Raw genomic sequence first — 115,343 nt, 5'->3', positions numbered from 1 at the left:
TCTGATAGTTCTACCTATTTTTTACAAAAAGGCATTGAAGAAAAAGTAAAAGGACGCCGTATGGAGTCTTTAAAGCATTTTGAAAAAGCCTTTCAATACAATAAAACGGATAAGGAAGTAGTAAGCCAGTTGGCTGCTGCATACCTGGAACTGCGTCGGTATGGACAGGCCAGGGACCAATTCAAGCTCCTTTCAGACATGGGTGACAGAACTGACAGTACCTACCGCCAGTTAATGCTACTCTCGTTCAATATGCGCCAGTTTGATGATGCCATAAAATATGCTGGTGAATTAAAGAAAATAAATCCAGCAGCTAAGACAGCTTATTATGTAGGGAAGGCCTATTATGATAAGGAGGACCTGGGCAATGCCATTAAATTCCTGGAAGTGGCAGCAAAGGAAGATGATCAAAATGCAGATATACCTTACATGGTGGCAAAAGCCTATGCAGATATGCAAAATTACTCCCGTGCCATTCCTTACTTTCAAAAAGCAGTTAAACTCAATCCTTCTCAAAGCTATTGGACTTATGAGATGGCATTGATATACTATGCCATGAATGATGACCAGAATTCTTTAAAGTATATGCTGGAAGCGGCTGAAAAAGGCCTTAAAAAGGATAATAACTATATGCAGAACCTTGCTACAGCCTATATCAATGCGGGTCGTTTTAACGAGGGGATAGGCGTTTTGCAGGATCTCCTGCGTCTCCGGCCCAGCGATATGAATCTTTTGTATACCATCGCCGAAGCTTATTATAACGCAAAGAAATACGATAACGCCATTAACTATTATGATGAAGTTTTGGCCGCAAATAAAACAAATGCTGAGGCGCTTTACATGATTGGTATGTGTTACCAGAAGAAAGGTGAAAAGCAAAAAGGTATGGATCTTTGTGATAAGGCCATCGAAATGGATCCCAGTCTTCAGAATCTCAAGCAGAAAAAAGAAATGCCAGGCGGATTTTAATATTAATATAAAAGGGAACCGTCAGGTTCCCTTTTTGTATCCAACATATTGTTATTACATCCTCTCAGGAACTTTTATACCTAAATGATGCATGGCATCCCTGATCACTGTAGCTGTTAACTGACACAGTCTTAAACGCAATTGCTTCTTTTCTTCATTTTCTGCTTTTAATACACTATGCGCCGTGTAAAAAGTATTATAAGTCTGCGCTACACTATATATGTAATTGGCAATAGCAGAGGGGTTATATTCTAACCCTGCCTGTTTTGTAACATCCGGGTATTGTTCAAGTAATAGTAATAATTCTTTTTCCAAAGGCAGGAGCTTGCCGGCTTCGATTGAAGTAGTAGCATCAACAGGTTCCTTTCTTAATATTGATTTTATTCGTGCATGTGTATACTGTATAAAAGGTCCTGTAAAACCATGGAAGTCTATCGATTCCTCCGGGTTAAAGACCATTTTCTTTTTGGGGTCCACTTTCAGCAGGAAGAATTTCAAGGCTCCTAAGGCTATCATGCTATACAGTTCCTGCAATTCATCATGAGAGAATTCATCAACCTTACTTTTCTCAGCTGTTTTCTTTTCCGCTTCTTTTATCATTTCCGCCACCAGGTCATCTGCGTCTACAACGGTACCTTCCCGGCTTTTCATTCTTCCACTGGGTAGTTCCACCATCCCATAGCTTAAATGATGAATGGCATCCGCATAGGGCATCCCAAGCTTTTTTAAAATAAGCTTGAGCACTTTCATATGATAGTTCTGTTCGTCGCCGATTACATAAATGCTCTTGTCATAATGGAATTCTTCATATTTCTGATCAGCAAGTCCAAGGTCCTGTGTAATGTATACAGACGTGCCATCTTTACGTAAAACCAACTTTTCGTCTAAACCCTCTTCCGTAAGATCTATCCACACACTGCCATCGTCTTTTTTATAAAACACACCCTTTTGTAATCCTTTTTCAACAAAGACCCTTCCCAACAGGTAGGTATTACTTTCATAATAAGTTTTGTCAAAGTCACTGCCAATGGTTTTGTAGGTAATATCAAACCCTTCATATACCCATCCATTCATTGTTTTCCATAACTCCATCACATCTGGCTTACCAGCTTCCCAGTCCACCAGCATTTGTTGTGTCTTTTGCATGATGGGCGCATTACGTTCGGCTTCTTCTTTTGCCTGGCCCTGCTCTATAAGTTCCTGTGTTTCTTTCTTCAATTCATTACTGAACCGCACATAAAAATCACCTACCAGGTGATCGCCTTTAATGCCTGTCGATTCCGGTGTTTGCCCATTACCAAATAGCTGCCAGCCAACCATACTTTTACATATATGAATACCCCGGTCGTTTACTACGCAGGTCTTCATTACATCATGCCCGTTGGCTTTCAATATCTCCGCCACACTCCATCCTAAAAAGTTATTGCGCAAATGCCCCAGGTGAAGGGGCTTATTGGTATTGGGAGAGGAGTATTCCACCATTATCCTTTGTTCCTCCACTTGCGGTCTTAAGGCCTTGCCATCCGCATACTGCTTGTTAAGAAACGCAGTAAAATAGCTATCATTAACGGTAAGGTTCAGAAAACCCTTGATGATATTATAAGAAGTAAACAGACTTTCATTTTTTGCTACGAGTATATCGCCCAATTCTTTTCCTAATTGGTCAGGTGACTTTTTCAATTGCTTTACCAGTGCAAAAAGCACAATGGTGTAATCGCCTTCAAATTCCGGCTTGGTCTGGTTCACTGAAATTTCCTCTGCCGGCATTGAAACTGAGAAGGCTTCAGAAAGTGCTTTGGCGGTTACTTCCTTGATTTGTTGTATTAAACTCATACTGATCTGTTGAGATTTGCGCCGCAATTTAATTAATCGGCACCAGAGCGCACCCCGACACTTTAACCATACTTAACGAATTCTATGCAGATTCTCCCGAAATAGCTTTTATTTTCGCAGCTTTCATGCGTAAGATCCACCATAAGGTCCGAAGGTCCATTTTTAAGGTGTTGGATGTATTTTACCCGCCCTTTAGGCGATTCATGCCTTTACAAACATACCATTATGCTGCCTGTGGGGGTGGAAATACTGTTTTAAGCCTTTTGATATATTTTCTATCTTATAACTTCATACTGCATAAGCAGGTGCTGGACCTGGGTTTTATTGCCTTTAAGCCCCATATAGCTGCATTGTTTATTGCCTTTTTTATCACTTTTCCTATAGGCTTTTACCTAAGCATGTTTGTAGTGTTCCAGGGTTCACAATTAAGAAGGCGCATACAGTTATTCAGGTATTTCCTGGTTGTAATGGGAAGCATGACCATAAACTATTTTTGCCTGAAGCTGTTTGTTGAATCTTTTGGCTGGTTCCCCACGCCTTCGCAAATTATTACAACAGTAATAGTGATCTGCTTTAGTTATATTTCCCAGCGACATTTTTCTTTTAGGGTGGGCAGTAAGTCAGGAGATAGTAAATCGATGAGGACTAAAGACCAAGTTCCAGTTCAGTAACCGCCACTGACAATTGACCCGTGCAATTACTTCTTATCAGCAAATGTTCCGGCAATGCTTTTACAGAGGTTAGGGTAAGGTCTTTTACAGTTCCGGAACCTTTTATTCCTTTAGTCCATTCTCTATTCAGCCAGCCATTTAAATTTGTGGCTGCCGTAGCATAATAATTGTCCATTTTAAAGGAAGTGTACTTTTTCAGCTCCGAGATGATCTTGTTATTGAATAACCATTTGGCTGTTTTTAATAGCAGGTTTTTTGTGCGCAGGTCATAATCCATTTCCTGCACCTCGATGGTTTTAATATCGGCATTGTATACAGGCTTGCCTGTAAAAAAAACTGTTCCCTCAAAAGATCCGCTAAAATCCAGCCGGATCAGCATATTGCCATCCTCATTGCCGGACACCATTGTGTTTTCAATAATGATATGTTTTTTGAACAAGCCTTCCGACACATCAAATCTTTTATTCACCAGGTAACCATTCAACACCTTGCTTAATGAATCGTATTGCAGGGCGGCCTCCAGGTAGATATTGAATCCCCCGGGATTATTACTATTGGAAAGATCGGGTACTGCCGATGTTGCCGGTGCAGGTTTTAAAAAGCTGATGACCGGTGTAGCAGAGATGCCTATATTAATGTTCAGGAAATCATTTTGAGCGTTTATTTTTTCCATGCGCAGGATTTTAGGATGTAAGCTAAAGAAACCTATACCAGGAATGGAATATACATCATTGATCTTATTCCAGGCTTGTTGCAGGTATGGCCTTAGATTATAGGAGCCGAAAGAATCTTCCATAGCTTTTTTAGACAGGTCCAGTTCAGCTTTCAATCCATCCATGACGCTGGTGGTAACATCCTGGCCCCAAAAGCAAACCGCGCATTTATCCAAAGGTTGTGGTTCTGTACGGGTGATCCTTGTCTTTAATAAATGATTAGGCAGTAATTCAAATTTACTGGTGAAACCGATATTCACCCGGCGCTCCGGTTCGTCAAACCCGCATCGGCAGGCTGGAGTCCATGGTGAAAAAACAGTATTACCTGCACAAGCCCTTGTAGAACCAATGATGCGGTAATAGCCCGTAAATCCAAGGTCCATTGTAGTGCCATTCATTTTCATTTTCAATGGCGACCGGCGGAAATGATATTTATAGCGGGTAGCACAATCAGATTGCACCCAGTCGTTGGGATAGTTCGGGGACGTAAATACCGTGTCCACATTTCTTTCTGCCAGTTTATATATAGAGCCCAGGCTCACGTGAATGGGTATATCTATTTGTGAAACAGGCAGGGAGTCGATGGTAGCGTTACTGCCGGTTTTTTGGGCTTTTGAACCAATGGAAAATAATAGCACCAGGGAAAAGAAAATAATTCTCATTCGGTAACAATGCTTTTATCAAATATATAGATGCGATGTTTGATTTATCGGGCATAAAACGTTAATTAGAACATTTCAAAAACGGAAAGGTGAAACTTTCGTTCCACCTCCGTAACTGAACACTGAAAACACGCTTTATTTTGAAAGAAGTTTTATTCCAATCGTTATTGATAGATCCTTACGTAGTCTATCTCCATTTTTTGTGGGAAATGGCTGTCATCGACACCCATTTTTCCTCCCCAGTTGCCACCAACAGCAATATTCAGTAATACATGAAAGTCCTTATCAAAGGGCCATTCCTCGCTACCTTTATTCTCATTGCTGAAAACATGGTATTTCTGTCCATCAAGGAAGAAGGATATGGTTGTTGGTGTCCATTCCATAGCATAAACATGAAAAGCCTTCGACAAGTCATTTCTAAGCACGCCCCCGGTTTTTTGGGTACCGCGCATGCCATTGTAAGCTCCTGTATGTACGGTTCCAAAAAGAGAATCGGGGAGGTAACCTACATTTTCCATGATATCTATTTCTCCACTATGAGGCCATCCTCCATATTCCCATTTTGTAGGCAACATCCATATGGCGGACCACATGCCTTTTCCTTCAGGAACTTTAGCTTTTATCTCAAAACGTCCATACTTCCAGTCTCCTTTGTTCTTCGATAATAGCCTGGCAGATGTATAACTGGCATTTGCAAAATTTTCTTTGCGGGCTTCTATTACCAGCAGGCCATTTTCTACTCTTGCATTTTGGGATCTTTTCTCGGTATAAAATTGCAATTCATTATTCCCCCAGCCACAATTGTCAGGGCATCCCCGCCCAATATCATAACCCCATTTTGTACTATCCGGCAATCCTTTGTAGTTAAACTCATCTGCCCAAACCAGTTTTTTAAATTCCTGTGAATAGCCGGTTATACTGCTTATCATTGACCCAATTACAAGGGTTGCCATAAGCAGTTTAGATTTATTTTGAAACATAGTGTTATAGTTTATTTGATGATCTGTTTTGCGAACGGAGTACCATAAAATGACATGAGAAGCGTACACACTGGATCCAGTGTGAAATCTGACTCCTGGTTACCTGGGAAAGTACTGTTACCTATATACCCTTATATAATCTACCTCCATAGTTGCATTAGTAAAATTGGGATCTACTGTTCCCCCAAAAGTTCCTCCCATAGCTACATTGAGAATAAAGAAAAAATCCTGGTTAAAAGGAAGACTTGCTGTATTGGCAACCGTATGGATCAACTGGTCATCAACATAGATCTTTATGGCCGATACTGACCAATCCAAAGAATATTTATGAAATGCAGTGGTGGCATTGCTGATCATCTTCGTATTACCATCGGCGTTACCTCCGGAGTGACCGGGATAGTGGAGTGTTCCAAAGATCTTATTCAGCTCGCTGCCCCGGTGTTCCATGATATCTATTTCACCGCAAGCAGGCCAGCCGGCCGTGGAGATATTGCTGCCCAGCATCCAAATGGCAGGCCATGTACCCACACCTGCAGGTAATTTAGCGCTCACTTCCACCTTGCCATATTTGAATGCAAACTTGTCTTTTGATAGCAGCCGTGCCGAAGTGTAAGCACTGCCATTGTAATTCTCTTTGATAGCCTTGATCTTCAAAACACCATTTTCAACGATCACATTTTCAGGCCTGTTGGTATAATACTCCAGTTCATTATTACCATAGCCACCACCACCAAGGTCATAGCCCCATTTGGCAGGATCCGGTGCGCCGTTGGTATTGAATTCATCCGACCATACCAGCCCCAGGGCTGTAGCCACAGTTACCTGTAAGGATTTGGAAATAGTTTGCCCTACAGCGCCCTTAGCCGTCACATTTACTGTATAAGTGCCGCCGTTTGGATATTGGTAAGTCACAACCCCTGTAGGTACGGTTTGAAAGACACCATTGCCAAAATCATATTCGTAACTCACAGCGTTGGTGGCAGTAGCTGTAAAACTTACATTGCCACTATTATCTGTGCTGGGTATTGCATTCACTACCAGGTTTGACGGGACAGGATTTTGTGTAGGTGAATCACTCTTCTTGCTACATGAAAACAGTCCCAATAAGATGGCCAGGATATAAAATGGCATAGATCTCATTTTAATTATTTTATTGCACCATTAGAAAAAAGGATAAGACCCTAAGGCCTTATCCTTTTTAAATTATTTGGCTTTCAATATTTGATACCATGCATTTCCATCTATTCCAATATTACGTAGCTGGACTAGTGTTTCAGAGATTGACAGGATCTCATAGGTGTTTCCACCAGTTCCAAAATTGATCAACCCGTTGCCAGGCACCATAAATTGTATACGCGTGGAATTAGCTGTTGTTGAAGCTGATGTGGCACCCATGAATGCAAGTTTCCTTGGGGCAGCAACATCAATCGTATAGCAATCATCACCACCGCTAGCTCCATAATAAGCACTTGCCGCGCCAATAGAAAAAGATTGACCTTTATTGTCTATCGACATGGATATGTTATTATTCGCATCTTTTGTAAAAGTGATCTCATCATCATACAGGCACTCTGCTCTTTGATTGGGTGTAGCAGCATACCAGATAGGAGAGAACTGGTCGGCCGGGCCCACTCCAACATGTCCTGGTTCTTCATTGGCTGTCATCCAGGTTTTTGAAGATCCACCGGTCAGGAACTGAATAATGTTGGCAGGTATTTCAAAGGCCACAAATACCTTGACCTTTTTGCTGATCGTTGAAGTGTTGCCTCCTGTTCCTATGGCATTGGCGGTAATGGTGTACTCATGCGTGCCTGGTGTAGTGTATTTATAATTGATAGCTCCAGTTGGAACGATCTGTTTAATGCCATCTCCAAAATCAATATTATAAGTAATGGCATTAGATGCACTGGTGTTAATTGTCACAGCACCTGTTCCGTTGCCATCTGGATTGTTAGCATCTACGCCGGCCACGACGGTTGTCAATGCCAGGTTAGAAGGAGTTTTTAACTCTCCGAATTGATATTCTGTCTTTTTGCAACCACTTATTCCAGCCATTAAAGCCAGGAATGGGAAGGCAAATATTTTTATCGTATTATTCATACTTTTTATTTTTTGAAATTAATTAAGCCTGATGTCATCAAAGTAATAGGTAAAGTTTGCAGATCCATCTCCCATGGTGCCATTATCAAAGATCAAAACCACCTTCTGGTAAGAATTGGCTGTATTGATACCGCTGTAATCGAAGGTTAACTCTTCCCAGGCATTAGCCGTAGTGGTAGTTACTTCTTTTTCATAGCTGATACCACCGTTTGTAAGGTTTTCCACTTTCAACAGCACTTTAGCACCCACACGCGGAGAATACACTTTCATCTTTACCGTCTTTTGTGTAGAAAAATCAATGGGATTGTCCAGTGTGATATAACTTCCTGCCCAGGGTTGTCCGGCATTTTTCACCATCTTAGCCACCTTTGTGCTGGTATTAATGCCTGAAGCATCAGGATTATTAACCACCGTTACATTACCTCCATCAAAATTGGTGAAGGTATAGTTCAATGTTGCAGATTGAAAATCCAGGGGTAGCCCCAATGAGCTGGATGAAGGCGCAGCTGCTGCCATCATTACATCATCCCAGTAAAATACTTTACCATTACCGGCTACATTGAAATCAAAGAAAACAGAAGCTTTGTCGTATGTGTAGGAACTATTGAAAGCAGCTGTTCCGGCAGCCTGGTTATTAAAATCAAATACAAGGGTTTCCCAGGCGTTTGCAGCACTGGTTATGGCTTCTGTTTCCACTGATCTTGTATTGTCATTGTGATCCTCAATTTTCAGCCTTACATGTATTCCAGCTGCAGGAGAATATACCCTGATGCTCATTTTAGAGGATGTGGCTGTTACCGGTATAGGCGTTGCAAAACCAACAGGTGTGCCTATTGTTGTTCCAGCCCAGGTTTCTGCGCCATTTAGTTTAGTAGTTTTTTTCACCTTATTGGACGCATTGTCCGGATCAACAGCATCTACCGTCTGGTTATTTCCAAAATCAGTGACAGTATAATTTACTCCGGGATCGTCAAATGTTACTGGTAACGAAATTGGAGCGGCACCTGGTGGTACCGGCATGCTGTTGGTCAACCTGATATCATCAAACAGGAAAGTGAAATTAGCTGAGCCATCACCAACTGTACCTAATTCAAATATCAGCACAATATTCTGGTATACGTTACTGGTGTTGATAGCACTGTAATCAAAGCCTAACTCTTCCCAGGCATTGGCTACGGTGGTTACTGCTTCTTTTTCAAAACTTATTGATCCATCGGATGGGTTTTCAACCTTCAGCAACACTTTGGCGCCTACACGTGGCGAGTATACTTTCATGCGGAAGATCTTATTGGTTGAGAAATCTATTGGTGCTCCCATCCTGATCACGCTTCCGCCCCATACCTGCCCGGGGTTCTTCACCATCTTGCCCACTTTGGCGCTGGTGTTGATGCCGCCAGCATGTGGGTTCGCAATAACCGTTGTGTTACCTCCATCGAAATTAGAAAACTCGTAAATCAATGTGGCAGATTCAAATGTCAGTGGTAACAGCACCGGGTCAACAATGGTAATTTGCTTTGTAAACTCCGTCGTTGCAGCTCCGCCACTCAGGGCTACTACTTTAATAGTATACGTGCCTACACTTGCATAGGTGTGAGAGATCGTTTCTCCTTCAAGGAAGGATTGAGGCACTTCATTTGCTACATCACCAAAATATACCTTAAAAACGGTCTCATAATTTGCTTTTGCCGATACCGTGTACTTGAACTGGTTGGAAGCATCAGCAGCTGCAGTTACCTCAAGATTCTCCGGAGCCTTGAAGGAAACAGTCAGTTGTTTGGTAGCTTCTGTTGTTTTCCCATTCAGCCCTTTTGCCACAATCTTCACATTGTACACACCTTCGGCATATACGTGCTGCGTGTTTTTCCCCGGAGCAATGCTTACAGGAGTGGTAGTATTATCTCCGTAATAGATTTGGTAGGAGCTGGCACCTTCACCGTTAGGTGTTATGGTTACCAGGCCTGTATTATCCTGCGTAATATCGAAAAATGCTGAAAGCTTGTCAGGTGCATTGGCCGTCTGTACAAAGGAAACATCATTGTACTCTTCCTTCTTACATCCCAGCATCACAGCCAGGGCCGCCATCGCTATTCCTATTATATATTTTGATGCGTTCATGTTGAAAGTTTAAATAGTTAGTGATTAGTACCCTGCATTTTGAGTAAGTCCTGAGATATTTACTTCTTCCTGGGGGATAGGGAACACTTCATTTTTACCCACAACGAACTTGGGTAGTTTCACCTTTGCCTGTCCTGTTCTGACCAGGTCGAAAAAACGATCACCTTCCATGCCCAGTTCCAGTCTTCTTTCATCCCAGATAGCCTGTGTCAGGGCACTCCCGGTAGCAGTTATATCATGCAGGTTGTCGCCAAAGGCACGACGACGTACTTTATTCAGGTATTCCTGCGCTTTGGCATCATTTGGTGTAGCAGAGCGGTTGTACGCTTCGGCCGCCATCAGTAACACATCTGAATAGCGTATGATCCTGAAATTATTGGTATAGTTCAATTCCAGTTGCCCGGAAGTTTCACCCTTGCGAGGCAGGTATTTCTGGTTATACAGTCCTGTATTCTTATAGGGTGCCACCTGGTAGGTAATATTGTAATCAGGATGTGCTGCCTTGTAGGCTTCAATATCCAGTACAGTAACATCCTTACGCTGATCGCCTGCCTGGTAGGCATTGGCCAGGTCCTGTGTGGGAAGGTTGGTACTCCATCCGGCTGCATAAGGCATTTGCGCTGAACCGTTCAAACCCCTGATGCCTGTTTGCTGCACTGCATAGTTGCCTTGTCCCCTGGTAGCACCGCCCCAATTGTAATAAGGAGAAGTGTTGGAATATTGTATCTCGAAAACAGATTCAGGTCCATTCTCACCACTGGCTAAGAAAATAGAGCCAAAGTTATCAACCAATGTAAAGGCATTGGCAGATATAACATTTTCCAGCATGGCTGCTGCGGCTTCAAATTTATTCTGGTATAAATATACTTTGCCAAGCATAGCCTGGGCAGCATACTTTGTGATCCTTCCTTTCTGTGTTTGAATAGCTGGTAACACGGCTACAGCTTGAGTCAGGTCAGCTTCGATTTGTTTGTACACTTCTGCTTTGGAGGAACGCTGAAGCGTCCTGGAATCAGAAAGACTTAATCTTTTATCAGTAAAAAGGGGTACATCGCCAAACATTTTCACCAGCGTGATATAATAATAGGCCCTCAAAAAATACACCTCGCCATATAAGGCTTCCTTACCGGCAAAGTCTACTGACTGGCCTGCAAGATTGGTAGCCTTGTACTGGTTCATATAGTTGGCCCTGTTGATCCCTTCATAGGCCGATCTCCATATCTCTGTGAGTGTTGAGTTAACAGGTGTCAATGTGTAATCATCTATTTGTTGCAGTGATAAAACGTCTGACGCATTCTCTCCGCCACTCACCGCATTGTCAGAAGCTATCTCGCCTACAGGTACCACCTGGTTGAGCCATTGGAGGGGAGTATAAACGCTGATTGCCATGGTGCGGTAATCGCTTTCTGACTTCAAATAGTCAAGCTCCGTGATCTTGTAATCTTCATGAGGGTTGTAATCCACCCATTTTTTACATGATGTCAGCATGGCCATAACCAACAGCATGCTGAGTATTTTTATATGATTGTTCTTCATTGTAATTATTTGTTGGAAGATTTATAATTTGATATCAACACCGAATGAATAGATCCTTGGCTGTGGATATGCACCACGGTCAACACCTGTATCCAGTATGCCACCAGAAATCTCCGGATCATATCCTGAATATTTGGTGAACGTGTAGGCATTTTTCACCTGTGCATAAATACGCAGCTTGCTGAAGATATTTTTGGTCACACCCTGTGGGAATGTATACCCCAGCTGAAGGTTCTTGATCTTTACAAAAGAACCATCTTCCACATACCTGTCAGAAACACGGATGTTGCTGTTATCATCAGTGAAAGAATATCTTGGGTTAGTTGCCTCATTGGTAGTGCCCGGGCCTGTCCATCTTGCCAGCACTCCCCTGAACTTGTTGGAGTAGTTGGCATTTCTTTCATAAGCCCTGTATATATCATTTCCCACAGAGGCATAGGTGAAGGCATTGAAGTCGAAATTCTTAAACTCAAAATTCAGGCTCCATCCCATTGTGAAATCCGGGAATGGATCACCAATTTTAGTTTGATCGGCAGCATTGATCACTTTATCACCATTTACATCTACATAACGGATATCTCCAGGTCTGGCTCCATTCTGAGTGGCAGAAGCACTGATGTCTTCTGCGGTCTGGAACAATCCATTGGTCTTATATCCATAAAAATAACCGGGGGTGAAACCTTTTTCAAATACTGTCACTGTTTGTGATTGTCCATTGAAATAGCCTCCTCCAGGTATTTTAGCTGTACCGTCGCTGTTCGTCGCTGTTACTTTATTTTTAGCTGTAGTAAACGTCAGTGAAGTTGAAAGGCGAATATCCTTTCCAAACTTGTCGTTATAACCCAAGGTCAGGTCAACACCCTTGCTTTCGGTAGAGCCGATATTGGCAGTTGGGATAGGTACTGTTCCGAGGTAAAGGGAAGCAGAAGGGGTAAAAAGTAAACCATCTACTTTCTTCTGGAAATAATCGGCCGATAAAGAAAAACGATTGTGTGAGAAGTTCAGATCAAAACCAAGGTTGGCCTGCAATTGCTTTTCCCATCTCAACGCATCATTTGCCGCCGAACCTACTGTTGATCCTGGGTAAAAGACATCGCCAAATGTATATCCATTGCTGTTAGCCATGGCATCATAGCTTGGTCCACCTGTAATAATTCCCACATATTGAGGGTTCACATTTTCATTTCCAATAGAACCATAGCTTCCCCTTATCTTGAAAAGATCAATAAAATTACTATGGAAGAAATCTTCACGGCTTACTACCCAACCTAAAGAACCGGAATAGAAGTTGGCGTATTTATTATCCTTGCCAAAAGCATAGGATCCGTCGCGGCGGGCTGTAAAAGATGCCAGGTATTTATCCCTGTAATCATAGTTCATGCGGCCAAAATAGGATAGGTTCCGTCTGAAATACTGGTAGTAATAACCGCTCAACGCATTGGTATTGGTTGCTGAATTACTTCCTGTGGCGGCCGTAAAATCGGCAAACTCCCAGGAGTTAAAAGGCACATCCTGCCTGGTAGCGCCTGCAGCATTACCAGAAGTTTTAGCTAAAGAGAATCCTAATACTGTTTCAAAATGGTGGTCGGTTAATACATTGAAATTATAGTTGCCAAATGTTTCCCAGGTATAATTAAAATTGCTGACCTTATCGTGAGATACGCTGTTATGCTTACCGGTTACAGTAGAGCCATCTGCATTCATAGAGTTCTCCACATTTAATGGTCCGTAGAAAACCAATGGGCTGAAAGATTTTGAATTGCCATCATATTTTGTATAGCCTAAGCGGGAGGTCAGTTTCAGGTTTTTTAATACATCATATTGCATTTCAAACTTACCATAGAGCTTATTGCCAACATTCTTATTATAGGTATTATCCAGTTTAGTCAGAGGGTTGAATATCTCTGAAAGTAACAGGTTGCTGTATCCATATTTACCTGCCACGGCTGAGTTTGTATTATAAACTGATACGGTAGGGTCAAAATTCAGTGCACTACCTAATACGCTGTTGAAGGAGTTTTCCTGAATGCCCTTTCCATTGAGAACCACACCAGTGGCATTGACAATAAACTTTAAACGGGAGGATATATCAAAATTCAGGTTGGCAGTGAAGTTGCCCCTGTCAAATCTTGATTTATCCATTCCACCCACAATGCCACCCTGGTTTAAGTACCCCGCGGAAAGGAAGAAGGCCATTTTATCACCTCCGCCCCTTGCACTTACAGTATGTGTTTGTAAAGGCGCCCTGTGAAATACCTCGTTTTGCCAGTTGGTACCTACACCAATGGTTGACAGATCCGGGAAAATGATAGGTCCACCAGCGGTTACACTTCCCTCATTGATCATGGCGGCATATTCAGTGGCATTTAAAACCCCGATGGTATGCATTACTTCCTGTACGCCATAATTACTATTTACGGTGATCTCTGTCTTTTGGTTCTTTCTTCCGGTGCGGGTTGTAACTACGATCACACCATTGCCCCCTTTCACCCCGTAAATGGCAGTGGTGGCAGCATCCTTTAATACGTTAATAGATTCAATATCTGCAGGGTTAATGGAGTTCAGGTCTGTCAATGTTTGAGGAACACCATCTATTACTACTACAGGGTCGGTGCCGGAAAAAGAGGGGATACCTCTTATCAATACGGTAGGCTTTGAGCCCGGCGATCCACTTTGGATCACATTGACACCCGATGCTCTTCCCTGTAGTGCTTCTTCTGTACGCACAGGACGCAATTTTTCAATGTCCCCACTTTTAACTGTGGAAATTGACCCGGACACTTTGGTCACTTTCTGTGTACCATAACCTACGACAATTACGTCACTGAGGGTGGAGTTGGAACTCTCTTCCATACTAATCATTATATCCTCTGTCCTGGAAACGACATGGCTGAATGGCACCATGCCCGTATGCGTGATCTCCAGCAGGGCACCTCTTGAAGCGCTAATGGTAAATTTTCCATTAGCATCAGTGAGGGTGGAGTTGGAAGTGCCCCTGACGGTAACCGTAGCCCCAACCAGGGGTTCACCGGAGGTCTTGCTTTTCACTGTGCCTGAAACAGCCAGGTTTTGACCCATTACCTGCTGCATAAAACTTCCTGATAATAATAACAGACACAGAAGTAGTCTCTTTACTCTCATAAAGCAAATCGTTTTAGTTTAATTGAAGAAGGAATAAAAGTACTCAGCCACCCTACAATTGTAAAATAAAGCGCCCCTTCATTACTACATCAACCTGGCGTAATAGCTGATTTTACAGGGAAATGAGGTACATCATTACTACATCATGTAATTTTTTATACTTTCACAACCTAACGCGTCAGCCACCAGATGAGAAAATTGCTATTACTCCTATTCTTTCCCATTAACCTGTATGCCCAAAATACCATTGGCTTCCCCGATGTTATCAATTATTCCAAATCTTCATATAGTGCAGGCCTGCAAAACTGGGATATTAAGCAAGATAAAAACGGAGTTATCTATATAGCTAATAATGAAGGCCTTCTTAGTTACGACGGCAGGTATTGGAAGTTATATCCATTGCCCAACAGGACCATTGTACGTTCTTTGGAGATAGGCCCTGATAACCGTATCTATGTTGGCGGACAGGATGAATTGGGATATTTCCTTCCCGGTGCCAATGGCAAGCTACAATATCATTCCCTGGTGCCCGAGATTCCGGCTAAAGACCGGTCTTTTGGGGATGTCTGGGATATTATTGCTTTTAAAAAGGATGTATTCTTCCGTTCTTCCAGTAAGATCTTTCGGCTCACCGATGAAACGATTACCAGTTTTGCCGCACCGCTGGAGTGGGCCTTTATGGGTGTGTGCCGCGGAGAGCTTTATGCACAGGATTTCCAGGCAGGCCTGTTGCACTTCGTTTCCAGTACATGGAAACCCCTTGGTATTCAAAGCGAACTTCCTTTGAGCGATCCTTTAACTGCTATTTTGCCGGTTGGCCAGGATAGTGCTCTTGTAACCACTTTAAAAAACGGCATCTTCTACCTTAACCGGAAAGGCATAACAAAATTTAATTCTGTCAATAACCAATTGTTCAAGGATGCCCGCATCTATTCGGCGGTTTCCATTAATTCAGACTGGGTGGGGCTGGCCACCAATAATAATGGTATATATATAATAGACCATAAAGGCAATATCATCCAGGGCTTTTCCAGGAAGGAACAGATACAGAATAATAATGTGCTGAGTATTTTCCTTGACAACCAGGGCAACCTCTGGCTCGGTCTCGATAATGGAATAGCTTTTATTGCCTATAACAGCGCTATCAAACATATCAGTCCCCTCACAGGAGATGCATCAGGATATGCTGTAATGAGGCATGATGGAAGTTTATTTATGGGCACTTCAAACGGTTTATACCAGGTGCCCTTACAGCCTGTAAAAGACCTTAGTTTTAGTAAAGGAAACTTTTCCCTTGTCAGGGGAACCAGTGGCCAGACATGGAGCCTGTCAGAGATTAATGACCAGTTACTGTTAGGTCACCACGAAGGTGCTTTTATAATAAAAGGTAATGAAGCCGTGCAGGTATCACATAAAGCGGGGTTTTGGAATTTTGTGCCCTTGTCGTCAACGTTAGCCAGTTCTCAAATTGTGGCAGGACATTATAAGGGATTGCAATTCTTTGATTACCGGGGTGGATCGTTCATTCCTTCATTTGATCTGCCATGGTTTTCAGAATCATCAAGGTTTGTGGCTATCGACCAGGATGATAATATCTGGGTATCTCACCCATACCATGGGGTGTTCCGAATCAGCAAAAATGCTGATGGGGCTTATGTTGAAAAAACGTATACGGATAAGAATGGCTTGCCTTCCTTATTAAATAACCATGCTTATAAAATAAAGAACAGGGTACTTATAGCTACAGAAAAAGGTGTTTACCAATACAATGCACAAAAGGATGCTTTTGAGCCATCACCCTATTATCAAAAACTATTAGGAAATCAAAGCCTGCGTTACCTGAAGGAAGATGCTGAAGGGAATATCTGGTTCATCCATGAAAAGAATTTAGGGTTGGCAGACCTAAGTGGCCAGGAACCCCATATCCTTTACCTGCCTGAATTAAATAATAAAATGCTCAGTGGATTTGAATTCATATATCCTATTGATGAGAGCAATGTTTTCATGGGGGGTGAAACCGGGTTTTACCATATCAACCTGGCAAAATATAAAAAGACAGTCCCCGAACTCAGGGTCCAGGTTAGAACGGTGCGTATTACGGGTAAAAAAGACAGCCTTTTATTTGGCGGCTATTTTAAAAATGTTAATGAAAAGCAGTTGCAGGATAGCAAGGATATTCCTGAACTGTCTTATAGCTGGAAGACGCTTCATTTTGAATTTGCATCTACCTTATTTGGTTACCAGGCCAACCTTGAATATAGTTACCGGCTGGATGGTTTTGAAGACAATTGGTCTGAGTGGACCCGACGCACTGAAAAGGAATACACCAACCTCCCGGCAGGCAATTACCGATTCGAGGTAAAGGTGCGCAATAACCTGGGCAACGAATCGGCAGTGTCGGGCTATGCCTTTACCATATTGCCCCCCTGGTACCAGTCCACAATAGCCAAACTATTTTACCTGTTGTTACTTTTGGCCATCATCTACGGAGTGTATCGTTGGCAGCATAAGAAGTTTCAGCTTCAACATAAAAAGTTTGAGGAGGAGCAACAAAAGCTTTTATATATACATGAACTGGAACGCAATAAAACAGAAAGTGAACTGGTAGCACTGCGCAACCAGAAACTGGAATCAGACATTAACTTCAAAAATTCGGAGCTGGCTTCTTCTGCCATGCACCTGGTGAAAAAAGGAGAATTGTTGACCAAAGTGAAAGGCGAGTTGACACAGGTAATGAAAAGACTGGAAAATGAGCAGGCCATAAGCGAATTGAAAAAGATGATCAAAACGCTCAGCGAGGACGACCAGGTAGATAAGGAATGGGAAAATTTTACTAAACACTTTGATACTGTTCATAGCGATTTCGTGGTAAGGGTGAAAGAAAAGCATCCGGCTATTACAGGCAATGAAATGAAGCTTTGTGCGTACCTCCGTATGAATCTTTCAACCAAAGAGATTGCACAACTCATGAACATCTCAGTTAGGGGAGTAGAGATAAGCCGCTACCGCCTGCGCAAAAAATTAGGTATTCCCACAGAAATGAATTTGTTTGAATACCTGATAGGATTGAATGGAGAAGATAAGGCAAAAGGTAAAAGTCAAAATTAAAAATCAGGGCAATAGTTTCCCATCCATAATATTAATTAGAATTAATTTCAATTATGCGATATGGTTTGCGATCAATAACTTTTTTAATCATTGTTTGGTTCCTGGGTTCATGTGAAGAGCCGGCCATAAAAATTGAAAGATTGGATAAAGGCCATGAAGCGATTACCAGGGATATTCCTCAATCGGAGCAAAATAAATCTACACGAGATAGAAACTATAAATTAATGAATGCCCTGGCATTAAAAACGCTGGAAAATGGTTTTGATGGATTGCAAATTCGTATTTGGCGTGGTTATCCAAATAAAGATACCGGTCAACTCTTTATATTAACTAATAAAAATTCAACCTGGTCTGCAGAACTGATTAGGTTTAATTACTTCTTTTTTGAAAAAGGAGCATCCATTGGTAAAAGATCAGCATTCAGGGATCCGGCTTCAGGATGGAATAGTTTTACCAGGAAACTTTTTAAGCTGGACATCACTACATTGCCTGATTTTCATAGTTTACCTGGTTATGATTTACCAACTCATTCTGATGGAGTAGAAGTTGAATATGCTAACGGAAATAGTTACAGGATGTATACCTATGCAGTGCCAGATATGTATATGCATGATATTCCTGAAGCAGGAAAAGTGGTTCAAATCCTGGAGCTAATAGAAAGGGAATTTGATTTTAAAGGATTTGTTAAACAGTAGAGTGATCTAATACCCGCAATTAGGTAGTATATATGCCCGAATCTATTCTTTGCGTTTTTCTTTGCGGGTCCATTGCGTTCTTAGCGATACTATTTACCCCCAAAAGAAAAGAGAAAGCAGAATATGCATTGTGATTACATTCTCTCTACGAATAATTAAAATGGCGCCCCTACAGGGCTTTGTCCTCGATAATTAATCTTTATGCTACCAAAATACCACCCCTCTGGGGCTTGGTACCAGGACGCCTATCTAAGACTATACTTATTCTGGGTTTCCTTTCTCCTCAACAATCCAATATAATAATAGTAATCCTGGTTCTCTTCTCCTTAACAATCCAATAAAATTCTATTAATCCGGGTTCTCCTAGTTCTATTTCTTTTCGCTGCAATTAAACATCCACTGCACACCAAATTTATCTGTGCAACTGCCATAATAATCGCCCCAAAACATATCCTGCAGGTCCATGGTTACTTTGCCCCCGGCAGATAGCTTGTCAAACAATTCCTTTGTTTCCTTTCTTGTGTCTGGCTGCAAATTGATATGGCTGTTATTGCCAAAGTTTACGTGGAAGCCCATTGATTCCGGCGCATCTGTACCCATTAATGTATGGCTGTCCAATATCCGCAATTCAATGTGCATCACCAGGTTTTTATCTTCCTCCTTCATAGGTGGCTGACCTGGTGAAGCAGGGATATCTCCAAACCGGGCTATCCTGTTGCCGGTGAATTCTCCTCCAAATACAGACTTGTAAAAATTAAATGCCTCCTCGGTATTGTGAACAAAATTCAGGTAGGTACTAACGCTTGCCATGGTTCCTATTTTAAAGTTTTGATGAGTTGTTGTAACTAATACTTTATATGCATTCAAAGGTAAATTTTAACTGAATGAGTGGTTGACTAGAAATATTTCTAATTGCATTTTGTATTGCTCAATAACCAATTTGCCTTATGAACCCAATTGATTCAAAATTCAATTCTTTAACCCAACTTAACAAATGCAGTGTTTTTTTTAATAAGGCCGGTTATATATTGCAATTGTTACTGTTAAGCACTAGGGATTGGTGCCCTACAAGAAATTTACAATCTGATTAATTTCATCAAAATGGAAAAGGAAACATCCAGACCTAAAAGAAATATACGCTGGTATATGCGCTTTCTTCATAACAAGATCGGGTTCTTTATTGTTGGCCTGGTGCTCATTTATGGGCTGAGCGGCATTATACAGACTTACAGGGATACTGAGTTGCTAAAGCATGAAGTGGTGCATGAAGTGCAATTGTCGGCAAACCTGCCTGTTTCAGAGTTGGGGCCTAAACTGAAACTCAGGGATCTTAAACCTTTAAAAACAGAGGGAGATATTGTTTATTATAAAGAAGGTACCTACAATGCAAGCACCGGTATGGCTAAATATGTCACTAAAGAATGGTATTCCTGGATATTACCGTTTACCGGCCTTCACAAATCTTCCAGTAAAAGTATAGCTCATTATTTCACCACAATTTTTGCAATAGCTCTGCTCTTCATGTCCATCTCAGCTTTCTGGATGTTCAAACCAGGAACAAAACTTTTCAGTTCAGGTGTCTATCTTACTATTGCGGGTATTGTTGCAGCAATTATTCTTTTACTTCTAAAGTGACAAGGGTTGTTAGTGAACACTGGGTCAGTATGCTATTTGGCGGGCATGCTGTTCAAGTAGGTTGTTTGTATATTGAGCAGGGCCAGGCAGTTATTTTATTACTGCTGTAAACATTATTATACCTAAAGTTAGCGGCATTGCTGAATTAGGCGTTTCTTATATACAACCTGAAATTGCTGTACACCAAGCCTTAGCTTTCATGCTCAATCATTCTTTATAAGGTCAACTGTGAATACTCTAAAGAGTTGCAGTACATTCTTGAAAAGATGCTTTGTAATTAATGTTTCAAAACACCTCTTCAATTTGTATTCCCCAACCTATATCTACCATTCCGCTGACGACTGTCATAGAAATAAATTTCCTAATATTTTACCTTAGAAAATTAAGTCAGGACTTCACTAGAACCAGGCTCTGCTCACGCCCCCTACGAATAGCCTTTTACTTATCCTGCTCTATTCTGCAAGCTCTATCAGGAACCATGCAACAATCTTAACGCTTAAAAAAAGATTATGAAAAAGCTTTTCCTTTTTAATGCATTTTACCTGCTTTTAATAATAGCAGGTTATTCACAGTATTTTGGTATATCCCAAACTTATAACGATATAGCCGTTAGCCGTCAAGGCAAGATAGTGGCCGTTGGTGGTCCGGGCCGTATGATCACCTCCTTGGGCATTTATTACAACGACTGGTCAACAGGTATGGGTATAGACTGGCAGGGCGAAAAATTTATTGTAATAGGAGACAAGATGGGACGCTTTAATACCGATGGAACGCCTGACCAAAGCTTTGGTACCGGTGGCACAGTAAGCATTGCCGGAACAGATGTGAAAGTTCTTTGCAATGGCAAAATATTAACTGCCGGTGGTAGTATCACACGACTGCTTCCCGATGGAGCAACAGATCCTTCTTTTGGTACCAATGGGGTTGCCAGTGCAAGCTTTCCCATTACAAAGATTGCTGTTACACCGGATGCAAAGATCGTAGCCATAGGAGATCACCAGGTCACACGCTTCAATGAGAATGGCACCCCTGATCCTTCCTTTACACAAGTTGTCATCCCAAATGGAGTAAACAATTTCAGTGAGCTGGCTATACAAACAGATGGTAAGATATTGGTTTCCGCTACCTACACACCTGCAAACGGCACGTCAGCCTTCGCCTTGTTGCGTTTTAATGCGGATGGTTCACTGGACAACAGCTTTAGTGGCGATGGAATGGTGACACTGGATATTAATCATTACAATGATTATGCAGTTTCTGTAGGCTTGCAGGCAGACGGCAAAATACTACTTGCCGGCACGGCAGGTCTGTTTCAGTGCCCTTGTCCTACTGTGCCTAATATTTCTATGGCGGTGGCACGGTTCACTGCAGACGGAACGTTGGATGAAAGTTTTGGTGAACCTACTACACTCAATATATACAACACCGCTCCACCAAACGAGATAAGTTTTGATGGAAAGGGTAAAACTGTCCTGGGAAGTTTCTTAAGGGCAACGGCTATGGCCTTGTACCAGGACTCTATTTATCTTGTTGGAACAACAACTCCTGCAACTAAGGGAGGTAGTACATATGCCTACATGACATCCCTTCATAATGACACCTATCCATTACCAGCTTTCAACGCTGCCGGCATAAGTGCTACGATCCCTGATACTTATGCCCTGCTAAAGGGTACATCGCCTAATACGGTTTACTTAGGATATGCACCTGCATCAGGCATTACTTTAACGGCACAAACAGACAACACGGGACCTTATACCTATGCATGGAACACTGGTGCCACAACGAAGTCCATTACAGTATCTCCAACAACTTCAACAACCTATAGTGTCACTATCACACAGGGTTCAGGATGCTCCGTTACAATTAGCAAAACAATTGCTGTGGCAGATGTACGCTGCGGCAATAAGAATGATAAAGTTGAGTTATGCCAGGCAAATCCTTCAGGCAAGCCAAATAACATTTGTGTCAGTGGTTCAGCCGTACCTGCACAATTGGCAAGAGGAGCATACCTGGGCAACTGTATCACTTCTCCGCAGCAAGAACCAGTTACAAAGTCAGATTTCTTAAAAGGAAATGGTTTGAAAGTTTTCACATTCAACAACCCAAGCCACTCTGCTTTTACAGTGGATGTACAAAGTATAAACAGTGATGAGAAAGTGTATATACAGATATATAGTGCAGAAGGTAAGGTGAAGGAAGCTTTGACCATTAACCCCAACACCCGCCTTGAGGTTGGAAGCAATTACCCGGCAGGATTATATTTTGCTGAAGTGATGCAGGGAGAACAACACCAGACCATCAGGCTACTTAAACTTAAATAACACGAATAAAAAGCCGGATGAGCTACAACTTAGTGATGACAATAGACTGCAGGACATTAGGGGCATATAAATGCGAATAACATTATTATGCGCGTGTTAACAAACCTGCGAAAATTTAGATAGATCAGCCAATACCTGCCTTGAAGCATATATAGCTTTATGGCAGGTATTCTGGATACTTAACCTGTGATGACTTGTTATATTACTGTTTTCATCTGGTTACCTACCTAATGAATTATAATGCAATTGTATTTCTTTCATACTAACTTGCCCTGTATATATGTCGTTTTGGGAGAAGCCTGGTAAAACACTTCATGTAAGCATGCAGGGCAATGTAATTTTTATTGTTCTACGGATTGTAAGCTATTCTTTTCTTTTAATTGAAACATCCATTCTTCTGGTTCCTGGACAGCAAACTTTTCAATGACATTGCCAGAGGTTGTAACTGATAGCCCGTTATTGATGATGCCATAGGTGCTATACCTATGCACCTCGTCAACGTCTGATAAATTAATCGAGAATTCATGATTCTGGATATTAAAGTTGTGGGACTTAAATATCAATCTCTTATTGGTGAGGTATAATTTACCACCTACACCTTCAACTCCCTGGAAATGATTGGCACCTGTACTAAATACAATGGTTTCATTGCTAGCAGTGTCAATATTTGTACCGTTCTTTAAAAATTTGGAATTAGCAAATAATCCAATCAGCCATCCAAATAGGAACCCCGCAAGAGCTCCTCCAAACAATGACGAGGCAATTATTATAATAAGATTTTGAGTGGAAAGATCATCACGGGTGAGCAAATTTTGGAGAATGAAAAATAGGGATGTTACAATTCCGAAAATTAGTCCTGATCTGACTTTGTTCTTCTGGTCCATTTTATAGAAGTTATGTTTTGGTGGGAACGGTTTATAACAGAAAACATTTAAGAAAACTGGAATTTCCAAACCAAGTGTTTCCTTTTTGTTCTGCCAGGCATAAAGATAATTTAGCGATTTTGTATTTCATAGTCCTGGAACATGCTTATTACCTTACCGCCATTATTTTCCCACAGCCTGCATATTTTATCCCTTCAATAAGCGAAAGGCTTTTGGCAGTTCCCATTTCAATGCCCATGGTAAGCACAAGGCTAAAATGATCATTCGGTGGTATAGCAGGCAACGTCAACTCCAGGTTTATAGCCTCAGTTTGTGTATGAACTGCCATCCATGCTGTCTTCACTACTCCCGGGCGAAAACCTTCATAACTTCCAATGGGCCTGTACCTGACCTGGTGGTAGTAAAGATCTGGCACAATGGAAAGAGCTGCCACCACCCTGAAAAATGGATGAACAGTGGGAGGGATGAAGTTTACTCCTTTTATTAATGCAGGTACGTTAACCAGGGCTTTTAGTTCTTCCCTTAACACAGTGCAGCCAACAGGGTTTTGTATCACAGATTCAAAAGGATGCCATTTGTTTAGGTTAAAGCCTTCTAACAACCCCCTGTTTAAGGAAAGAATAACCGACCGTTTTCCATATTCTGTTTCGGTGTCCAGTTGTTGTATGGGCAACAGCAGTGCATTGAGGTTTGAAAGGTTATCACTGTCTGCAATAAGTTTCAGGGCATGGTATCCATCCCTTATCCATTTAGCGGCCGTTGAGCGTCCGCCAAATTCTTTATTTACCCTTCGTGTATTGTCGTATGAAGGTTTGGTGTCCACATCTTTTTTGCTGGGACCATAGCGTGGTCGAAGAATCACCCGGTTGCTGCCTTTGCGTTTAAAGGCTGATATTCCATCCAGCTTCCCGGTAAAGGCAAGTGGACCTGTTAGTCTGGCCATTGTTATAGTTTTTATAGGATAATAGAATAATTACAATGCTAAAATACTAAAAATCTTAGTAAAAAACAATGGCCATCCATAAAATAAAACCGAATGAAAAAAGTATGTTACTGGTATGTAACGGTTCTTTAAAGAGCCGTTACATAGGCGGCACAGAGCCGTTACATAGCCGTTACATAGGCGTTGCATAATAGAAGGACCAAGGAAGCAATTTTTATGTAAAGGAGGGGTGTGAGGATGCTTATAAAAATTAAGCCTTTTATATGAACCTGCTTGTACGCCTGGAGAATAAAACTGGACCAATATATTTTTCCATTATAGCTGCGGGATAAAGAAATGATTTGCAGTAAGGATTACCTATTCTAATTCCGTAAGGCTGAAAGGTTATGGTTGTAAAGGGTTCGGAAAAGCCTGGTATGAAATAATAAGTAGTGCGGATTCATCACACTCATTTAAGTATTACAGTATAGAGGTGGAAATGATAATAGTTTTCCTGTTATTTAATTTTTTTTAAAAAAAAGTTGAATAAATAATAGGAAACCGAAAAGTTGCGCATATATTTGCAACTGATTGGTTTCCTAAAATAAAGTAAACAATATGAGAAGGGATATTTTCCAGGCAATAGCTGACCCGACAAGGCGGGCTATTATAGCCTTAATAGCATTGCAGGCAATGACACCTAATGCCATTGCCGAAAATTTCAATACTACCAGGCAGGCTGTTTCAAAACACCTTCGCATTTTAACGGAATGTGATTTAGTAAAGCAGGAGCAACAGGGGAGGGAGATCTATTATTCACTTGAAATAGAAAAGATGAAAGAAATTGACAAATGGCTAAGCCAATACAGGAAAATCTGGGAAACCAGGTTCAATCAGCTTGACAATGTATTATCAACTATTAAAAAACATAAAAAATGAACACTGCCTTATTATTTGATTTTACCGTAGACAAAGCGGCCAAGACTGTAAATATTACCAGGGAATTTGACGCCGAACTTCCATTGGTATGGGATGCATTTACCAAATCAGAATTACTAGATCAATGGCTGGCACCCAAACCTATGGTATGCAAAACAAAATACCAGGATTTCAAAGTGGGAGGCAAAAGATTTTATGCTATGGTAAGCCCCGAAGGCGTGGAACGTTGGGCCATCCAGGAATATACTTCCATCAGTCCCAAAACTAATTTTAAAATGTACAATGCTTTTGCAGACAAAGATGAAAATCCTGAACTCCCCGGTTCTGAATGGGATCATTCTTTCAGCGAGCATAATGGAACAACAAAGGTGTACATCTCTATCTATAATGAATCTCTTGAAAGACTCGAGAGAATACTTGATGGCTTCACAATAGGAATGAAAATGTCGTTAAGTAACCTTGAAAATCTCCTGGCTACATTATCACATAAATGATCTACGTTTTCAAAACAACTGTCAGAACGAAAATCCAGGCAAAAAAGCTAAAGCCGCATATTGACCAATTACTGGTTAAGGCAAAATGGAATTTTGACCTTGATGACTGCGACAAGGTTTTGCGTATTGACAGCGAAGAAAATATTATTTCTCCTATAATCAGCCTGCTGAGAAATAACCAATTTGAATGTGAAGAACTGGAATAAAGAAACAATGATTAGTTAACTTAAAAATTGAAGCTATGGCACTTATCAATCCCTACATTCATTTCAATGGAAATGCCGAAGAAGCATTTACATTTTACAAAACAGTATTCGGCGGTGAATTTTCAAAGGTTATGCGTTACAAAGATCTTGCAAGTTCTGAATTCCAAATACCCGAAAATGATGCCAACAGGCTTATGCACATTGCATTGCCCATTAGAAAAAGTAATATGTTGATGGGTAGTGATGTGTTAGAGGTTATGGGAACGGTGACGGAACATGATAACAGGAATACGATTTCAATTAGTGCTGAAAGCCGGGAAGAAGCAGACAAGTTATTCAAAGGGTTATCAGAGGGTGGAAAAGTAGAAATGCCAATGGCTGACGGCCCTTTGGGTTTCTATTTTGGAATGTTTGCGGACAAATATGGTATACAATGGATGGTAAATTTTGACCCGGAGAATAACTGGCAAAATTAAATCAGCTAAATAGCCTAATGCTGCCGAGGTGTGGTGTAAATAGGAATAGACTCATATATTTTTCGGGAATGGTATTTTGAATTTTAAGGACATCACCTGTTTAAGTTATGATTTGATGTGTCTCAAATGTATGCACGCTTCCTTGATATAGTTGTATATTCATAGAAGATGCGCTTGCTATTAACATGCATATTGTCCTTTCTTTTCTTTTTTAGTTTTGGCCAGGTTACAGGAGGGATAGATACGAGTCATTCCAAACAACCTATTATAAAAGTTACCTTATTGGGTACAGGCACACCTCAACCTATTATGGAGCGGTTTGGCCCGAGTATTCTTGTGCAGGCAGGAAGTGAAACTTTGCTTTTTGATGCTGGAAGAGGTTGTTTGCAAAGGCTACGGCAAATAAATATTGCTTATGACAAGATCTCAGCATTGTTTCTAACACACCTTCATTCTGATCATATAGTTGGACTCCCGGATCTGTGGCTATCGGGTTGGCTTGTATCAAGAAGAGTTGTTCCACTCAATGTATATGGCCCATCAGGCACTTCTGAAATGCTGATTAATTTACGAAAGGCATTTGCTTTTGACATCAGGATGCGTGTGGAAGATGATAAAAGATCAGAGGAAGGCAGTAAGTTTCTGACTACCGAAATACAACAAGGTGTTGTGTATGATAAAAATGGAGTTAAGGTTATTGCCATAGAAGTAGATCATTTTCCTGTGGTCCCTGCTTTTGGTTATCGAATAGAATATAATGGACATTCGGTTGTATTATCAGGCGACACCAGGTATTCAGAAAATCTATCCAGGTTTGCCAGGGGGACCGATCTATTAATACATGAAGTTGCCATAGCTCCGGACTCTTTAAGCAAGTCGGATCCCCAATACAATATACTGATGCATCATACCACTCCTGAACAAGCTGCCAAAGTTTTTAATACTGTACGTCCGGGGCTTGCTGTTTATTCCCATATTGTCAAGATCCGTGGTCTTACTGAAGATGAAATAATGAAAAAAACAAAGGCCCATTATGATGGGAAAGTTACTATGGGTGAAGATTTAATGAGCTTTTCAATTGGTGATTCTATTTCTGTAAATAGATGGAAAAATAAATGATCTCTCATGAGATCTTATTATAGTTTTATTGGAATAAACAATAAGCAATAGCCTGGGATATATCCTGCAGCCTGTGACTGGATCCTGTTTCACATCTCAAACTTTTTTATCTTACGTTGCACACTAAACTAACTTTTCAATTTATATTGAAGATTAATTTTCTATGCCGGCAACCCATAAGAGTATTGAGTTAAAAGAACCATGATATGCATTTTGACCTGCAACCCATATTGGAAAACGACAAGGCTATATTATATCCATTAAAGGAAACTGATTTTGAAGAATTGTATGCTGTGGCATCAAATCCTAAGATTTGGGAACAGCATCCTACTAATGACCGATGGAAGAAAGAAGTTTTTCGTAATTTTTTTGATGGAGCCATTCAAAGCAAAGGTGCTTTTAAAGTAATTGACAGATCAAGCGGCAAGGTGGCCGGAAGTACCCGCATTTACGATTTTAATGCCGAAGAAAATAGTATAATGATAGGCTATACCTTTTATGGTACTGAATATTGGGGCAAGGGCATTAATCCCTCGGTTAAAGCGCTTTTGCTCGATTATCTCTTTGACTTTGTTTCTTGTGTAAATTTCCAGGTAGGTGCTATTAATATCCGCTCTCAAATAGCCATTGGCCGGTTAGGGGCTAAAAAGGTGGGAAAGCAGGAAGTGGCCTATTTTGGAGAAACCCCAAAGCTCAATTTTACCTATAGAATTGAAAAGGATGCCTGGCTTGCCAGGAGAACAAGTATACCTGGAAACAAACAGTAAATACCTATAGGTTTCCAATATAAATGCATCCCTGTCTTTCAATTGTATCCACGACTGCCCTAAAGGTTGCCAGGTTAAGGTAAACTACGCAAGATAGTACTACCAGGATCTTTGTGTAAGCCCACTATTCAATCATTTAACTATTTAGCTATTGTATGTAATACACCAAAGAAGGGATCTTCAATTCTTTCCCGGAAGGATCTTTTACACGGATCTTGTCAATGGTAACCATTTCTCCTGGTTTTGCATATTGGTCTATTAATTGCTTAGCCCTGGGAGTAAAAAGGGCACTCGCACAATCGGCAGTCCTGATATTACCCTGGTCATCACCCACTGTAAATGTAAATCCAGTCACCTCGTACCTAACTTCAAAAGGGAAATCTTTAAGGAATACCCCGAGACCAGGCTGGGAGCTGAAAGAGTCAGCCTTTATTTTACTACCAGATGAATAACCTCCCACAGTAGCGAAAGGAGCAGGTAAACTGCGAACTCTGAAAGGAGAGGAGCCAGCTATTTTCCCATCAACATACACATTCACCAAACACTCATCGGTCAGATCTGTAACCTGCACATTATAGAGGCCTGATCCAAGTTTTGATACTGTGCCTCCACCACCTGTAACCGTAACAGTAACTTTTTCATCACTGCCATTGGAAGCTGCAACTGATAAAGGATTATCAACGCCAATGTAAAGCACATTCATTTTGTTTGGTGCAATGGCAATATTGGTCTGACCAAACGTATAAATAGAGCTGCCTAATAAGCTGGCAGCAATTAAAAGCAGTTTGAATGCTTTTCCAGCAATGCTAAAGTTCATTTCGCTTTGGTTTTAATGAGTATAAATCGAGTTGAATGGAATGATCCTTTAAATTACAAAAAAGTATTATTCAAAGTGAAGAATCAAAAGGTTTCCTGTAAAATTCTTATACATAAGTTCTTAGTTCATTTCCTTTATTCGCCAGCCTTTTATTAGTAACCATAGCATAAAAATCAATTCACCGTAAAAAGTGTATTTAGCAAAATCAACATTAATGGTTGGAAACAGGTAGGGTCTTACATTGGTTAACAGGTAACCGAAACCAGTAATAATCAATACTATACCTAATATAAAAGGGATATAGCCGGATCTCATCACTAAATATCCAAGCAGAACCAGGTGAATGCTAAAAAAGATCAGCCCAAAATACCAGCTGCTTTTAAAAGATTTGAGTAATAACATTATTTCAGCATTCAACTGGCCTGGTTGAAAAACATTTAGATAGTCGGAAGTATTTACTATCCGGTAAACAGTAACCAGATTAAGGAGTGCAAGCAGGGCAATGACAGTATAGATCCACCTGAATATAGCTGTTAGTAAAGAAAGATATTCATTTACAGGTTTTAGTAAAATATACAGCGCCCATGCAACAATAACATCAGCAATAAATGTAAGCAGGTATCCGAATAACACATAAATATACAGTCCCTTGTTGACAGCGATATTGTTTATAGTTTCTGTAGCATTGCCTGGAACTATAAGCTTTGGATAGGCATAAAGCTCAACAAACGGTGCAGCAATTACCATAACCAGCAAGCTGAACCCGGCAATGAGAGACGCAGTGCGAAGAGAAGTTTTAGTTGTATTTTCTTTCATCTTGTGCAAGTGTATTTAATTATTATAAGGCAGGCAATTGATGGTCTATAAACAACCGGTATTGGTATACGAATAACGATTTGCCTAACCAGAATCAAGTTTTTTTCTTACCATACATCAATGCCGGGGCTAATCCGGCATAGTAGATTTGTGTAGTAAATGAAATATTATGGCAACAAAAAATATTGAAGTGATTGTTCCTCCCGGTGAGCCTCATTATGTGGGAGATGGATTCAGGGTACACAACTTCATTCCTGGCGGCTATAGGCTTGATATGAAAAGGATGAACCCTTTTATTATGCTGGATTATAACTCTAAATTTTATTTTCACCCAACGGATAAGCCCAGGGGTGTTGGCGTGCACCCACATAGAGGGTTTGAGACCGTTACCATAGCTTATAAAGGCAGGGTAGCCCACCATGATAGCTCAGGCGGCGGCGGTGTAATTGCCGAAGGTGATGTGCAATGGATGACCGCAGCTTCAGGAGTGCTGCACAAGGAGTACCACGAAGAAAACTTCAGCAGGGAAGGTGGTGATTTCCAGATGGTGCAACTATGGGTAAACCTTCCTGCCAAATTTAAAATGAGCCAGCCTGCATACCAGAGCCTCTCCAATGATAGCATTAATAAATATCAATTGCCGGGTAATGCAGGATTGATAGAAGTGATAGCCGGGCAATATGAAGATGTAAAAGGATCTGCAACCAGCTTTACACCACTGCATTTGTTCAATGCAAAATTGAATAGGGATGGCAAGGCAACATTTACTTTCCCTGCAAATTATAATACAGCCTTGCTGGTTATCGAAGGAAGTATTCTTGTGAATGGTACAGAGGAGGTGCCTGCAGATCATTTTGCATTATTCGAAAATGAAGGTGATAGATTTGAAGTCCAAGCCCTGGAAGATGCTATCGTCCTGGTATTAAGTGGTGAACCAATTAACGAGCCTATAGCTGCTCAAGGTCCATTTGTAATGAATACAAAAGCAGAACTATTGCAGGCCATAAACGATTTTAATATGGGAAAGTTTGGTTTCCTGGAACCATAGGGAAGCCTGGAGTCGGGAGAAAGAAAAGTTTATGGTTTTTGGTTTTTTGTTTCTGGTTCTTTAGGTTGAAGAGAATTTCCAGGATGCAGTCTAATCTTAAGAACCAAACAAAAAGACTACAATATTAATGGCAGCCAACCTATACATTTCCTTTCGTAACCAGTATCGCAAAGGATGCAGAGGTTCGCAGAGAAGAGGGCAAGACTCTTTACAATTGCATCATTCTGAAACATTTGGAGAGCCCTGTATGGGCGGTATTTTGGTAGAAGACATCATAGAAGGATCACTAAGCCCCAGCAGGGCGACATTTTTTAGCTGTAAATTCTCAGCATGTCTTTCCTAATAAGTTATTGAATAGAGATTTGTGAATACATGTTCACCATGATTAAATAAAATGTCGCCCTAACAGGGCTTTTCCACCCAAATGCAATGTTTCTGCTACCTAAATATCGCCTCTCTAAGGCTTGGCCGGGGAGAGGCTTATTCCGAAGCATCATTTAGTTGTCTTATTGACTTATACCCATTTGAAGGAGTGCCTGCCTCATTTCTAGCGCTGCCAGTTCTGATCTATTAGTTTTCCTTTCCCTGATATCTCTGCGGATCTTTATTCAGAAGTCTTGCTGTTTGTAGCTGTGGTAAAATATACCAGGGTTAGCTTTTGATAGGTTTTAAATGACGATAATTATTGATAATGGTATTGGTGCATTTCAAATCGTGCATCAGGCTGAATAAACCGAAGAAAGTCCGGTTGATATAAATAAAGTGCCTGGACCCCCTGTTCCCATTCATATTTTTTAACTCTGAGCTTTTTGCATATTTCTGCGCGAGGTTGGCTATCTGTTCAAAAAATGCTTCATCCGAGAAGTTAAAGGTTTCACTGTTAAATGGTTTGGTGAAAAGTGATAATAACTCGTGGAATAGCTGCAGGAAATACTTTTTTTCGGCTTTTGAATCTGAGGGTTTTAATATTTCAAGCTCATATAATTTGGCTTCGAAAATAGATTTGTCAGATAGGCTTTCATCCCTGGCTAATTCGAAATAGGGAGTATAAAAAGCATCAGGGATCTCTTTCACACAGCCAAAATCTATAACGATCAGTTTCTTATCTGAGGAAACAAGGAAGTTTCCCGGGTGAGGGTCGGCATGCACTTTCCTTAGCTTATGCACCTGGAACATATAAAAATCCCAAAGCGTCTGTCCTATAAGGTTAGCAGTTTCTGTATTCTTATTTTGTTTTGTAAACTCTGAAAAATGTTTTCCATGCATCCAGTCCATGGTGATGATACGTTCTGTGGAAAGCTCAGGATAGTAGGAAGGAAATGAAATGTTTGGAATGATGCTGCAGGCATTGGCTATAGCCATGCTTTGCCTGACCTCGTTTAGATAATCTGTTTCTTCCAGGAGTTTACCTTCCACTTCTTTAAAATACTGATCAGAATCCTTCCCTTTGATGTTGAACATTTTCATGGCCACCGGCTTCACCATGGCAAGGTCGGAGGAGATGCTTTCGGCAACACCGGGATATTGTATCTTGATGGCTAACTCCTTGTCATTCTTAAATGCTTTATGCACCTGGCCGATACTAGCGGCATTTATGGCAACAGGATCAAAACGATCAAATATTTCTGAGGGTGCCTTGCCAAAATACTTCCTGAAAGTTTTGATAACAAGCGGCGCTGAAAGGGGAGGAACAGAAAACTGCGCCAGGCTGAATTTTTCAACATAGGCCTGGGGAAGCAGGTTTTTTTCCATGCTAAGCATTTGTGCCACCTTCAGTGCACTGCCTTTCAATTGTTTCAAGCCATCATAAATATCCCTCGCATTCGATTCATCCAGGGTTTCCTTTGCTTCCTCTTTGGTGCTGACCATCTTGTCTCCGTAATACTTTATATAGTTAATTCCAACTTTAGCACCTGTCTGTATTAGCCTGGAAGCACGATGGATCTTCGAGGTGGGTATTTTATCAATGGTTTTCATGGGTCCTTTTTAATTAAAACTTAGTTTTTCTTTCCAGATGAATTTTCCAAGGTCAAGGATATTTTGCTGGTTGAATAGGTTTAATACATCAAACCCCGCATTAAGTGACTTTTCAATAAACAGGTCTGTTTTTTCAAATGCAGGAGAGGTGTCATCCATCCAGAATTTCAGTACCAGTAGCATTTGCATCCAGGAAGCTTCAGCAATGCTTTTGTTTTTGAGCTTCTCCAGTTTATTTACCGGTATTTCCATAGTGTCGAGCTCAAGGCCTTTAATATATTCGAGGAACAGCGTTCGAAAGCCTGATAAGATCTTCAGCTTTTCGAGCTGGTTCCTGTCTTTACCTAATAGGGTCAACACGAGGCTCCTGTTGGCAGATAGCTGTTCAAAAAAAGTGAAATACAAACTAACCAGCTTCGTTTTGGAATCGTACATGCTGTATTCTTCAGTTTGTTCCAAAAGGTCAAGTGTGGACTGGAAAAAATTGGTAAAGATGGATTGTTCAATGCTTTCGAAGGAAGCATAATGCTCATAAAATTCCTGTTCTTCTATACCAAGCTTTTTAGAGAAAATGTACACATTGGCTGGTCGTTCACCATGGGTTAGTATATGATCTACGTACTTGCTGACAATGACCTGTTTATCTATTTTCTTTCCTTTTTTCATAAATAACCTATTTGTATAATAGTTTTAAGCAGTAGCAGGTAGGCTGGTGTAATTCTTTCAGGCAATATGATTTTGCCACAGAATGTATGGGCACTTGCATGCCCGGAGAAATGTGAAGTTACGCTTGTAAAGTGGGTTACCTGACCCATTTTCATTAAGGAAATATTAATGTTGAATGAGCTTTCCCGGAATAAAGACAAGGAATTCACTATCTGTAAACAACCAGTAGGGCAAAAAGTTCACTTATTAGGGTGATGACCAAGGCATAATGGCCATGGGAGGCATTCATCCTAATAAATAGGTATAGTAATCACATCCAGTAATATTGGAAATGCAGGCGATAAAAAATGACTAGGTTTACTTGTGAATATGGAAGCGTTGAAAAATGCCGGAAACATTCATCTTTCCATGAGCCTATGAAAGAACAAAGCTGATGATAAAGGTTTCGTTGAACAATTATAATAACTGATCTTGTTTTTATGCGGATCTTGATTGCAGACGATCATTCAATAGTACGACGAGGCCTGAAAGATATTTTACGGGACGAATTTCCATGGGCTGAAATTACCGAAGTGGGGGATGCAGCAGCCTTGATGGTAAAGATCATCAGGGAGAGCTGGGACATTGTCATCAGCGACCTTTCCATGCCCGGAAGAACTGTTTTGGATGTTTTGCCCGAGATCAGGCAACAAGCACCGAGCTTACCAGTTTTGATCCTGAGTATCTACCCTGAAGAGCAATATGCAATCCGGGCCTTAAAAGCTGGCGCCTCAGGATACCTGAACAAAGACCTCGCTCCTGACGAATTGATTAATGCAGTCCGCCACGTACTTAGTGGACGGAAATATATCACACCATCTGTAGCGGAGAAACTGGCTGATTTTGATGATCGCCACAAACCTGCACATGAGCAGCTATCAAACCGGGAGTTTGAAGTCATGAAATTGCTTGCTGCCGGGAAATCAGTTTCGGAGATCGGCTTACTTTTTCATTTGAGTGCAACAACGATCAGTACCTACCGTGCGAGGATTCTAAAGAAGCTGCACATAAAAACTAATGCAGAAATTATTCAATATGCTATTGCACACCAGTTAATCTAATTTATTTAAGCGTATTTGGGTATAGTAATTGCTTTTTACAATGATGACCAATCCATGCTTCCAGCATTGGTATCGGCTATTGATCTTCTTGTTACATCCCTGCTACGTAAAAACATTTATATCATTTAATCGTTTTTTTTACCGCTTTGTAGAATAACAATGACAGCAACAAGCGGGTTTCTTCTACAAATATTTAAGTGTTTGAACTATCATCCTAGTAAGTTGAATGAATTTCCTTTGTGATCCGAACAGAAAAGGAATAACAAGTGTTCTTATTTCTGGCTCACTCTTAACCATCCTAAATCACCAGCTTCTCTGAATTACTGTTTTTCAGAGTCATAAATGCCACCAGTTCACAATTTCGAATGAAAGCTTATCCTTTCTTTTAGTGGAAGCTAAGAGGAGGGGGGTGGGTAACCGTTGCAGAAATTAAACAGGCGTTAACATGCCCGGGGAGGTTTGGTTTAACCTTCCGGGGAATGCGATAAATATTCATCCAAAATGAAAAACCATAAATTAAAAAAGGCGCTTTAGATGATTAAGGGAGTATGTTTTTTATGTAAAAGACAACAAGGGGGGCTTTGATTTGAAATACGCCAGCAAATTGTTTGGCGTATTTCAGCGCCTTAAGGAGGAATTTGGGGACACAAGGCTGGGTTTGTCCCTGTTCACGTGATCATTTGCAAATATGACAGGGATATTTTGGGCTGACACTTCCCCGAAAGAGGTTTTCAAAAGAAGAGCAGTAAAAGTGGTTAACAGCTTTGTCGGGAACCGATATAGTTCAATGTTTGGCGAATGTAGTAAGTGATGTGGGTTTTTATTGAGTCCTCATCCACCAGCTGTCAACCTGAATAATAAAGCAAACAATCATCGGAAAATGAAAGCAAAATACAAGGTACTCCACCTCGAAGATGTACAAAGCGATGCCGAACTGGCAGCGAGAGAATTACGAAAGAGCATTGAAATCGACCACCTGGTTATTGATTCTGAAAAATCCTACTTACTTGCGCTGGAACAATTCCGTCCCGATGTGATTCTTTGTGATCATTCCCTTCCTTCTTTCAATTCCTTAGAAGCCCTAAAGATCGTTAAGCGGAAAAAACTGCACATTCCCTTTATACTTATCACGTCCAGGATGTCGGAACCGGCAGTTGTAGGTGTGGTAAAAGAAGGAGCCGATGGTTATATTTTAAAAGAGCAGCTAAGGCGCTTGCCCCATGCTGTTTTAAAAGCCATCGAAAAGTACCGGCACGAAAAGGAACAAAAGATACAAGTTGATGAAGCTCATCAAGAAGAACCGATAGCAACAAAAGATTCAAGGGAATTATCTACTAAACTTTTATTGGCTACACAGGTTGCAGGTATCGGAATTTGGGCGTATTCTTTTCAAAAGTGCAAATTTGAGGCCGACGATGTACTGTTATCTTTTTATGGTATTACTACTAGTGAGTTTGATGGCAGTTGCGAACAGTGGATGCAGTTCATTCATCAGGATGATAGAAATAGAGTTCACCAGGAATTTCAAAATGCTTTAGCAACCACTAAAGGTTTTAATACGGTATTCCGCATCGTCTGGCAAGACCAGTCAGTACACGTTATTAAGGCAGTAGCCATAGTTATGAACGATGCCCAGGGATGTCCTGACCGTTTAATTGGGACAAACCAGGACATCACGGACCGCAAGGAAGCGGAAATTGTAGTTTTGGAAAACGAAGCGAAATACCGTTCCATATTTGATAACAGCCTGGATGCTATTTTATTGACGGTCACGGATAGCAATGTGCTGGCTGCCAATCCGGCTGCCTGTGCTATTTTCAAAATGACTGAAGAGGAGATTTGTAAGAAAGGGCGGTTTGGAATTGTTGACGTAACGGATCCCAGGTTGCATGATTTGCTAAGGGAGCGCCGACGAACAGGTAAAGCCAAAGGCGAAATCACATTCGTCAGGGGTGATGGCAGTAAATTTCCGGGTGAGGTTTCTTCTCTTGTCTTTACTGATGCCCAGGGTGATCTCAGAACGTCAATGGTGATCCGGGACATCTCTGAGAGGAAAAAAGCGGAAGAAAAACAATTACGCACTTCCCAATACTTACAGCAGGCATTAGGTGAGCTTAATAAGATTATGGATTCATCTATTGATGTCATCTGCTGTACCGACGCGGAAGGAAGATTTATTAATGTAAGTGCAGCAGCTGAAACGGTTTGGGGCTATAAGCCGGAAGAATTGATTGGTAAGAAATACATCGAGCTCACTTTAGAAGAAGACAAAGCATCTACATTCCTTGTAGCCAAGAAGATTTTAAGCGGCATACCTGTAACAACGTTTGAAAACAGGTTTATCCACAAGAACGGAAACGTGGTTCCTCTTCTTTGGTCTGCCAGGTGGGATGAGAAAGAACAACTGATGTTCAGTATTGCCAAAGATGCCACGGAGAAAAAAGCAATGGAAAAGGCATTGGAAAATGAACGACTTCGTTATTATGAAGTTTTCCACCAGGCACCGTCTGCCATTGCCATTCTAAAAGGGGCTGATCACCGGTTCGAATTGGTAAATCCTTTTTACCTGCAATTGACAGGCAAAAAAGATATCATTGGAAAAACAGTGAGGGAAGTTGTTCCCGAACTCGAAGACCAGGGATTTTTTAAATTGCTTGACCGGGTGTTTTACAGTGGAAAATGTTTTACAGCCAAAGAAATGCTTGCAAAAATTGACAGGAATAATGCCGACCGGCTGGAAGACTGTTATATCAATTTTATCTACCAGCCTTACCGGAATAATAGAGGAGACGTGGAAGGCATTTTCTTTTTTGCCAACGACGTTACGGAACAAGTTGTCTCACGAAAAAAGATTGAGGCTAGCGAAAAACAGTTCAGGCAGATTGTTGAAACCGCACAGGAAGGGATCTGGATGTTGGATGAAAAAAATCAGACCCGGTTAGTTAATGCAAAAATGTGTCGCATACTTGGATATTCGGAAGCAGAAATGATGGGAAAGCCTCCCCATTTTTTTGTCAAACAAAAAGGAAAGAAGCCCGGGCAGAACATGTTCAGTACAGGTATAAATACAGCGATTGACATGTATGAAGACCAGTTTGTGACAAAGTCGGGTAGTGTTGTCTGGGTGCACTTATCTACCAATCCTATTGTTGATGACAACGGTAATTACAAAGGTGCGCTGGCGATGGTGACGGACGTAACGGAGCGAAAGCGCCTGGAAGAAAAAATTGTCCGGCAAAAGGTGCAACAACAAAAAGAAATAACCAAGGCGGCCTTGCAGGTCCAGGAAAATGAACGCAACTTTTTAGGAAGTGAATTGCATGACAACATCAACCAGATCTTAACTGCGGTGAAGCTTCATTTAAAGCATTACCTGGAAAATCCGGATGATAACTTAGAGATCATAACAAACAGTCATGCCTATCTGGAAATGGCGATTGAAGAGATCCGGAAACTTTCACAAAGACTGGTCACCCATCGCTTTGACGAAGACTCTTTTACAGAGGCGATCCGTTTCCTCATCAAAGGTCTTTCAATTGAAAAAATAGTTGCATTCAATGTTGCAGATCTGAATGAAGAGGCTATACATGAAAACATTAAGCTGACAGTTTTCCGGATTGTGCAGGAGCAATTGAACAATATCAGTAAGTATGCAAAAGCAACGAGAGTAACAATAACCATCAGCAACGATACAAAGGAAGTAATCCTTCACATCTGTGATAATGGGGTTGGTTTCAATACCAAGGCCAAGCGTGCCGGTGTCGGACTGACGAATATTTATAACAGGGTTGAGTCCTATAATGGTACAATTGACATCAAGTCGGCACCCGGGCAGGGCTGTAAGCTGCAGTTAAGGATTCCCCTTGCTCAACCGCTCACTTTTTTAAATAATTAAAGACAAGTGCAAATGCCGATTACACTATTGATTACGGACGACAGTACAATCATACTGAAAACATGGAAATACATTTTGGGTTTCGATCCGAGGTTCCAGGTGATTGACACTTGTACAAGCGGTGAAATAGCCGTAGAGCAAGTACAAAAGCTTCACCCGGATATTGTGATCATGGACAGCAACCTGCCGGGAATCAGTGGCATTGAAGCAACAGCAATGATAAGCAAATGTGTTCCGGAAACAAAAGTGTTAGGTTTTTCTTTGCATACCGAACCCATTTATGCCCGGAGTTTTATAGCTGCAGGTGCCGTTGACTATATTGAAAAAACAGTATCTGTTAAAAAAATGGCTGAAACCTTACTACGTATCTATCACAACCAAACCCCTGGCTACCTGGGAAAAGAATTAAAAATGCAAAAGGGTGTATTTGCCAAGGGCATTCATAAAAAATAAAAGTTAAGTCATGAATTCAATTACGATTCTTATTGTTGATGATCATACCCTGATAAGAGAAACCTGGAGCTTCATCCTAAACGCCGATTCACGCTTCAACGTAATTGCTGCGTGCGGAAGTGGGGAAGAAGCGGTTGAACTGGCCAAACAGTTTCGCCCGCATATTGTACTCATGGATATTAACCTTCCCGGAATTAATGGAATTGAAGCAACAGCTTTGATCAGAAAATATGCACCTGGAACGAAGATAGTAGCTATATCACTCCATACACAACCCGCTTTTGTGCAAAAAATAATGCAAAATGGTGCCAGCGGGTATGTGACAAAAAATTCCGGAAGACAGGAAATGGTAAAAGCGATTGAAGAAATTTTCTTTGGAAAAAAATATATCTGCAACAACATCAAGGAAATTATTGCTGAACAAATGATGTTTAATGATGGCCAGCAGAAAGGGATTCATTCGTTAACAACCCGGGAAATAGAAATCATATCACTCATCAAGAAAGGAGATACATCAAAGGAAATTGCAGCCAGTTTATATCTGTCTACAAAAACAGTGGAAGTGCATCGTTATAATATTTTAAAAAAACTGAAGCTTAAAAACTCAGTTTCCCTGGTTGAGTATGTAAATAAAAACGTTTGATTTTACAAGCAAATTCAACTGGCAACCTGGGTCTTTTAGCTTTCCAGTTCAATATAATGCTGAAGAAATCAATCATTTCTCAGCGATTGCTGAAGCCATATATTTGAATTTTGCTTCTACGATCGCTTCGTCTATTTCCTGGATAGAATTTTTCCCAGTTTTCTGGCACTTTTAACATGAATGGCCCATTTTGTATCAGAGAACACTGCCGGGAATTACTTAAGGGGCAACCATGTTGAAATGCATGTTCCGCTTTTTGGAGAACTGCTGATGGTGAAACGGCCATTCAGTTCAGCAACCCTTTCCTTCATGCCCAAAATACCCAATGAGTTACTGGTGTTTAAAACCTGTGGATTAAAGCCCTTACCATTGTCCTTCACCGTCATGGAGATGGCGTCTTTTGCCCGGGCCAGGTGTACCTGAATATGTTTCGCATTGGAATGCCTGGCGATATTGGTAAGCGATTCCTGGAAAATTCGGAACAAAACAGTTTTAACCGGATCAGGCAGCTTAAGATCATGATTGGTTTCTTCAAAAGAGTAATCAATTCCTGTTCTTTTTTTAAATTCATTGAGGTGCCATTCCATGGCGGCTTCCAGACCAATATCGTCTAACAGGCTTGGCCTGAGATCAGCGGAAATTTTTCTTATGGACCTGATAAGATCATCCAATTGTTCGTCCAGCGCTTTCAGCTTTTCAAAGATGGCTTCATCTGTAGCAGCCAACTTTTTATGCAACCATGCAACATCAAATTTCATAGCCATTAAAAGCTGGCCCAGCTCATCGTGTATCTCCCGAGCAATGTGCTTCCTTTCCTGTTCGCGTATGTCTTGGAGATGATTGGAAAGTTTACGCAGATCATTGGTCATTTTTGTTAATTCGGCATTAGCTTCAGAAAGTTCTCCAGTTCTTTCTGCTACTTTTTGTGCCAATTCTTCGTTCATTTTTTTTAACCTGGCTTTGAGCTGTTTTATTTCAGGCACTTCCAGGATGATTAGTTGGCCCTTTCGATTTGTGATGGCGCATTCATGCGCATGTGCCACATCCAGGATAACGGTTGCATCAACATTGGCAAGTTTATACGTACAGAGTACAATAATCTTCCAGTCCGATATAATGGCATTTAACCGCTTTTCATAGTCCATAAAATCTTTCCAATCCTTTAACTCTAGCCAGGCTTCATTTCCATTCACCCGCATACCGTCGAAACCATTTGTCAATGCCTGCTCCAGTTTTGTACCCCATGCTTTAATGACTTTTGCGGAGTTGAACCGGCCCTTGTCGAGATACCATTCATCGTGTTTCAGAATTTCCATATGACCCCGTTGAAGGTGTAGTTCAATGTTGGGAATTTGCTGCTGCAACACTGATATACACTCATCTTTGGTGATCGATTCGGCAATGACCCATAGGCAAAATTCATTGTTCTCCAGGCCCGCTTTCATAAATGGCACCAATAGTTCGTGCATATCTTGTTTGGTTTCATAAAACTGGCAGAAATGCGATCCCCATGCAATGTCACCGAGACCTTCAATTCCTGATTGACGCAATTTTTCAGACATTGGCATATTTGTGGTGAGATGAATATTGTTTACTGATTGCAGGTAATTAAACAATCAGCAGTTGCCCAATTAAATTTACGTATAATAAATGCTATAGGTGCAGTTAGTTTGAGATCACAAATATATCCTGGTAAATCAGATGTGTCATTTCAAGGTTCTGAAGAATAACAGTAATAAATTGATTAGACGCTTTACTATAATTGGGAAATAATCCTGGCAATTTTGCATATTTGTTTGGATTATTGGCAAGCTTGATCGCTAAGTAATAAAAAAAAATATTTATCGCGGAATAATCCTCCCCCTGAACATCATGCTTTTCTCCAAGTGATTATTTACTGACAAGGAAATAGAGAACCAATTCTATGACAATCCAGTACATAGTAAAGGCAAGTGTCGAGTACAGGTGCTGGTCCGAATTTGTTTGCGTAAATTACTTTTCGCAGTTAGTAATAAAAAAAATGATCAACGTCATGGAAAGCATTTTCAAACGTTTAATGAATCGCATCACAGGTAGCATTGCTTTTTATCCTGTCATAATCTCATTTCTGTTTTTGCTCCTTTTTTGGGTAATGATTAATGTTGATCAATCTACAACAGGTAAACATATCAAATCGACCTGGCAATGGCTGCGTTTGAAAGATGCCACAGCAGCAAGGCTTATCGCTTCAACCATTGCTTCAGGGATGCTCAGTTTTACGGTTTTCAGTTTTTCGATGGTTATGATTGTACTGAATCAAACTGCCTCTAAAATGAGTAACCGTATTTTAGAAATCATTATCCGTAACAGGTTTCAGCAAATTGTGCTTGGTTGCTATATAGGCACTGTTATTTTCTCTATATTTCTTATAACTACTATTCGGGATACCGATAGTGGCATCTATGTACCTGCATTAAGTACTTATGTGCTCATTCTCCTGGCAGTAGTAGATATCTTCCTTTTTATCTATTTCCTCCATTTTGTTACACAATATGCAAAATATCAAACCATCATCCGGCATATCCATTCGCAAACCCTAAAGCGGCTTTCCGGTGAAATTAAAAATGGGAGTAATTCAAAGGTATTGTTATATAATATTGAAAATTCTTTTACTTCTCCAAAAACAGGGTACTTCGAAGGTTACAACAAAAAAGCAATGCATGCGCTACCCATTTCCGGTGCCTACCATATTCATTTTTTATATTCTCCGGGGAGTTTTATTCTTAAAGATGCAACCTTATACCTGATAAAAAGCAATGACATACTTAAAGCGGAGATAATAACTAAGGTGGAGGAGGCAATTGAAATAGAAAGCGAACCTTCATTATTATATTTTTTAAGTGGCTTCAATCAACTTTCAGAAGTTGCATTGAAAGCATTAAGCCCTGGCATAAACGACCCTGCTACGGCTATACTTTGCCTTCAGGCAATGGCTGATTTATTTAGTTGGATATTAAAACATTCAAATTATAATGAGATGGTGGATGAGCAGGAGAATAGCATAATAAGCCATAAAATTCCTGGTATTGAAGAAATGCTTACCAGTTTCTTACTGCCTGTGTGGGATTATGGAAAAGAGGACAGAATCATTCAAATTTCAATGATGGATTTAATACAGCAACTACTATCTATTAGTTGTGAAGTCACTACTACTAATTGGCTTACCCGTTTTTTTGAGGAGGTCAAAATGCAAAGTTTAAAGGGATACAAACCATAAAAATTTTGATATTTATTTATCTAACCTCCTGCTTTCTTGTAACTGGTATGTTTGACCATTATGGTGGATAAAATTGGCAATTGTTGAGGATAATTATAGGAAAGCAAGGGTATCCCAGGTTTTAATGTTTGGATTACAGGCAGCATTTCAATGTACTATGGTTTGCAAAGTAGCATCAGATTTGCATTTATATTATTTGTGGTCAATTTTTTGAAATAAAAAGAGGCTGTCCAAATTTTGGATAGCCTCTTGTATTTTTCATTCTTTTGGTGAGTTTATAAAATATAACAGATTTATAAGTTAAGACATTTTTTTACTGTTTGCTAAAAATTTAATTAACGAGCAAAACTTTATAAGCCTGCGTTGTTTTTTGGATACTATACAATGCTATCAGGGCACCATAGCTACCACCCCGCTCTATAAATTCAAATAATTCATAATGAGGGTAGAATAATTCACTTGCCATTTTCCAAAATAGAATGAACAGCAGAAATTGGGGATTTGGACGGATTAATATTATTAGTGCAGATGCAATTTCGAAAATACCAATGAAATGGGCAGAAAGCGCTGCATTTGAAAGGCCCAGGCCTGCATATTGGTCGATCAGTCCTTTTTTCTCTATTAAATTTAACCAACCATGTCCAAGTAATAAAAGGAATACTACCCATCTTAGGAGCACTGCAACCTGGTTAAAGTTTATTTCCGAGATATATTCACCAGAGCGAATTTTTGAAAACAAATTTTTGATTTTGAATTCCCTGCCATATAAAATTAAAAAAGCCAAGGGAGCGCCAAAATTCCCGGCGCGTTCAATCAACTCAGCAAAGGGTTCTCCTGATAGTGGTCTCAACGAAGCAGTTACTAGACCCCAAATAATAAGCCATACTGCAATACTCCGCAAGGGATAAATAAGCATTGTAATTCCCAATATAATATCGATACCACCAACTACCGGCATCAATCGGTAAGCCAGGTCATGGCCAATGCCAAATACCTCAAAGTAATTGCACCAGATAGGTTTGGTGATAACACCGAATATGCCATGACCAATAAAGCACATGCCAATGGCTATTCTAAGTGAATAATGTATTTTTTGTTCCTGTGTAAGTGGCAACATAGTGTATAATCATTTTGAATATTAATAATACAAGAAGGATCTACTTGCCTGTCTTTTTCATATGTAACCGTTCATCAACCAACTGTGCTACTTCTTTTCCGTATTTATTGCTGCTTAAACAAGTTGGGTGAAAGTGAAGACCTCCGTAGAAACGAGCCCAGGTATTTTCCATGGCCGCTTCATTGAAAGATTTATAGCTTCTGTTTTTGATACCAAATTCCAATTCTGAAGAATCCGTATAGGCAAAGTTGTCGCCAAATACACTTGTTAAAGCTTCGGCGGCGGCAGAAGAACCTGTTGAATGTCCACAGGTATATTCAGGAAAAGCCGGTGTTTGCAAATAGGGCTGCCAATCCGGATCGAATGACCGGTTAATAACTGTTTCAGGTCTGACAGTATTATAAGTGAATTTTTCATTCCAGCATTGGATGAACGAATCGAATAGAACAATAGCAGTTTTAGTATAAGTAAATACTGTAGTAGCATAGTCAGCTTTTGCTTTTTCCGCAGCAATGCCAACGATGCTCATCCAATGACCTGGAGGTGAAAACTTTTTGGTGCCATACATTACATGTCCGCTTACATTTAATTTAAATGGATTATCATCCCAGAATTCTGTGATGTGCTTTTGTTCGTCTGAAAGGTGCCTTGTAGAATCCAAGAGTTGCATGACCTGTTTATAATAGGCACTTTTTTTATCTGTAATATTAAAGGGGAATGGAGGAGGTGCTTTAAACTGCGCTGCGCTATCCATAACCAATGGACGTATTTTGTTCCAGTGAGGTTCTACAGCAGAAGCATAAGCTGGTGGTGTGGGGACCCAACGGCTGGGATCCTCAGCTTGCACATTATACCGTTCCATACTCCTGGTTTCAGCATAATTGTCTTTTTTGCTCCAGCTCATTATAACTTTTGAAACCGAATTGGCATATTCGAGGGAATTTTCATAAATGTCTGAAGGCATACCATGGTCCTTTGCCAGTTTTTTTAAACTATTGACATAATCGTCCATACTTCCTTCAGGAAATGTCACTGATTCACCAAGGGTGCAAAATGCCATCAGTGCGGAAAATTCATAATTTATAGTCTTACCGGCGACTGGTTTAGGAACTGTAGTAAGGCCGTGTAACTGACCCGCCAGCGAATAATACTGGTTTGGATATCCAGCTGCAATTACTTCATATGCGGCAACATTGGCATATAGATAGTTGCGGGAAGCAACAATAGGCGAAAAGTTATTTCCCATTACAACCTTATTCAATTCATGTACTGTATTTGAATAAAGCTTTGAATCGTTAAAAATGGTTTTATAATCTTTTTTTGTATTACAAGCTATTAACTGCATGACAATTGCACAGGGATGCACAGGTATGCATTCACAGATCCTAATATTGTACGATTAGCAAATCCATTTATTTATTACCGGTTACGGATGGTTGATGCAGACGGTAGGTTTGCCTATTCAAAGATTTTGGCATTGAACTTACATAGCAAGGATCCTGTTGTTTTGCTTTATCCTAACCCTACTAAGAATAATGCAAGTTTGATGGTATCGCTTCAAAAGCAAGAAACTCTTTCTATAAAGGTTATCAACCAGGGAGGGCAGGTGGTGAATTTGCATTCGATGACGCTATCGGCAGGAAGTTCTACTATCCCTGTGCAGGTGCAGGGTCTTGCCTCCGGAATTTATACCATTAGTATCAGAGGGACTACATTCAATAAACAATTGCCTTTACTAAAAGAATAGGTTAAGCAAAATGATATATGTAAATGCAGTACAGCCATGTGCTGCATTTTTTTCTGCCTTTTTAAAAGAGCAGGTTTTTAGGGGGGAAGAGGGAGAGGCTAGTGGGACGTTAGGGATGATCCGACTTCGCTAAAGCTACGGCGGACAAAGGAGTAATTAGTCTGGAGTCGGTAGTCTGGAGTCGTGAACCACAGTACAGATAAATAATCCTCCTTTGCTAAAGCTTCGGCGGACGATGCTCCTACGCTAAAGCTACGGCGGACAAGGGAGTAATGAGTCTGGAGTCGGTAGTCTGGAGTCGGGAATAAAGCTACTACTGCTATATTGTTATTGATAAGTGTTGCTACTGTTGAAAGTTTATACACATCAAACAAGTATGGTTTGTATAGAGGCTCTGATAACACGAGAGCTTTCAGCATCGTTCTAAAGCCTGACAGTACTTTTGAATATAGACTGAGTGGACACATGATAGGTGACACTTCAGCCGGAAACTACCATTTGAAGGGCGATACCATTTACTTCAACTATACCTAATTCTTTATTAAGTATAAACTTTTAGACTTTCGTTCAAAAAAATATACCCAAAAGAGAAAAGAATACTTAGTTCCTGAGATTTCTATCATTTGTTTTTAATATCCTTCTTTCTGCCAATTACATTACATCCGAATTCGTACACATCTTAAAACAAAAAACAAAACCAATTCAAATGAAAAACAAGTTTATCGCAATGGCAGTTATAGCCATGGGACTAACTTCTGTCGCTAATGCACAGAACTCCGCAACTGAGAACTCCGCTACAGCTTCGGCACAAATTGTTGTACCAATCTCCATTTCAAAGGGTGCTGATTTGAACTTTGGATCAATTATCAGGAGTGCACCAGGCGGTACTGTTCAATTAGCTGCTGACGGAACGGTAACACCAACTGGCGTGGTTATGTTTACCGGTTCTTCTGCGGTCTCAACGTCTGCTGCTTCATACACTATTTCCGGTGAAGCCAGCAAAGCGTATGTAGTTACTTTACCTGCTGATAATGCAGTGGTGCTTAGCGATGGCAATGGCCATACAATGGACCTGACAAATTTTACACACAATGCCACAGGCACATTTGCCGCCACTGCAGAAACGTTTCAGGTGGGTGCTACATTGAATGTAGGTGCTAACCAGGTGGCTGGCAACTACGTATCCGATGTATTTTCTGTTACTGTAGCTTACAACTAAGTAAGCTTTCTTCAAGGAAAAGTGGCTGTCTCAATGATCCGAGATAGCCCCTTTTCTATTTTGGCAAACCAATTTCAAATCCAATATCCATGCAAAACGGTTTTATGTGGCGCGCTTTCACCGCTCTTTATTTTCTGTTGCTTTCTCTTCTTCCTGCCGTGTTCCCTTCATCCCGGGCTGCAGCGCAGGGTGATTTGCTGGTGGCCCCAAAACGAGTGGTCTTTGAAGGCCGTGAACGATATAAGGAGTTAACCTTGTCCAACACGGGCAAGGATACCGCCCGCTATGCAATTTCTTTTATTCATTACAGAATGAGCGAAGACGGTTCACTGAAGCAATTGCCTTCTGATGATTCGAGCCTGTTGTTTGCTGATAAATTTGTTCGCTTTTTCCCCAGGTCCGTAACATTGCTTCCTGGTGAGTCGCAGGTTGTACGTTTGCAACTTACGAAGACGGGGCAAATGGAAAATGGCGAATTCCGCTCACACCTCTATCTCCGTTCTATTCCACAACAAATACCATCCGGCGATACTGTTATTAAAACGACTGATCGAAATGCTATTACCATAAAGCTTAATGCTGTCTTTGGTATTGCCGTGCCTGTTATTCTACGCGTTGGCGAGTCCACCACCAAGGTTGATGTCTCACATGGCTCATTTCAACCGTCGGACAAACCTTTTGTGAAGATCACCTTAAACCGCGCCGGCAATATGTCTTGCTATGGTGACATTATGGTTGAATATATTTCTCCTTCAGGAAGAGTAACAAAAATTGGAGAGTTAAACGGAATAGCCGTTTACACCCCGCTCCAAAAGCGTGAAGTAAAATTGAGCTTGCGAACGATACCTGGCATTGATTACAAAGCAGGAAAACTTCACGTGGTTTATCAATCAACTGAAAGCAACAGTCAAAACTCGATTGGGCAGACAGAAATTTATTTGAATTGAGCAGCTTTAAATTATAATGGCTATTACCAGGGTCAGGTGGTTCATCCTTCAAAGCAGTTATGATCTTCCTGATGTAGGGAAGGGAATTTTCACTGCTTTCACCATTTTCATTCTTCTTTTTGCAATACCTTTATCAGGCAAGGCAAACGATGATGGGGATGAACTATCTGTTTTTGTCAGCTTGCAAAACCATGGAGCGTACATGCCTGCTCTTTTGCAAGAAGAGACTCTTTACTTACCTGTAAAGGAATTATTTGATTTTTTAAAGATCAACAATCAGCTATCGCCAGACATGGATTCAGCGACAGGCTACCTCCTTGATCCCAAAGCGGGTTTTCTGATCAATTATACTCAACATGAAATTATTTACAATGGCACCGCTTTTTCACTAAAGAATAAGGAACTGATTCGCACAGAAACCAACCTCTATCTGCGTTCTGATGTATTTGGAAATGTTTTTGGGTTGGACTGCAATTTCCAGTTTAGAAACCTGGCTGTCATTATCAACACAAAATTAGACCTGCCCTTGCTAAGGGAACTGAGGCAAGAAGTCCTGCGCAATAATATCAGGATGATAAAAGGGGAAGTAAAGCCAGATACGTCAGTCAAACGTGACTATCCTTTTTTTCGTTTAGGCACTGCCGACTGGAACATATTGCATTCCAAAGCCCAATCAGAAGCTTCGGCCATACGAATCAATTTGCAAGTGGGAGGAATGTTTGCCGGAGGGGAGGCTCTTGTTTCACTAAGCTATGATAACAAGATCCTTTTTGCTCGCCAGCAACAGCAATATAAATGGCGTTTTGTCAACAACAATCTCAAGTTGTTCAGGCAGGTGTCACTTGGCAACCTTGCTGTACAATCCACAGCTTCCATTTATGCACCGGTTATTGGCATTCAGGTGACCAATACACCCACCAATCGCCGCAGGTCATTTGGCACTTATGTCATTAGTGATCGAACGCAACCGGATTGGATGGTGGAACTTTATGTTAATAATGTCCTGGTGAATTATGTAAAAGCCGATGCTGCCGGCTTTTACTCTTTTCCTGTGCCGTTGGTTTATGGTAATATGCAAATTACATTAAAGTTCTTTGGACCTTCAGGTGAAGAGCGTTCCAGTGAACAAGTAATTCAAATTCCTTTCAACTTTCTTCCGGTCAATACCTTCGAATATACCCTTAGCGAAGGCCTGGTGCAGGATAGCCTTCACGGTCGTTATTCAAAAGCTGACTTTCATTATGGATTTACCAACAGAATCACTATTGGTGGGGGAATGGAATACTTATCCTCTGTGAAAACGGGAAACCTAATGCCATTTTTTTATACCACAGTGCGGCTTTCCAAAACCGCACTGCTTTCAACAGAATTTACAAACCACGTTCGATGGAAAAGCCAGTTCACCTGGCAACTACGATCTAAGGCCCAGGTAGAATTCAACTACCAACGATATACCAAAGGTCAGCGTGCTGTTTTGACAAATATCCTGGAAGAACGTAGAGCATCTGTTTCCCTGCCAATACAAAAACTAAAATTCCATTTGTTGTCAAAACTTGCTTTCAGGCAGGTAGTAACACCAACTATTGATTATGATTCCCTGGTGAAAGTAAGGTACAGCGATATTACAAAAGCAAAATTTACCAGTGCAGAACTTACCCTGTCATCATCATTTTCGCGATTCAATGCCAATCTTACAACTTCAGCATCAATTAATAGATTATCCGGGTCATCAATATACAGCAACCTTGCCTTGGCCTATCTTTTTCGTCATGGATTTTTGATTCGACCGCAGTTCCAATACAACTACAACCGCAGTAATTTCATTGCTGCAAAGTTCGAAACAGAAAAGCAGCTTCGCAATCAAGGCGTGATCAACCTTTCTTTTGCCAGAGATTTTTCAATGCATTTGACTACCATAAACCTTGGTCTACATTATAACTTTTCATTCCTTAGAACAGCATTTTCCGCCGTGCTGAGCAACAAAACCTCCTCCCTGGTTCAATGGGCAGGTGGCAGCCTATTGTGTGATGCACAATCTGGTTATGCAACACATAGCAGGCAGAGCCATTACGGCAGAGGCAACCTTGTGATTGCTCCTTTCCTGGACCTCAACGGCAATGGCAAAAGAGATCAGCATGAACCTGGTATTCGCGGTCTAAAGATTCATATCAATGGTGGCCGTGTGCTATCCACCAAAGAGGAGGATGTAGTCCGCATTGCCGACCTGGAGCCATATAACAATTACCTCGTGGAATTGGATGAAAAGAGTTTGGGTAATATTGCCTGGCAGATAAAGAACAAAAAAATAAGCGTAGTTATGGAACCCAATATTTTTAAACGCTTAGAAGTGCCTGTGACTGTTGTAGGCGAAGCTTCGGGAATGGTTTTCTTTGAAAACCATATAGGGGAGAGGGGTATCTCTCGGATTCTGGTGAACATTTATGACAGCATTGGCCAACTGGCTGCTCAAACCATGACGGAAAGCGATGGCTATTTCAATTATCTTGGTCTTTTACCAGGTAAGTATATAGCCCGGATTGATTCTGCACAGTTGTATAAGTTGAATTTTTCATCTATGCCTGCCACTCTATCTTTTCAAATTGCAGGCAGTGAAGATGGTGTGGTATCAGATGGCTTCAGGTTTGTTCTGCATTCACTTGATAAAAAGGAGATGGACCAAAACATTGTTGAATATCGACAGAACGAAAAGGCAAAACTATCCTTTGTCAATTTAAAAAAGAGCAGTCAACCAATAGCAGAACAGCAAGTCAGCAATGGTTTATTAAATTCTCTGGCAGAGCAACATAATGAGCCACCAATTATCGCAAAACAGCCAGAACTGGCAGATCATTTACTCATGGACACAGGCGGCAAAGTAAACCGTACCGAAAAAACAGAAAAAGAGGCAACTAGGCCTTTGCGCCAATTTTCTACTAAAAACAGTTTTCTTCAAAGCCAAAAAATGAAATCTTTTCATTCTTCGTTACGCTCACTTGCACATCCTGCGATTAGGAAGAAAGCTTTACAATTATTTCAAAAAGAGCAGCTCGTTCAACAACGGCTTACTATACTCAAAATAGAGCATCAGCGGTTGATTAGATATCAGAAAAAACTACTTATGGAAATAGATGTTTTGAAGGCGAAAATGAAGAAATTATCTTACCGGGTGAAAAAATGAGTTAGCAACAATATAGGAGTGAGGTAAAAGATAATAGCTAGCAAAAGTGCTCGCGCTCAGTTGCTCCCTTTTCTTCCATATCACAAACGAAAAAAAATTACCTAAATGCCATATGAGATGCTTTTGCTCTGCCAGTTTAAGCATTTCTTACTAAGAATTCTATCCAGGGATTGCCAAAACGAGACAGGCTACGTAAATAGGATGCAAAATGCTTTAAGAATCAGAATTTGTATTGCTCAATGTGGTTTAGCAAATGGGTAAAACAACTTTTAGTTTACATCCCTTCCCCGGTTCAGTATTAATAGCAACTGTTCCATTATAAGATTCTACCCGATTATAAATATTGGTTATCCCAACACCGTTTCTGTATTGGTTAAGATTAAATCCAACTCCATCATCTTCCATTAGAACACAGGTAGCTATGTCATTACTACAAATAGATATATATATATGTTGCGCCATTGCATGTTTTATAATATTATTCAAGTGCTCCTGTATTATCCGGTAGAGGGTTAATTTAATTTCAGTGGCTATATTTTCATCAAACTTTGAAAAGTCCATTTTTACCATTCCAGGTGCAAATAGTTGTAGTATCAAGTTGTTTATCATTGGAACCAATAACTCTTCTCCAAAACGATGTGTAACTAACTTGTGTGATAGGTTCCGTATTTCCGACATCGCTAATTCCACGTTTTGTTTGGCATTATTTAGCATTTGTTTTTCGCTGCCAAAGTTCTCATAACAGAATGTAAGCTGAAGCGTAACTGCAGCTAGAATTTGATTGATGTTATCATGCAACTCACCTCCTAAATAATTCCTTTCGTTTTCCTGGGCTTCGAGGGCGGCTCTTGTTATTTGCTTTTGCCGGTTTATTTGTTCATTAAATAGCTGAAGTTCCAATTCTTTTTTTTCAGTTATATCATTTACCATTGCCAATGCACCCTTGTACGTTCCATCTTTGTCAATGATAGCATTGGTAGATAGTTGGGTACAAATTTTTCTTCCGCTTTTGGTAACAAACCTTGATTCCTCAGTTTCACTTATTCCTTTTTTTCTCCGTTCTATCTGTTGTAAAGCAACCTCTTGTTCGTCTTCTTCTTTAAAAAATAGATTTGTTTTGCCCAGCATTTCCTCTTCTTCATATTCCAATATTTCGCACATTCGTTTATTTACAAAAGTGGTTTTATTGTGTTCATCTATCATCCATATGCCTTCTTGAGCTGTTTCTACTATCTGTCTGAATTTTCTTTCGCTTACCTCTATTTTATGGCGTGATAATACCTGCTCAGTTACATCTATTACAAAGAAAAAAATACCATCAATTTGACCCTCTCCATTTCTATGTGCCTGGTAAATGAAATTCAGATACCGGTCTACCAATTCTCCAGTACCATAGAAATCAAATTTTATAAGCATTTCGTTAGCAAAGAAGGTTTTTCCGGTTTGATAAACGGAATCTAACAATTCAAAAATTCCCTGGTCCGCAAGTTCCGGCAAAACTTCTTTTACCGTTTTGCCAATGATATCTTTTTTATCAATTAATTGTAAATAAAGCGGATTTGCCATTTCGTACACATAGTCTGACCCTTTTAAAATTCCCATGCAGGATGGGGCTTGTAAATACAGATCTAAAAATCGCTGCCGTTCAATTGTGAACGCTTTTTCCAGTCTCTTTTTATCAGTGATGTCTTTTGCTATGCAATACATTAATTTATCATTCTCATCCCACCTGCCAGACCACAACATAGGCACTATGCTCCCATCTTTATGTATATACCTGTTTTCAAAGTTGGTAGCCACTATTCCATTCATGATGGACCTTGCTGATTTCATGGTGATTTCGACATCTTCCTCAACTACTAAATTCAAATAGGGCTTTCCATAAAGTTCAAGTGAGGTATAACCCCATATCTCTTCGCAGGCTGCACTTACGTTAACAAATTTGCCTTCTTCGTCAATAGAACAAATCACATCTAACGATGATTTCATTATTTTTTCGTGAACATCTAATGTTTGCCGTAATATTTTACTAGTATCAATAAGCCTTTGCTCTGTTTTTTTACGCTCAGTTATATCCCTAAAAATCATTGAAGTTCTTTCCTGTCCAAAAGCATCTTTTATAATAGCGGAAGTGATTTCTGCCATGAACTTCTTGCCATCTTTTCTAATAAAAGTGACCTCTCCCTGTGCCCGCCCGGTGCGCCGGCGTTCCTCTATAAGTTTCATGACGTTTGGATCAGACAGATCCACCAGAGCTAATCTTCCTGCAGCACAGATTTCTTCCTCAGTCATTTGAAAAAGGGCGCAGGCTGCAGGGTTTGCAGCAAGAATCTGTCCGTCGGTTATTGTTAGCAGCATACCGTCCATGCTGCTTTCAAAGAAGGACCGGTATTTTGCTTCGCTTACACGAATTTTTTGTGCAGCTTCTTCCTGGAGTTTAATCTTAGAAAAAGTTAATTCAACTTTTTCCAATGCTTTCCATAAAGCTGAAGGAAGCCTTTCCATCCTGTCTTTCAGTATATAATCATCAGCTCCTGCCTTAATGAGACTGACAGCAAACTCCTCAGAGGTATTTCCCGTAACCAGGATAAAGGGAAGATGTATGCTTTTCTGCCTGACAAGTTTAAGAGCTTCCAATGAATTAAAAGCAGGTAGTGAATGATCGGATAAAATAATATCAGGGAGGTTTTCCTGTAAAGCCTGTAACAGGCTTTGCTTATTAGAAATTACAGTTTGTGTAAATGAAATCCCGGCTTTATTCAAAATTAATTTTACAAGCGCCACGTCTTCTTCATCGTCTTCAATATGCAAAATATTGATTGGCTTCATGAGGATAGATCTTTTGATGGATAAGTTAGCTGATTAAATAGTTTTCATTATGGAGCACAGCCCCAAGGATTCTGGCCTGTAATTTAAGTCCAGTCAATTAAAATTATCTTTTCTATAACGAGCTGATGAACTATTTTTTTATAAAAATTAGTGTTTATACGTATTAAAGTATAGTTGAAGCGATGTGTATCCTAAGTTCTTTGATAAGTACTTGTGTTACGAAAAGATGCTTGAATGTATAGATCAAATAGGATAATATTGACATTATTTAGTGATTTTGGGTTTTACGATAGAGTTTGCACGCATATTATTGTATTCAACACTGAAGCTATGGCAGACGAGGAGAACAGGGACCGAAGAAGAGACGAACAATCCTCCTTCGCTGAAGCTACGGCGGATAAGGGAGTAATGAGTCTGGAGTCGGTTGTCTTGAGTCAATCCGCCTACGCTGAAGCTTTGGCATTGAGGGCAGTTTGTAGTTTATATTTATTGAATAGTTTTTTGTTTCTGGTTTTTAAGTGGGACAGATATTTTTTACGGGGGCAGTTTTTTGGGAAGAAGCAGTGACTAAAAGGGAGAATAGTGAGGAGAGATCTAGCACTTATAAATGTACAAGGTCACGATATAATGATGTACATACTTACCCTTAATTGATTAATTTAAAAATACCAAGATGAAAACATGGATATATTTGCAACACTAACTGTGACGGCTACTTTATGAAACAGATTACCCTTCAATCCCCTTCCATAATTGAAATGATAGATTTTTAAACTATAGTTTCTACTAACATCATTCACTTTAACAGAATAGACTTAACACTAACCGGGCAATTTACGGAGGGAGATATTGAGCTTGCAAAAGCGGGTTATCATACTTTAGTAGTTGGGGAAGATGAACAAGAGTACGGTGAATAATTCCGAAAATGTTTACAGGGTAAAGATATTAGCATTTAATACTCTTTTTTCATTTGCTTATCTGATACATTAGATAAGCTTACAGATGTTACCCGGTTTTAAGTATGCCCAAAACAATATGCAAGCCTCATTTTTCAAATAAATCGTCCAGACGATCTGACCAACTATTATCCAACCAGAATTGGGAAAAAGTAAATAGAATTTCGTATTGAATGAACAGATATTTTTTACCTCATACTATGAATATGAATTAAATAATCAAAGTTTTAAGGAACTTAATTCTATATTTTTGAATTGAACAAGATACCTTTTAACCCATACCATGCGCGATTTTTTTCGGAAATTGTCTTTAAGAGCCAAGTTGCTTTGCATTGCCTTACTACCACTACTATTTATAGTCTATTTGAGTTTGGACCTTTATGGTGAAAAGTCAAGAAATGTCCTGCAAACCCAATTGTATCTTAACCGAATTCATCAATCAGTCACTATTTCCAGGTTAATTGATCAATTACAAAAAGAAGGACGCTATAGTTTTGATTATGCACTTACAAAGGTTGACCGTAAAGAAATGCTTGGTCAAAGACCTGTTACAGATTCATTGCTTAGTGAATTAGACCGGTTTAATGATTCCAGTTTAAAGCATTATCGCAGTTATACTTTTCTTGAAAAAATTGATAGTACCAGAAAATATATAGACAGTGGACATTTTGATGCAAACCAGGTTATGCATTTTTTTTCAAGTTCAGTATTCAGATTGAATACGGTTCAGAATTACCCGACGATTATATACAAGGATCTAAAGGAGGCTTATTCGGATATAGTATCGCAAAAGTTACTTTCTGAAATGGTTACTTACCAAAGCATCATTGATGCCAATATTTATAACCTTTTGTATACGCGCAAATATATGGTTGAGACATTAATGGGTACTTATGGCACATACGAGGTATATAAAAGTTATGAAAATGAGTTAGGTGTAAAGGCGGACCAGAAAGTATTAGACAGATTCAATCAAATCAAGGATCATGGAGCCATGCAGCGCGTTGATGGATACCTGTCAAAAATATTTTCGACTTTTAAAGTGGACAGTTCTTATACCTATCAAAATTGGAAAACCGTTTCTGATAATTCATTAAATGAATTACGAAACCTGCAAATGTCCTTGTTGGATAATGCAGAAAGTCAAATTCAGGCCTTTTATAAAGTGGAAACAGGAGAGAAAAACAAGGCAATCATATATCTAATTGGTATAACAGCATTGGTGGCCTTGCTGGTTTTTTACATTCTGCATATAATTAATATTTCCTTAAAGGAACTTAGTGCTGCTGCACAGAAACTGGCAGATGGTAATACAGATATAAGAATTCCCTTTATTTCCAATGATGCGGTTGGAAGACTTGCTACTTCCTTGTGGAAAGTGGATCAAAAAAATAAAGAACTAGCCATGGCAGCCTCAAAAATTGGTGAAGGTAATTTTGATGTTAAATTTTCACCGAGAAGTTCTGAAGATCTATTAGGAACTGCTGTATTGAAAATGAAAGATGATCTGTTGCAATTCACAGATGATTTAAAGAAAAGTAAGGAAGAATTTGAGCAATTGGCTGATTTCATACCGCAAATTGTGTGGGTTACCAATAACGATGGGGAAATAATTTATTATAACAAGGCCTGGTATGAAATAACGGGATCTAATAAGGATAATATTGAGAACAGCTGGGTTCCTGTATTGCATCCCGATGATGTTGGCATTGTATTGACTAAATGGTACGGTTCCATTGAAAATGGAGAAATGTATGAAGCGGAATACAGGGTAAAAGATATGCGTGTTAATGAATACCGGTGGTATCTTGGACGAGCTGTCCCGATTATAGAGGAGGATGGAAAAATTTTAAAATGGTTCGGGACCGGAACTGATATTCATGATCAAAAACTTCAGCATGAAAAATTAGAAGAATTGGTTGCAAAAAGAACCCTTGAGTTAAACAGATCTAATGAGGATCTTCAACAATTTGCACATGTAGCCAGTCATGATCTGAAAGAACCATTAAGAAAAATCAGAACCTTCAGCGATCGCCTTGTATTAGAGGTTAAGGATACATTGCCGGAAAAGGCAAGGGTTTATATCAATAAACTTCAAAATTCTGCCGGGAGGATGGTGAATATGATAGATAGTATATTGAGCTATTCTGTTATGAATTCAACGATTGCAGAAAAGGAATTAATAAATTTAAATAACATCCTTGATGGTATAACCAATGACCTCGAATTATTAATCATTGAGAAAGAAGCCCGGTTGGAATACGATCAACTGCCAACTATAAAGGGAGACAAAACGCTAGTTTTTCAATTATTTTATAACCTGATCAATAATTCATTAAAATTCACTAAGGCAGATCATGAAGCAATTATAAAAATATCAGCTCAGAAAGTCTCTCACCAGGATATAAAACCTGCAATGCATAATGGAATATTTGATTTTTATTGGTTGGTTACAATTGAAGATAATGGTATAGGATTTAATCAAGCGTATGCTGATAAAATGTTTAATGCGTTTACCAGACTTCATTCAAAAGATAAATATGAAGGAACTGGTTTAGGTCTAGCCCTTTGCAGAAGGATTGTTGACCGCCATGAAGGATATATTTATGCAGAAGGTGAAGAAGGGGTGGGAGCACGGTTTTATATTTTATTGCCTGCAGAATAAAAGTTATAAGAGATCCTTTGGTGATACCTTAACGGGCTTCCGGGTTTCTTGCATTTGGTCGGTAATCAAATTCTGGTAAGTGTAGCAACGGTAGGGAACTACTATCTTCATACTTTGCAAGTATTTCGATTTGACTTCAACGGTAAACTGCAACATGCAGTGTTTTTAAGCCAACCTAATGGTGCGGATGCTGTCCGTTCATTTCAATTTACCAAAGATGGTGGAAGAATTGTATTGGGAAATATTGGTAAAATGGATGGCCCCTATTTTATAAAGCTTTTCAAGTTGAATTCCCACGACAATAAAGATTGGGAGGTGACTTACCGTGATTTTGATATATCTCATATGATACATCAAACCAGTGATGGAGGTTATGCTTTTATTGCCTACTCTAATTACTACAGGTCATTTTTCCTGATAAAGACAAACCCGTAAGGAGAATTGTAAACATTAGGTTATTCCTGGTTTTGATTTACTGTTTCTTGATCGTTAGGGGTTTATTAGGTTGGAAAGCGTTTTTTGTGGTGAGAGGTTTTAGGAGGAGAAGTGACTTAAGGGACGATAGGGACGGATGAATGTCGAATATTGGACAATACGCATTCACTGAAGCTTGGGCGGACGAGGAAGTCTGGAGTCGGTAGTCGGGATTACAGGAACCGCAGCACAGATGAACAAGGATTATCGAATTTCGAAGGAATTAGTTAGGAGAAAATAGTTTCTGGGTATTATCTTTTGTTTCTGGTTCATTAGATGGGAGAGATATTTTTTTGTGGGGCAGGATTTAGGAAAAAAAGAGAGACTAAAGGGACGATAGGGACGATCCGCCTTCGCTGAAGCTTCGGCGCACGAGGGAGTCGGGAGTCAGGAGTCTTGAAGTCGGGAGTCGCAGAACAGATGAACAATCCGCCTACGCTGAAGCTTCAGCGGATGAGGAATCATTATAATATTTAAGCATTTAAATATATCTTTCGCGCTCAACTTTTTTCTATTTTAAACACCGATTTAAAAGGTTTATGAAAATCATATTTAAGCTCTGTCTGTTTCTTTTTGTATCATCAAATTCATTTGCTCAATCTGAATCAGTACAAAAAGACCAAGGAACCTTTATTAAAAATGAAAATCAGCCTGATACAGCTCAATATGCAACACTGTATTTATACAGGCCTAAAAATGCCGTGGGTGGGTTAGTAGGTTATAACATTAAGTTGGATGATAGTACTATCTGTAAATTAAAGAATGGCAGAAAATTCAGTTTTAGGCTATATAAGGAAGGGAGCATGAAAATATGGCCCAGTACCGAGGATAAAAAAATTAATATCACCGTAAAATATGGTGAAGAGTACTTTGTAAAGTTTGCCATGGTTAGTGGCCTGGTAGGTGCACATCCGGAACTAAACCTAATTAATTCAGAACAAGGCCGGGAAGAATTTGATGCTTTGCAAGATAAAAAAGCTAAGGCGGATTTAAAGGAATAAGGAGATAAATCCAGCGAGTCAGCTTGTCCTTGCCAAGTGAGAAACGCAGGTGAATAAATTTCAAATAGAAAGACAAGGTGCACAAACGCACATTCGTTGCATTTAGCTAACCAGCGTTTACAATAATTATTGTTATCGTTTCAAGACTATTAAATCATTTGCCGAAACTACGTTCAATGGTATAATAGAATATTTTTGCGGGCATTTAATCTGCACTATGAAAATGTACAAAAAACTAATCCTGCTTTCGTTTTTATTCTTAGCATCTTTTTGTCATTCATTTGCTCAAAACAATGAAAAGAAAACCTCCTCTTTTCGGTTTCTAATCAGGGGAGCGCTTGAAATGGGGGGTGACAGAGTCGCACAAGTTTATTTTACCAATGGAGAAAAACAATCTGTGAAGGCCGGACAAGGCGGTTCAATTGCCATTGGCGGTGAATTTCAAATGCCACATGTAGAGAGATTGCTGTTCTCTGCTACAGTGGGATATAAATATGTAACCACCCAGGCGGATAATGTACACATTCGTTTGACCCGGGTGCCTATTCTGGTTACTGGCAATTGGATGGCAACAAAGAAACTTCGTTTTGGGGCTGGAATTGCTACTCACCAGGCGATTCGCTTCAAGACTGATGGCCTCGGACAAGATATCAGCTTCGATGGTGCAACGGGACCTACATTTGAACTGGCGTATAGTGGTATAGGTCTTACCTATACGGCTATGATGTACAAGGACCAAGACAAACACCAATATTCTGCCAATGCAATTGGACTTTCCTTTACCCTTGCCATACCAAAAAGATAATCATAGCCTTTTTGGTGTTTAACCTGGAAATGTGCCAGAATGCTGATTACGATATTGATTGAGGGAAATTTCATTTATTGTTGCCATATTTATTCCTCTTTGTGATAATTTATTATACAACCCGAGAGTCAACTTGCCTGGGGGCAGGTGAGAGCGTGGGAATGAAACTAATTTGATGAATAGTATAACAGTCACATTCTTTTTGAGGTATAATTTATTTTTATTGCTTGTATCGTCATTTATTATCTCATGCAATTCTCCGGCTATCATTTTTACGCCGTTTTGAAAGTATTATATATCACAACTCAATTGATAGAAGAATTGTTAGCTTTTAGATAATTTTTCAGGACTTGTATTTCGGATTTCCAAGAATTTTTGTGCTGTTGTATGTAAAAATGCCAACTGTTGATAATTTACAGCGTAGTATATAAACTTTCCTTCTCTTTTTGCTATTACCAAATTGGCATTTCTAAGAACTGATAAATGTTGAGAAGTAACAGACTGTTCAATTTTCAGCTTTTTATAAATATCCTGAACGATCATAGAGCCGTTTTTATGGATCAACTGAAGTATTATGACCCTAAGTTTATTGTTGATAGCCCTGAATCTTAGCGCTGCCTTTTTAAGGTTGTCCTCTTCTATGTGTAAAGCAGTTTTCATGTCCAAGTATTGGTTGTTAAAGATATTATTATCCTGGGTTATGGAAGCTTTGCAGGATAATATAAAGTTTTAATTTGTCTGTGGTTTACCGGTTAGCAGGGTTCTTCCACCCAAAAGATAACCTGGTGATAGATTCCTGTATCCTGGCCTGCCGGGTTTCTTTCTTTTTAGCGGAAACTATCCACTCCAGGTACTCCTTGCGATTAGTAAAGGATAAAGAATTAAAAAATGTCTCTTCTTTCTTTGCTTTATGAAGTGCTGCTGCAAAATCCTCAGGCAAAAATGTTAGCTTTTTTAGAGGTTCTATATAATTAAAGATCTCTTTAACTTTCGTTTCCTTTTTCCTTTCTTTTCCTGTTTGCAAACGCAGGCCAAAAGATGACCAGGTTTCATCAAAGGAGATCAGGCTGATCCACTGCATTTTTGAATGTTGCCTTAATGCTTCCCATCCCTTATCACGGGTGAGGTCAGTTTGAATTTTTGAAGTTGCTTTAGGGTAATAGATCCAGCAAATTATGTCATCCTTTATCAGCGGGATCACTAAATCCAGTTCCTGCTCCAATTGGGCCTTGTTTTGAACAAACCAATGGACCTGGTTAAAGGTTTTTAAATTATTGGAAATGGTCACACCTGTAGGCAATGCACCAAGTGTACTTTTAAAACTTTCCGGAGCATGTAACGTAAGTAGTTTATCATCCTGTTTAATTTTAAATTTTTGAGCAGTAGTTATTGCTGGCATTATGAATGTTTGGCGATTGAATAAGATGTCTGAACCTGGAATCCTTACTCTATGTTAATCCTAATTTAATTAAAAGGATATTGTTTATTTTACAAATAATTGAATTTGTTTATTTTATTATTCAAATTCGATGCTTGAGAAATATAATGTATTACCATGAGCGGGAATAAATTAATTTTATCTTTCATTTTTATTCTTTTCCTTTTTTCCTGCTCACGTATTCATCCTTCAGCATTAAGATACATTTCTTCCCCTAATAGGTATTCACTGGATAAGTTACCCGAAGACTGGAAAAAACCTTCAACATTAAAAGCAGTGGATGATATCCTGCCAGTAGCTATCAATCAGTTGAAAGGTACGCAACCATGTATGAATTGCGAGGCTGGATTTTATATAACAGTTCATCTTGATTCGCTTTTTATCCTGGATCAAACGCCTTTTGATAGAACTGTTATCCGATACGGTGATGCTGTTAGCAGTAAGGAAATCACTTGTACTTTTCGTTTTAAATCTCATTTATCTATTTCTGATAATACGGGAAAGGAAATAGCTCAACTTGTAGTAGTTGATCCTAAAGAAGACATTTATTCCATTACAGGGAATCCTTTTGAAAATGGAAGGCATTCCTCGGTTTTTAATTTTCACAGGGATTATAGTGGAACAATAGGGGTCCCTTTAGTGCCCACAGATAATGAACTTTTAAATTTTACCAGAGATAAACTAAAAACTATTCAAAAGAGGATATTACATATATAAAGTATAGATGAGATTCTTGCGGCTACTCTAAAAAATGCCAAAGCAGTGCAATTTGATATTCCTTATTAATTATCCCATATTTATCAAACCAGGTTCCTGTTACTTTCCAAAGCAGTCTTATGAGGCTAAAAGAAAATAAGGGCTAAGGCAGCCTTTTGCTACTAAATGGCTCCCGGAGACTTAGTCATCTAACTGCAACTACATACAGGGTTACAAAACTGTTCCTGCCAAAATTGCACCCTGTTGCCCAACGGCATAATCATTGATAAACAATAGTGAACTATTAAATTAAACAATCAATGGGAAAAATAATTGGTATTGACTTAGGAACAACTAATAGTTGCGTGGCTGTAATGGAAGGTAATGAACCAGTAGTGATAGCAAATGATGAAGGCAGGCGCACAACTCCTTCCGTGGTGGCTTTTTTAAAGAATGGTGAGCGCAAGGTAGGAGACCCGGCCAAACGCCAGGCCATAACCAATCCACAGAACACTATCATGAGTGTGAAACGTTTTATGGGTCGCCGGTTTGACGAGGTTACCGAAGAGATCAGCCATTGGAGCTATAAAGTGGCCAAAGGTGACAATAATACCGTTAGAATAGATATTGATGGCAGGTTATATACCCCACAGGAAATTTCTGCCATGATTTTGCAGAAAATGAAAAAAACGGCTGAAGACTACCTTGGACAGGAAGTTACTGATGCAGTTATTACCGTACCGGCCTATTTTAATGATGCCCAACGCCAGGCTACCAAGGAAGCCGGTGAGATCGCTGGTTTGAATGTTCGCCGTATCGTTAATGAGCCTACCGCTGCCGCGCTGGCTTATGGCCTGGATAAAGGCGGAAAGGACCATCATATTGCTGTGTTTGACCTTGGAGGAGGTACATTCGATATATCGGTGCTGGAACTGGGTGATGGTGTTTTTGAAGTGAAATCTACCAATGGTGATACCCACCTTGGTGGTGACGACTTTGATAAGGTGATCATGGACTGGCTGGCAGAAGAATTCAAAAAAGAAGAGAATGTAGACCTTCGTAAAGATCCAATGGCGCTACAGCGTTTAAAGGAAGCTTCTGAAAAAGCAAAAGTGGAATTGTCTTCTTCTTCAGAAACGGAAATCAATCTTCCCTATATTACTGCAATTGATGGTGTGCCAAAACACCTTGTAAAGAAATTGAGCCGGGCCAAGTTCGAGCAACTGGCTGACAGCCTGTTTGAGCGTTGCCTGAAACCTTGCACACAGGCATTAAAAGATGCCGGGTTAAGCACTTCGCAAATAGATGAAGTGATACTGGTAGGTGGTTCCACCCGTATTCCAAAGGTGCAGGAGATAGTGGAAAAGTTTTTTGGTAAAAAGCCAAATAAAGGTGTGAATCCTGATGAAGTAGTAGCTGTAGGAGCTGCCATACAGGGTGCTGTTTTAACAGGGGAAGTGAAGGATGTTTTACTGCTCGACGTTACACCATTAACCCTGGGTATTGAAACCTATGGTGGTGTGATGACAGCGATGATACCTTCAAATACTACTATTCCAACAAAGAAATCGGAAACATTTTCCACTGCGTCGGACAACCAACCCGGTGTGCAGATCCATGTTTTGCAGGGTGAACGCCCTATGTCAAACCAAAACAAAAGCCTGGGTATATTTAATCTTGATGGTATTCCTCCAGCTCCAAGAGGTGTTCCGCAGATAGAAGTGATCTTTGATATAGATGCCAATGGTATCCTGCATGTGACTGCCAAAGATAAAGGCACTGGTAAGGAACAAAAGATACGTATAGAGGCCGGAAGCGGGTTAAGTAAAGAAGAAGTAGAAAAAATGAAGGCTGAGGCTAAAGCCAATGAAGCTACAGATAAGGCAGAACGTGAAAAAGTGGAAAAACTGAACCAGGCTGATAGCCTCATCTTCCAGACTGAGAAGCAATTAAAGGAATATGGTGATAAGATACCCGGCGATAAGAAATCAGTAATAGAAGGGGCCTTTAATAAATTAAAAGAAGCTCATAAATCACAGGATATTAGCCAGATAGATGCTGCTGTAACAGAATTGAATAATGCATGGACAGCTGCCAGTGAAGAAATGTATAAGGCTACACAAGGAGCAGGACAACAAGGAGCAGGAGATAGTGCAGGTGCCTCTGCAGGTGGCAATCAGCAAGGCCAGGGAGGACAAGGTGAGAATGTAACAGACGCTGAGTACGAGGAAGTTAAATAAGCCTGTTCATACAAACAAATAGTTAACGCTAAGTAAGAGATCTTGCAGGTAACTGCAGGATCTCTTTTTTTTTGCCAAAAGAGATTCTGTTGTTATTTCTGCGGGCAGCTTTAGGCTATTTTTTCTTCCATTCACCGAACTGGTGCATCAGCCTGTTGTGTGTTATGGAATGGCCTTGTTCATGTTCCTCTTCACCACCTAGAAATGACTCTTTGTCTTCTTCATCCAGCTCATCCCAAAATTCCTTTCCTGATTGATCTGACTCTAAAACAGCTTTGGCTTCTTCGAGTAAAAATTCGTCGGTACAGTTATCCACCAACAGGTGTAATTTCTGTTTTAATTCTGGATTCATAAAATTGGCTTTCCCTAAGTTACCTTATATTTTCAGATAAAATGCAAGAGAAAATGCGGTTTTTATTGCCAGAAATAGTGTATATTTTGATGACTGTTTTATTCTTCCCCCTGATGGCTTAACTTACAATTTTTAGGAACCAACTACCGGTAATAACTGCTTTTCATGCGATCTGGATTGCTACATCTTTATATTTTTCTTGGTTTAACCATATTGCTGTCTTCATATACTATTACAAACAGGACGGCTGCAAATAGTTTATTGACAGCGGATACCAGTTATCCATCTTTTGAGCATGCTATTGATCATAAGGGAAAAACTATCATTTCCTCTAATGACCTGATCAGGTTTTCTTCCGGCATGGACAATGACACGTATCGGAAGGATACCATTTCAAGACATTTTTATTTATACCTGGGAACTAAACTGAAATCATTGATAGGGGACAGTAGCCAAAGGTCTCCTTTGAATATTTCAATTGTAATTGATAGAAGCGGATCTATGAAGGGAGAAAAAATAGAACGTGCCATAGAAGCTGCCGATAACATAGTTGATAAATTAAATGCTACTGATATAGTAAGCATTATAGGATATGGTGATGATGTGGATGTGGTGCAACCTGCTGTGGCAGCTATCAATAAAGAAAAGATCAAAGAAAAGATAGCTCAGATCAGGCCTCGTGGCGGGACCAACCTGTGGGGTGGCTGTGAAACAGGCTATTACCAGGTATTAGAACATTCCAAACCTGGATATGTGAACCATGTATTTCTTCTCAGTGATGGCCTTGCAAATGTTGGAATGACCAGCTCAAAAGGCATAAAAGCAAACGTGCAAAGATTTAAAGATGATGAGAATATCACCCTGTCAAGTTTTGGAGTAGGTATTGATTTCAATGAAGTTTTGCTAGGAGAAATGGCAGAAACAGGGTCCGGCAATTATTATTTTATTGAAAAGCCGGGAATGATAAAAGACATCATGGAAAAAGAACTTAATAGCCTCTTGCATATAGCGGCCCGGGAAGTTTTATTGACCATACAACTTCCCATAGGTGTCAGGCCGCAAAAAATGAATTCTTTCACTTATAGTGTAGAGGGCCAAAAGATCAGTGTAAAATTCAGGAACCTACATGTGGGTGAAGAAAAAGATGTATTGCTTGATCTAAAAATTGCTGATAGTGTAAAGTCAGCCCTGTTATTACAAACAAGACTTACCTGCATAGGAGCCCTCACGGGTCAAAAAATGCAATTGGAAAACACCAACCTGCTTTTTCCTGCTCCGGGTAATCAATATGATCGCAATTTCAACCGGGGGGTAATCAGCAAAGTGCTTCTTGATGTTGCAGGAGCAAATATGGAAGCTGTCATGGAAGAAGTGGATAAAAATAATTATACAGGCGCAAGTAAAATACTAGAGAGAAACCATGGGCTTATGAACAAACACCGTAATTATTTAAATGATTTATATGTATTACCGGAATTGGATAGCGTTTTTAATCAATATTCACGGTATTTACCAAAAATGAAGGAAATGGCCACTGATTCCCTGCGACTCATCCAGAAATCCACCAGGGCAGCTCTTTATCACATCAGGAATGTCAATTAATAAAATTGCCGGCGTATAGCCGGCTTTATGGTAAGATAAGATTGGAATATTAAATAATATCCATAGCTAACACAAAGAAGGTTGTAACAAATGGAAGAAGAAGGGTCAACCAGGGCCAATGTGTTGCAATGGCAAAAACAAGGGCGACAACAGAAATAAAGAATAAGATCCAGTATAATCCTTTTGAACTTCTTTTCACTTCCATGATATTAATTTTGCGCAAAAATAGGGTAGAGATTCAAATAATTGCATTAATCAATGGAAGGTTTTATTAATCTTGTAAAGGTTTATTATTTTCGCCATAATGTGTAGTTTACACACGACCGTTAACCTCTGCTAAAAATTATAGATGAGAATAGATTTTTATTTGCGTTTTCATACGCAATTCGGTCAAACGATTTCGCTTGTTGGAAATATACCTTCCCTGGGCTTAAATGATGCTAACAAAGCGTTGCCTTTAACTTTTTTCAACGAAGAGTTCTGGCATACTTCCATAGAAATAGATCCTGAAGATTATCATACCCTGCACTACAGGTATGTATTTACCAATGAATTTGGAGAGAGGAAAAAAGAAGCTGAAAAGGAAAGGGTAATCGACCTGAAAAAGAACCATAAAGATGTGGTTTCCTTTGACACCTGGAATGATGAAAGCTTTTATGAGAATGCATTTTTTACAGCTCCGTTTACAGATGTATTCTTATCCACCCCGGGGGGTAAAAAGCAAAAGAAGGTGGATACAATAACTCATACAATAAAAATAAAAGCACCCCTGTTGGGTGATCATGAGGCTGTCTTTATAACAGGGAATGCACCAGCTTTTAATAACTGGGATATTGAAAAACCCTTGCTATTGCAAAAAAAAGGAAACTGGTGGACGCTTGAAACTGACCTGTCTGGTACTATTTTCCCGGTGGCCTATAAGTATGGCATATATGATTTGAAAAAAGAGGCTTTTGTTAGATTTGAAGAAGGTGATAATCGTGTATTGCACTACGATATTCCGGCGGATAAAAGAATTGTAGTGCATGATGGATTTTTAAGGGTACCTAATAATACCTGGAAAGGTTCTGGGATAGCTATTCCTGTTTTTAGCCTGCGTAGTGCCAATAGCTTTGGAGTTGGCGAGTTTGCTGATATGAAACTTTTGGTTGATTGGGCCAGGGAAACAGGAATAAAAATGGTGCAGATTTTACCTGTAAATGATACCTCCGCTACATATAGCTGGAAGGATTCCTATCCATATGCTGCGATTTCTGCATTTGCTTTGCACCCCATATATATCAACCTCCAAAAGGTTGGAGGCAAAAAGCATAGTCATATCATAAAAGCATTATCCAAAAAACAAAAACAGTTAAATGGATTGCCAGAGATTGATTACGAACAGGTGATTCAGTTCAAGATCAATGTGCTAAAGGAACTTTTTGAGTTGGATGACATGTCTTTTTTGAAAGAAAAGGAGTATGAAACATTTTTTGCTGATAACAAAAGCTGGTTAATACCCTACGCTGCTTTTTGTTTTCTGAGGGATAAATACAGCACATCAGACTTTTCGAAATGGAAAACCCATTCGCAATACAATAAAGATGAAGTTGAAAGACTAACAGCTAATAAATCCAAGCAATTTCGTTTTATAGCCTTTTATTATTTTGTTCAATACCATCTGCACCTACAACTAAAAGAAGCCACTGATTATGCCCATAAGAAAGGTATTGCGGTAAAAGGTGATATTCCCATTGGAATTTACCGGTATGGTTGTGATGCATGGACGGCTCCTGAACTATATAATATGGATATGCAGGCCGGTGCGCCACCAGATGATTTTACAATCAAAGGGCAGAACTGGGGGTTTCCTACTTATAACTGGAAAAAAATGGAGGAAGACCAGTTTGATTGGTGGCGACAACGTTTTCACCAGATGAGCAATTACTTTGATGCATTCCGCATTGATCATATACTTGGTTTTTTCCGCATCTGGAGTATCCCAGTTTCATCAGTAGAGGGAATCCTGGGAAGGTTTATTCCTGCATTGCCCATTTATGTTCATGAATTTGGTGAAAGAGGGATATGGTTTGATTATGACCGTTTATGTAAACCTTATATTACAGATGCCTTCCTGCAATCAGTATTTTCTGAACATATTGAATTTGTAAAAGATCATTTCTTAACAGCCAACGAAAGGGAAGGATATGATCTGAAGGAAGATTTTGATACGCAGCAAAAAGTAGATGAATACTTTGCCTTACAGGATGCATCTGATTCCAATGCTTTTATCAGGCAAGGCTTATTTGACCTCATAACGAACGTAATACTATTTGAGGAACCAGGAAGTAACCAGCAAAGATTTCATTTCCGTATTCTTGTTGACTCCACTTATTCATTCCAGCAACTTAATGACAGTGATAGGTATAAGTTAAAGGAATTGTATGTGGACTATTTTTATCGCAGGCAAGATGAGTTTTGGAAAAAAGAAGCATTGAAAAAATTACCTGCCCTTAAGGATGCAACGAATATGCTTATTTGTGGTGAGGATTTAGGAATGGTACCACATTCAGTGCCGGAAGTGATGCAGCAGCTAGGGATACTGAGCCTGGAAATTCAGCGGATGCCAAAGAATCCGCAGACAGAATTCTTTCATCCAAAAGACGCTCCTTATCTTTCGGTAATCACCCCTTCTTCACACGATATGAGCACTATAAGGGGCTGGTGGGAAGAAAACAGGGAAAAGACCCAGCGCTTTTACAACCAAATTTTGGGAGAGCATGGCACAGCGCCTTATTTCTGTGAGCCATGGGTGAACAGGGCAGTCATCCTGCAACATTTGTATTCACCAGCCATGTGGGCCGTATTCCAGTTGCAGGACATATTGGGCATGAATGAAAAGTTGCGCAGGGAAGACCCGAGCGAAGAAAGGATCAACAACCCGGCTAACCCTAATCATTACTGGAATTACAGAATGCATATTCCCTTGGAACAATTAATAAAAGAAAAGGATTTTAATAAGGAGTTGAAGGATTATATCACCAATAGTGGGAGATAAGGCAACGGGATAGAATATGGGTATACCAACAGGATAACCAGGTACATGGAGGTTCCTCTATGACACTCCCGAAAATCAATAATCTAATACTATGAAAGTATCTTACCAGTCTTACAATCTTAAATTCAAATACCCTTTTGGAATCTCAAGGGGTACTAAAACGCATCAGCCTACTCTAATCGTTGAATTACAGCATTTGGGTCATACAGGTTTTGGTGAAGCACCTGCCATTAGCTATTACCACATACCCGTGGAAAAAATGATCGAAGACCTGGAGCGTAAAAAAATATTTACTGAAAAATTCGCCTTTACCGAGCCAGACCGCTATTGGCACTACCTGCATCATTTGTTTCCCGCTAACTCATTCCTTGTTTGCGCACTTGATATTGCGGGTTGGGATCTGTATGGCAAAATAAAAGGCAAGCCATTAAAAGAATTATGGCCATTACAGGCAGCATTGAATCCTTGTACCGATTATACCATTGGAATTGACACCATTGATAAAATGGCAGAAAAACTAAAGGAAAGGCCATGGCCTATTTATAAAATCAAATTAGGTACAGATAAGGATATTGAAATTTTGGAACAATTACGAAAGCATACGGATTCAATCTTTCGTATTGATGCCAATGCCGCATGGAAGGCGGAAGAGGCACTGGAAAAAATACAGGTGTTTAAAGACCTGGGTGTTGAATTCATTGAACAACCATTGGCAAAAGAAGATTGGGAAGGAATGAAATACCTTTTTGAAAGATCCCCGTTGCCATTAATTGCAGACGAAAGTTGTGTAGCTGAGGAAGATGTTGAAAAATGTCATGGTCATTTTCATGGCATTAATATCAAGCTTACAAAATGCAGTGGCATTACACCAGCCCTAAGGATGATAAAAAAGGCAAGGGAACTGGATATGAAGGTAATGATTGGTAGCATGAATGAATCTTCTGTAGGGTCGGCGGCCATTGCCCACCTGATGCCACAGGCTGATTATATTGATGCTGACGGACCTTTATTATTGGAGGAAGACGTAGCCACAGGGCTTATATATGAAACAAACGGCCATATACATACTTCAAACCAGCCTGGGCTTGGGATCAGCTACAAAGGGCATATTTTTTCTTCGGATAAGATCAGTGAGACAATGCATTAACTGCAAGTATTAATAAAATAGCTCCCTGTAAAAAACAGGAAGCTATTTTAGAGTTAATTGATCTTACCAGATTCTTACCCGCAGGCTATCGGGCCTGTACATTGGAGTATTTGGTTGAATAGGAAAAGTGGTATAAAACTCATCCACATCAACAAAAGGCCCATTTACCCGGTATTTAGCAGGTGAATGGACATCAGTAAGTAAACGGTTTCTTAATTGTTCCTCACGAATCTGTCCCAGCCATCCAAGTGCATAGCCGAGGAAGTAGCGCTGCATAGGGTCCAATCCCTGGATCTTTTCACCCTTCTTATATTGTTCTGTCTTTTTGAAGGCCTCAATGCCTAATAATATTCCTCCCAGGTCAGCAATGTTCTCTCCCAGGGTGGCTTTACCATTGATATGATAACCTTTGACGGGTTCATATTCATTGAACTGTCGTACCATGACATCTGCCCGTTTTTTAAATTCTTCTTCATCTTTTTTTGTCCACCAGCTTTTCAGGTTTCCTTTTTCATCAAACTGGCGGCCTTCATCATCAAATCCATGGGTGATCTCGTGTCCTATGGTGCTGGCGCCAGCATAGCCATAAACTGTAGCGTCATCAAGTTGCTCATCCCTGTAATTGGGAACAGTGAATATGCCGGCTGGAAGAACTATTTCATTATTGGATGGATTATAATAAGCATTATATGTTTGCGGCGTCATATCCCATTCATCCCTGTCTACAGGTTTCCCCAGTTTATTCATATTGTAGTTATGCCACCATATATGGGCGTTTACGAGGTTTTGTAAATAACTTTCATGGCCAATGTCCATAGAAGAAAAATCTTTCCATTTATCCGGATAACCGACTTTCTTTTTCATGGCGGCAAGCTTAACATAGGCTTTTTGTTTTGTACTGTCTGTCATCCAGGTTAATTTACCAATACGGTCCTTTAAAGCATCGCGGATGGATTCTACCATATCAGAATATCGCTTTTTAGCAGTTTCGCTAAAAAACTCCTTTACATATAACTGGCCCAATAATTCACCCATAGATGCTTCTTCACTTTGGATTACTCTTTTCCAGCGCGGCCTCCTTTCTTTTGCACCCGTAAAAAGCCTGGTAAAGTTGAAAGATTCAATGCCGTATTGTTCTGGTAAGGCACCTGAGAAATCAGAAATAAGATTAAACTTTAGGTCGCTCTTCCAAACATCAAGGGGGGTACCAGTCAGAATATTATTCAGTGCTTTGAAAAACTCAGGTTGTCCTACTATTACAGAATCAATGCCTTTGATTCCTGTATTGTTTAAAAATAATGACCAGTCAATGTTAGAAGACATTTTTGGGAGTTCAGCAATGGCCATTTTATTATAATTGGCGTAAGGGTCACGAAGGTCTTCGATCTTTCTTGAGGCTTTTGCCAATTTAGTTTCAAGTGAAAGGATGCTCTTTGCATCGGCAGTAGCTTTTGTACCGTCTTCACCTGCCATAATAAGGGTCCTTGTAATATAATTTACATATTGGCTACGTATGTTTGAAGTAGCAGAATCTGTTTTAAAATAATATTCTCTTTCTGGTAGTCCTATTCCTCCCTGTACTAACTTATAACTCATTACCTCACTATTCTTGTCATCCTGGGCTACGTAATCATTAAACAAGGTGGAAGACCCTATTTTTTTAAGATCAGCAACAGTTGCCACAAGTGATTTAATATCATTGATGGCGTTGATCTTATCAAAGTATGGCTTCAATGGCTGAAGACCTAATTGTTCAATTTTTGCACTATCCATGGCTGTTGACCAATAGTCACCAATCTTTTGTTCTGTAGATCCATGAGCGGATTTTGTAGCTGCTGCTTTCTCACTTATAGAACGCAGTCGCTTTAAATTTTCTTCAATTACCAGGTTACCAATACTCCAGCTTCCCTGGTCAGGAGGAATGGGGTTTGATTTTATCCACCCACCATTGGCATACATAAAAAAATCGTCCGAAGGGTTTACAGCCGTATCCATATTTACTCTTAAAACGTCAGCTTTATTTTGCGGAGAATCAATATTGGCAGAAGCCTTCGTGATTGTATTGTTATTATTACAACCCGTGACAATAGAAAAGATAATAATCCAAAGAAAAATAATGCGCATGTAGTTTTTGGATTAAATATAAGTAATACTGATTAGTTCAAACGTTGTTCAGGCAGGAGCTGCGGCGTCAGAAATAAAAGAAACTAAACCTGTGAGAACGTAAAAAAAGAAGCCCTCCTTTTTAGGAGGGCTTCTTTTTGATGTATAATGTAAAATTATTGGTCAAGGTTAACGGGGTATGAATATGGCATATCGTTGCCTGGGTACACACCTTCAACTTTTACAGTTCCCGCTATATTGGACAATAAATCAGTAAGGTCTTCCAAACTGGTTACCTGCTGGCCAGCAACGCTTGTAATTATAAACCCGGGCTGAATCCTGGCCCGTCCAAAAGGGCTGTCTTCATAAATTTTATTAATGACCACTCCACCGTCAATACCATATTTAGAGGCTTTATCACTACTCAGGGTTGACAAATCGGCTTTTAAACGCGTTGAGATATTTGCACTTACTACGTCTGACTTTTTCTTAAGAGCCACTGTTACAGTAAATTCTTTGCCGCCACGTATGTACGTTACCGGGACCTTATCACCTGGATGAAAACCTGCAATTTGCGCACTCATCTGCAAACCTGAAACAACGCGGTTGTTGTTGACTTTCGTAATGACGTCTCCTTTGCGGATGCCGGCAGCTGATGCTCCACCATCTGAACTGACAGAAGAAACATATACTCCTTCAACATTGGTAGGTATGCCAAGAGATTTCAACTGCTCATCAGACACATCATCAGTGGGATAATAGCTTACTCCCAGGTACCCTCTTTGAACATCTCCGTACTGAATAATATCATTTACGATTTTCTTGATAATATTTACAGGAATGGCAAATGAATAACCAGCATAAGTACCCGAAGGGGCCAAAATTGCAGAGTTGATACCAATAAGCTCTCCATTTGTATTGATCAATGCACCTCCGCTGTTTCCCTGGTTAACAGCAGCATCTGTTTGTATGAAAGACTCTACTGGTGTGTCACCCTTCTGTGTTTGACGGCTGTTGATGCCAATACTACGGCCGGTTGCTGACACTATACCTGCCGTAACTGTAGCATCTAATGTAAGGGGATAACCAATTGCTAACACCCACTGTCCTAATTGTATGTTATCTGAATTGCCATAAACCATAAAAGGTAACTTAGATGCATCAATCTTAAGAACTGCCAGGTCGCTGCTAGGGTCACGACCTATGACCCGTGCTTTATAAGTTTTGCGGTTGGACAGTGTTACGTTTATCTCGGCAGCAATGCCACCGCCCTGGTCAGAGATCACGTGGTTATTAGTTACAATGTAGCCATCTTCACTAATGATCACTCCACTTCCTGATGCTCTTTGTTCAGGTATAATGTTTGGACCAAAGCCTTCACCAAAGAACTGATCGAAGAAATCATCAAAATTTCTATTACGGGGAAGATTATTAGAAACCTTTTTAGCCGGGATCTTTGTTTTAATATGAACAACTGCCGGCACAGCGGAGTTGGCTGCCTTTACAAAATCAAGGCCTTCAGCAGGAGCACCAGGTTTACCATCAAAAAAACCAGCATAGTTAGCCGGAAGTCCTTTCTCAGCCGATCCTACAGTTATATTTTCCGTATTGAGATATTTATTATACAACGCCACACTACCCACTGCAGAACCTGCGCTGATAGCAACAATTAAAAGAACTTGTTTAAATTTCATAGTTATTCAGTTTGAATTTATTAATCTAATGCGTCAAATTGTATGCCTTCGATAACAAAATAACAATACTGTCAGGCTATTTTAAAGCCATTAAAGCAGTTTAACAATTAATTTACTAAGGTCTTCGTACTTCGTTAACAGTTGGCTTATAGTTATTTTCTGACAGCTGCATAAGAAAATTTATTGTGTCAATACCATCAGCAAAATCAGTGATTGAAGGACACTGTGCATTTCCAAATGGAATATTATTTTTACCAACAACACATTGGACAGAATCATTGTTCAAAAGCCTTGCACGAACCTCAGCTTCATTGGTGTAATATTCAAAGTTTAATTGGCTTATCGGGGAAGTTATAGAGGCATCTTCCACCAAAAGTATGCTGCCATTTGTCATATAATACCTGTTGTTCAACATATATATGGCAAGGTTGTAGTCATAATTGTTCCTGTATTTATGGTAGTCTGCCAGGTGATCATATTTTTTGAAAGCAAGTAGTAATGGCTGAAAATCATATTCCCGGGGAACGAAGATCTTAGTGACATTACGACACCCAAGGCCGAAGAATTGGTAAGCATCATCTGCCAAACCTTCAAGATCTGCTGTTGATTCATTTCCATTTAAAATGGCTACGGAAGATTTGTTTTTCCTGATAATGTGTGGGTACTTATTGAAATAATACTCGAAATAACGGGAAGAATTATTGCTACCCGTAGCTATATAAGCATCACAATCCTTCAACATGCCACTAAAAGTGAAATATTTTTGGGAAGCGGGTTGCCAACTGATCATTTGCTCCACCAGGTGGGTTATTAATACCTGATCTTTTGAAGAAGCTTTAATTTTAGCAAAATGCCCTGTGAGGAAAACACAAAGAAGGTCATGAAATCCAACCAATGGAATATTTCCAGCCATTACAATTCCTACCATTTGTGGGGCGGAATTTTCTTCAGGGATCGAATATGTCTTAACCAGGGTTTCCAGCTGGGATGGCTGTAAAAAAGAAGTAACAATATTATTTACAGCAATTTCTATAAATTCGGGGATGAACCAATTGTTTTCCAGGTATGCCCGATGTTTAACTTCGATCCAGGCCTGATTTTTTCCCTGCATATAGGTTCCTAATTGTACCAGTAACTCTTTTCTTTGTTGTAATTTCATTTCCGAACTTTAAATTTGTCAGCAAAATTAATTCCCTTCAAACTAAACTAGGTTATGGCTATAAAGATTACAGAAGAATGTATCAATTGCGGAGCTTGTGAACCAGAGTGCCCCAATAATGCAATTTACGAAGGTGGGGTGGAATGGGCTATTGCAGACGGAACTACTGTCAAAGGTGAATATACACTGGTAGATGGAACTGTTGTTTCTGTTGAACAGAGGAATGCACCAATCGCTGTTGATACTTATTATATCGTTCCCAGCAAATGCACAGAATGCCAGGGCTTCCACGAGGAGCCGCAGTGTGCCGCTGTTTGCCCGGTAGATTGTTGTGTTCCGGATGAAATGTACAGGGAGACAGTTGAAGAATTATTAAGTAAAAAAGAGCGGCTTCACATATAATTGTTGTACCTTAAATATTATCCGTAAGGGTGCAGCTCTGCTGCTAATTAAACAGGTGATATGTCCTGTGTAAAAAGGTGAAGGAGTATAATTTCTTCACCTTTATTATTTTTATCCAAGGGTTAATTGAGACCTTTTTTTGGCGAAATTTTCATTACAAAGAGGGAGAGCCAGATTATTATCTAATTATTTTCTACTTTCCAATTTCAACAAATATAAATGATGAAGAAAATTGCATTAGTCACAGGGGGATATTCGGGCGAGGCTGTAATTTCCTATAAGTCTGCCGCTACCATTTATAACCATTTGGAAAAGGAAAAATATCAAGTTTATAAAATTGATATCAGCCCCTCAGGTTGGTTTTATGAGGATGAAAAAGGCATTAAAACAGATGTTGATAAAAATGATTTTACTATAACTCTCGATGGAAATAAGGTGAAATTTGACGCAGTTTTTATTGGGATGCACGGCACTCCGGGAGAGGATGGAAAATTACAGGGGTATTTTGACATGCTTGGCTTACCTTATACTTCCTGCAATGCTGCCACTTCAGCACTCACTTTTAATAAACGATATTCTGTAGCTGTAGCACATATGGCAGGAGTGCCCGTTGCGAAATCGGCGCACCTATTTAAAAATACTAATTATAGTCTTGATGACATTCTTTCACACCTCAAACCTCCCTTATTTGTAAAGCCAAATAATGGTGGCTCGAGTATTGGCATGAGCAAAGTAAATGAGCCAGCTCAGCTACAAGATGCCCTCGCAAAGGCTTTCAAGGAAGATGACCAGGTATTGGTGGAGCAAATGATTGAAGGAAGAGAATTTACAGTAGGAGTTTATAAAACCGGGGATTCCATAACAGTTTTGCCTATTACAGAAGTAATCACACATATAGGCCAGGATTTTTTTGATTTTGAGGCCAAGTATGGTGGGAAATCTACTGAAGTTACCCCTGCTGAAATTACATCAGACTGGCAAGACCAGTTAGAAGCTACGGCAAGGAGAATATACCAGGTATTTAATTGCCGCGGTGTAGTAAGGATAGATTTCATTTATAATGCTACCGAAAATAAGCCTTATATGCTGGAAATTAACACCATTCCCGGTCAAAGTGATGCCAGTGTTATACCGCAACAGGTAAGGGCAAAAGGTATACGCCTGGAAGATTTCTATTCTAAACTCCTTGATGAAGCTTTAAGGAATCACTAAAAGGCACTATCGCATACTATCAACCTACTTAGCATCATTTTTATATATTGCAGCTCCAAACAGAAAAACCTGAATGATCAAGACCCAACAATCCAAGACAGTCAAGCCCAAACATTCCAGGCCATTATGGTTTCATATGGTAATCGCATTAGTGGCTATTATTGTCCTGATACTTGTCTTTTTACTATCACTAAACTGGATTACCAGGCATGGTGAATCAAGAACGGTTCCAGCGGTGGTGGGTAAAAATATCAGCGAGGTAGAAAAGTTCCTGGAAACAAAAGGATTTGATGTGGTAGTTCAGGATTCGGCATATTACGATTCTTTGCCACCAGGGTTTGTATTAAGGCAGGTACCTGAGGCTGATGAAGTAGTAAAAATTAACCGCACAGTATATGTAACCATTAACAGGTTTGTTCCTCCTGACGTAGAAATGCCCAATTTGTTAGGGTCTAGTTACAGAAATGCGGAAATGGTATTAAAAAACATGGGATTACGATTGGGAGATACTACCTACAGGTTTGATTTCGCTAAAAACTCTGTATTAGAACAACTTTACAATGGAAATTCTATAAAGGCAGGCACAAAGTTGAAAATGGGAAGTACCATATCTTTAGTATTGGGAAGTGGTCTTGGAAGTGAAGATATCAATGTTCCGGATCTTGTAGGAAGAAGTTATGATGAAGCAAGGGCTTTACTAGATGCCCAGGGTTTGTCAGGGCTTGTTATAGTAGATCCTAATGTTAAAGATACTGCCAGTGCTTTTGTTTATAAGCAGAATCCCATGCCAAGAACCATAGATGGTGCAAGGTTACGCATCCGCCCTGGTCAAATGATAGACATCTGGTTAAGCCTGGAAAAGCCTGTTACTGATTCAGTGGAGGTGAAACAACAACCAATGAACCAAGAACCTTAATAATGAAAAATATTACAGTAGAAGAATTAAAGGCAAAAATGGAAAAAGGAGATGCTATTAACCTTATCGATTGCCGTGAACCTCATGAGTATGAAGAATTTAATATTGGTGGTAAACTAGTGCCCCTTGGAAAAATTCAAACAATGCAGATAGAAGATATTGAAGACCTCAAAGAAGAAGAAGTCATTGTTCACTGTCGAAGTGGCAAGCGCAGTATGATGGCATGTATGATATTGGACCAAATGGGTTTTAAAAACACTTTTAATGTAGAAGGTGGAATGCTCGCCTGGAAAGAAAAATTTGGGGAAAAGTAATCGCTCAATAAACTCTTTTAACTTTTATAAGTACAACAAATCCCGCCACCAGCGGGATTTGTTGTACTCTGAACTGATTATAATTTGATATTGATGCCTGCCATCCAATTGGTACCTGCCATAGGAAAATAATAATTTTCTGTAGCAAGGTTGTTATTGTAGTAATAACTGAAAGTATAGCCGTTAGGTTCGTATTTTTTATTAAAAAGGTTATTAACCTGTAAAATAAGATTTACATTTTTCAGCCATTTATAACCAAATGAATAAGCTGCCCTCACATCCTCCAAAAAATAGGGATTCAATTTTCGGTCTTTATTTGTTGTGTTATCAAGGTATTGTTTACCCACATACTTGCTTAACAGATCAATAGACAAGGGATAAACAGGTGTTATTGTTAGTGTAGCAGAACTGATAACGGAAGGTGATAAAGCAATATCAGTTTCTGGATAGAAATTAACCTTTTGCCCGCCATTATCATAGTCATCAATGAATTCATTGAAATTTCTGATCTTATTGCGGCTGAGTGTAAGATTAGCTGCTGCTTTGAACCATTTGCTTGCAACAACAGAACCCTGTAACTCGACACCCAGGCGATAGCTATCATCAATATTGGTGCGGGTATAGGCTCCCACATCATTGATCTTTCCTGTCAGGATCAGCTGATCCTTATATTTCATATAATACAAGTTAACACCGAAGCTGCTTCTGGAGGTTTTGTTTTCAATGCCAGCTTCCACATCATTTAGTTTTTCCGGCCTTGGTTGTTCATTAGTATTGGCTTCAAAATCATCCCTGTTCGGTTCTTTATTGGCAACACTATATGAGGTATAGGCTAACCAACCATTTGAGTGATAACTAAGACCTAGCTTGGGATTAAAAAAATTATAATTCTTATTAATCACCAGCCCTGGATTATCCTTAAATCCATTGAGGTCGTAACCTACCTTCCGGTATTGCAGGTCAGTAAAGGCCTGGAGGTGATTGGTCAGATCCTGTTGCCATTTTCCATAAACTGTAAGGTCATTCTTATTAGCATCCAGGTCATAATAATGCTTTGGATTGCTCAACCCTTTTTCCGCCCAGGTTACCTTGCCAAAATGGTTGCCATCGTAGCGTGTTATGGCTCCGCCAAATAGGAGCGAAGATTTATCGGAATGATGCTGCAGAGAAAAAATAGATCCATAGAAGCTATTATCCAGCCATAACTGGCGAACAAGGTCTGAAGTATCAACTCCTGGTGCTGGAGAGGCCAGGCCATAATCAGCATAGGCTTGTGCTGCCCTGTATTCTTCATAATAGCCTTTGCCCTTAGTAAGAAAAACTGCGGTATTAAAATCAAAAAAAGGTGTAAAGCGATGGGTGAAAAATAATTGATAATGTGTTTGCTGGTAATTATCAGTTTCATTTTCATACGGTGTACCCGGCTTCTCCATGCCTGCATAATTAATGGTACGGTTCGCAGCAAGGTCGGTTTGGGAAACGCCATACCAGGCCTGGTAGGTTTTTTCTTTACCAGTAAATATATTCAGTCGTAGATCTGATTTATCTGATAAATAAGCAGTTGAAAAATATAAAGATTTTAAATTACTGCTAGCCCTGTCTATATAACCATCGCTTATCAGCCTTGATACTCTTACATCTGCAGTGAAATGATTGCCTATCAGACCAGTACCTGCTTTGATGGTATTTTTCCAGGTGTTGAAAGAGCCAAAACTGTTGTTTAGTTCTACATACTGTTTTTTGATTAACTCGTTGGTGCCCAGGTTGAGGGTTGCTCCAAAAGCACCTGCTCCGTTTGTTGAGGTTCCTACTCCTCTTTGCACCTGGATGCTGTTAATAGAAGAAGCAAAATCCGGTAGATCTACAAAAAAAGTTCCCTGGCTTTCTGCATCATTATAAGGGATACCATTGAGTGTAACATTGATGCGGGTGGCATCAGTGCCACGAATCCTGATACCGGTATATCCAACTCCATTGCCAGCATCGGAATTTACCACAACAGATGGCGTCTGAGATAATAAGAACGGCAGATCCTGTCCCAGGTTTTGCTTTTGGATCTCTGACTTGCTAATGTTTGTTTTGGCAAATGGTGCCGTGGAGCCCGCTCTTACCGCTCTTACCTCCACAGGTAAGAGGTCAATAGTGTCTTTTTGTTGGGCTGCCAGGTTTAAAGAAGATAGAATACAAAGTGAAAAAACAATCCTTTTCATTTTCATGATTTTTTTAAAATGAAAGGGAAATGCTGTTGAAAGAGAAGGTTACGTGCTTTATTCAAAGTTTATAGGTTTCGTGTATACCCTGAAACCCGACCTTTGAACGAACAAAGCCTCCCTGCGCAGGCATTACCCTGATCAGGTTCTGCGGGTATGATCTCAGCCTTTTCTGCATAATAGCGAATTAGCACCCCGGGAATCTGAAATTAACGTTGCAAAATTAATGAAGTTTTTTTTCAGAATCATTGTAACCTTTTAATCCTTCCCTCGTTTCACAAAAAACATTTTATGAGATCCTTGCTAATTGCTTTTTATATAATTTCTTTCAGCCTTGTAGCCAATGCTCAAAAAGTGGTAAACGATGCTAATGCAGAACCCAGGGCTGTCACTTCGTTTCACGCTATTCATATTTCCAATGCTTTTGAAGTGATACTTTCACAGGATGCCCAGGAAGGATTAGCGGTAAGTGCCAATAATAAGGAAGACCTATCGGGTATCAAGACTTCAGTTGAAAATGGTGTACTTAAAATATGGTTTGACCAGAAAGGCTGGTGGCCAAAGAACAGGAAGCTGAAAGCCTATATAGCTATAAAGAATGTGGACGAAATAAAGGCGGGAGGAGCTTCTAACATAAAGGTTGATGGATCAATTTCTTCAACAGGTTTAAAATTGGATTTTTCAGGGGCCAGTGATCTGAAAGGCAAATTGAATGTGAATGGCCTTTTGGATATTCATATCAGTGGCGCTTCCGATGTAGAAATCAATGGAACAGCCGATGAAGTAAAAATTGATGCCAGTGGCGCCAGTGATGTAAAAGCTTATGATTTCACTACAACAAACTGCACAGTGGACGCAAGTGGGGCCAGCAGTATTAAAATATCAGTTAATAAAGAATTATCTGCAAAATTAAGCGGTGCGAGTAGCGTGAACTATAAAGGTTCAGCAATGATAAGGGACATCAAGACAAGTGGCGCCAGTTCAATTTCCAGGAAGTCTTAAAAATAGTCTAAGCAGTTACAATTACACCAGGCCCGGTCTTTTGCCGGGCTTTATTTATATGGCAATTTTTTTGTGTGACTAACATAAATAAGATTTTATGGCAAAAAAAGAACACAAAGGGGGTTTACTTACTAATGAAGAAGTAGAAAGGGACAACAAAATAAAAGGCAAAAACCCAGATGGAAGTGGTGGATATACTGGAGCACAGGATACCGGTGAAGATAAGATACGGGGATTAGGTAGTGAAACACAGAAAAATGGTGGATCGAAAGGCAATATGGATACGCAATGAAATGAATTAACATTTCCTGTTTTATAGTGCCTTAATATGGTAAGACAGACATGTATCTAAATAGAAATCCCCCTAAAAGGGGGATTTTGTTGCGAAGGGAGGGATCGAACCTCCGACCTTCGGGTTATGAGCCCGACGAGCTACCGCTGCTCTACTTCGCGATGTGGGTTGCAAATATACAAGCGTACATCTTTACTACCAAACAATTTTAATAGTCTATTTTTGCCGGTCAATAATTTAACTAAGGTGAAATCAGGGTTTGTTAACATATTTGGAAAGCCTAACGCAGGGAAAAGTACATTGCTCAATGCATTGATGGGAGAGAAGCTTGCCATTGTATCTTCCAAGGTTCAAACTACACGTCACCGTATCAAGGGAATATTAACAACTGATTCCTATCAGATTATTTTCTCAGACACACCTGGCATTATTGATCCAAAGTATAAGTTGCATGAAAAAATGATGACGGCCGTTAAAAGTGCCCTTGAAGATGCAGACCTGGCCTTATTGCTTGTAGATATTAATGATGACTGGAACGAGGTGGATGGCCTTTTTTCTTCTCTACGTTTAAAAGCAACCGCCCTGGTAGTTATAAATAAAACCGACAAAACCAATCCTGTAAAAATTAAGGAAGCTATTGATTTCTTTAAAGACAAAAAATATTGCAAGGAGACAGTTGCCATTTCTGCTTTAACTGCCAGTAAGGTCCCTGAACTTCTTGATCTTATAGTACAGTTATTGCCTGAAGGTGAGGCTTTTTATAATGAGGATGAAATATCTGATCTTCCCACTAAGTTTTTTGTTGCGGAAATCATCAGGGAAAAAATTTACAATCTTTTAGAAGATGAGATACCTTATCATACTACAGTTATAGTCAATGAATTCAAACAAAAATCTACCCTTATCAAAATAAGGGCTGAGATCATCGTACAAAGAGAATCACAAAAAGCTATCATAATTGGGGAAGGCGGTAAAATGATTCGTGAAATAGGATTCCAGGCCAGGAAGGAAATTGAACAATTTGTGGATCAAAAGATATTCCTGGAGTTGTTTGTGAAAGTGAGGCCAAAATGGAGAGAGAATGAATTATTCCTTAAAGAATATGGTTATTGACCAGGAGGACCGGGTAAGTTAATTAGTAAAATTATAAACAGATACAAGCCTGGTAAATAAAGGCATTGTTAGAAGAAATTTTTAAAATCAGAAAATACCCTTTAGGGTTTACAAGCATGGCATTTACAGTAGCAATAGTAGGAAGACCCAATGTAGGTAAAAGTACTTTTTTTAATCGGCTTTTAGAACAACGTAAAGCAATAGTTGAAGATACCCCGGGCGTTACACGAGATCGTCAATATGGCATCGCTGATTGGAATGGTAAGAATTTTTATGTGATCGATACGGGAGGATTTGTTCCTGACAGTGAAGATGTTTTTGAAACTGAGATCCGTAAACAAGTGCAGGTAGCTGTAAATGAGGCTAGTGCCATTTTGTTTGTTGTTGATGCTGCTACAGGGATGACTGATCTCGATGATGCCATGGCTGATGTATTGAGGCGTTCTACCAAACCGGTTTTTCTTGTAGTGAATAAGGTTGATAACAATGAACGCTTACTGGAGGCTTCAGAATTCTATAGCCTTGGATTTGAAAAGGTATTTTTCATTTCAGCTATAAGCGGCAGTGGAACAGGTGATTTACTAGATGAAGTGACAGGATTGATTGAAGAGGACTCTGAATTTGAGGAGGAACAAGGCTTGCCAAAATTTGCAATCATTGGACAGCCCAATGTAGGAAAATCATCTTTGCTAAATGCATTGATAGGAGAGGAAAGGACTATTGTCAGTGATATTGCTGGCACTACCAGGGATACCATTCATACCCGTTATAAATTATTTCAAAAAGATTTTGTTTTAATTGATACAGCGGGTATTCGCCGAAAAGCAAAGGTTCATGAAGACCTGGAATTTTATTCGGTGATACGTGCTATTAAAGCTTTGGACGAAGCAGATGTTTGTTTGTTGATACTGGATGCAGAAAAAGGAATTACTGCCCAGGACCTTACTATTTATAGCCTTGCAGCTAAAAAAGGAAAGGGACTAGTGGTACTTGTTAATAAATGGGACCTTGTAGCAAAAGAAACAAATACCGCTAAGGAGTATGAAAAGGAATTAAAGCAGCGCATGGCTCCATTTAACGATGTGCCTATACTTTTTATATCAGCAAAAGAAAAGACGAGGATATTCAAAGGAATTGAAGTTGGACTGGAAGTTTATGAGAACAGGAAACGTAAAATACCAACCGCCCAGTTAAATGATATCATGCTGAAAGCAATCGAATCGTATCATCCTCCCGTGGTCCGTGGCAACCCTGTTAAAATAAAATACATTACTCAATTACCAACAGTGGTTCCTTCGTTTGCCTTTTTTTCCAATTTTCCCGATGATATAAAGACGCCCTATAAGAATTACCTGGAAAATAAATTAAGAGAAAATTTCAATTTCACTGGAGTGCCTGTTCGTATTTTCTTCAGAAAGAAATAAAAGAGGGAAAATAACACTCAAAATTTGGATAATTCGTTTGAGCCGTTACCTTTGCGCCCATTAGTTAACTAAATATTTAAAAAGTACAATGAAAAAATTTCTTGCCATCATCGCTATCGCAGGCGGTTTAGTTGCTTGCAGCAACAGCAGCGAAAACAAAACTACTGCTGATTCAACAACAACCACCACAACAACTGATTCTACTGTAGTTACCCCAACAGTAACTGATTCTACAGCTACTACTACAGTTGATTCTACAAAGAAAACAACTACTACTACTGTAGACAGCACTAAAAAGTAAGCTGTAAAATAGATATTGAAAGGCCCCTTTTTAAGGGGCTTTTTTTTATAGTGAGAAGTTTAATAGTAAGTTTTGTACCCGTTTTCTGAAGGTTGCTAATTCTTCATTCTGCTGGTTAATAAAGGAATTGTCTTCCAGTTTGCCAACTACGGCTTCCATTTCTTTTTCTGAATCATAAACCATTTTCTTGAAGTAATTCTGGTAATCTTTAGCCCTTGAAGTATAAATATTTTCAGTCATCCATTCTTTAGTAGCCAGGGCTTCATCCAGAATTTGCTTAAAAAGATCTTTGGTTAATCGTTTTGATGGAGGTTTTGCCATTTCCATGAGTGAAGCATAGGCGTGCTGTAATTTCTGATCTTTATATAAAGCGCCATTTATACGGTAAAAATCGTGTACTTCCTCCCAACTTTGAATGTTTCCGGTTTTTATGCTATTTAACAAGGTCGATACGGAAGGTTCTGGCATCAATTGTCCACCTATATTGGCCCAACTCAAACGTATTGGTTCTGCAGGCAATGAATCAACAAGGGATTCAAAAGTCAGGATCTTATTGTCTTCAACATATCTAAGCAGGTTAACTGCCGCATAATAAACAATCAGTCTTTTGTATACAAAATATGCTTCTTTTGCTTTTATTATAATTACCGGACGAGTATTATTTTCAAAACCATGGGCTACTATCTCCAGCTTACTAAAATCAATGGTCTGATCATTTAAGATGGCTTCACCTTTGTGTTCAAGAGTGGTTTCGGAAACTGTATCACTGGATAAGGATGGGTCGTATGCCCGTGCCACTAATTTTTTCAATAAGCTTACTGCTGAAAATATTTCATTAATACTATCAGGCGCCAGGCAATCATATTCAATGAATTGGATTTTTTCCGGTCTTATATCCCTGTCAAGGTACTTTGTTTCATTACGGGCAAGAGCATATAAGTTATACATAAACCAATAGGCAGGCATAACAATTAACCTGTCTTTGCTTTCATCATTGCTTACAAGACTAAACGGTAGAGGAATATTTAATTCGTTTGGGTAATCTCCCTTGGCCAGTAGAGTAAATGTTGCAAATTTTGAATTGTGTTTAAGGCTTACACAAAGCCCTGGCCAAAATCCCCTTGCACTAACAAATTCACCATCTGCTGCCCGGCTGTTGTGATTGGAACCAATGGTTGCACCTGCAGCGATATTGCTCTGGCCCATTACAAGTGCTGCACATAAAAAAGAATTATTATGATGTTGTTCATGAGCCGGGAAGATCAATGAATTGAGCACTTCGCAACAGGAGATCGTTGAGTTATTACCCAGGAAGGAATTGATCAATCTTGCTCCATATTTTAACTGGGAATTGGAACCCATTACAAACCTGACAGCTTTTACTCCATAGAATATACGACAACCGTAATCGATGATGCCATTTACCAGTTCACATCCTTCACCAATTTGCGATTGGGCCATGGGATTTGAATTAATGGTAAGATTTTTCAGTTTATTTGCCCCCTTTATATAAGCGTCGCTACCGATCCATACATCTTTGATAATGCTTGTGTTCTTGATCACACATCTGTCACCAATCTTGCCATAATACCCTCTAAGTTTATCAAATTGTTTTTCCGTGAGTTGTTTGAATTTCTCCATTAACTCGTCATCGTCTCTATATTTTGACCACAGGTATGCATCCCCAGGAAGCATACCATTGAAAGGTAGGATCTTGCGGCCTGCATTTTCATTACAAACCTCAACCCATACCCGAATATTCTCCTGCTCCCCTTCCTTCAATATGCCATTCCCAAATTTGGCATGATCAGTAACATGCAATTCATGGACATTTGAGATCATCGCCTCGTTGCCAACAATATAATGAGAGATGTAGTTAACATTATTTATAACAACGTTGTCTCCAAAATCACAACTAATAATAGTGCTGTTGTATAGACCAACAGGCATGCACACATTATGATACTCCAAAGAAATTGCCTCCAGCTTACCTATGCGTACAAGGCCAAAGAACTTACAGTTTTTGACCAGTTCAGGGGTGAAAGCATCTGATACATGCAATTTATTCCAATCATCTGAAGTATTATTATTACGAACGAGCACTTCTATCTCGTAAGCAGTAAGATTTCGGTAATGTATACCGCTTTTATTTTGTTTATTTCGCAGGTAATATTCATCGTTACCTTCGGAGAGGAATTCCTCCTTAATAAAATTGTATCCTATTGATCGGAGAGGTCTTTTTATGATCTCGTTCATCTTACCTACTTTAAGCTTTTGTTTACGTAGTCATTTATTCTACTGTCACTGATTTGGCAAGATTTCTAGGCTTATCAACATCATATCCTTTTGCTATTCCAATGTAATAAGCCAATAATTGCATAGGAATGGCACTAAGCATAGGCGCAACGATTTCATCTGCCTGAGGAATCGTAATGATATCCTGGGCAAGGGCCGAACTTTGCTCGTCACCTTCATTAATGACTGCGATAATCTTTCCCTTACGTGCCTTGATTTCCTGCATATTGCTGACAACTTTCTCATGATAAGAATCCTTTGTAGCTACAAATACCACTGGTAAATCTTCGTCAACTAGTGCAATAGGGCCATGTTTCATCTCAGCAGCCGGGTATCCTTCTGCATGTATATAAGATATCTCTTTTAATTTTAATGCTCCTTCCAAAGCTACAGGAAAATTGTATCCTCTTCCAAGGTACAAAGCATCCTTTGCATCTTTATATTTCTCAGCAATTGCCTGGATGTTATCTTTTGACCTTAAGACTTCTGTTACCTTATCAGGTATAGCATCCAGCTCCTGCAATAACTGCATATACCTGTCATGGTCAAGGGTACCTTTCTCATAACCTATTTTTAGTGCAATCATTGTAAGAACTGCTAATTGTGCAGTAAAGGCCTTGGTAGAAGCAACGCCAATTTCCGGTCCGGCATGTGTATATGCTCCTGCATCCGATATACGTGCAATTGAAGAACCAACCACATTGACTACTCCCAGTATGAGTGCTCCTTTTGCTTTTGCATTCTCAATTGCGACAAGCGTATCTGCAGTTTCTCCACTTTGTGATATCGCAATTATAACATCACCCTTATTTATAACAGGATTGCGATATCTAAATTCTGAAGCATATTCCACTTCCACATTAATGCGGCACAATTCCTCAAATATATATTCAGCCACAAGACCTGCATGCCAGCTTGTTCCACAAGCAACTATAATGATCCTATTCGCATTACTTATCTGCTCGGCATATTTTTGAATGCCGCTCATCGTAATGGTGCCAGCTTGCGCATCCAGTCTTCCTCTCAGGCAGTCATAAATGGTTTGCGGTTGCTCAAAAATTTCCTTGAGCATGAAATGGTCGTAGCCCCCTTTTTCTATTGCGGCTAATTCCATGTCTAGTTTTGTAATAAAAGGCGTTTGTCTTTCATTACCAAGATTCTTTAAGATTAATTCATCTTGTTTTATTATGGCTATCTCATAATCATTCACATACACAACCTCCTTTGTGTATTCAATAATTGGAGATGCATCAGAGGCCAGGAAATGTTCGTTCTTACCTATTCCTATTACCAGGGGGCTTCCTTTACGCGCAGCTATAAGGGTATCAGGATCGTTTTTGTTAATCAATACTATAACATAAGCTCCTACAACTCTTTTAAGTGCAATTCGGACAGCTTCCTCTAAAGAACAATTGTTATTTGTTTGAATATCTTCTATAAAATTTAAAAGCACCTCAGTATCAGTATCACTTTTAAATGTGTAACCCTTTTTAGTAAGCTCTTTTTTTAATTGTGCATAATTTTCAATGATGCCATTATGAATCATTGCAAGATTTCCACTGGCGGAGGTGTGAGGATGAGCATTGCGATCATTGGGTTCACCATGTGTTGCCCAACGGGTGTGACCTATACCAATATGGGCATGTAGATCAACGCCTTGCAGACTTTCTTCCAATTCAGAGACCCTTCCTTTCTTTTTATAAACTTTCAATCCCGAGTTTAATAAGGCTACACCTGCACTGTCATAACCACGGTATTCTAATCTTTTTAGCCCTTTTAATATTATTGGATAAGCTTCCCTGGGTCCAATATACGCGACGATACCACACATAAGTGTTGAATTTAATTTTCTATTAATAAGCGTTGCGAAAATCTATAAAAAGACTGAGACCCCAAAAATTACTGTCTGATTGGCAATTATAATAATTTGCCACTTAATGTAAAAAAGGCAACTGAAAAGTAAATAATCAAACCTGTAACATCAACAAGGGTAGCAACAAAAGGTGCAGAACTCACCGCCGGGTCAGCCCCAAGCCGTTTTAATACCATTGGCAACATACTACCACAAAGGGTACCCCAAAGAACAACTCCGAGAAGAGCAAAACCTACTGTAATGCCTACAAGCATCCAATGAACTCCATATAAATTAGGGTTGATGCTGTTCCATACAAAGATCCTGAAAAAGCCTATTATTCCCAGTACAGATCCAAGCAATAGGCCTGAGAGGATCTCCCTTCGCATAACACGCCACCAGTCGCGAAGACTAATTTCCCCAACAGCCATTGCCTGGATAATTAGGGTAGAGGCCTGCGATCCACTATTGCCCCCACTAGAGATAATTAGAGGTATGAATAAAGCCAAAACTGTTGCGCGGGCAATTTCATCTTCAAAATAGGCCATTGCCGTAGCAGTAAGCATTTCTCCAAGAAAAAGTACCACCAGCCATCCAATACGTTTTTTAAAAAGTTGAAATAAAGGCATTTCAAGGTAAGGCTGATCAAGTGCAGCAGTACCACCGATCTTTTGAATATCTTCACTAAACTCCTCACTTGCTACCCAAAGTATATCATCAATGGTTACAATACCAAGTAATTTATTACTATTGCTTACCACCGGAAGGGCTACGCGGTTATTCATCTTAAAAGCCTCATTGGCTACCTCCTGGTCGTCATAAGCATTTAAAGCTACAACACGGTTATCCATTAAATCAATCACTTTTTTATCTGGCGTTGCTAAAATGAATTCACGAATTCTTATATCATCCAAAAGTTCACCCTTATTGTTGATAACATAGATTACATCAATGGTCTCACTATTTTTCCCCACTCTTCGAATGGTTTCCAATACCTGTTGAACAGTGTTATTCTCATAAACGTATACATAATCTGGCGTCATGAGCCTGCCTACGCTGTTTTCAGGATAGCCAAGGAGAGATAATGTTATTTTTCTTTCCTCATTGTCAAGTAATTTGATGAGTTCCCTGACCGCGCTGCTGGGCAGTTCTTCCAAAAAATCCGTTCTGTCATCTGGTGGCAGTTCATTAAGAAGCTCTGCCGTTTTAGTTGGAGGTAGTGTTTGAATGATCGTTTGCTGTGTTGGGAATTCAAGTATCTTAAATACCCCGGCAGCCCTATGCACAGACATGGCGGTAATGATCTGACTTTCATAATCAGGCATTTCATAAACAAGATCCGCGACATCACTGATATTCTGGCTGTCAAGCAAGTCACGAATCTGCAATGGATCACCAGAATGGATCACCTGTTCCAATTGTTCCTTCAAAAGTTCCACTGACATATTTTCAAAATTAGGGATGGATTATATCTCAATATGATTTAGTGAAATTAATTTGTGCAAAATTCAAAACGAGTGGGTAATAATTTCATTTCCGAGGATATATATGTAGATAAATCGAAGGATATGGGCAGGGGAGTTTTTACCCGGTGTTTTTTAAAACCCAATACGATCATTGAAATTTCTCCTGTGATTGTTATGAGTGCTAAGGATAGGGAGTTAATTGATCAAACCTTGCTTCATGATTATATTTTTGAATGGGGTGAAAAAAGACAGGAATGCTGCATGGCCCTGGGGTATATTCCCTTATATAATCATTCCTATAAGTCAAATTGTGAATATGAAATGAATTTTAAAAAACAAACCATAACGGTCAAAACAGTGAAAGCAGTAGAACCAGGAGAGGAACTATTCATTAATTACAACGGAGACTGGAATAATGAATTAAGGGTATGGTTTGACAAGCCACAACCTTAAGTAACTATTCAACGTTGCAGGAATGAACAAGTTCTATTTTTATATGGGTAATAGATATTGTAGGCAGTTACTTCAATAGGTTTTTGATTTCGCTAAGTTTTAATAAGGCTTCTACTGGCGTAAGCCTGTTGATATCAATATTCCCCAGCATCTTACGTATATCTTCAAATGTTTGGGTATGGGCATCAAAAATGCTCAATTGTACCCTGGGGGCTGATAATGATTTGACGTTTTCTACTCTTTCATCTGCATGCATGGCTTCCAATTGTGCCAAAACTTCCTTTGCTCTTTCTATAAGATCAGGTGGCATGCCTGCCATCCTGGCCACATGGATTCCAAAGCTATGTGTACTTCCACCAGGTGCTAATTTGCGAAGGAAAATTACCTTGTTGCCGATTTCTTTATTGGTAACATGGTAATTCTTAACTCTGGGAAGTTTATTTTCCAATTCATTCAACTCATGATAATGAGTAGCAAAAAATGTCTTGGGTTGTGTGGGTGCATTATGCAGGTATTCTGCAATACTCCAGGCTATTGAAATGCCATCATAGGTGGAGGTTCCTCTGCCTATTTCATCAAGCAGGATCAGGCAACTGCTACTGATATTATTGATTATTGAAGCGGTTTCATTCATTTCAACCATAAATGTCGATTCGCCGGCACTGAGATTATCTGAAGCACCAACCCTTGTAAATATTTTATCGGTAAGTGAAATGAAAGCTTCATCAGCAGGCACAAAACTTCCCATATGTGCCATCAGCGTGATCAGGCCAGTTTGCCTAAGCAGGGCTGACTTACCACTCATGTTGGGACCAGTGAGAATAATGATCTGGTGATCTGATTTATTAAATCCTACGTCATTTCCAATATAAGATTCTGAAGGAGGTAGTGTTCTTTCGATGACAGGATGGCGGCCATTTTTTATATGTAGCTCGTCGCCTGTATGTAGTTGAGGTTTTTTATAATTGAATTGCAAGGAATTGTGCGCAAAACAAGTTAGGCAATCTAATGTGGCGATCATCTGGGCATTGATCTGAATGCAGGAGAGAAAATCAAACAATTCATTGATCAGGCTATCAAATAATTGTAGTTCCAACTGGAGCATCTTGTCTTCTGCACCTGTGATCTTTTCTTCATATTCTTTTAGCTCCGGAGTTATATATCTTTCGGCATTAGCAAGGGTTTGCTTGCGCATCCATTCAACAGGAACCTTGCTTTTATGTGAATTGGTCACCTCCAGATAATAACCAAATACATTATTATAACTGATTTTAAGAGATGAGATACCTGTGCGCTCAGCTTCTTTTTGTTGCAATTGAAGTAAGTATTCCTTTCCATGATGTGCAATACTTCTCAGGTCATCCAATTCCTCGCTAACTTGCTTATTGATAAAGCCACCTTTATTAGCCAGGGCAGGTGGATTATCGATGATCTCTTTGACAATTTTATCGGCAATAAAATGGCAGGGGTTCAATGTATCAGCAAGACGCTGCAGGTATTCATTTGGAGTATTACTGGCCAATTCTTTTACAACATCAATCTGACGCAGCGCCCTTGCTAATTGTAATAATTCCCTTGGGTTTATTTTTTTTAATGGAATTTTAGAAACCAATCTTTCCATATCACCGCACTGGCGCATGGCATGCAGGAATTTATTTCGTAAGTCTGTATGCAGAATAAGGTATTCCACTACATCAAGCCGTTCATTGATCTTATGTATATCCTTTAAAGGAAATACCACCCATCGTTTCAATAATCGTGCACCCATTGGGGTACAGGTATTGTCAATTACTTTAAGGAGGGTATTTCCATTCTCCACATTACTATACAACAATTCCAGGTTTCGAATGGTAAATTTATCCATCCACAGATAATCATTCTGCTCCAGTCGCTGAATGGAGGTTATATGTTGAAGATTAGGGTGTTCTGTTTCTTTTAAATAATGCAGGATGGCACCTGCTGCAACCAAACCAAAATTTAAACCTTCCACCCCGAAACCTTTTAGTGAATGTGTTCCAAAATGTTTTAAAAGACTTTCTTCTGCATAGGTTTGTTGAAAAATCCATTCATCAAGGGTATATGTATAATAACGGGAACCAAATTCTTCCTTAAATTTCTTTTGGTGGTGGCGTTGAAAGATTACCTCAGCAGGTTTAAAGCCACTTAGAAGTTTATCAGCATATTCCTTATCACCTTCTGCTATAAAAAATTCTCCCGTGGAAATATCAAGAAAGGCCATTCCGTATTTTTCATCACTTGCATGAAGCGCTGCCAGGAAATTATTGGAGCTTAAATCTAAAAGCTTATCATTTGTAGCTGTGCCAGGTGTAACCATTTCAGTAACTCCCCGCTTAACAATTCCTTTTACAGTTTTTGGGTCTTCCAACTGATCACATATAGCTACCCGGTAACCGGCTTTTACCAATTTATGGAGGTAGGTATCCAGGGCATGGTGGGGGAATCCGGCCAATTCATTTTCTGAAGCCGAACCATTGTTTCTTTTGGTAAGGGTTATTCCCAAAACCTGGGAAGCAATGATAGCATCTCCACCGAAAGTTTCATAAAAATCTCCAACACGAAATAATAGGATAGCATCAGGATATTTTGCCTTTATAGCTTTATGCTGCTGCATCAAAGGTGTTTCGCTAGTTTGTGCCTTGCTCATGTGATTGGGGCAAAAATAAGCGGCACCAAAGGAAATCTCCCTTTATAAACCCATTTTTTATCCACTTAAGAGTTGGCTGGTTACTTTTGCGGCAAAACAAGAAAATTTGGTAAGAAAACTATCGATGGATGAATTGAACCGCAAATCAGTGGAAGAATTCAGGGAATCCAGTAAAATGCCGATAATAGCCATTCTGGAAAATGTCAGAAGTGCGTATAATGTTGGAAGTATTTTTCGTACCGCGGATGCCTTTTTACTGGAAGCTATTTATATCTGCGGCTATACCGCTCATCCACCTCATAAGGAGATCAAAAAGACAGCCCTGGGTGCTGATGAAACAGTATCCTGGAAACATTTTAAATATATAAATGATGCCTTATTGGAATTGAAGAATGAGGGGTATACTATTTACGCTGTGGAACAAGCAGTGAATAGCTTAAAATTGAATGCAATTGAACAATTCGATGGTAAGATTGCAGTTGTCTTTGGCAATGAAGTTTCAGGAGTAGAGCAATCTACTATAGAACGCTGCGACGGTTGCCTGGAAATTCCTCAATTCGGAATGAAGCATTCTTTAAATGTTTCAGTTGCTGCCGGTGTGGTACTTTGGGAACTTGTCCGTAATAAGTTACAAACAGGAAATTTGCGATAAGACAATGATTTTACTCATATCGAGCAACCAATCAAATCAGCTGTTTACCTGTAAAAATTGAAAGTACCTTTGCGCCTTCATTATGTATAAAGTAAAAAATTATCTTTCTTTAATAAAATTCGCGCATACAATTTTCGCCATGCCTTTCGCCCTCATCGGTTTTTTTTTAGGGTTAGCCGAATTTACCTCTATAGTCCCAGGTTGGCATACCAGGATCTTTCCATTATTTATTGAATGGAATATAGTTTTGGTAAAATTAGTGCTGGTAATCCTCTGTATGGTATTTGCCAGAAGTGCGGCGATGGCTTTTAACCGTTTCCTGGACCATAAATGGGATGCATTAAACCCACGAACTGCCATACGGGAGATTCCTAAAGGTATTATCAAGCCTAAAAATGCACTGGCATTTACTATTATCAATTGCATTTTATTTATTGCGACAACCTTTTTTATAAACCGGGTTTGTTTTTTCCTGGCACCGGTTGCCCTGGCAGTGGTGTTGGGATATAGTTATACTAAGCGCTATACAGCCTTATGTCATATTATCCTTGGTTTGGGTTTGTCTTTAGCCCCAATAGGCGCCTATTTAGCCGTTACCGGCTCTTTTCATTGGTTGCCAGTTCTATTTTCATTTGCAGTGTTATTCTGGGTAAGTGGCTTTGATATCATATACGCTTTACAGGATGTAGAATTTGATCAATCACAAAATCTTTATTCAATTCCAGCCCTGGTAGGAAAAGAAAAGGCATTACGAATCTCAGAAGTATTGCATTTTTTGAGCCTGGCAACTGTCGTTCTTGCCGGTAAATTAGGAGTGTTTGGTTGGTTGTACTGGTTGGGTGTCCTGGTATTTGGCATTTGCCTGGTTTATCAACATTCCATAGTGAAACCAAATGACTTGAGAAGGGTGAATTTAGCTTTTATGACAATGAATGGTATAGCAAGCGTAGTTTTTGCGGTATTTGTAATAAGTGACCTGTTTATTAAATAAGGCCAAATTTCAATTTCTATTTCAATAAGACATTATAATGTACTACAATGGGCAGAATAGTTTCAATTGATTATGGTGGTAAAAGAAGCGGATTGGCAGTTTCCGATCCGCTTAAAATTATAGCTACCGGCCTGGCCACGGTTGAAACACCAAAACTGATTGGATTTTTAAAAGGGTATTTTTTAAAAGAACAAGTTGAATTGGTCATCATTGGAATGCCTGTGAATTTGGATGACTCTGCCACTCACGCAACAGCACTTGTCCAAAAGTTCATCACAGCATTCAAAAAATTCTTTCCTGGTGTACCTATCAAAGAAGTTGATGAAAGATATTCTTCAAAAATGGCATCTCAAGCTATGATAGACATGGGGCTAAAGAAAAAGCAACGGCAGGAAAAGGGGAGGATTGATGAAATAGCTGCAACTATACTATTACAGGAATACATGCAATCCAGCCAACTTTAGGATTTAATAAGATTTTCGACCATAATAGCTTTGCAACATTGCTTTATTTTTGCGGGGCTGGAATTCCAAATTATATTTAATAATGATTCTTCCTATTGTAGCATATGGTAATCCTATTTTAAGAAAAGTAGGTCATGATATTGATGAGAATTATCCTAATCTTGACAAACTTATTGAGGATATGTGGGAAACCATGTATGCCAGTAATGGGGTAGGACTAGCTGCTCCACAGGTGGGAAGGGATATAAGGTTGTTTGTCATGGATAGTGCCCAGATATTCTCTAACATGGATGAAAAAGATAAGGAAGAAGAAAATTACCCTGATGCTCCTGGTATTAAGCAGGTATTTATCAATGCTCATATTATTGAAGAGCACGGTGACGACTGGGCTTATAATGAAGGTTGTTTAAGCATTCCAAAGATCAGGGAAGACATATACAGGGCAGAGGAAGTAACACTTGAATATTTGGATCAAAATTTTAAAAAGCATACCCGTACTTTTAATGGCGTAACAGCCCGCATCATTCTTCATGAGTACGACCATATTGATGGGAAGCTATTTATAGATTACCTATCTCCATTAAAAAGGAAGCTTTTGAAAAGAAAGCTTGATGATATTTCAAAGGGCAATATAAAGGTTGACTATAAAATGTCATTCTCAAAATAGGCCAACTATAATATTTCCAAAGAATATAGTGTACAAATTGGCTCACTGGTCAGCCGATTAAAATCGATATTATGGAAATTATTGCTAAGCTTATTGTATGTAGTATAGCCATTGGTTGCGGATGTTTTACCAGTAGTTGTTATGGGCAAACTGATACATCAGATGCCCAAATCTTGAGCAAGATTACTGTAATGAGCGAGGTAGTGATTCGTAATGATCTGGATGTGGTGAACTTTCTCCAAAGGGTAAAAAATGATTCAAGCTTTTATAAGGCATTTAAAAACCTTCATCTTGTCGGCTACACATCTATCAATGACATTAAGATGCTGGATAAAACAGGAAATATTAATGCTTCCCTGTATAGTAAAACAAAACAGCATCGTTTGAATAATTGCCGGGAAATGGAAGTTTTGCAGCAGCAAACTAAGGGAGATATAATGGATTATTATACGGCTGAATTATATTCAAGTCTTTTTTTTACCAAAGGGAGGGTCTGTAATGAGACTAATATTGTAAATGGCATTGAAAGGAGAGTAAAAGAAAAATCCGGGATAGAAAAACATAAAGAGCAATTAAAGATGTTGTTTTTTGATCCCGGAAAGAAAATTCCGGGGATACCCTTCATGGGAGATAAAGTGGACATTTTTGATCCTGGCATGTCCCGTTATTATAATTACTTAATAGACATGGGGGAGATGAGTGGCCAGAATTGTTATGTATTCAGCATAAGGGCAAAGGATGAACTAAGTGCCCCGGACAGGGATAAAATTGTTTTTGATGGCATCACTACCTGGTTCAATGCCAAAACCATGGAGATCGTAGCCCGTAATTATGATCTTAGCTATAATACACCTCTATATGATTTCAATGTACACATGGAGGTCCAAATGACAAAATTTGACGAATGGCTGGTTCCCCAGGTCCTTAGGTACAATGGCAACTGGAAGGTGCTTTTTAAAAAAAGAGAAAGGGGGACTTTTACTGCCACCTTGTTTGATTTTGAAAAAGGATAATCTTTCCTTTGTTAATCCCTTATTGTTCTAACATAATTTCTCCATTTTTCTATTACCTGGCTGATATCCTTAGGCAACTCTGTTTCAAAAAAGACCTCATTGCCAGTAACTGGATGGATAAATCCAAGTGTCTTGGCATGCAATGCCTGTCTTTGACAAATCATAAAACAATTATCAACGAATTGTTTATACTTACTGAATATTGTGCCTTTTACGATCTTATCACCTCCATAGAAATCATCGTTGAACAAGGGATGACCAATATGTTTCATGTGAACACGTATCTGGTGTGTTCTTCCTGTTTCCAAAATACATTGTAGCAGGGTGACATAATTAAATCTTTCCAATACTGAATAATGGGTGATGGCTTCTTTTCCATGGTCACCTTCAGGGTAAGCCTCAAACAATTTTCTGTGTCTTAAGTTACGGCCTACATGAGCCACTATAGTTCCTGAATCATTTTCCACATCTCCCCAAACAAGCGCGATGTATTTTCTTTTCACCGTGTGGTCATAAAATTGCTTTGCCAGGTGTCGCATGGCTTTCTCATTTTTGGCCAACACCAATAGCCCACTTGTGTTTTTATCTATTCTGTGTACCAGTCCAAAACGTGGCAATACATCTTCAGAAATATCCGGGATTTTTTGTTGGAGATACCAGGCAATTCCGTTTAAAAGAGTGCCATTATAATTTCCACTTCCCGGGTGCACAACCATGCCTGCGGGTTTGTTAATAATAATTATGTCATCATCTTCAAAAACTATATTTAATGGAATATTTTCCGGAACAACTTCAGTTGATTCAGGTGAAAGATCTGAATAGATAACTATTTGATCATAAGGCTTTACCTTATAGTTCTGTTTAACTTCCTTATTATTTACCAGAACCAGGCCTGAATTGATTGCACGCTGAAGTTTATTGCGGGTAGCACCTTCCAGCCGGTTCATAAGAAATTTATCTATACGGTAAGGCTCCTGACCTTTGTCAATTGTAAATGTGAACCTTTCATACAGTTCATCATTGCTTTCCGGTTGGTCATCGTTTACGGGACCAATTGCCTCTATGCTCATATGTTGCAAAAATAAAGGGTGTAAAGTTGGTAATTTTGAGTTATGGATACTAAAATGGTGGAATTCAAAGACCTGGGGAAAATGAAATATAAAGATGCCTGGGATTACCAGGAAAATTTATTGAAGGGAAACCTGGAGGTCAAAGCCAAATTGAATAGTGATGCAAGCGAGTCCTTTAACAGTATATCCACAACAAACTATTTATTATTGGTTGAACATCCACCTGTATATACTTTGGGTAAAAGTGGCAAAATTGATCATGTCCTGATAAGTGAAGAAGAACGCAATGCCCGTAACATACAGTTTTTTCACACCAACAGGGGGGGAGATATAACTTTTCATGGCCCTGAACAAATAGTTGGATACCCTATACTGGATCTTGAAAAATTTTATACTGATATTGGAAGGTATCTGCGTGAGCTAGAAGAAGTAATTATTCTGACACTTAAGGATTTTGATATTAGAGGAGAAAGATCTAAAGGTGAAACCGGTGTTTGGATAGATAGTACAGTAAAAGGCAAAGAACGTAAAATCTGTGCAATGGGGGTAAGGTGCAGCAGGTGGATAACCATGCATGGTTTTGCTTTAAATGTTAATACCGACCTGACATATTTCGATCATATCATTCCCTGTGGCATCCCTGATAAAAAGGTGACATCTATAAAAGAAGAATTAGGCCATGAAGTTGAAATATCAACTGTAAAAGAAAAAATTGTAAAGAACTTCGAAAGTGTATTTAATGTAAAAATGGTTTAGAATTCCTTAGACAAATATATTTTATTTTTCTCGATAAGCTTTTCGTCACTGTATAATTCAAATTTAAACCATCCGGAATGAATGAAATTTGTCTTATCCAATGTCAATGCAGGTTCCTTAATACTTTTGATTTCAAAAAGAAGCTCATCATTTTCCTCATAGAATTTAATATGATATTTTTTCTTGTCAGCATCAGGTAGATTTATAAAAACATAGCCATCTTTATTAGTATAGACATAAAATGAAGGAAGGAAATCAGGTTTTTTAGGAAAAGGTTTGTTTGCTATTACATCTTTATTCTTAGGTGGTTCAACAGGGTGGGTAACAGCTACCGATGTATCTATTAAAGGTTTTTGAGGAGGTGTAACGAAAAATTCTCCCTTATCAAGATTGATAAATAACCTGTAAAACATATGATCATTTGAAGCCTTTGTATCAGCAAAACCATTTTGAATGGCTGAGGGATCAGTTACACTTAAAATAGTTTTATAATTTTTTAAACTATCAAAAGAGCGCTGAATTGAAATTTGTTTTGTCACAGGATAATTATTCACCCAACCTATAATAATCCGGTTATTACCAGCATTTTTAACCGTAAAACGTGGCAAAGTATCCTGGGCAAAAACCCTGGAAAGGTTTGTTGTGAAAATCATCAATACAAGAGAGAGGAAAATAATACGCTTCATAATTAGGCTTTAGCTTTCATCCTGGCAAACCATGCAAATATAATTGCACCTTGCTTTTTCGATTAAAATATTAACGTTCCCTTCGGGAGGGATAGGTTTCCCTGGAGCCCACCGCTGTGAATAACAAGGACCTTACTGTTTTTTTGAAAGAAACCTTTTGTTAATAGATCATTGACAGCATAAAATAGTTTTCCTGTATAAACAAAATCTGTTGGTATTTCAGTTTGTTCGTAGAAATTATTCATGAATTGGATCAATTCTGGTGATTTTTTGGCATAACCACCAAAATGATAATCATAGATCAATTCAAAGTTTTGCTTTTCATGTGGTAATAATGCTTTAATATTTTGTTCTAATGAATAATCTTTCAATATAGGGATACCAATTACCTGTTGACCGGGTAAAGCTGCGGCTATCAATCCACTTAGCATAGTACCAGTACCAACGGCCGCCAGGATATGGGTATATACATTCCTATCTACCTGTTGTAATATTTCCATAGCCCCTAGCATTCCATTTATTCCATAACCTCCTTCAATGATAAAGTAAATGTCCTCTGGATCCAAAGCCGTTTTAGGAATACATTTTTCTTTAAAATCTCTTCTATCAATGAAATGAAGTTCCATATTATAAGAGAGGGCATGTTGAAGTGTGTGAGTAAGAAATTTTGGCTTTTCACCCCTGATGATTCCAATGCTCTTAATATTGTAGTAGTGACTTGTTGCAGCTGTTGCTACAATATGATTTGAATAAGGGCCGCCATAGGTCAGAATGGCTTTTTTATTTTTATCCAGTGCATCCTGAAGATATTTTTTTAATTTAAACCATTTATTACCCGAAACAACAGGATGGATCTCATCCAATCTTAACACATCAAGCGTGGTATGAATTTTATAGTTAATAGAAATTGGGACGACTTTGCTTTTTTGAAATGGAATCAAACTCATTATCTGTCAAAATTCTAATTTATTTAATTTCGGGCCCGATTAAAAATCATATATGAAACCAACATTAGTTATAATGGCCGCCGGGATGGCATCTAGATATGGAAGTATGAAACAGATCCAACAATTTGGCCCTAGCGGAGAAACCATAATGGATTACTCAATCTTTGATGCAATTAAGGCAGGATTCCAGAAAGTAGTATTTATAATAAGAGAAGATTTTGCGGAGGACTTTAAGGAAATATTTGAACCCAAACTAAATGGCCGTATTGAGACAGAATATGTATTCCAGGAAATGGATAAATACCTCGAAGGTTATGAAATTCCAGAAAACAGAACAAAACCATGGGGGACTTCCCACGCAATAATGTGTGCTAAAGAAGCCGTAGATGGGCCTTTTGCAGTTATTAATGCAGATGATTTTTATGGTAGCGATGCTTTTCTCAAAGCTTGCCGGTTTTTAACAACAGAGTGTAAAGACGATGTTTATGCTATCATTGGATATGAATTAGCCAAGACACTTTCTGAAAATGGTTCGGTAAGCAGGGGTGTTTGTGAGGTAGATAAAAAGAACAACCTGGTTGCCATAAATGAACGATTGAAAATATATAGGGAAAATGGTGTTATTATTTACGAAGATCCAAATGGAGATAAACATAGCCTCCCTGAAGATTCAATGGCATCAATGAATTTTTGGTGTTTCCATCCTTCTATATTTTCTTTTCTCCAGGCTGGATTTAAAACGTTTCTGGATGAGAATATTGAAAATCCCAAAGCAGAGTACCTAATACCATTTTCTGCAGATCAGTTTATAAAAAAAGACCTTGGAGTTATAAAAGTAATTCCTACTTCCTCACAATGGTTTGGGGTAACTTACAAGGAGGATGCACCGGTAGTTCAAAAAAGCTTGAGTGAATTGGTTGAGAACGGTTCTTATCCGGCAAACCTTTGGAGTGTTTCATCCAATGTATAGGCAAATTATTAAAGAAACTAAAAGGTCCTTGTGAAAACAAGGACCTTTTAGTTTCTATTTATATTAGTTCTTAATCCACTTTAACCATAAAAACAAAATTAGAGATTTTCTTTACCTGCTGCATTCTGTCGCTTCCTTTAAGAACTGTTGAGGAAGGGGTTTTTACATTTTTAAAAGCAGTGTCCTTTTGTAATTCATTAAGTGCATTCAAAATATATTTTGAATGAATTGCAAACACAGCGCCCTCAGCAGTATTCTGTTTGGCACTCAGGATTCCAATGATTTCACCGTTTTTATTAAGAATAGGGCTTCCACTATTACCCCTATTAGCAGGTACTGTAATCTGGCAGCTCAATGTGTCGCCATTATACCCTGTTTTAGCAGAAAGATAGCCTTCGCCATAAACAATATCATTTCTTGGATAACCAAGGGTATAAATAGGTTCAGCAATGTCTCCCCCATACCCTTTAATGGAATAGGGTATAGATCCTGGTGATTTATAACGTTTATCAGTGATTTTCAAAATAGCAATATCTCTTTGTGCATCGCTATAAATAACTTCAGCATTTAAGTCAACACCATTATTATCCTGTACAGCGATATGCCTGGCATCTTCAATAACGTGTTGATTAGTGACAATGTAACCCTTGGAATCCAGCAGGAAGCCTGTACCACCACTTTTATAGTTTATTGCAGGCGTTTGGATAACTTCCTGGGCCTGGTCTTTTACATTATCAATCTTTTGATTTAGTTCATGGTTCTTATTTTCAAGCTTAGAAATGCTTTGTTTCAATTCTCTTCTCAATGCCTGGACTTCCTGTGTAGGTTTGCCAGGTGAGAATGACCAAACCAAAGCGCTCATTGTTAAAGCGGTTATTCCGGCAATAGAAGCTGCAATGGCTGCTACCCGCTTATAACGATTATATAAATAAATAACCTTAGCCTTTCCTTTGAGTCGTGGTGAGTTAATCAATCCCTTTTCTGCTAAATGAATATGATTTTCATTTAAAAGATTCTTGAAATTCTTTACTTCATCAAAACGATTCATTTGCTGAAGAAAGAAAGTGTGTTCTACTACCGTTTGATCAATTTCAGGATTGCTTTTACGGAGCCCTTCAAAAAACACCCGTTCATCAGGCGTCATTTCCCCGGTGATGTAACGCTCAACAGCCTCCAGAATTTTAATGTCTTCTATCACAGTGACTCATTTTTATATTGAGAAAAGAAAAGTCTTTTCAAGCGGACCAGGCATTTATACTTTTGGTTTTTAGCATTTTCTGCGTTTGTATATCCAAACCCAGCTGCTATATCCTGCATATTTCTTTTTTGAATGTAGAAAGCTTCTAATAAACTTTTACAAGGTTCTCCAAGATTATTCATCGCCTTTTCCATCATTCCATATTCATTGTTCCTTTTTTCATGATCCTCCATCTCATCATCTACCGAAATCATGTCTGCATGGCCCTCTACTAAATTAAAACGGTTCTGATGCATTAGCTTCTTTAACCAAATCCGGCGACTTACAGAATAAATGAATGTTTTTATTTGGCAATTCAGCTCAAAAGAGCCTGATTGAACCTTTTCATATAATACAATCATAGCCTCCTGGAAAACATCTTTTGCATCATCTGCCGTCCCGTTGTTATTGATAATCAATGCCTGAACAATATTGTAATTATCCTTATATATTGATTCGACAGCTTTTTTATCATTCTTAGATAAACCCTGGAGCAATGCCTTCTCGTTATTATCTGCTTTCAATTATCCTTATTTAATACCAAAATCTAAAAATAGTAACCCGGGCAGGTGTTAAAAAAAATATTTTGAATCCGGAGGTTACCTTTTTCAATTAATGGTATTAATCTCATTATTAAGCTAGGGAATGAAAAAAGCTGGTTTTGTGATAATTGTATTGTGGTGCCTTGTTTCTGCCTGTGGGGATAACAGTAGTTCTACCCGAATAAAGATAGATTCGATAGGTAAAAAGTTTGATACTTCGGCAGAAAGACTTTGGGATTCCACAAAAGAAAAGGCAAAAGAAATAAAAGAAAAGATCGATAATAAATTGGATCAAAAAGATTCTGCTTCACAAAAGGCAGATAATAAATAACCTTAAAAAATAACAGAATGAAAAAGATTTTCATGGTTTTAGCAGTAGCTGGTGCATTAACAGCATGTAATAACAATGCAGATAACGCAAAAGACAAAATGGACTCAACAGCTTCTGAACAAAAAGAAATGATTGATTCTTCAGCAAATGCAACAAAAGATAAAATAGATTCTTCTGCAGAAGTTAGAAAAGATAAGATCGATTCATCTGTTGATGCAAAAAAAGATAAGATCGATTCAACTAAGAAATAATCCTGGATTGGATTTTTCGTGAATAAGTAGTTTTATTTAAACAATCATAAATCATATCAATGAAAAAAGTACTTGGAATTATTGTAATTGCTGGTTCATTAGTTGCTTGTAAAAGCAATAGCGAAAGCACTACAACTACAGACTCAACAACAACGACAACAACAGTACCTGCAACTACTGATACAACAGTTACAAGTGTAGATACTACAACTACAATGAAAGTTGATACTACTCATGCTGCTACAGATACAATGAAGCACTAAGAGTAACAAAGCTTTTGCCAGTACTGATGTAGTTACAACTTATTCATATGGCAAGCAATCGTTAAAAGCCATTCTCATTTGAGGATGGTTTTTTTATTTTTAATTATAATTCAGTATTAGAGAATTTAGCCGGATTCAGTAATGAATTGTGAATAGTTTGCCTTAAAAAGCACATTTCCTTAATTATCTGTGGCATGAGTGATTTACCTTTGCCCAAATTTTTATATGAGTACGTTTGAAGAGTTAGGCCTGCAGGAAAATTTATTAAAGTCTGTAGGTGAACTAGGTTTTACCCAACCCACACCCATCCAGGAAAAAGCTATCCCTGTGTTGTTATCAGGCACCAAAGACCTGATAGGTTTAGCACAAACCGGAACTGGTAAAACGGCTGCCTTTGGTTTGCCATTATTGCAATTAATTGAATCTAAAGAAAAATATCCACAGGCATTAATTATATGTCCTACACGTGAACTGTGCATGCAGATCGTGAATGAGATTGAATTGTTTAAAAAGCACATGCCAGGGATTCATGTGGTTGCAGTCTATGGCGGCTCTTCCATTTCCATGCAAATAAGAGATATCCGTAGGGGAGTTCATATTATAGTGGCCACCCCCGGGCGTTTAATAGACCTTATTGAAAGAAAAGCTATTAATCTTGAACAAATAAAATATGTGGTTCTGGATGAAGCAGATGAAATGCTGAATATGGGATTCCAGGAAGACATCGAATTTATATTACAAAATACCCCTCAACGTGACAGCACCTGGCTTTTTAGTGCTACCATGCCCCCCGAGATTAGGAAGGTGAGTAAAAAGTATATGCAGACCCCTGTAGAGATTACGGTGGGTAAAATGAATACTGCCAATAAAAATGTTGACCATCAATATTTTGTAACCTCGGCTTCCCATAGGTATGAAGCATTAAAAAGACTCATAGATTTTAACCCTGGGATGTATGCGATTGTTTTTACCCGTACAAAAGCTGATGCACAGGAAATAGCTGAAAAACTTACACGCGAGGGATATGATATTGATGCTTTACATGGTGACCTGACTCAGGCACAACGAAATAAGGTAATGGATGAGTTTAGGGAAAAAACCTTACAACTATTAATAGCCACGGATGTAGCTGCAAGGGGCATTGATGTCCAGGGCATTACCCATGTTATAAATTTTGAACTACCAGACGATGTTGAAGTGTACACACATAGAAGCGGCAGAACTGGTAGGGCAGGAAAGACGGGTGTTTGCATGTCTATTGTTCATACCCGGGAAACAGGTAGGATCCGGCAGATCGAAAGAATGGTTCAGGTGCCTTTCCATAAACTGGAAATACCTTCAGGAAAGGATGTGTGCAGAAAGCAATTCTTTTATTTTATGGATAAGCTTTTACAAACCGACATCAGCCATGGAGATTATGAAACCTATCTTCCTATGCTCCAGGAAAAGTTTGCTGATGTAAGCAAGGATGAAGTGCTAAAAAGAGTAGCAGCACTGGAATTTGACAGGTTTTTAAAATATTACGAAAATTCCGAGGATCTTAATACCAGGGAAAGAAGAGATGACAGGTCAAGAACTGCACCTGAGGGCAGAGGGGAGAGATTGGGAGATAAGCGACGCGATACGAGAGGAAGGGAATTTAGTGGAGGAGGAAACTCAACCAGGCTCTTTATTAACCTTGGTACAAAGGATGGATTTTATAAAGCAAGCTTCCTGCAATTTATTCTGGATATGAGTGATCTTTCTAAAGATGTTTTGGGCAGAATAGATATGAAGGAAATGAATAGCTGGATCGAAATTGATAAACAGGTAGCTAATAAAATGATCGAATCAATCGATGGAAAGAAATATAAAGGCAGAAGATTACGCATGAATGAAGCTGATTCTGTCCGCAGATAAAAAATTTGTTCATTTTGAAATGATTTCTATATTTGTCAGGCAATGACAATTACAAAAGCATACGGTTGCTATTTTAGTTTCTTCTATTTTAGTAGGAGCCGGGACTGCTTTTGTTGAAAATGAGTAAACCAATTCAGCATAAGAGATCCCGGCCAAATGGTCGGGATTTTTGTTTTCAATATGATTATGAAAGTTTCAATACAGGGATTCGAAGGCAGTTTTCACCAGATAGCAGCAAGGCAGTTTTTTGGTAAAGAGATTTCTGTAGCCACTTGTGCTACATTCAGGGAAGTTGTTGACCTCACTACAAGCGGGAAAACAGATGCTGGTATCATGGCAATTGAAAACTCCATTGCAGGTAGTATACTGCCAAATTATAACCTGCTGCAAAGATCCAATTTAAAAATTACCGGGGAAGTTTACCTTCCTATCAGGCAACATTTGTTGGTAAACCCCGGAGTAGTGCTCGAAGATATCCATGAAGTTCATTCTCACCCCATGGCTATTCAGCAATGCCTGGAATACCTGGTAAAATATAACTGGAAACTGGTAGAAACAGAGGATACGGCTTTAAGTGCCAAAAAAATTCACCAGCATAAGAATAAACATACAGCGGCAATAGCTGGAAAATTAGCTGCCGAGTTATTTGAACTTGATATTCTTGCAGAAAATATACATACTGAAAAGCATAATTATACCAGGTTCTTAGTGCTAAACAGGGAGGCAGTGAACCAAATGGATGCAGATAAAGCCTCTGTCAGTTTTTCAACCGATCATTCAAAGGGCAGTCTGGCCAAAGTTTTAACTACCATAGCAAATGGGGGTATCAATCTAAGCAAACTGCAAAGCTTCCCTATACCTGGAAGTGACTGGAAATATAATTTTCATGCTGACATGGAATTTGAATCCATTCAACAGTTTGAAGCTGTTATCAATGGCATGCAGCAAATTACAGAAGCCATAAAGATCTATGGAGTTTATAAAAATGGAAATGCAAAGAATAAAGTATGAAACTTGAAGTAGCTAACAGATTAAATGGCATAGGAGAATATTATTTTTCTCAAAAGCTTCGCCAGATCGATGAATTAAACCAAAAAGGTGAAAATGTTATAAACCTGGGCATTGGCAGCCCCGATATGCCTCCACATCCTGAAGTTATAAAAACATTACAGGAAGAGGCTTCAAAGCCCACTGTCCATGGATATCAAAACTATAAGGGCATACCTGCTTTACGCAAAGCTTTTGGAGATTGGTATCAGAAGTGGTATTCCGTTCACCTGGATCCGAATACTGAAATACTGCCTTTGATTGGATCTAAAGAAGGCATCATGCACATCAGCATGACCTTTTTGAATGAGGGTGATGAAGTTTTGATACCTAATCCTGGCTATCCCACTTACAGGAGTGCTACGCAATTAGCAGGAGGCGTTTGCCTCGGGTATGATCTGTTGGAGTCTAATCAATGGCAACCTGATTTTAATGAATTGGAAAGCAGAGACCTGAGCAAGGTGAAAATAATGTGGGTCAACTATCCTCATATGCCTACAGGACAGGCTGCGAATTATAAGCTTTTTGAGAAGCTTGTGAAGTTTGGTATCAATAATAACATTTTGATTTGCCACGACAATCCCTATAGTTTTATTCTGAACAATGAGCCTCCAATAAGCTTATTGAGCATTCCGGGTTCTAAAGAAGTATCAATTGAACTGAATTCGCTGAGTAAATCACATAACATGGCAGGATGGAGAGTTGGAGTGATTGCTGCGGCTGCCCAAAATATTGAAAAGATACTTCGGTTCAAAAGTAATATGGATAGTGGTATGTTTCAACCTATCCAAATGGCAGCTGTCAAAGCCCTGGCCCTGGATGAAGATTGGCATGCCCAGTTAAACAAAATATATACGGTTCGGAGACAAAAGGTTTATGAGCTATTGGATACTTTGAATTGTTATTACGATAAAGAACAGGTCGGACTATTCGTTTGGGCAAGGATACCTGGAAATTTTGAAAATGGGTACCAATTAAGTGACCATGTATTGGAAAGTGCACGTGTATTCATTACTCCCGGTGGAATTTTTGGAAACAATGGAGATCAATTCATAAGGATCAGCCTGTGCACAACAGAAGAAAAAATAAACGAGGCATTAGAGAGGATCAAAAAAACAAAGGAGCAAAACCTATGATTGTTTCGATAATTGGTACCGGACTTATAGGTGGCTCTTTTGCCATTGCATTGAAGGAAAATGGAATGGCAGACAAAATCATAGGTGTTGAATCTAATAAAGAACATGCAGCCCAGGCTTTGTCACTGGGACTAGTGGACGAGATCACCGGGTGGGAAGAAGCAGTAAGTCAGTCTGACCTGGTAATTCTTGCTATACCTGTAAATGCGGTTGAAGAATTATTGCCTTCCATTTTAAATAAGGTAGATCAGCAGGTGATCATGGACGTTGGTTCTATAAAAAATGGAATATTGGCTGCCGTATCCAGTCATCCAAAACGTAGCCGGTTTGTTGCCACGCACCCCATGTGGGGTACAGAATACAGCGGACCCGGAGCTGCCGTACAGGGCGCCTTCATTGGCAAAGCTACCGTCATCTGTGACCAGGAAAGATCTGATAAGGATGCGGTGGCAATAGTAGAAGAACTGTACCGAAGATTGGGCATGCACCTGGTTTATATGACTGCTGCAGAACATGATGTTCATGTTGCCTACATCAGTCATATATCCCACATCACTTCCTTTGCCCTGGCTAATACAGTCCTGGAAAAAGAGAGGGAAGAGGATGCCATATTTGAATTGGCAAGTGCCGGTTTTGAAAGTACCGTCCGTTTGGCAAAAAGTAATGCGGCCATGTGGGTTCCGATTTTGATGCAAAACCGGGAAAATGTCCTTGATGTATTAAATGAACATTTAAGCCAGTTAAGAAAGTTTAAAGCATGCCTGGAAAAGGAGAATTATGATTATTTGCAGGAGTTGATAGAGAATGCCAATAAGATCAAAAGAATACTAAAATAACAGGGGCCTGATAAGTCCAATCATTAAAAAATTACAATAGTATGCAAACACAACAAAAAGTCAATGCCGATTTGGTAAAGGAAAAATGGAATAAACGTCCATTGATCATCTCAGGTCCCTGCAGCGCTGAAACAGAAGAGCAGGTGATTGAAACCGCCTCAAGACTTGCCAAAACAGGTAAGGTTGATATTTTAAGGGCAGGTATCTGGAAACCCCGAACCAGGCCCGGAAGTTTTGAAGGAATTGGTACAAAAGGGCTACCCTGGTTGCAAAAAGCAAAAGAAATCACAGGCATACCTACTGCCATTGAAGTTGCCACTGCTAAACAGGTTGAAGATGCGCTTCACTTTGATGTTGATGTATTGTGGATAGGAGCCAGGACAACCGTAAATCCTTTTAGTGTACAGGAAGTGGCTGATGCGCTTCGCGGTGTGAATGTTCCGGTCTTAATTAAAAATCCTATTAATCCAGATCTTGAATTATGGACTGGAGCTGTTGAAAGAGTGGCTAAATCTGGTATTAAAGACATCGGGTTGATCCATCGTGGATTTTCTTCTTATGGCAATACGGAATACCGGAATGCCCCCATGTGGCACCTCGCCATTGAAATGAAAAGACGGAACCCGGAATTGCCTATCATTAATGATCCATCTCATATTTGCGGTCGGCGCGATATATTGCTAGAAGTTGCACAAAAAGCCATTGATCTTGACTATGATGGTTTAATGATTGAAACCCATATTGATCCTGACAATGCATGGAGCGATGCCAAACAGCAAATTACACCCGAGCAATTGGCAGCCATGCTGGAAGAGATCATTTGGAGAAAGGAAGATGTGGCCTCAGAAGAGTATCATGCTGCCCTCGAAAAGTTAAGACAACAGATCAATCACCTGGATGATGAACTGATGTTTATTTTAAGCCAGCGAATGAAGATCGCAGAGAAGATTGCCACCTACAAAAAGGAGAACAACATAACCATCCTTCAAACAAAAAGATGGAATGAGATACTGGAGCGGGCATGCACCAAGGGCGAAAAATTAGGGTTAAGTAAAGAGTTTATCACTAAATATTTCGATGCTGTTCACCTCGAGAGCATTACTCATCAAACTAAAATCTTTAATGATTAATGGATAAGAAAACATTTCGCTTTACCAGTACATCCGTTAATTATTTTTTTGAGTCGGGCATAAGTCATTTGAAAGAAGTGGTTGATGCAAAGAATGCCATCATTCTTACCGACGAAAATGTTTTTGCTGCCCATACCAAAAAGTTTAAAAATTGGAATACCATCGTTTTAAAACCCGGAGAGGAATATAAGATACAGGGTACGGTAGATTCTGTTATTGAACAATTGATAGAGATGGGCGCAGATCGCCAGACCACACTCATTGGTATTGGTGGAGGAGTGATTACAGACCTCGCCGGTTATATTGCCTCAATTTATATGAGAGGTATTTCATTTGGATTCATTCCCACAACATTATTGTCACTTGTTGATGCCTCCATAGGGGGGAAAAATGGAATTGATGTTGGAGTCTATAAGAATTTGGTGGGTGCAATAAAACAGCCGGCATTCATTCTCCAGGATTTGCAGTTTTTAAATACACTTCCGGAAGCTGAATGGCAAAATGGTTTTGCAGAGATCATCAAACACGCCTGTATAAAGGATGCACCAATGTTCAGGCAGTTGGAATCACATGATCTAAACTTTTATATAAAAAATAAAAGAGAAGCCTCCAGCCTTATTCGAAGGAATGTTCTTATCAAAACAAAGGTGGTAATGCAGGATGAATTTGAAAAGGGCGATCGTAAGCTGTTGAACTTTGGCCATACACTTGGCCACGCCCTGGAGAATCAATATGAACTTTCTCATGGCCAGTCCATCTCCATTGGAATGACCTATGCATCAGAACTATCCCGTATGTTAATTGGATTTAAAAACGCTGAAAAAGTCCCTAAGGTCTTAGAACAATATGGCCTGCCTACATATGCCCTGTATGATAAGGATAAAGTAATTAACGTTTTGAAAATGGACAAGAAAAAGGAAAAAGATGCTATAAACTTTATCTTATTGGAAAAGATAGGAAAGGCTGTAATAGAGAAAATAGCAATAGATCAATTATATAGTACTTTATAATGAGAATAACTATACAACCGGGAAGGATAAAGGGAATAGTCACTGCACCTGCCTCAAAGAGTGCTATGCAACGAGCTTGTGCTGCTGCACTGATCAAAACAGGAAGGACCGTGTTACACAATCCTGGTGTATCCGCAGATGATCATGCAGCACTTGATATTATTAAACAGTTGGGAGCCACTGTAGAAAGATCTGGGGAAACAATTATAATAGAAAGTAAGGGTGTAAAACCTGTGTCTGAAAGTATCAATTGTGGTGAAAGTGGGTTGTCGGTTCGGATGTTTACCTCCATCGCCGCAATAAGTGATACAGCTATTTCTATTACCGGAACAGGCAGTTTATTGAAAAGGCCAGTGTCATTCTTTAACGAGGTTTTGCCAAAGCTACAGGTAGATGTAAAGACAAATAATGGTTTGTTGCCTTTGACAATAAAAGGCCCCCTTGTTCCTGCTAACATTACTGTTGATGGATCATTATCCTCCCAATTTCTTACAGGACTATTAATGGCGTTTGCAGCTGCAAACGCCCGGGATATAACCATTACAGTTAAAAATTTAAATAGTAAACCTTATATCGACCTGACTTTAAAAGTGATGGCTGACTTTGGGTTGCACGTTCCCTTGAATCATCAGTATGAAGAATTCTATTTTCCCAGGCAATCCATTTCAGCATATCCTAATAATGACATTAACTATAATGTAGAGGGTGATTGGAGCGGAGCCGCGTTTTTACTTGTAGCAGGGGCCATTGCCGGCGATGTTGTTGTAAAAGGTTTAGAAATGTTCTCCACGCAGGCTGATAAAGCTATTCTACAGGCTTTACAGCAAACCGGGGTAATTATGAGTATCAGGGACTCCCAAATAGAGATTCATCAAAGCCATTTAAAACCTTTTCATTTTGATGCAACAGATTGCCCCGATCTGTTCCCACCATTAGTAAGTTTAGCAGCCTATTGCCAAGGCACTTCTGTGATTGCAGGTGTTCATCGTTTGACGCACAAAGAAAGTAACCGCGCTTTAACCTTACAGGAGGAGTTTGGCAAACTAGGCATTGAGATCACACTACAGGAAGATCTCATGCTGATCAAAGGTGGAACCGGAGTTAATGCGGCGGCAACTCATTCGCACCATGATCACAGGATCGCCATGGCCTGTGCAGTTGCAGCATTAGGTGCAGAAGGGGAGATTACAATTGATGTGGCAGAAGCTGTGAATAAATCTTACCCTCAATTCTACAACCACCTTAGTTCATTACAGGCATCTTTAAAATAAACATCTTTAAATTCATTGCATGAATTCCTTTGGACAATCATTCAGGTCAACAATTTTCGGTGAATCTCACGGTCCCTCAGTAGGTATTACCTTTGATGGAGTTCCTGCAGGCTTACCCATTAATGAAGATGATTTTGTAATTGATATTGAAAGAAGGAAAGGAGGATTGCAAAAAGGAACAACTCCCAGGAAAGAAGATGATAAACCCATTTTTATTACAGGAGTATTTAATAATAAAACGACTGGTGCGCCATTAACTATCTTATTCGAAAACAAAAATACACGGTCAGGGGATTATGAAAAGCAAAGGGCAATTCCACGCCCCGGACATGCTGACTTTGTAGCTCATGAAAAATATGGTGGCTTTGAAGATTTCAGAGGTGGGGGCCATTTTAGTGGAAGATTAACTGTATGCCTTGTTGCGGCAGGTGTAGTAGCAAAAAAGTTATTACCAGGTATTACTATTACAGCCTACATAACCGAAGTAGGGGGAGAAAAAGATGTTGAAAATGGATTACAAAAGGCTATTGACGCTAAAGACTCGGTAGGTGGCATAGTTGAATGCCATGTGACTGGTGTTCCGTCTGGTTTAGGTGAGCCTTTCTTTAACTCGGTAGAATCCCTGATCAGCCATGCGGCATTCTCCATTCCTGCTATCAAAGGAATCGAATTTGGTGCGGGTTTTAAAGCAGCTACAATGTTTGGCAGTGACCACAACGATGCAATAGACACTGCATCTGGCCACACAGTTACAAATCATGCAGGTGGTGTTGTAGGAGGCATAAGCAATGGTAATGATATTATTTTCAGGGTAGTTGTTAAGCCTACATCGTCAACCCCTAAGGAGCAGGAATCCTGGAATTGGGATACACAAACCGTAGAAAAGTTTTCGGTAAAAGGACGTCATGACCTGTGTATAGCTTTACGTGTGCCCCCTGTACTGGAAGCCATAACAGCTATGGTTATAGCTGACCTGATGCAGCTGGCGCAAAAGCTCCCACGGATTTATAATTCTTAACAAAAAGAAAAAAACACCTTGTAATTCTTCCAATTAGATTAAAGAAATCTTAGAAAAGGTGCAACAATTATACTTTCTCAATATTTAGTTTTATTTTTCTCCGGAATTATTAGAATTAATTATAATAGAATTATAAATAAATGCTCAATCCCCGATAGAGCAAAATATTTATATTGTATGATCGTTAAGCTATTTAACCTATGATCAAACCCAAATGTGACCTTTCCTTTACTGGCATTATTGGCATATTTCTACTACTCACCATTTGTTTTATCAGCGCGTGCAACGATCATCATGTTACAATAAAAGAAAAAAAGATAGTTGCAAAACCAGAAGATATCAACCTGAGTGCAGAGGATATTATTGAAGGCACCTTAAAGGATGTTCTTCACAATGGAAAACAGATTGAAGATTCTTTTCAACTTAAAAATGCTTCCATACTTCAACACATTTATAATGAATTCTCATTCCAACCTATATGGTCCCGGAAAGGTAGCTTCCTGAATAATGGCGATTCTTTATTCCGGTTAATGGATAGTGCGCAGAACTATGGATTATTTTCCAGTGATTATTACTACACAAAGCTTAGCTCTTTAAAAAACCAGTTAAAGCATGATACTTCGGCCCAGGTAAAACTGGATGCCGCTAAATGGGCCTATAGTGACCTGTTGCTTACTTCTGCTTTTGTACAAATAGTAAAAGATCTTTCAAAAGGAAGGTTACTGCCAGACAGCCTTTTGGCTACTGATTCCTTACTGACACCCCAGTTTTTTTCATCTCAATTAAAAGAATTTAGCCGCAACAATATAGACTCTTTTACTGCTCAACTTGAACCTGCTAGTCCGGAGTACAATAAATTAAAAAAGGGATTAAGAAGATTTCTTACTAAAGCTCATTTTAAAAATTACACTATTATCAAACCTAAGGACAGTTTGTTGTTTCCTGAACTTGTCTATAAAAGGTTAAGTGAGGACGACTCCTCATTATTAGACAACCCGGCTCCTGATTCTGCATCCATAGCAAGGGCCATTAAAAAATATCAAAAGAAAAAAGGCTTAAAAGTTGATGGGAAGGTATCTGGTTTATTGGTAGAAAAACTTAATGATACTGATAAGGAGAGGTTTATCAGGATAGCCATCACTCTTGATAAATATAAAATGCTGCAACCTTTGCCCCAGCAATATATATGGGTGAATATTCCTTCGTATTACCTGCAGGTAATAGACAGTGACACGGTGGTATTGAAATCAAAGGTGGTGGTTGGTAAACCTGAAACCAAAACGCCGCTGATCACCAGCGCAATTACCGATTTGATAACTTATCCAAAGTGGCACATTCCTGAAAGCATCATCAAAAAAGATATTTTGCCCGGCTTGAAAAAAGATCCAGGCTACACCATACGAAAAGGATATTCATTATTTGATGAAGATGGCAACGAAATAGACCCTTACAAGGTTACCTGGGCAAAGTTTAAAGAAGGCATTCCCTATAGCGTTGTGCAGGGGAGTGGAGATGAAAATGCATTGGGTGTAATGAAGTTTAATTTCCCGAATAAATATTCTGTGTATTTACATGATACCAACCAACGGTATCTGTTTGGAAAATCAAAGCGGGCTTTAAGTCATGGATGTGTGCGTGTGCAGGCATGGCAGGAACTTACCAATTTTATATTACGCAACGACAGTTTAAACAGTACAAAATTTGTTCCCGTTGATTCTGTAAATAATTGGCTTGCCTTGAAAGAAAAGCATTTGATACCTGTACGCAAAAAAATTCCTTTGTATATCAGGTATTTTACCTGTGATGTTGTGAAAGATGATGTTGTATTTTACGAAGATGTATATGGCGATGATAGGAGAATAAGAGAAAAGAT

At 39.4% G+C, this 115,343-nt stretch carries 96 protein-coding genes, 1 tRNA gene and 1 riboswitch (2 of these 98 only partly in view); of the genes, 60 read left to right on the top strand and 37 right to left on the bottom strand.

Features of this window, described 5'->3' with window-relative positions; translation table 11 throughout:
• On the top strand, window positions 1–969 hold the 3' portion of the coding sequence (locus tag BUA53_RS06770) for a tetratricopeptide repeat protein (RefSeq protein ID WP_072834594.1). Its footprint begins 60 nt before the window's first position; the window shows 969 of its 1,029 coding nt (coding positions 61–1,029); its start codon lies beyond the left edge, outside the window; the stop codon is at window positions 967–969.
• A gap of 54 nt (window positions 970–1,023) precedes the next feature.
• Here the strand turns inward: BUA53_RS06770 and argS are convergent, their stop codons facing one another.
• A complete protein-coding gene (gene argS / locus BUA53_RS06765; RefSeq protein ID WP_072834593.1) occupies window positions 1,024–2,802 on the bottom strand; it encodes an arginine--tRNA ligase in 1,779 nt (592 codons plus the stop codon).
• A 203-nt stretch (window positions 2,803–3,005) separates the two neighbouring features.
• Between argS and BUA53_RS06760 the strand changes: the two genes are divergently transcribed.
• The gene (locus BUA53_RS06760; protein WP_245793029.1) at window positions 3,006–3,473 is read left to right on the top strand and encodes a GtrA family protein; all 468 of its coding nucleotides are present in this window, start codon (window positions 3,006–3,008) and stop codon (window positions 3,471–3,473) included.
• On the opposite strand, the gene BUA53_RS06755 is transcribed toward BUA53_RS06760, so the two are convergent.
• The 7 genes from BUA53_RS06755 to BUA53_RS06725 all read right to left on the bottom strand — a co-directional run bounded on the left by BUA53_RS06755 (window position 3,448) and on the right by BUA53_RS06725 (window position 14,669).
• Entirely contained in the window at window positions 3,448–4,848 is a 1,401-nt protein-coding gene (locus BUA53_RS06755; RefSeq protein ID WP_072834591.1) for a DUF4403 family protein, read from the bottom strand. The two genes, BUA53_RS06760 and BUA53_RS06755, sit on opposite strands and share 26 nt — an antisense overlap.
• A 164-nt stretch (window positions 4,849–5,012) precedes the next feature.
• Window positions 5,013–5,828: a glycoside hydrolase family 16 protein gene (locus BUA53_RS06750; RefSeq protein ID WP_084079867.1), complete on the bottom strand. Its 816-nt coding sequence runs from the start codon at window positions 5,826–5,828 to the stop codon at window positions 5,013–5,015.
• A 117-nt stretch (window positions 5,829–5,945) separates the two neighbouring features.
• Window positions 5,946–6,968 (bottom strand): family 16 glycosylhydrolase, encoded by a 1,023-nt coding sequence (locus BUA53_RS06745; protein WP_072834590.1) that lies wholly within the window; start codon window positions 6,966–6,968, stop codon window positions 5,946–5,948.
• A 63-nt stretch (window positions 6,969–7,031) separates the two neighbouring features.
• Window positions 7,032–7,928, bottom strand: coding sequence for a PKD domain-containing protein (locus BUA53_RS06740; protein WP_072834589.1), 897 nt, complete (start codon window positions 7,926–7,928; stop codon window positions 7,032–7,034).
• Between the two features lie 18 nt (window positions 7,929–7,946).
• The gene (locus BUA53_RS06735) at window positions 7,947–10,043 is read right to left on the bottom strand and encodes a hypothetical protein (protein ID WP_072834588.1); all 2,097 of its coding nucleotides are present in this window, start codon (window positions 10,041–10,043) and stop codon (window positions 7,947–7,949) included.
• A 24-nt stretch (window positions 10,044–10,067) separates the two neighbouring features.
• The gene (locus BUA53_RS06730; RefSeq protein ID WP_072834587.1) at window positions 10,068–11,579 is read right to left on the bottom strand and encodes a RagB/SusD family nutrient uptake outer membrane protein; all 1,512 of its coding nucleotides are present in this window, start codon (window positions 11,577–11,579) and stop codon (window positions 10,068–10,070) included.
• Window positions 11,580–11,600: 21 nt separating this feature from the next.
• Entirely contained in the window at window positions 11,601–14,669 is a 3,069-nt protein-coding gene (locus tag BUA53_RS06725) for a SusC/RagA family TonB-linked outer membrane protein (protein WP_217652945.1), read from the bottom strand.
• Between the two features lie 240 nt (window positions 14,670–14,909).
• Between BUA53_RS06725 and BUA53_RS06720 the strand changes: the two genes are divergently transcribed.
• Together BUA53_RS06720 and BUA53_RS06715 are read left to right on the top strand one after the other, a co-directional pair.
• Window positions 14,910–17,828 carry a ligand-binding sensor domain-containing protein gene (locus BUA53_RS06720; protein WP_072834585.1) on the top strand — a complete coding sequence of 973 codons (2,919 nt, stop codon included), beginning with the start codon at window positions 14,910–14,912 and terminating at the stop codon, window positions 17,826–17,828.
• A 53-nt stretch (window positions 17,829–17,881) separates the two neighbouring features.
• Complete coding sequence (locus BUA53_RS06715; RefSeq protein WP_072834584.1) at window positions 17,882–18,523, top strand: hypothetical protein; 642 nt, start codon at window positions 17,882–17,884, stop codon at window positions 18,521–18,523.
• Between the two features lie 369 nt (window positions 18,524–18,892).
• Here BUA53_RS06715 and BUA53_RS06710 read toward each other — a convergent pair whose 3' ends face one another.
• Window positions 18,893–19,333 carry a VOC family protein gene (locus tag BUA53_RS06710; protein WP_072834583.1) on the bottom strand — a complete coding sequence of 147 codons (441 nt, stop codon included), beginning with the start codon at window positions 19,331–19,333 and terminating at the stop codon, window positions 18,893–18,895.
• A 291-nt stretch (window positions 19,334–19,624) separates the two neighbouring features.
• Here BUA53_RS06710 and BUA53_RS06705 point away from each other — a divergent pair, with 291 nt between their 5' ends.
• Together BUA53_RS06705 and BUA53_RS06700 are read left to right on the top strand one after the other, a co-directional pair.
• Entirely contained in the window at window positions 19,625–20,158 is a 534-nt protein-coding gene (locus BUA53_RS06705; RefSeq protein WP_072834582.1) for a hypothetical protein, read from the top strand.
• 509 nt (window positions 20,159–20,667) lie between these two features.
• Complete coding sequence (locus tag BUA53_RS06700; RefSeq protein ID WP_072834581.1) at window positions 20,668–22,482, top strand: T9SS type A sorting domain-containing protein; 1,815 nt, start codon at window positions 20,668–20,670, stop codon at window positions 22,480–22,482.
• A 341-nt stretch (window positions 22,483–22,823) separates the two neighbouring features.
• On the opposite strand, the gene BUA53_RS06695 is transcribed toward BUA53_RS06700, so the two are convergent.
• Together BUA53_RS06695 and BUA53_RS06690 are read right to left on the bottom strand one after the other, a co-directional pair.
• Window positions 22,824–23,366, bottom strand: a complete 543-nt coding sequence (locus tag BUA53_RS06695) for a GRAM domain-containing protein (RefSeq protein WP_072834580.1) — start codon at window positions 23,364–23,366, stop codon at window positions 22,824–22,826.
• A 148-nt stretch (window positions 23,367–23,514) separates the two neighbouring features.
• Window positions 23,515–24,309, bottom strand: coding sequence for a hypothetical protein (locus BUA53_RS06690; RefSeq protein ID WP_072834579.1), 795 nt, complete (start codon window positions 24,307–24,309; stop codon window positions 23,515–23,517).
• A gap of 597 nt (window positions 24,310–24,906) precedes the next feature.
• Here BUA53_RS06690 and BUA53_RS06685 point away from each other — a divergent pair.
• From BUA53_RS06685 to BUA53_RS06660, 6 genes are all read left to right on the top strand, one after another.
• Window positions 24,907–25,227, top strand: coding sequence for an ArsR/SmtB family transcription factor (locus BUA53_RS06685; RefSeq protein WP_072834578.1), 321 nt, complete (start codon window positions 24,907–24,909; stop codon window positions 25,225–25,227).
• Window positions 25,224–25,721 carry an SRPBCC family protein gene (locus BUA53_RS06680; RefSeq protein ID WP_072834577.1) on the top strand — a complete coding sequence of 166 codons (498 nt, stop codon included), beginning with the start codon at window positions 25,224–25,226 and terminating at the stop codon, window positions 25,719–25,721. Before BUA53_RS06685 ends, BUA53_RS06680 begins: the two co-directional genes overlap by 4 nt.
• On the top strand, window positions 25,718–25,927 hold the full coding sequence (locus BUA53_RS06675) for a hypothetical protein (RefSeq protein WP_072834576.1): 210 nt from the start codon (window positions 25,718–25,720) through the stop codon (window positions 25,925–25,927). The genes BUA53_RS06680 and BUA53_RS06675 overlap by 4 nt, the downstream gene beginning before the upstream one ends.
• Window positions 25,928–25,962: 35 nt before the next feature.
• Window positions 25,963–26,403, top strand: a complete 441-nt coding sequence (locus BUA53_RS06670; protein ID WP_072834575.1) for a VOC family protein — start codon at window positions 25,963–25,965, stop codon at window positions 26,401–26,403.
• A 168-nt stretch (window positions 26,404–26,571) separates the two neighbouring features.
• The gene (locus BUA53_RS06665; RefSeq protein ID WP_084079866.1) at window positions 26,572–27,522 is read left to right on the top strand and encodes an MBL fold metallo-hydrolase; all 951 of its coding nucleotides are present in this window, start codon (window positions 26,572–26,574) and stop codon (window positions 27,520–27,522) included.
• Window positions 27,523–27,728: 206 nt separating this feature from the next.
• A complete protein-coding gene (locus BUA53_RS06660; RefSeq protein WP_072834574.1) occupies window positions 27,729–28,289 on the top strand; it encodes a GNAT family N-acetyltransferase in 561 nt (186 codons plus the stop codon).
• 148 nt (window positions 28,290–28,437) lie between these two features.
• Here the strand turns inward: BUA53_RS06660 and BUA53_RS06655 are convergent, their stop codons facing one another.
• Together BUA53_RS06655 and BUA53_RS06650 are read right to left on the bottom strand one after the other, a co-directional pair.
• Complete coding sequence (locus BUA53_RS06655) at window positions 28,438–29,106, bottom strand: GldM family protein (RefSeq protein ID WP_072834573.1); 669 nt, start codon at window positions 29,104–29,106, stop codon at window positions 28,438–28,440.
• Between the two features lie 120 nt (window positions 29,107–29,226).
• Window positions 29,227–29,922 carry a DUF4386 domain-containing protein gene (locus BUA53_RS06650; protein WP_072834572.1) on the bottom strand — a complete coding sequence of 232 codons (696 nt, stop codon included), beginning with the start codon at window positions 29,920–29,922 and terminating at the stop codon, window positions 29,227–29,229.
• Window positions 29,923–30,091: 169 nt separating this feature from the next.
• Between BUA53_RS06650 and BUA53_RS06645 the strand changes: the two genes are divergently transcribed.
• Window positions 30,092–30,970 (top strand): pirin family protein, encoded by an 879-nt coding sequence (locus BUA53_RS06645; RefSeq protein ID WP_072834571.1) that lies wholly within the window; start codon window positions 30,092–30,094, stop codon window positions 30,968–30,970.
• A gap of 651 nt (window positions 30,971–31,621) precedes the next feature.
• Here the strand turns inward: BUA53_RS06645 and BUA53_RS06640 are convergent.
• Both BUA53_RS06640 and BUA53_RS06635 read right to left on the bottom strand, forming a co-directional pair.
• Window positions 31,622–32,947 (bottom strand): ABC1 kinase family protein, encoded by a 1,326-nt coding sequence (locus BUA53_RS06640; protein WP_072834570.1) that lies wholly within the window; start codon window positions 32,945–32,947, stop codon window positions 31,622–31,624.
• Window positions 32,948–32,956: 9 nt separating this feature from the next.
• Window positions 32,957–33,613 (bottom strand): TetR family transcriptional regulator C-terminal domain-containing protein, encoded by a 657-nt coding sequence (locus BUA53_RS06635; protein WP_072834569.1) that lies wholly within the window; start codon window positions 33,611–33,613, stop codon window positions 32,957–32,959.
• A 479-nt stretch (window positions 33,614–34,092) separates the two neighbouring features.
• Between BUA53_RS06635 and BUA53_RS06630 the strand changes: the two genes are divergently transcribed.
• The 4 genes from BUA53_RS06630 (at window position 34,093) to BUA53_RS06615 (ending at window position 39,704) form a co-directional block, all read left to right on the top strand.
• The gene (locus tag BUA53_RS06630; protein WP_072834568.1) at window positions 34,093–34,713 is read left to right on the top strand and encodes a response regulator; all 621 of its coding nucleotides are present in this window, start codon (window positions 34,093–34,095) and stop codon (window positions 34,711–34,713) included.
• Between the two features lie 880 nt (window positions 34,714–35,593).
• Window positions 35,594–38,608, top strand: a complete 3,015-nt coding sequence (locus BUA53_RS06625; RefSeq protein WP_072834567.1) for a hybrid sensor histidine kinase/response regulator — start codon at window positions 35,594–35,596, stop codon at window positions 38,606–38,608.
• A gap of 12 nt (window positions 38,609–38,620) precedes the next feature.
• Entirely contained in the window at window positions 38,621–39,061 is a 441-nt protein-coding gene (locus BUA53_RS06620; protein ID WP_072834566.1) for a response regulator, read from the top strand.
• Window positions 39,062–39,071: 10 nt separating this feature from the next.
• Entirely contained in the window at window positions 39,072–39,704 is a 633-nt protein-coding gene (locus BUA53_RS06615) for a response regulator (protein ID WP_072834565.1), read from the top strand.
• A gap of 215 nt (window positions 39,705–39,919) precedes the next feature.
• Here the strand turns inward: BUA53_RS06615 and BUA53_RS06610 are convergent, their stop codons facing one another.
• The gene (locus tag BUA53_RS06610; RefSeq protein WP_072834564.1) at window positions 39,920–41,266 is read right to left on the bottom strand and encodes an MEDS domain-containing protein; all 1,347 of its coding nucleotides are present in this window, start codon (window positions 41,264–41,266) and stop codon (window positions 39,920–39,922) included.
• Window positions 41,267–41,724: 458 nt separating this feature from the next.
• Between BUA53_RS06610 and BUA53_RS06605 the strand changes: the two genes are divergently transcribed.
• The gene (locus BUA53_RS06605) at window positions 41,725–42,960 is read left to right on the top strand and encodes a DUF2254 domain-containing protein (protein WP_175546028.1); all 1,236 of its coding nucleotides are present in this window, start codon (window positions 41,725–41,727) and stop codon (window positions 42,958–42,960) included.
• 331 nt (window positions 42,961–43,291) lie between these two features.
• Here the strand turns inward: BUA53_RS06605 and BUA53_RS06600 are convergent, their stop codons facing one another.
• Together BUA53_RS06600 and BUA53_RS06595 are read right to left on the bottom strand one after the other, a co-directional pair.
• Window positions 43,292–43,918: a hypothetical protein gene (locus BUA53_RS06600; protein WP_139256355.1), complete on the bottom strand. Its 627-nt coding sequence runs from the start codon at window positions 43,916–43,918 to the stop codon at window positions 43,292–43,294.
• A 199-nt stretch (window positions 43,919–44,117) separates the two neighbouring features.
• The gene (locus BUA53_RS06595) at window positions 44,118–45,422 is read right to left on the bottom strand and encodes a vanadium-dependent haloperoxidase (protein ID WP_072834561.1); all 1,305 of its coding nucleotides are present in this window, start codon (window positions 45,420–45,422) and stop codon (window positions 44,118–44,120) included.
• Window positions 45,423–45,437: 15 nt separating this feature from the next.
• Here BUA53_RS06595 and BUA53_RS06590 point away from each other — a divergent pair, with 15 nt between their 5' ends.
• The 4 genes from BUA53_RS06590 to BUA53_RS06575 all read left to right on the top strand — a co-directional run bounded on the left by BUA53_RS06590 (window position 45,438) and on the right by BUA53_RS06575 (window position 51,168).
• Window positions 45,438–45,824, top strand: a complete 387-nt coding sequence (locus BUA53_RS06590; RefSeq protein ID WP_072834560.1) for a T9SS type A sorting domain-containing protein — start codon at window positions 45,438–45,440, stop codon at window positions 45,822–45,824.
• Between the two features lie 706 nt (window positions 45,825–46,530).
• Entirely contained in the window at window positions 46,531–47,043 is a 513-nt protein-coding gene (locus BUA53_RS06585) for a DUF4402 domain-containing protein (protein ID WP_072834559.1), read from the top strand.
• Between the two features lie 89 nt (window positions 47,044–47,132).
• Window positions 47,133–47,990 carry a fimbrial biogenesis chaperone gene (locus BUA53_RS06580; RefSeq protein ID WP_139256354.1) on the top strand — a complete coding sequence of 286 codons (858 nt, stop codon included), beginning with the start codon at window positions 47,133–47,135 and terminating at the stop codon, window positions 47,988–47,990.
• A 16-nt stretch (window positions 47,991–48,006) separates the two neighbouring features.
• Window positions 48,007–51,168, top strand: coding sequence for a hypothetical protein (locus BUA53_RS06575; RefSeq protein ID WP_072834557.1), 3,162 nt, complete (start codon window positions 48,007–48,009; stop codon window positions 51,166–51,168).
• Between the two features lie 246 nt (window positions 51,169–51,414).
• Here BUA53_RS06575 and BUA53_RS06570 read toward each other — a convergent pair whose 3' ends face one another.
• The gene (locus BUA53_RS06570; protein ID WP_072834556.1) at window positions 51,415–53,997 is read right to left on the bottom strand and encodes a hybrid sensor histidine kinase/response regulator; all 2,583 of its coding nucleotides are present in this window, start codon (window positions 53,995–53,997) and stop codon (window positions 51,415–51,417) included.
• Between the two features lie 1,239 nt (window positions 53,998–55,236).
• Here BUA53_RS06570 and BUA53_RS06560 point away from each other — a divergent pair.
• The 4 genes from BUA53_RS06560 (at window position 55,237) to BUA53_RS06545 (ending at window position 59,898) form a co-directional block, all read left to right on the top strand.
• Window positions 55,237–57,618, top strand: coding sequence for an ATP-binding protein (locus tag BUA53_RS06560; protein ID WP_072834554.1), 2,382 nt, complete (start codon window positions 55,237–55,239; stop codon window positions 57,616–57,618).
• A gap of 114 nt (window positions 57,619–57,732) precedes the next feature.
• Window positions 57,733–58,053 carry a hypothetical protein gene (locus BUA53_RS06555; RefSeq protein ID WP_072834553.1) on the top strand — a complete coding sequence of 107 codons (321 nt, stop codon included), beginning with the start codon at window positions 57,733–57,735 and terminating at the stop codon, window positions 58,051–58,053.
• A 578-nt stretch (window positions 58,054–58,631) separates the two neighbouring features.
• A complete protein-coding gene (locus tag BUA53_RS06550) occupies window positions 58,632–59,093 on the top strand; it encodes a DUF2846 domain-containing protein (RefSeq protein ID WP_072834552.1) in 462 nt (153 codons plus the stop codon).
• Window positions 59,094–59,310: 217 nt separating this feature from the next.
• Window positions 59,311–59,898 (top strand): hypothetical protein, encoded by a 588-nt coding sequence (locus tag BUA53_RS06545; protein WP_217652944.1) that lies wholly within the window; start codon window positions 59,311–59,313, stop codon window positions 59,896–59,898.
• A gap of 324 nt (window positions 59,899–60,222) precedes the next feature.
• On the opposite strand, the gene BUA53_RS06535 is transcribed toward BUA53_RS06545, so the two are convergent.
• Together BUA53_RS06535 and BUA53_RS06530 are read right to left on the bottom strand one after the other, a co-directional pair.
• Window positions 60,223–60,558, bottom strand: a complete 336-nt coding sequence (locus BUA53_RS06535) for an ArsR/SmtB family transcription factor (RefSeq protein WP_072834550.1) — start codon at window positions 60,556–60,558, stop codon at window positions 60,223–60,225.
• 85 nt (window positions 60,559–60,643) lie between these two features.
• Entirely contained in the window at window positions 60,644–61,297 is a 654-nt protein-coding gene (locus BUA53_RS06530; protein WP_072834549.1) for a YdeI/OmpD-associated family protein, read from the bottom strand.
• 156 nt (window positions 61,298–61,453) lie between these two features.
• On the opposite strand from BUA53_RS06530, the gene BUA53_RS06525 reads away from it, so the two are divergent.
• Both BUA53_RS06525 and dnaK read left to right on the top strand, forming a co-directional pair.
• Window positions 61,454–62,053 carry a hypothetical protein gene (locus tag BUA53_RS06525; RefSeq protein WP_072834548.1) on the top strand — a complete coding sequence of 200 codons (600 nt, stop codon included), beginning with the start codon at window positions 61,454–61,456 and terminating at the stop codon, window positions 62,051–62,053.
• Window positions 62,054–62,352: 299 nt separating this feature from the next.
• Window positions 62,353–64,272: a molecular chaperone DnaK gene (gene dnaK / locus BUA53_RS06520; protein WP_072834547.1), complete on the top strand. Its 1,920-nt coding sequence runs from the start codon at window positions 62,353–62,355 to the stop codon at window positions 64,270–64,272.
• 115 nt (window positions 64,273–64,387) lie between these two features.
• Here dnaK and BUA53_RS06515 read toward each other — a convergent pair whose 3' ends face one another.
• Entirely contained in the window at window positions 64,388–64,624 is a 237-nt protein-coding gene (locus tag BUA53_RS06515) for a hypothetical protein (protein WP_072834546.1), read from the bottom strand.
• Between the two features lie 165 nt (window positions 64,625–64,789).
• Here BUA53_RS06515 and BUA53_RS06510 point away from each other — a divergent pair, with 165 nt between their 5' ends.
• On the top strand, window positions 64,790–66,226 hold the full coding sequence (locus tag BUA53_RS06510) for a vWA domain-containing protein (RefSeq protein WP_072834545.1): 1,437 nt from the start codon (window positions 64,790–64,792) through the stop codon (window positions 66,224–66,226).
• A 49-nt stretch (window positions 66,227–66,275) separates the two neighbouring features.
• Here BUA53_RS06510 and BUA53_RS21185 read toward each other — a convergent pair whose 3' ends face one another.
• Window positions 66,276–66,431, bottom strand: a complete 156-nt coding sequence (locus BUA53_RS21185) for a hypothetical protein (RefSeq protein ID WP_175546027.1) — start codon at window positions 66,429–66,431, stop codon at window positions 66,276–66,278.
• A gap of 144 nt (window positions 66,432–66,575) precedes the next feature.
• Between BUA53_RS21185 and BUA53_RS06505 the strand changes: the two genes are divergently transcribed.
• Together BUA53_RS06505 and BUA53_RS06500 are read left to right on the top strand one after the other, a co-directional pair.
• On the top strand, window positions 66,576–69,263 hold the full coding sequence (locus BUA53_RS06505; protein WP_072834544.1) for a 4-alpha-glucanotransferase: 2,688 nt from the start codon (window positions 66,576–66,578) through the stop codon (window positions 69,261–69,263).
• Window positions 69,264–69,354: 91 nt separating this feature from the next.
• Window positions 69,355–70,410 carry a dipeptide epimerase gene (locus tag BUA53_RS06500; protein WP_072834543.1) on the top strand — a complete coding sequence of 352 codons (1,056 nt, stop codon included), beginning with the start codon at window positions 69,355–69,357 and terminating at the stop codon, window positions 70,408–70,410.
• A gap of 63 nt (window positions 70,411–70,473) precedes the next feature.
• On the opposite strand, the gene BUA53_RS06495 is transcribed toward BUA53_RS06500, so the two are convergent.
• From BUA53_RS06495 to BUA53_RS06485, 3 genes are all read right to left on the bottom strand, one after another.
• A complete protein-coding gene (locus BUA53_RS06495) occupies window positions 70,474–72,534 on the bottom strand; it encodes a M13 family metallopeptidase (protein ID WP_072834542.1) in 2,061 nt (686 codons plus the stop codon).
• A gap of 155 nt (window positions 72,535–72,689) precedes the next feature.
• A complete protein-coding gene (locus BUA53_RS06490) occupies window positions 72,690–74,207 on the bottom strand; it encodes a trypsin-like peptidase domain-containing protein (protein WP_072834541.1) in 1,518 nt (505 codons plus the stop codon).
• A gap of 115 nt (window positions 74,208–74,322) precedes the next feature.
• Window positions 74,323–75,366, bottom strand: a complete 1,044-nt coding sequence (locus BUA53_RS06485; RefSeq protein WP_072834540.1) for an acyl-CoA reductase — start codon at window positions 75,364–75,366, stop codon at window positions 74,323–74,325.
• Window positions 75,367–75,420: 54 nt separating this feature from the next.
• Between BUA53_RS06485 and BUA53_RS06480 the strand changes: the two genes are divergently transcribed.
• The 4 genes from BUA53_RS06480 (at window position 75,421) to BUA53_RS06465 (ending at window position 78,210) form a co-directional block, all read left to right on the top strand.
• Window positions 75,421–75,768 carry a 4Fe-4S dicluster domain-containing protein gene (locus BUA53_RS06480; protein WP_072834539.1) on the top strand — a complete coding sequence of 116 codons (348 nt, stop codon included), beginning with the start codon at window positions 75,421–75,423 and terminating at the stop codon, window positions 75,766–75,768.
• 219 nt (window positions 75,769–75,987) lie between these two features.
• Window positions 75,988–76,980 carry a D-alanine--D-alanine ligase gene (locus BUA53_RS06475; protein WP_072834538.1) on the top strand — a complete coding sequence of 331 codons (993 nt, stop codon included), beginning with the start codon at window positions 75,988–75,990 and terminating at the stop codon, window positions 76,978–76,980.
• A gap of 73 nt (window positions 76,981–77,053) precedes the next feature.
• Window positions 77,054–77,896 (top strand): PASTA domain-containing protein, encoded by an 843-nt coding sequence (locus tag BUA53_RS06470; RefSeq protein ID WP_072834537.1) that lies wholly within the window; start codon window positions 77,054–77,056, stop codon window positions 77,894–77,896.
• A 2-nt stretch (window positions 77,897–77,898) separates the two neighbouring features.
• A complete protein-coding gene (locus BUA53_RS06465; protein WP_072834536.1) occupies window positions 77,899–78,210 on the top strand; it encodes a rhodanese-like domain-containing protein in 312 nt (103 codons plus the stop codon).
• Between the two features lie 77 nt (window positions 78,211–78,287).
• Here BUA53_RS06465 and BUA53_RS06460 read toward each other — a convergent pair whose 3' ends face one another.
• Window positions 78,288–80,420 (bottom strand): TonB-dependent receptor, encoded by a 2,133-nt coding sequence (locus BUA53_RS06460; protein ID WP_072834535.1) that lies wholly within the window; start codon window positions 80,418–80,420, stop codon window positions 78,288–78,290.
• A 101-nt stretch (window positions 80,421–80,521) separates the two neighbouring features.
• Window positions 80,522–80,628: riboswitch (TPP riboswitch) on the bottom strand.
• 83 nt (window positions 80,629–80,711) lie between these two features.
• Here BUA53_RS06460 and BUA53_RS06455 point away from each other — a divergent pair.
• Together BUA53_RS06455 and BUA53_RS06450 are read left to right on the top strand one after the other, a co-directional pair.
• Window positions 80,712–81,422, top strand: a complete 711-nt coding sequence (locus tag BUA53_RS06455; protein WP_072834534.1) for a head GIN domain-containing protein — start codon at window positions 80,712–80,714, stop codon at window positions 81,420–81,422.
• 97 nt (window positions 81,423–81,519) lie between these two features.
• Window positions 81,520–81,714, top strand: coding sequence for a hypothetical protein (locus tag BUA53_RS06450; RefSeq protein WP_072834533.1), 195 nt, complete (start codon window positions 81,520–81,522; stop codon window positions 81,712–81,714).
• 89 nt (window positions 81,715–81,803) lie between these two features.
• On the opposite strand, the gene BUA53_RS06445 is transcribed toward BUA53_RS06450, so the two are convergent.
• A tRNA-Met gene (locus BUA53_RS06445) sits at window positions 81,804–81,875 on the bottom strand.
• Window positions 81,876–81,960: 85 nt separating this feature from the next.
• Between BUA53_RS06445 and era the strand changes: the two genes are divergently transcribed.
• The 3 genes from era (at window position 81,961) to BUA53_RS06430 (ending at window position 84,552) form a co-directional block, all read left to right on the top strand.
• Window positions 81,961–82,827: a GTPase Era gene (era, locus tag BUA53_RS06440; protein WP_072834687.1), complete on the top strand. Its 867-nt coding sequence runs from the start codon at window positions 81,961–81,963 to the stop codon at window positions 82,825–82,827.
• 116 nt (window positions 82,828–82,943) lie between these two features.
• Window positions 82,944–84,251 (top strand): ribosome biogenesis GTPase Der, encoded by a 1,308-nt coding sequence (gene der / locus BUA53_RS06435; protein ID WP_072834686.1) that lies wholly within the window; start codon window positions 82,944–82,946, stop codon window positions 84,249–84,251.
• 88 nt (window positions 84,252–84,339) lie between these two features.
• Entirely contained in the window at window positions 84,340–84,552 is a 213-nt protein-coding gene (locus BUA53_RS06430; protein WP_072834532.1) for a hypothetical protein, read from the top strand.
• 45 nt (window positions 84,553–84,597) lie between these two features.
• Here BUA53_RS06430 and BUA53_RS06425 read toward each other — a convergent pair whose 3' ends face one another.
• The 3 genes from BUA53_RS06425 to mgtE all read right to left on the bottom strand — a co-directional run bounded on the left by BUA53_RS06425 (window position 84,598) and on the right by mgtE (window position 90,144).
• On the bottom strand, window positions 84,598–86,808 hold the full coding sequence (locus BUA53_RS06425) for a DUF4954 family protein (RefSeq protein ID WP_072834531.1): 2,211 nt from the start codon (window positions 86,806–86,808) through the stop codon (window positions 84,598–84,600).
• Window positions 86,809–86,842: 34 nt separating this feature from the next.
• Complete coding sequence (glmS, locus tag BUA53_RS06420; RefSeq protein ID WP_072834530.1) at window positions 86,843–88,678, bottom strand: glutamine--fructose-6-phosphate transaminase (isomerizing); 1,836 nt, start codon at window positions 88,676–88,678, stop codon at window positions 86,843–86,845.
• Between the two features lie 86 nt (window positions 88,679–88,764).
• Complete coding sequence (gene mgtE / locus BUA53_RS06415) at window positions 88,765–90,144, bottom strand: magnesium transporter (RefSeq protein ID WP_072834529.1); 1,380 nt, start codon at window positions 90,142–90,144, stop codon at window positions 88,765–88,767.
• Window positions 90,145–90,198: 54 nt separating this feature from the next.
• Between mgtE and BUA53_RS06410 the strand changes: the two genes are divergently transcribed.
• Window positions 90,199–90,618 carry an SET domain-containing protein gene (locus BUA53_RS06410; protein WP_245793028.1) on the top strand — a complete coding sequence of 140 codons (420 nt, stop codon included), beginning with the start codon at window positions 90,199–90,201 and terminating at the stop codon, window positions 90,616–90,618.
• A gap of 67 nt (window positions 90,619–90,685) precedes the next feature.
• Here the strand turns inward: BUA53_RS06410 and mutS are convergent, their stop codons facing one another.
• Window positions 90,686–93,283 carry a DNA mismatch repair protein MutS gene (gene mutS, locus BUA53_RS06405; protein WP_072834528.1) on the bottom strand — a complete coding sequence of 866 codons (2,598 nt, stop codon included), beginning with the start codon at window positions 93,281–93,283 and terminating at the stop codon, window positions 90,686–90,688.
• 106 nt (window positions 93,284–93,389) lie between these two features.
• On the opposite strand from mutS, the gene BUA53_RS06400 reads away from it, so the two are divergent.
• The 5 genes from BUA53_RS06400 (at window position 93,390) to BUA53_RS06380 (ending at window position 97,070) form a co-directional block, all read left to right on the top strand.
• The gene (locus BUA53_RS06400) at window positions 93,390–93,935 is read left to right on the top strand and encodes an RNA methyltransferase (RefSeq protein WP_317041262.1); all 546 of its coding nucleotides are present in this window, start codon (window positions 93,390–93,392) and stop codon (window positions 93,933–93,935) included.
• Window positions 93,936–94,017: 82 nt separating this feature from the next.
• Window positions 94,018–94,926: a UbiA-like polyprenyltransferase gene (locus tag BUA53_RS06395; RefSeq protein WP_072834526.1), complete on the top strand. Its 909-nt coding sequence runs from the start codon at window positions 94,018–94,020 to the stop codon at window positions 94,924–94,926.
• Window positions 94,927–94,973: 47 nt separating this feature from the next.
• On the top strand, window positions 94,974–95,390 hold the full coding sequence (gene ruvX / locus BUA53_RS06390; RefSeq protein ID WP_072834525.1) for a Holliday junction resolvase RuvX: 417 nt from the start codon (window positions 94,974–94,976) through the stop codon (window positions 95,388–95,390).
• An 82-nt stretch (window positions 95,391–95,472) separates the two neighbouring features.
• Entirely contained in the window at window positions 95,473–96,057 is a 585-nt protein-coding gene (def, locus tag BUA53_RS06385) for a peptide deformylase (RefSeq protein WP_072834524.1), read from the top strand.
• 71 nt (window positions 96,058–96,128) lie between these two features.
• The gene (locus tag BUA53_RS06380; protein WP_245793025.1) at window positions 96,129–97,070 is read left to right on the top strand and encodes a hypothetical protein; all 942 of its coding nucleotides are present in this window, start codon (window positions 96,129–96,131) and stop codon (window positions 97,068–97,070) included.
• 11 nt (window positions 97,071–97,081) lie between these two features.
• On the opposite strand, the gene BUA53_RS06375 is transcribed toward BUA53_RS06380, so the two are convergent.
• Window positions 97,082–98,140, bottom strand: a complete 1,059-nt coding sequence (locus BUA53_RS06375) for an RluA family pseudouridine synthase (protein ID WP_072834523.1) — start codon at window positions 98,138–98,140, stop codon at window positions 97,082–97,084.
• A 42-nt stretch (window positions 98,141–98,182) separates the two neighbouring features.
• On the opposite strand from BUA53_RS06375, the gene lipB reads away from it, so the two are divergent.
• On the top strand, window positions 98,183–98,896 hold the full coding sequence (gene lipB / locus BUA53_RS06370) for a lipoyl(octanoyl) transferase LipB (RefSeq protein WP_072834522.1): 714 nt from the start codon (window positions 98,183–98,185) through the stop codon (window positions 98,894–98,896).
• Here lipB and BUA53_RS06365 read toward each other — a convergent pair.
• Window positions 98,893–99,504, bottom strand: a complete 612-nt coding sequence (locus tag BUA53_RS06365) for a hypothetical protein (RefSeq protein ID WP_139256353.1) — start codon at window positions 99,502–99,504, stop codon at window positions 98,893–98,895. The genes lipB and BUA53_RS06365 overlap by 4 nt on opposite strands.
• A 140-nt stretch (window positions 99,505–99,644) precedes the next feature.
• A complete protein-coding gene (locus tag BUA53_RS06360) occupies window positions 99,645–100,529 on the bottom strand; it encodes a 1-aminocyclopropane-1-carboxylate deaminase/D-cysteine desulfhydrase (protein ID WP_072834520.1) in 885 nt (294 codons plus the stop codon).
• A gap of 52 nt (window positions 100,530–100,581) precedes the next feature.
• Between BUA53_RS06360 and BUA53_RS06355 the strand changes: the two genes are divergently transcribed.
• Window positions 100,582–101,499, top strand: coding sequence for a sugar phosphate nucleotidyltransferase (locus BUA53_RS06355; protein ID WP_072834519.1), 918 nt, complete (start codon window positions 100,582–100,584; stop codon window positions 101,497–101,499).
• 70 nt (window positions 101,500–101,569) lie between these two features.
• On the opposite strand, the gene BUA53_RS06350 is transcribed toward BUA53_RS06355, so the two are convergent.
• Entirely contained in the window at window positions 101,570–102,697 is a 1,128-nt protein-coding gene (locus BUA53_RS06350; protein WP_245793024.1) for a S1C family serine protease, read from the bottom strand.
• Window positions 102,694–103,260 (bottom strand): RNA polymerase sigma factor, encoded by a 567-nt coding sequence (locus tag BUA53_RS06345; RefSeq protein ID WP_072834518.1) that lies wholly within the window; start codon window positions 103,258–103,260, stop codon window positions 102,694–102,696. Before BUA53_RS06345 ends, BUA53_RS06350 begins: the two co-directional genes overlap by 4 nt.
• Before the next feature lie 121 nt (window positions 103,261–103,381).
• Here BUA53_RS06345 and BUA53_RS06340 point away from each other — a divergent pair, with 121 nt between their 5' ends.
• The 12 genes from BUA53_RS06340 to BUA53_RS06285 form a co-directional block, all read left to right on the top strand.
• Window positions 103,382–103,609, top strand: coding sequence for a hypothetical protein (locus BUA53_RS06340; protein ID WP_072834517.1), 228 nt, complete (start codon window positions 103,382–103,384; stop codon window positions 103,607–103,609).
• A gap of 17 nt (window positions 103,610–103,626) precedes the next feature.
• Window positions 103,627–103,860, top strand: a complete 234-nt coding sequence (locus tag BUA53_RS06335; protein ID WP_072834516.1) for a hypothetical protein — start codon at window positions 103,627–103,629, stop codon at window positions 103,858–103,860.
• A gap of 59 nt (window positions 103,861–103,919) precedes the next feature.
• Window positions 103,920–104,123 carry a hypothetical protein gene (locus BUA53_RS06330; protein ID WP_072834515.1) on the top strand — a complete coding sequence of 68 codons (204 nt, stop codon included), beginning with the start codon at window positions 103,920–103,922 and terminating at the stop codon, window positions 104,121–104,123.
• Between the two features lie 225 nt (window positions 104,124–104,348).
• On the top strand, window positions 104,349–106,022 hold the full coding sequence (locus BUA53_RS06325) for a DEAD/DEAH box helicase (RefSeq protein WP_072834514.1): 1,674 nt from the start codon (window positions 104,349–104,351) through the stop codon (window positions 106,020–106,022).
• A gap of 186 nt (window positions 106,023–106,208) precedes the next feature.
• Window positions 106,209–107,033, top strand: coding sequence for a prephenate dehydratase (locus tag BUA53_RS06320; protein WP_072834682.1), 825 nt, complete (start codon window positions 106,209–106,211; stop codon window positions 107,031–107,033).
• On the top strand, window positions 107,030–108,205 hold the full coding sequence (locus BUA53_RS06315) for a pyridoxal phosphate-dependent aminotransferase (protein WP_072834513.1): 1,176 nt from the start codon (window positions 107,030–107,032) through the stop codon (window positions 108,203–108,205). The genes BUA53_RS06320 and BUA53_RS06315 overlap by 4 nt, the downstream gene beginning before the upstream one ends.
• Window positions 108,202–109,041: a prephenate dehydrogenase gene (locus tag BUA53_RS06310; RefSeq protein WP_072834512.1), complete on the top strand. Its 840-nt coding sequence runs from the start codon at window positions 108,202–108,204 to the stop codon at window positions 109,039–109,041. The genes BUA53_RS06315 and BUA53_RS06310 overlap by 4 nt, the downstream gene beginning before the upstream one ends.
• A gap of 41 nt (window positions 109,042–109,082) precedes the next feature.
• Window positions 109,083–110,171: a chorismate mutase gene (locus tag BUA53_RS06305; protein WP_072834511.1), complete on the top strand. Its 1,089-nt coding sequence runs from the start codon at window positions 109,083–109,085 to the stop codon at window positions 110,169–110,171.
• Complete coding sequence (gene aroB / locus BUA53_RS06300) at window positions 110,171–111,181, top strand: 3-dehydroquinate synthase (protein ID WP_072834510.1); 1,011 nt, start codon at window positions 110,171–110,173, stop codon at window positions 111,179–111,181. Before BUA53_RS06305 ends, aroB begins: the two co-directional genes overlap by 1 nt.
• Complete coding sequence (gene aroA / locus BUA53_RS06295) at window positions 111,181–112,452, top strand: 3-phosphoshikimate 1-carboxyvinyltransferase (protein WP_072834509.1); 1,272 nt, start codon at window positions 111,181–111,183, stop codon at window positions 112,450–112,452. Before aroB ends, aroA begins: the two co-directional genes overlap by 1 nt.
• 19 nt (window positions 112,453–112,471) lie before the next feature.
• Entirely contained in the window at window positions 112,472–113,470 is a 999-nt protein-coding gene (locus BUA53_RS06290) for a chorismate synthase (protein ID WP_072834508.1), read from the top strand.
• Between the two features lie 200 nt (window positions 113,471–113,670).
• Window positions 113,671–115,343: the 5' portion of a L,D-transpeptidase family protein gene (locus BUA53_RS06285; RefSeq protein WP_072834507.1), read on the top strand. 16 nt of this gene lie beyond the right edge of the window; only the first 1,673 of its 1,689 coding nucleotides appear in the window; the start codon lies at window positions 113,671–113,673; the stop codon falls past the right edge of the window.

This window comes from Flavisolibacter ginsengisoli DSM 18119 (genome assembly GCF_900129295.1).
Classification (GTDB): Bacteria; Bacteroidota; Bacteroidia; order Chitinophagales; family Chitinophagaceae; genus Flavisolibacter; species Flavisolibacter ginsengisoli.
This window is presented reverse-complemented; position numbering and strand designations above follow the sequence as displayed.

Excerpts from the sequence above, each read along its gene's own strand:
- BUA53_RS06665 (WP_084079866.1), top strand. The coding sequence starts at position 26,572 with ATGCGCTTGCTATTAACATGCATATTGTCCTTTCTTTTCTTTTTTAGT.
- BUA53_RS06395 (WP_072834526.1), top strand. The coding sequence starts at position 94,018 with ATGTATAAAGTAAAAAATTATCTTTCTTTAATAAAATTCGCGCATACA.
- BUA53_RS06470 (WP_072834537.1), top strand. The coding sequence starts at position 77,054 with ATGATCAAGACCCAACAATCCAAGACAGTCAAGCCCAAACATTCCAGG.
- BUA53_RS06505 (WP_072834544.1), top strand. The coding sequence starts at position 66,576 with ATGAGAATAGATTTTTATTTGCGTTTTCATACGCAATTCGGTCAAACG.
- BUA53_RS06335 (WP_072834516.1), top strand. The coding sequence starts at position 103,627 with ATGAAAAAGATTTTCATGGTTTTAGCAGTAGCTGGTGCATTAACAGCA.
- BUA53_RS06450 (WP_072834533.1), top strand. The coding sequence starts at position 81,520 with ATGGCAAAAAAAGAACACAAAGGGGGTTTACTTACTAATGAAGAAGTA.
- BUA53_RS06740 (WP_072834589.1), bottom strand. The coding sequence starts at position 7,928 with ATGAATAATACGATAAAAATATTTGCCTTCCCATTCCTGGCTTTAATG.
- BUA53_RS06510 (WP_072834545.1), top strand. The coding sequence starts at position 64,790 with ATGCGATCTGGATTGCTACATCTTTATATTTTTCTTGGTTTAACCATA.
- BUA53_RS06485 (WP_072834540.1), bottom strand. The coding sequence starts at position 75,366 with ATGAAATTACAACAAAGAAAAGAGTTACTGGTACAATTAGGAACCTAT.
- BUA53_RS06760 (WP_245793029.1), top strand. The coding sequence starts at position 3,006 with ATGCCTTTACAAACATACCATTATGCTGCCTGTGGGGGTGGAAATACT.
- BUA53_RS06620 (WP_072834566.1), top strand. The coding sequence starts at position 38,621 with ATGCCGATTACACTATTGATTACGGACGACAGTACAATCATACTGAAA.
- BUA53_RS06515 (WP_072834546.1), bottom strand. The coding sequence starts at position 64,624 with ATGAATCCAGAATTAAAACAGAAATTACACCTGTTGGTGGATAACTGT.
- BUA53_RS06585 (WP_072834559.1), top strand. The coding sequence starts at position 46,531 with ATGAAAAACAAGTTTATCGCAATGGCAGTTATAGCCATGGGACTAACT.
- BUA53_RS06455 (WP_072834534.1), top strand. The coding sequence starts at position 80,712 with ATGAGATCCTTGCTAATTGCTTTTTATATAATTTCTTTCAGCCTTGTA.
- BUA53_RS06615 (WP_072834565.1), top strand. The coding sequence starts at position 39,072 with ATGAATTCAATTACGATTCTTATTGTTGATGATCATACCCTGATAAGA.
- aroB (WP_072834510.1), top strand. The coding sequence starts at position 110,171 with ATGGATAAGAAAACATTTCGCTTTACCAGTACATCCGTTAATTATTTT.
- BUA53_RS06360 (WP_072834520.1), bottom strand. The coding sequence starts at position 100,529 with ATGAGTTTGATTCCATTTCAAAAAAGCAAAGTCGTCCCAATTTCTATT.
- BUA53_RS06605 (WP_175546028.1), top strand. The coding sequence starts at position 41,725 with ATGATCAACGTCATGGAAAGCATTTTCAAACGTTTAATGAATCGCATC.
- BUA53_RS06330 (WP_072834515.1), top strand. The coding sequence starts at position 103,920 with ATGAAAAAAGTACTTGGAATTATTGTAATTGCTGGTTCATTAGTTGCT.
- BUA53_RS06745 (WP_072834590.1), bottom strand. The coding sequence starts at position 6,968 with ATGAGATCTATGCCATTTTATATCCTGGCCATCTTATTGGGACTGTTT.
- BUA53_RS06545 (WP_217652944.1), top strand. The coding sequence starts at position 59,311 with ATGAAAATGTACAAAAAACTAATCCTGCTTTCGTTTTTATTCTTAGCA.
- BUA53_RS06355 (WP_072834519.1), top strand. The coding sequence starts at position 100,582 with ATGAAACCAACATTAGTTATAATGGCCGCCGGGATGGCATCTAGATAT.
- BUA53_RS06590 (WP_072834560.1), top strand. The coding sequence starts at position 45,438 with ATGCACAGGTATGCATTCACAGATCCTAATATTGTACGATTAGCAAAT.
- glmS (WP_072834530.1), bottom strand. The coding sequence starts at position 88,678 with ATGTGTGGTATCGTCGCGTATATTGGACCCAGGGAAGCTTATCCAATA.
- BUA53_RS06705 (WP_072834582.1), top strand. The coding sequence starts at position 19,625 with ATGGAAAAGGAAACATCCAGACCTAAAAGAAATATACGCTGGTATATG.
- aroA (WP_072834509.1), top strand. The coding sequence starts at position 111,181 with ATGAGAATAACTATACAACCGGGAAGGATAAAGGGAATAGTCACTGCA.
- BUA53_RS06575 (WP_072834557.1), top strand. The coding sequence starts at position 48,007 with ATGGCTATTACCAGGGTCAGGTGGTTCATCCTTCAAAGCAGTTATGAT.
- BUA53_RS06525 (WP_072834548.1), top strand. The coding sequence starts at position 61,454 with ATGAGCGGGAATAAATTAATTTTATCTTTCATTTTTATTCTTTTCCTT.
- mutS (WP_072834528.1), bottom strand. The coding sequence starts at position 93,283 with ATGAGCAAGGCACAAACTAGCGAAACACCTTTGATGCAGCAGCATAAA.
- BUA53_RS06595 (WP_072834561.1), bottom strand. The coding sequence starts at position 45,422 with ATGCAGTTAATAGCTTGTAATACAAAAAAAGATTATAAAACCATTTTT.
- BUA53_RS06660 (WP_072834574.1), top strand. The coding sequence starts at position 27,729 with ATGCATTTTGACCTGCAACCCATATTGGAAAACGACAAGGCTATATTA.
- def (WP_072834524.1), top strand. The coding sequence starts at position 95,473 with ATGATTCTTCCTATTGTAGCATATGGTAATCCTATTTTAAGAAAAGTA.
- BUA53_RS06315 (WP_072834513.1), top strand. The coding sequence starts at position 107,030 with ATGAAACTTGAAGTAGCTAACAGATTAAATGGCATAGGAGAATATTAT.
- BUA53_RS06380 (WP_245793025.1), top strand. The coding sequence starts at position 96,129 with ATGGAAATTATTGCTAAGCTTATTGTATGTAGTATAGCCATTGGTTGC.
- BUA53_RS06535 (WP_072834550.1), bottom strand. The coding sequence starts at position 60,558 with ATGAAAACTGCTTTACACATAGAAGAGGACAACCTTAAAAAGGCAGCG.
- lipB (WP_072834522.1), top strand. The coding sequence starts at position 98,183 with ATGGATACTAAAATGGTGGAATTCAAAGACCTGGGGAAAATGAAATAT.
- BUA53_RS06375 (WP_072834523.1), bottom strand. The coding sequence starts at position 98,140 with ATGAGCATAGAGGCAATTGGTCCCGTAAACGATGACCAACCGGAAAGC.
- BUA53_RS06735 (WP_072834588.1), bottom strand. The coding sequence starts at position 10,043 with ATGAACGCATCAAAATATATAATAGGAATAGCGATGGCGGCCCTGGCT.
- BUA53_RS06550 (WP_072834552.1), top strand. The coding sequence starts at position 58,632 with ATGAAAATCATATTTAAGCTCTGTCTGTTTCTTTTTGTATCATCAAAT.
- BUA53_RS06630 (WP_072834568.1), top strand. The coding sequence starts at position 34,093 with ATGCGGATCTTGATTGCAGACGATCATTCAATAGTACGACGAGGCCTG.
- BUA53_RS06725 (WP_217652945.1), bottom strand. The coding sequence starts at position 14,669 with ATGCAGCAGGTAATGGGTCAAAACCTGGCTGTTTCAGGCACAGTGAAA.
- der (WP_072834686.1), top strand. The coding sequence starts at position 82,944 with ATGGCATTTACAGTAGCAATAGTAGGAAGACCCAATGTAGGTAAAAGT.
- BUA53_RS06560 (WP_072834554.1), top strand. The coding sequence starts at position 55,237 with ATGCGCGATTTTTTTCGGAAATTGTCTTTAAGAGCCAAGTTGCTTTGC.
- BUA53_RS06640 (WP_072834570.1), bottom strand. The coding sequence starts at position 32,947 with ATGAAAACCATTGATAAAATACCCACCTCGAAGATCCATCGTGCTTCC.
- BUA53_RS21185 (WP_175546027.1), bottom strand. The coding sequence starts at position 66,431 with ATGGAAGTGAAAAGAAGTTCAAAAGGATTATACTGGATCTTATTCTTT.
- BUA53_RS06750 (WP_084079867.1), bottom strand. The coding sequence starts at position 5,828 with ATGTTTCAAAATAAATCTAAACTGCTTATGGCAACCCTTGTAATTGGG.
- BUA53_RS06685 (WP_072834578.1), top strand. The coding sequence starts at position 24,907 with ATGAGAAGGGATATTTTCCAGGCAATAGCTGACCCGACAAGGCGGGCT.
- BUA53_RS06690 (WP_072834579.1), bottom strand. The coding sequence starts at position 24,309 with ATGGCCAGACTAACAGGTCCACTTGCCTTTACCGGGAAGCTGGATGGA.
- BUA53_RS06480 (WP_072834539.1), top strand. The coding sequence starts at position 75,421 with ATGGCTATAAAGATTACAGAAGAATGTATCAATTGCGGAGCTTGTGAA.
- BUA53_RS06680 (WP_072834577.1), top strand. The coding sequence starts at position 25,224 with ATGAACACTGCCTTATTATTTGATTTTACCGTAGACAAAGCGGCCAAG.
- BUA53_RS06290 (WP_072834508.1), top strand. The coding sequence starts at position 112,472 with ATGAATTCCTTTGGACAATCATTCAGGTCAACAATTTTCGGTGAATCT.
- BUA53_RS06305 (WP_072834511.1), top strand. The coding sequence starts at position 109,083 with ATGCAAACACAACAAAAAGTCAATGCCGATTTGGTAAAGGAAAAATGG.
- BUA53_RS06600 (WP_139256355.1), bottom strand. The coding sequence starts at position 43,918 with ATGCCGGTAGTTGGTGGTATCGATATTATATTGGGAATTACAATGCTT.
- BUA53_RS06720 (WP_072834585.1), top strand. The coding sequence starts at position 14,910 with ATGAGAAAATTGCTATTACTCCTATTCTTTCCCATTAACCTGTATGCC.
- BUA53_RS06710 (WP_072834583.1), bottom strand. The coding sequence starts at position 19,333 with ATGGCAAGCGTTAGTACCTACCTGAATTTTGTTCACAATACCGAGGAG.
- BUA53_RS06755 (WP_072834591.1), bottom strand. The coding sequence starts at position 4,848 with ATGAGAATTATTTTCTTTTCCCTGGTGCTATTATTTTCCATTGGTTCA.
- BUA53_RS06655 (WP_072834573.1), bottom strand. The coding sequence starts at position 29,106 with ATGAACTTTAGCATTGCTGGAAAAGCATTCAAACTGCTTTTAATTGCT.
- BUA53_RS06580 (WP_139256354.1), top strand. The coding sequence starts at position 47,133 with ATGCAAAACGGTTTTATGTGGCGCGCTTTCACCGCTCTTTATTTTCTG.
- BUA53_RS06340 (WP_072834517.1), top strand. The coding sequence starts at position 103,382 with ATGAAAAAAGCTGGTTTTGTGATAATTGTATTGTGGTGCCTTGTTTCT.
- BUA53_RS06495 (WP_072834542.1), bottom strand. The coding sequence starts at position 72,534 with ATGCGCATTATTTTTCTTTGGATTATTATCTTTTCTATTGTCACGGGT.
- BUA53_RS06310 (WP_072834512.1), top strand. The coding sequence starts at position 108,202 with ATGATTGTTTCGATAATTGGTACCGGACTTATAGGTGGCTCTTTTGCC.
- BUA53_RS06645 (WP_072834571.1), top strand. The coding sequence starts at position 30,092 with ATGGCAACAAAAAATATTGAAGTGATTGTTCCTCCCGGTGAGCCTCAT.
- BUA53_RS06465 (WP_072834536.1), top strand. The coding sequence starts at position 77,899 with ATGAAAAATATTACAGTAGAAGAATTAAAGGCAAAAATGGAAAAAGGA.
- BUA53_RS06475 (WP_072834538.1), top strand. The coding sequence starts at position 75,988 with ATGATGAAGAAAATTGCATTAGTCACAGGGGGATATTCGGGCGAGGCT.
- BUA53_RS06325 (WP_072834514.1), top strand. The coding sequence starts at position 104,349 with ATGAGTACGTTTGAAGAGTTAGGCCTGCAGGAAAATTTATTAAAGTCT.
- BUA53_RS06695 (WP_072834580.1), bottom strand. The coding sequence starts at position 23,366 with ATGGACCAGAAGAACAAAGTCAGATCAGGACTAATTTTCGGAATTGTA.
- BUA53_RS06730 (WP_072834587.1), bottom strand. The coding sequence starts at position 11,579 with ATGAAGAACAATCATATAAAAATACTCAGCATGCTGTTGGTTATGGCC.
- BUA53_RS06635 (WP_072834569.1), bottom strand. The coding sequence starts at position 33,613 with ATGAAAAAAGGAAAGAAAATAGATAAACAGGTCATTGTCAGCAAGTAC.
- BUA53_RS06570 (WP_072834556.1), bottom strand. The coding sequence starts at position 53,997 with ATGAAGCCAATCAATATTTTGCATATTGAAGACGATGAAGAAGACGTG.
- mgtE (WP_072834529.1), bottom strand. The coding sequence starts at position 90,144 with ATGTCAGTGGAACTTTTGAAGGAACAATTGGAACAGGTGATCCATTCT.
- BUA53_RS06675 (WP_072834576.1), top strand. The coding sequence starts at position 25,718 with ATGATCTACGTTTTCAAAACAACTGTCAGAACGAAAATCCAGGCAAAA.
- BUA53_RS06430 (WP_072834532.1), top strand. The coding sequence starts at position 84,340 with ATGAAAAAATTTCTTGCCATCATCGCTATCGCAGGCGGTTTAGTTGCT.
- BUA53_RS06700 (WP_072834581.1), top strand. The coding sequence starts at position 20,668 with ATGAAAAAGCTTTTCCTTTTTAATGCATTTTACCTGCTTTTAATAATA.
- BUA53_RS06460 (WP_072834535.1), bottom strand. The coding sequence starts at position 80,420 with ATGAAAAGGATTGTTTTTTCACTTTGTATTCTATCTTCTTTAAACCTG.
- BUA53_RS06500 (WP_072834543.1), top strand. The coding sequence starts at position 69,355 with ATGAAAGTATCTTACCAGTCTTACAATCTTAAATTCAAATACCCTTTT.
- BUA53_RS06610 (WP_072834564.1), bottom strand. The coding sequence starts at position 41,266 with ATGTCTGAAAAATTGCGTCAATCAGGAATTGAAGGTCTCGGTGACATT.
- BUA53_RS06625 (WP_072834567.1), top strand. The coding sequence starts at position 35,594 with ATGAAAGCAAAATACAAGGTACTCCACCTCGAAGATGTACAAAGCGAT.
- BUA53_RS06320 (WP_072834682.1), top strand. The coding sequence starts at position 106,209 with ATGAAAGTTTCAATACAGGGATTCGAAGGCAGTTTTCACCAGATAGCA.
- BUA53_RS06715 (WP_072834584.1), top strand. The coding sequence starts at position 17,882 with ATGCGATATGGTTTGCGATCAATAACTTTTTTAATCATTGTTTGGTTC.
- BUA53_RS06425 (WP_072834531.1), bottom strand. The coding sequence starts at position 86,808 with ATGAACGAGATCATAAAAAGACCTCTCCGATCAATAGGATACAATTTT.
- ruvX (WP_072834525.1), top strand. The coding sequence starts at position 94,974 with ATGGGCAGAATAGTTTCAATTGATTATGGTGGTAAAAGAAGCGGATTG.
- argS (WP_072834593.1), bottom strand. The coding sequence starts at position 2,802 with ATGAGTTTAATACAACAAATCAAGGAAGTAACCGCCAAAGCACTTTCT.
- BUA53_RS06650 (WP_072834572.1), bottom strand. The coding sequence starts at position 29,922 with ATGAAAGAAAATACAACTAAAACTTCTCTTCGCACTGCGTCTCTCATT.
- BUA53_RS06530 (WP_072834549.1), bottom strand. The coding sequence starts at position 61,297 with ATGCCAGCAATAACTACTGCTCAAAAATTTAAAATTAAACAGGATGAT.
- BUA53_RS06670 (WP_072834575.1), top strand. The coding sequence starts at position 25,963 with ATGGCACTTATCAATCCCTACATTCATTTCAATGGAAATGCCGAAGAA.
- BUA53_RS06490 (WP_072834541.1), bottom strand. The coding sequence starts at position 74,207 with ATGAAATTTAAACAAGTTCTTTTAATTGTTGCTATCAGCGCAGGTTCT.
- dnaK (WP_072834547.1), top strand. The coding sequence starts at position 62,353 with ATGGGAAAAATAATTGGTATTGACTTAGGAACAACTAATAGTTGCGTG.